Genomic DNA, 115,343 nt, shown 5'->3' with positions numbered 1-115,343 from the left:
TTGCATCATTTTATGCTCATAGTCTTTAATAGCATCGCTTTGCTGCAAGGTTAAACCGATATCATCTAGCCCATTTAACAAGCAGTGTTTGCGAAAAGCATCCACTTCAAAAGCATACTCTTCACCTGTTGGCGTGATAACTACCTGACGCTCAAGATCTGCCGTCAGCTCATAGCCTTCATTGGCAACAGTCGCCTTCATTAAGGTATCCACAATCGCTTCATCTAGTACAATCGGTAACATGCCATTTTTAAAGCAGTTATTGTAAAAGATATCCGCAAAACTTGGTGCGATAACCGTACGAAAGCCATACTCAGAAAGCGCCCAAGGTGCATGCTCACGACTAGAGCCGCAGCCAAAGTTTCTACGTGCCAGCAATATAGTAGCACCTTGATAACGGGGTTTATTCAATACAAAGTCTGGATTAATAACGCGTGTGCTGTTGTCTTGGCCCGGATATCCTTCATCAAGATAGCGCCAATCATCAAATAAATTCACGCCAAAGCCTGTACGTTTAATAGACTTTAAAAACTGTTTTGCGATAATTTGATCGGTATCGACGTTTGCACGATCAAGTGGGCAAACGATACCGGTTTGGGTGTTATAAGCTTGCATAAAATTTCCTATCAATTATATTCTTGGTGTCAAATGACGTTTATAAGTGACTTAGACAGCAACCAACTTCTCACTGCCTCTGACAACGCGCTTTGCGGGAATAATAGACACGCAGGCACATTGTCAGTCACTCTAGCCAGCTCTAAAACGTACGAACATCCACAAAATGACCAGCTAACGCAGCGGCGGCAGCCATCGCTGGACTGACCAAATGCGTACGACCACCATTACCCTGACGACCTTCAAAGTTACGATTAGAGGTCGATGCACAATGCTCTTGCGGCTCAAGTTTGTCAGCATTCATGGCAAGACACATAGAACAACCCGGCTCGCGCCATTCAAAACCCGCTTCTGTAAACAAAGCATCTAAGCCTTCAGCCTCTGCTTGTAGCTTTACTTGTCCAGAGCCTGCAACAACGATGGCTTCTTTGATATTATCAGCAACTTTGCGTCCTTTGATAACTGCCGCAGCGTCACGCAAATCCTCGATACGCGAATTGGTACATGAGCCAATAAATATACGATCAAGCTGAATGTCCGTGATTTTCTGACCAGCTTCTAAACCCATATAGGTATAAGCGCGTAACCAACCCTCTTCTTGCGCCTCATCAATGGCTTGGTCAGGTGTCGGTACTGATTGCGTGATATCAACAACCATCTCAGGCGAGGTGCCCCAAGATACTTGCGGTGCTATTTGGCTACCATCGATCTCAACCACGGTATCAAATACTGCATCATCATCTGAATATAATGTACGCCAGTAGGCTTCAGCTTGTGGCCACTGCGACTCGTTTGGCGCGTACGGACGACCTTTTACATAATCTATCGTCGTGTCATCAACAGCCACCATACCTACGCGAGCACCAGCCTCAATTGCCATGTTACAGACGGTCATGCGACCTTCCATACTCATGTCTTCAAACACTTGACCTGCAAACTCAATCGCATGTCCTGTGCCACCTGCCGTACCGATTTTTGCAATAATGGCCAGCACGACGTCTTTTGAGGTCACGCCCGCACCAAGTTGACCAGTGACGCGGATTTGCATATTTTTTGATTTCTTTTGAATCAAGCACTGCGTTGCCAATACATGCTCAACTTCAGAAGTGCCGATACCATGTGCTAAGCAACCAAGTGCACCATGTGTCGCTGTGTGCGAATCACCGCAAACAACGGTCATGCCTGGCAATACAAGACCTTGCTCAGGACCAACGACATGCAAAATGCCTTGACGCGCATCGTTGATTGTAAATTCTGCGATATCAAATTTGGTGCAGTTCTCGTCCAATGTGACAACCTGCAGACGTGATACCTTGTCTTTAATACCAGGGACACCTGCTGAGCGCTCTTTGGTGACTGTTGGCACATTATGGTCAGGACTGGCGATATTGGCAGACAGACGCCATGGTGCTCTATTGGCAAGCTCCAATCCTTCAAACGCTTGTGGACTCGTCACTTCATGCAACAGATGGCGATCGATGTAAATTAAGCTCGAACCGTCGTCACGCTTAGTGACTTCGTGAGCATTCCAAAGTTTGTCATATAAAGTTTGACCGGCCATGATGCTATCCTTTATTAATTACTACTGACTTGATTTTCGCTTGCTCACCTGTTGGTAAGCCAAGGTTCTGTTTGTTCAATTAACTATTAGATTTATCTATAATATTGTATTTAACTGCATGATAGCTCTTCATGATTTGTGTAAGAGCATCACTTTGCAATAACTTCTACTTAATCAATGATATTGAAATATATATTCTGGAATTGCTATATTTTGTGTAGTATAAATATTATTTATTAGTAATTTTAGACTTATAACTGTAATCAGCGCCTAAAACACGCTTTAAACTGCAAATAATCAACTTAAAAGAATAAATATGTGACAATACGCCTTGATGTCTTGTGATTATAGCAGGCAAATCCTATAATAATAATTGATGATTTTTAGCCAGATGCAAACTTTTATTTCTAATACGTTATAATTGGCTCAGCCCACTTTTATTTATAGCTCACAAAGTAGCTAAGGAAATCCGTTTGAACACCACAAACTTGACGACATTCGTTACCGTTATGCACACTGGCAGTATTTCAGGTGCCGCAGAAAAGCTGTTCATCACTCAGCCTGCCGTCAGTAAGCGCATCAAAAACTTAGAAGATGAGTTTAACATTACTTTATTTGATACTGTAGGCCGCGGGATTGTACCCACGCAGGCCGCCAGTGAGATGCTGCCACATGCAAAACGTTGGTTGGAAGATTATGAGAATTTCAAGATTAACTTGCAACATTCTCAGCATATCGTCTCTGGCAAGCTTGTGATTGGCACGAGCCATCATATTGGTTTGCATCATCTAGCACCTGTGCTTAAGCATTTTATTCAGACTTATCCTGCTGTTCAGTTAGAAGTTCATTTTGTCGATTCAGAAAAAGCACACAAAGCCGTATTAGATGGCGATCTATCGTTGGCGTTTGTTACGCTACCTCCTGTGTATGATAAACGCCTGACCTATCACACGCTTTGGTCAGATCCACTTTATTTTATGACAGGTACTTTGTCACCTTTGGCAACCAAATCTAATGTCACTTTAGAGCAGTTAGCACGCTATCCTGCTATTCTACCGTCTGCCAATACCTTTACCAGTCAGATTACTTTGGCTGAGTTTGCTAAGCATAACCTAAAACCTTATGCCACGATGAGTACTAATCCGCTTGAATCCATTCGGATGCTGGTTTCTGTTGGACTGGGTTGGTCAGTCCTTCCGCAAACTATGGTCAGTCAAGATTTGGAACGTATCGATATGGCAGACAATATTGAATTACAACGTTATTTAGGTGTGGTTATCAATCCGAAGCTAACACAATCTAGTAGCGTAACCGCACTACTAGATTTGCTGGCGCCGATTGAGTAAAAGCATCCTCATATAACAATTTAGGTATTTAAGCTATTCGCATTTGTGACTCTCATGCGTTATAATATGCTTGACGTTGTTTTGACAACAAAAATTTACCACAAGGACACTGATAGTCATATATTGAATACTTCTAGTAAGATATGATGGTTAACAGTAGGTTTAATGGTTTCGCTGATTGGTTATGTAGGTTGCTAATACTCATATATAAATAGCAGATGCGAGCAACAACAGTCTATAAATGGAATGCGAGGTTCCCATTGTTCTCTATCTCTATATGAGTGCTAGCCATATAACGACATCAATCATATAAAACTACAAAAGATACTGAAAAAAGCCATTATGTCTTAATTAATGGCTTTTTTTGTCTTTAAGCATTGTTTGAGACATTTTGTTTGAGGCATCGTCTTGTAGGACTGAACTTTTATAGTTAAAAAATAATTAAAGCCAACGATGTTGGTTAAGGATAACTTATATGAACGGAGTTTCTAGTGGCGTGCTTATATCACTTGGCGCCTATTTTTTAGTGATGATTGGAATTGGTGTTTATGCTTATTTTAAGCAAGCCAATGATACCGAGGGTTATCTTTTAGGAGGACGTAATCTAGGTCCAGCAGTTACTGCACTTTCAGCAGGCGCATCGGACATGTCAGGTTGGTTGCTACTCGGACTACCAGGCTATATGTATGCAGATGGTGTGGTGAGTATTTGGATCGCACTTGGTTTGACCCTTGGTGCCTTCTTAAACTATATCATCGTAGCACCGCGTCTTCGTGTTTATACCGAAGTCGCTGATAACGCTATTACTTTGCCTGACTATTTTGCCAACCGCTTTGAAGATAAATCGCATATGCTGCGTGTAATCTCTGCGTTGGTTATCATTTTATTCTTTACTGTCTACACAGCGGCAAGTCTCGTAGGCGGTGGTAAGCTTTTTGAAAGCTCACTTAACCTATCTTACACCACAGGGCTTTGGGTGACTGCTGGTGTCGTTGTTGGTTATACGCTATTCGGTGGTTTCTTAGCAGTGTCGATGACTGACTTTGTTCAGGGTATTATCATGCTGTTTGCGATGGTCATTGTACCTCTCGTTGCCTTTACAGATCTTGGCGGTGTTTCAGCCACGACTGAAGCCGTTAGAAACATTGATCCAAGCCTACTAAATATTACTAGCGGTATGAGTATCATCGGTATCATTTCACTCATGGCATGGGGTTTAGGATATTTTGGTCAGCCACATATTATTGTGCGTTTTATGGCAATCCGCTCAGTACGAGATGTGCCTACTGCGCGTAATATCGGTATGAGCTGGATGATTGTCAGTCTTATTGGTGCGCTCATGACTGGTTTTGCTGGTCGTGCTTATGTACAAAAGACAGCTATGACGTTAGATGATCCTGAGACTATCTTCTTAGTATTCACTCAGTTCCTATTCCATCCATTAGTTTCAGGTTTCCTATTAGCAGCGATTTTAGCGGCCATCATGAGTACTATCTCATCGCAGCTATTGGTAGTATCAAGCTCACTAACCAAAGACGTTTACAAATTGTTCTTTGATAAAGATGCACCAGAAGCTCGTCAAGTATTGGTTGGACGTATCTCAGTTGTCGTGGTCGCTATTGTTGCTATCTTGTTAGCTTCTGATCCAGACAGCTCAGTATTGAACCTAGTATCAAACGCATGGGCAGGATTTGGTGCAGCGTTTGGGCCGTTGGTTATTTTCAGTCTCACATGGCGCCACATGAACCGTAATGGCGCTGTTGCCGGTATGGTTGTAGGTGCATTGACGGTTATCTTATGGATCTATGGTCCTTTCCAAATAGATGGTATGGCACTAAATAGCTGGTTATATGCTATTGTTCCAGGCTTTATCTTAAGTACCATCGCTATTTTTGTAGTCAGTATCATGACGGGCGGTCCAAGAGAATCAGTCGCCGCTAAATACAAAGAGATGGAATTGAACCTGAACAAGTAGGTTTATACAGTAACTTTACCTTATCACTATAAAAAAACCTCGCCACTAATGGCGAGGTTTTTTATTGGTAGCTATTAATTATGATGTAAGTAGCTACTATTATAAGTAGGAAGGCTGCTCTAACCTTCTATTATGAGTATCTACTCTTAATAGAATAGCTATGTACTATTACCAAATGGATCTGTCTAAACATGCCCCTACCTATATGGATAGCTAACTATCATATAGGTAGCGACAATGGATACATTGCTTACCATTCAATCAACTGGAAGGCAGATATCAAACGTATAACAACATATGAGTAGTAAGTAGGTTGTAGCTATCAGTTATTAATTTACTTTCTGTAAAACACTCTAAATATCTTTCCATATCTAAGAGTTTTTATTCACTTCAAAATATTGGAATCAATAAAAAAGCGACCTATGATAGGCCGCTTTTTATTATCTAACAGTTATATAAGGAAGCTACTTTCCTTGATAAGAAATCTTTAAACCAGCAATATAACCATCATTATCTTGGAAATCACCAACGATTTTTCCACTAGGTAGACGACCTTTTGCATCACCGAACCATAAGTATTTACCACCAGCCGACACGGCCCAGTTTTCCGTCACGTTGTATTTGGCACCAAGACCGACGCTGTAATAGCCATCGACAGGACCTAACGACGTTGTTGGATCACCAGCACCACTATCCCAACCCACAGTACCACTGATAGCAAGTGCTGGTGCAACACGCTTGGCAAGACCAAGCTCCACTTGCCATTGGTCATCTTCGTATTCAACCAAGTCCAAACCATCAGGGCCGTAATTACGTTTACTAACGTCATTATATAATGGTGGTGTGATGACAAAATCGCTCCAAGGTACCCAGCGTACTTTTGCCGTTGCTAAAGTAGTCGGATTAATACCAGTCTGGAAATCAAAGTTGACTGATTTAGGGGTTGTAATCTCATAATTACTGTTCCGGTTAGCAGCCGCAGCCCCTATAGCCGCTGCCTGTGCTGGAGTCGCTCCTTGCTGCAAAGCAGCTCCTTGAGCCAAAATACCTGCTATAGGATAATTCTCAGAGATATCTATATCATGGTCAATCTCAGAACGATAAGTCAACGCTGCTTTTAGAGCAATTTCAGGCTTGCTATAGGCAATACCTGCGATATAACCATAATCCATATCAGGATTGCTGTTTGAGGTATAACCACTAGCAGGCCCATAAGCTAAGCCACGCAATTTGGTTTCAGATTGGATACGCTGAGCAACTGGACCACCATAAATTTGGAAGTTTTTATTGGCACCGAATTTCATTCCCAAAATACCAGTCAAACTTTGGCTACGAACTTCAACGTTAGTATTCTCGCCTGCAGTGGCTGACTCAGCTAATGCTATAGCACCTGCAGTCTGTGGGTCTACACCATCACCTACCAATTCGCCTCCTGAAGCTTGAGGATTATTGCTTGCCACAAAATTACTTTGCGTGTATTCAGCAGCAGCACCAAAAGGCTCATCATATAGTACACCCACACTGAACGTGTCGTTGATATCAGTTTTTACGCCATAGCGGAAGAAGTCATAAGATTCAGCAATGTCGCCCGTTTTATTGCCGCGCTCATAGTCATTTTGACCAGGGTTGACATTCGCACTATCGTAGCCGCTTACATCAGCATCAATATAAGTATAGACCGCTTCAGCGTAAGTGCCATCTTGAAAAAAAGCAGTGACATCTTGACCTGAACGATCAAGACCAGCAGCGTTGGTTACGCTAGCGAAAGAAAGAGTAGCAATAGCTACTGCAAGGGTTTTCAAATGAAAGGTAGTGCGCATTGTGTATCTCCAACGATCCTTGTTGTATTAATACTTTAATAACCATTATGTAGCATTGCTATGCTCGATATTGATATTACTAAAGTTTTGTCCTAAGTTGAATACTAATGTCTTTTTGACACTAAAACAACATTAAAAGTGCTTTATTTCTCAATTATGACTGAACAGTACATATAAGATATAAATAAAATACTGTGGTTTACTTTTTGTCTTTAATGTGATTTTTACGGTAAGGTCTATAGCCAGAAAATAAATATTTTTACCTATAGTCTGTTAAATGTGATTTTTAAAAACACATAATAAAAAAGCGACCCTTAAAGGATCGCTTTTTTATATTAGTAGCAAACAGTATCACATAATTTATTTGTGATTTACTGAGCTTGGTAAGATACCTTTACACCCAATACAAAACCATCGTTACTTTCGAAATCACTAACGATCGTCTTAGTTGGGATTTGACCTTTGGCATCACCGAACCATAAGTATTTACCGCCAGCAGATATCGCCCAGTTTTCGGTCACATTATATTTCGCGCCAAGACCAGCACTATAATAGCCTTCGATAGGACCTAATGAGGTGACTGGGTCACCTGCACCACTATCCCAACCAACAGTACCACTGATAGCAAGTGCTGGCGCGACACGCTTAGCCAATCCTAGCTCTACTTGCCATTGGTCGTCATCATAGCTAACTAACGCTAACCCCTTATCATCCTGAGTCGAAATCTTGCTAACATCGTTATATAGTGATGGTACGATAGCAAAATCACTCCATGGTACCCAACGTACTTTGGCAGTCGCTAGGGTTGTAGGGTTGATGCCAGTTTGAAAATCAAAGTTCACTGATTCAGGCGTAGTTATTTCAATACTATCAACTCTGTTTGTTGACAGACCAAGTGCAGAAACCACAGGAGCTGGTATAAGACCAGAACCTACAACAGGATAAATTTCAGATGCTTGAGCGTTATGTTCGATTTCCGATCGGTATGTTAATGATGCTTTTAACGCAATTTCAGGCTTGCTATAAGCTACGCCTGCGATATAACCGTAATCTTGATCAGCATTAATATTCGTAGTGTAACCGTTCGCAGCTTCATAAGCAGGACCGCGTAGCTTTACATCTGCCTTTACGCGCTGAGCAACTGGGCCACCGTATACTTGGAAGTTTTTATTTTGACCAAACTTCGCACCAAGGATACCAGTAATACTCTCTGTACGTACTTCTACGTTAGTACCCTCACCGTTTGCATTTACAAAGTTATTATCACCAGTATAGTCAGCGGCTGCGCCAAAAGGCTCATCATATAAGACGCCAACACTAAACGTGTCGTTGATGTCTGCTTTTACGCCATAACGGAAAAAGTCATAAGACTCTGCGATATCATCAATCTTATTACCTGAAGTATCTTTACCCGTCACGTCCGCATCGATATAGGTATAGACAGCTTCAGCATAAGTACCATCTTGTAGGAATGCGGTGACATCTTGGCCTGAACGGTCAAGACCAGCAGCACTAGCAGCGCTAGCGACAGATAGAGCAGCAACAGCTACTGCAAGAGTTTTTAAGTGAAAGGTGGCGCGCATTTTACATCTCCAAACATCCGCATTGTTTTACTGCTTTACTTAATTCTCTTAAGTAAGCAGCATCCGAGGTGGAAGATAGTAAAGATTTTTTAACACTAAAACAACTGCCAAAATACATTATTTCCATATTATGACTATTAAGTCACCAAAGGGTACCTTTATCTAAAAATATACATATTGCGACTATTTACTATTGGTTATCTTACTTGCTATTATTTTTCAGTAATGTGGTGGTCTATCCGCCATCACATCAAATGGGGCAATACCACTCTCTGGGTCTTGATTTTCTATTTGCTTATAAATCAGTTGTAGCTGACGCTGTAATGTCTGAATATCTTTATCTTGACGTGCGATCACCTCATCAAGCCTTTCTACTGTAATCTCAAGGTGCGCTACATTCATTTGCAGATCAATTACTTGGGTTTGCAAGTCGTCTTGTATGCTCGCAGCAGCATCTTTGTTATTAGATTGATTCATATTTTTCTCTAAAGTATCGTAAATATAAGGCTGAAAGGTTTATCAAGTAAAATAGGTGACAAAACCTAAGTGGCATCATTAAATCCATCATGCTAAACAAAAAATAGCCGCTATGAATAAAAGCTATAAATAGTACTGATAAAACGATTTACTCGCACTACAGTTGCGCGGTGGCATGTTATACTGCTGGCAATTTTGCAACAACCCCTACCTCACTATTATATAAGCTTAAGATACTCTATGGCACTGATTCATTTAAAAGACATTCACTTAGCGTTTGGCGTCGCGCCTGTTCTTGATGGTATTGATTTTTCTATCAATTCAGGCGAGCGTGTGTGTTTGATTGGCCGCAATGGCGAAGGTAAATCCACCTTATTCAAACTGATTAATGGCTCATTGCAGCCAGATAGTGGTGAGATCATCACCAACAGCAGTATGCGTGTTGCGATGCTTGAGCAAGACGTCCCCGAGTCGAGCGGACGCATACTCGATATCGTCATGGGCGGTAGCCGCCGCACAGCTGAGCTGCTGATCAATTATAATAAGCAAGTGGAGATGTGCGCCAATGGCGACATGGACGCTTGCGAGCACATGGCGACCTTGCAGCATGATATCGACGCCGTCCATGGCTGGGACTTAGAACGTGATGCCATGCGTCTGATCACAACAATGGGACTTGATCCGGAAGATGATTTGTCATCACTCTCTGGTGGTCGTAAGCGCCGCGTATTACTTGCTCGTGCGCTGGTCACCAAACCTGATGTACTCCTACTTGATGAGCCAACCAACCATCTAGACGTTGATAGTATTGAGTGGTTAGAGCGCTTCTTGCTCGATTGGCAAGGTCTAACTCTACTGTTTGTCACCCACGATAGAGCATTCGTTGATAAGCTTGCGACTCGTATTGTAGAGCTTGACCGTGGTCAATTGACCAGCTATGACGTCACTCAAGGCGCCAAAGGCTACGCTCGTTATCAAGAGCTAAAAGAGCTACAATTACAGGCTGAAGAAAAGAACAACGCCAATTTTGATAAAAAACTGGCGCAAGAAGAAGTCTGGATTCGTCAAGGCATCAAAGCTCGCCGTACCCGCAATGAGGGCCGCGTCCGTGAACTAAAAGCATTGCGTGAAGAGCGCCGCGAACGCCGTGAGCAAGTGGGTAATGTAAACATCACGATGGGTCAAGGCGAAAAAAGCGGCAAGCTCGTTTGTAAAGTCAAAAACCTGCACCTTGAATATGAGGGTAATGTACTGGTTGACAACTTTACGACCACTATTATGCGCGGCGACAAAATCGGTATTGTCGGCCCTAACGGTGCTGGTAAAACCACCCTTATCAAAGCCCTACTCGATATGTCGGATGACGAGGTCACCAAGACCGGCAGCGTCACGCTTGGCACCAATTTGCAAATTGCCTTTTTTGATCAGCTGCGTGATCAGCTAGATCTTGAAGCCAGCGTCGCGCAAAACGTCTCAGAAGGTTCTGACTTTGTCGAAGTTGGCGGTCGCAAGACACATATCATGAGCTATTTACAAGACTTCTTATTTGCACCAGAGCGTGCACGTACCCCTGTCAAAGCCTTGTCCGGTGGTGAGCGTAACCGTGTATTGCTTGCCAAGCAGTTATTAAAACCTGCCAACATATTAGTACTTGATGAGCCAACCAACGATTTGGATATGGCCACCCTTGAGCTATTAGAAGAGTCGGTCAGCAGCTTTAACGGTACCATCTTGCTGATCAGTCATGACCGCTCATTTATGGACAATGTGGTCACCTCCACCTGGGTATTTGACACGGATGAAAATGGCAATGGCATCGTCAAAGAGTATGTCGGCGGTTATCAAGAGTACTTGATACAAAAAAACCGCGAGGAAGCCGCGCGCGCCGCAAAAGCACCCGTTAGCAATACTAAAGCGTCAAAATCAGCCAATAAAGCTGACGCTGGGAAGCCAAATAAAGCCGCCAAAAAGCTCAACTTCAATGAGCAGCGCGAGCTAGATAGCTTACCCAAAGAAATCGCCGCACTCGAAGCCGAACAAACTCAACTACAAGAAAAATTGGCTGATGGCTCTTGGTTTAATACCGACTTTGATGCAGCGACAGCCGCAAGTGAGCGCTTGTTGGCCATCGAAGATGAAATGATGAGTAAGCTTGAGCGTTGGAGCGAGCTTGAAGACTAATAATGGCACTTCTCTAGCCACATTTATTAGAATATCGCATATGTACTTTGCATTGCGTATTTCGATAAACAAGTTTCTGATAGTCTGATAAAGCATTATTAATTATTCTGAAAGCATCACCACTTTATTATATATAGAGTGGTGATATTCGTTTTATCCAGTAGTGAGATGGTGAAAGTTAGTGAACATTTTCGTAATTTCAAGTATCATTCGCTATTGCTGAAAAATCCTTATTAATTATAAGGTCATGACATTTACAATCCCTATAAAAGCAAAGTTGGCGTTAAACATTGATAATCCGACTGTTTTAATATGGTTATCATATTCAACCCCCTAATATGCCCTATTAAGGTTGCTTTATTTTTAACGCAATAATTTATTTTATCACCGAAATAGCTTAGAATAGTAACAATTAGCAAAATTAGGCACAGCTAAAGTGGCTTGATATTGTATATTTTCTAAGCCACAAACCCAGTGTGGGATAATCCCATTTCATTCACCTGGAGGAAGTATTAATGAGCCAAGCCGAAGGCGTTAATGTACAACGCCGTAGAGTTCTTATTGCCTCAACTGCCGCGATTGGTGCAGCTGGGGTAGCTGCCGTGGCGACACCTTTTGTCCGTTCTTGGTACCCAAGCGCTAAAGCTGAGGCTGCAGGGGCTGCAGTAACCCAAGATATTGGTGCTATCGAAGATGGACAAATGATTGTTGTCAAATACCGTGGCAAACCTATTTATGTCGTTAAACGCACAGAAGACATGGTCGCAGGACTAGAATCAGTTACGCCTTTATTATCTGATCCTGAGTCTGATGCGTCTCTACAGCCAGAATATTGCAAAAACCCTACTCGCTCGATAGAACCAACCGTATTGGTTGTGGAAGGCGTTTGTACTCATTTAGGCTGTGCACCAAACTACCGTCCTGATGTGGGCGCGGTGGATTTAGGTGGCAATGATTGGTACGGCGGGTTTTTCTGTCCGTGCCACGGGTCAAAATATGACTTAGCAGGCCGCGTATATAGTGGCGTTCCTGCACCGCTTAATTTACCCGTTCCAGAATATGGTATGGATGGTACCATTTTGACGGTTGGGGAGGCTTAACATGAGTATGGGTAAAAAGTTAATGCATTGGGTGGACGCGCGTTTTCCAGCGACTGAAACCTACGAATACCACATGTCAAAGTACTACGCACCAAAGAACTTTAACTTTTGGTACTTCTTTGGCGTATTGTCAATGGTTGTACTGGTCAACCAGTTGGTGACTGGTATTTGGCTGACGATGATGTACAATCCTAGTGCCGAGGGCGCATTTGCGTCTGTAGAATACATCATGCGTGATGTCAAAGGCGGTTGGCTCATCCGTTATATGCACTCGACTGGCGCCTCAGCGTTCTTTGTCGTGGTGTATTTGCATATGTTTAGAGCACTGCTCTACGGCTCATATCAAAAACCTCGTGAGCTTATTTGGCTCATCGGTATGGGCATCTATTTGGCTCTTATGGCCGAAGGTTTCTTTGGATACCTACTCCCTTGGGGCAACATGTCATTTTGGGGTGCTCAGGTTATCTTAAACCTTCCTGCGGCGCTGCCGGTAATCGGTGACGGTCTTGCTGAGTGGGTACGTGGTGACTATATCATCTCAGGTATCACCCTAAACCGCTTCTTTGCGCTACACGTTGTCGCTATTCCATTGGTCCTTGTGGGCTTGGTCTTCATGCACATTGTCGCATTGCACCATGTAGGTTCTAACAACCCTGATGGTATCGATATTAAGAAGCTAAAAGACAAAAATGGCGTACCATTAGACGGTATCGAATTCCATCCATACTACACTGTGCATGATATGGTAGGTATTGTAGTATTCTTTATCTGTTTCTTTGCGGTGGTGTTCTTCTTCCCTGAAGGCGGCGGTTTCTTCCTTGAGCCACCAAACTTTGAGACAGCGAACTCACTGAAAACACCAGCGCATATTGCACCAGTATGGTACTACACGCCTTTCTACGCTATCTTGCGTGCGGTTCCAAGTAAGCTGGGCGGTGTCATCGCCATGGGTGCGGCCATCGCTGTACTATTCTTGATACCGTGGCTCGACAGATCACCTGTACGCTCAATACGCTACAAAGGTATCTTGTCTAAGATTGCACTAACTGTCTTTGCTATTAGCTTTATCGTACTTGGCTATTTAGGTGCGACACCTGCAACGCCAACTGCGACTATTATGGCTCGTGTATTCACGATTCTATATTTCTTATTCTTCTTACTGATGCCGTTTTACACTGCCATCGAGAAGTGTAAACAGCCACCAGAACGCGTTACCGGAGGTCACTAATGAGCACGCTAATCAAATCCCTAGCGGGTCTAGGCTTAGGCGCGGCATTGACCTTGACTGCTGGTACAGCAATGGCTGAAGGCAGTGGTTGTGGTACGTTTACTAATGCTGAAGGTGTTGATGAGCATTTGGCCTGTAGTACAGCCCCAATTGATTTTACCAATAAAGGCTCACTACAGAACGGCGCGAAAATCTTTATGAACTACTGTGCTGGGTGCCACTCAGCCAAGTATGTTCGTCACTCGCGTATTGCACAAGATTTAGAGATACCGCCTGAGTTGGTTGAAAAGTATTTGATGGTTACCACCGATCAAATCGGTGACCACATTACTGCTGAGATAGACCCTGAGGTTCAAGCGTCTTGGTTTGGTGCTGCACCTCCTGATCTGTCACTTGAGACGAGACTGCGCGGTGATGACTGGGTATACACATACCTATTATCATTCTATGAAGATCCAAGTCGTCCTTGGGGCGCTAACAACTTAGTACTGGCCAATGCTGCTATGCCCCACGTATTGCATAATATGCAAGAAGAGCTAAGCCAAGAAGAATTTGAATCTGAAGTTGGTGACTTAGTCAACTTTATGGCTTGGATGGGTGAGCCTGCTCGTCACGACCGTCAAGTCATTGGTTTCTTTGTTATTTTATTCTTGTTAGTACTACTCATCCCAGTTTACTTGTTGAACAAAGAATTCTGGAAAGACGTCAAATAAGTAATAATTAGCAGACAGTTCTGATAATTAAAAAAGGCACTACTTCGGTAGTGCCTTTTTTTGTGCTTTGACATTAAGCTGAAATACCAGATAAGCCGGAAAATAAGCCATTCAGCGCTAATGTTTACGCACACTACCTTGATAAACGTTGCGAGTTTGTTTACGATGACAACCTTTACTCTTAACATTAGGCTTTCATGATTGATGCGAATGACATTCCAAGTAGTCAGCTAATTTTATATGCTGATGACGGCTACGACAGTCATGTGGTACGCCTATTACTTGAAGAAAAAAAACTAGAGTATTACCTATCGCGCTTGCACTCTGAGCGCCCTGAAGACTTAACTGAGCTTAATCCCTATCATACCTTACCTGTATTGCAGCAGCGTGAGATTGCGCTTTATGAGATTAATGTTATTTTTGAATATCTTGAAGAGCGTTATCACACAAACAAACTGCTCCCTGAGACACCGCAGAAACGTGCACAGTTTCGCCAATTGGCATGGCGCATTCAGCGTGATTGGCTCGTACTTGGCAAGCGCCTCCTCACACATCCAGATAGTTTTAATAAAGCACAGGCTGCCGTTGCCAAAAAACAACTCAGTGATTCATTGATTACTCTGTCGCCGCTGTTCGCTCATAAGCCTTACTTTATGGCCGATGAGTTTGGTTGGTGTGACGTGTTATTAGCACCCCTATTATGGCGATTGGATGAAATGGGTATTGAGCTGCCACGTGCTATCAGCCGTCCGATATTTGAATATCAAACGAGAGTGTTTGAGCGTAGTAGCTTCCAAAAAAGCGTACGTTGATTAGACAAGTATAAGAAGCTGCCTTAGAATAAGTACCAATATAACAGAAATTGACTTGCAATTATTGTGCGATAATTTGCTAAATAAAATATCTTTTCATTATTGAACATCATTAGTATAGGAAATCATTAGATGAGCGAAACCACCTCTATTACACCTACCCGTCCTTATATGGTACGTGCACTATATCAATGGATAGAAGACAACGCCTTGACGCCTTATCTGATGGTCGATGCTACTGCTGATAACGTACAGATACCAACCGAGCACGTGCAAGATGGTCGTATCGTACTAAATATCGCCAGCCGTGCAACTGGTAATATGAGTATGGAAAATGACTACATACATTTTAGTGCGCGTTTTGGTGGCGTCTCACAGGAGATTTGGGTACCGCTCACTGCAGTAATGGGCATTTATGCTAAAGAAAATTCGCAAGGGATGTTCTTTGATCCAAAAGAATATGATAACTATGTACCAGAAGACGACGACGCACCGATTGCTAGTAAAAAACCTGCTACCGCACCTAAACCGAAGCGTGATAACAAAGCAGGTTTAAAAGTTTTAAAGTAATTAGAGATTTACACTCATTACTTTTCACATAATAAAAAAGCCAGTCATGTTTACTATGACTGGCTTTTTATTGTCTACTCAAAAACTTGAGACTTTATCTTTGACTAGGTTCTTGGCAAGGTCACGCCGCGCTGGCCTTGATATTTACCGCCGCGATCTTTGTAGCTGGTCTCACACACATCATCAGCATCGCTTTGGAAAAATAGCATTTGCGCCACGCCTTCACCCGCATAAATACGAGCTGGTAGATTGGTAGTGTTACTAAATTCAAGCGTCACATGCCCTTCCCACTCAGGCTCAAGTGGCGTGACATTGACAATGATACCGCAGCGCGCGTACGTTGACTTGCCTAGGCAAATGGTCAGTACATCGCGTGGAATACGGAAATACTCCATGGTACGTGCTAAGGCAAATGAATTTGGTGGAATGATGCACTCATCACCGACGATATCGATAAAGCTTTTATCATCGAAATTTTTAGGGTCAACGACCACTGAATGTACGTTGGTAAAAACTTTGAATTCAGGCGCACAGCGTACGTCGTAACCGTAGCTTGACGTACCGTAGCTCACCAAACGCTCGCCTGCATCATTGAAGCGTACTTGACCTGGCTCGTATGGCTCAATCATGCCATGCTCTTCGGCCATTTTACGAATCCAGCGGTCAGACTTAATAGACATTGTTGTTCCTTAGCAAATATTTAATAGCGACGATTATACGGAATTGACGGCTGAATTTATAGAGGAGCGGCTACTTAAAACTGAATACAGCCAATAATCTCATTTATCCCCATCTTATATTTTAGAAGCTACCATTTGGAAAAATGATCTTCTGCGAGCCCCATGATATTATCAAGCCTAATGACTTCATCTCTTATTCGAATTTCACCACTATAAAAACCTATCCATTGCTCAAAGATACTGGCTATCACACCAAAATTATCAGTCTTTTTATAGACGGTAATCGGTGTGAAGCTCAAATCAATATCGACATTGCTCCACCCTAGATTTTGATGATAAATACGCCACAGCTTTGTGGCGCTAGCATCACTTTCCACACTTGGCTCAAGACTGTCTGGCTGACTTGATCGAATATTTGAATCCTCACGAGCAAACATAACGGGTGGTAAATAGAATATTTGCCCATCAAGCCAGCAAGCATTTTCACTGGCTCCTGTTTCATTAACACCCATAGACATATTGAGCAAAAAGTGTCGACCATCTGACAAATAGCTAGTGATACAGCCCCAAAACCAATTGGTCTCATGACGCATATAGCCGAGCGTCCAATCTAGATTGGCAATAGTAGCATCGGTGAAGGTTATTTTTTGAGGTTGAGCGTCAGGAGTATTAACTGCTGAGTTGGCTTTAATGAGCAAATGCCCAGATAGTGAGGTCAACGGCTCTTTTTGCGTAAACGTCCAGCCACGCCTACCAGTCGGCGTACATATGGCTAACGGTTGTGCGCTTCGTGCTAACGCTGCTGTTATTGCAACATACTGACTGTCGAGCGCAATAGTCATCTGAGCAGGACTAAAATCCAAGGTGACGCTGAGCTTTGTATGTGTAAATGCCATCTGCCCCTGATAACCATCACCGTCTAAGTGCGTATGATGCGTCAAAGGCTGTAGCGCCTCACAGACTTCCAGCTGCTGAGTATCCTCATTATAAATGTAAACGAAAGCACTAGTCGCAAGCTTAATCGTTGCGAGCGCGAGGCACACTCGATAAGGGGGCTGGAGTATCTGAATGAAACAGAATTGGTTGGCTTTTAGTTCTTTACGCCAGTTAGGTAAGGATTTTTGTGAAATGAGATAACTATAATAGTCTAAGTAGTTGATACTTTTGACTTGGGAGAAAACACCAAAAACAGGCTGACCATTTTGGATAAGATATTCGAGATTTGCCAGTTTTAAGTTAGCGGCAGTATACGGTTTGTCGTGGCTTTTATTCATGATATCGGCATCCTAGCCAAATTTTTCTAAAGGTACTATCTGTCCTTGATAGCTCACGGTGCTATGTGAAATTCTTCTTTTTGCCTGTACAGCACCCACAAAAAATGCTTCAGTTATCACCTTAACTTCAATATTGGTTAATCCATCTGCTAGTGTTTCTGTAACATTGATTGATGCAAGCGCACTCACCCATAAAAAGTGTCTTGGAAACTTTTTTAATAGCTCAGCGAGAGCCTTTGTGAATTTGTTAAAATCGGCAATTACCATTCGGCGATTGCTAAAGTCAGCATTAATCTGATAGCGTTTGCTACTACCATCTTTATAGTAGCAAACGGCAATCAACTGATTGTTTGAGAGTTCAATGATGTATATCGGCGGGCGAAATAATCGTAAGACTCTATACTGCTTGGGAGTATTGTCTAAATGGCTCTGATAAATAGATAAGTTCAAGATATCCTCTTTTTAGACAATACATTCACTTTAAAAGTCGCCAGCTTAGGCTACTTCTCCATCATCAAAAAATCCGCTTATCATCAACAGGTTTGGCAAATTTATTGATATTGGTTTCGATGTTTTTGGCAATGTCTAGATAATACTTTGCAAATTCATCATCAGCCAATACACTTGGCTCGCCTTTATCGACTTGGGCGCGGATACCACTGGCAAGTGGCAGTTGCCCTAATAGTGGCACCTGATACTGCTCAGCGATAATCTCACCGCCGCCCGTACCAAAAATCGCTTCGGTATGATTACAGTTGCTACACGTGTGTAGCGCCATGTTCTCAACTACGCCAAGCACAGGAATATTAGTCTTGTTAAACATCTCAACGCCTTTTTGCGCATCGAGTAGCGCAACGTGCTGCGGCGTCGTGACGATGACAGCGCCTGTCACTGGAATACGCTGTGCCAATGTCAGTTGTATATCGCCCGTACCTGGCGGCATATCAATCACCAAGTAATCGAGCTTTGGCCAGTTGGTTTGATTATAGAGCTGCATCAGTGCACCCGTCGCCTTTGGTCCACGCCACGCAACTGGTGTGTTCTCCCCATCAAGCAAGCTACCAATAGAGAGCATTGCGATACCATGCGCATCCACTGGCACGAACTGCTCATTCTCTAATTGCGGCTTCACATCGGCAACGCCCAGCATGGTTGGCATGCTAGGCCCATAAATATCTGCGTCGAGCACGCCCACGCGGTTGCCCAGCTTCTGTAATGCCAGTGCGATGTTCACAGTCGTCGTTGATTTGCCAACGCCGCCCTTACCTGATGCCACAACAATAATATGGCGGATACGAGGATGCGCAGCTAATGAAGATTGTGTTGGAGCAGCTTTGGTAATTGGCGGCTCGGCGTTAGCGTTACTGGCATTACTCGCGTTGTCATTAGCGCCAGATGAAGGCTGAGATTCCATCGCATTGGTTGTCTTTGGCATCTGCTTTGGTAAGCTTGAACCTGACCCTTTTTCTGGCGCAGGTAGACGCACATTCATATGAATCGTAGTAATGCCATGAGGATGCAGCAATTGACCAAGCTCTTGTTGGACAGCTTCAGGGTTGCTGTCTTTCGGCAAACGCAGGTCTAACGTAAGTGCTTCGCCATCACGCTTAAGTCCTGTGACCATCGTCGCAATGCTGACTGCTCCTATTTGATACCCAAGCAATACTTTGTCAACGGCACTATCACGCTCTGCCTGCTGCTGAGGCGTCTCGGTTTTTGTGGTTTTTTTCTTCATAAAGTTAAACATAGCTACTATTATGGCCTATACAAGTGGGTAGATCTGGTAAATTGCTTAAGCTATCTCATTGCATACCTCGCAACCGATAGCGTTAATGAATATATTAGCCAAACCTTCTATCGTGACAGTGTAGCTGAATTAGACGCATAAAAAAACCACAACGCCAGTAGGTCTGACGTTGTGGTATATGCAAGTTGTATATATATTAATTCATAAACCAACCATGACTGGCAACAATAGATTGCCCAGTAAATACATTGGTTGGGAAAGCCGCTAAGAATAGCGCCAATTGGGCAATGTCTTCTACTGTTGTAAACTCTTTATCTACGGTATTGACCAGCATGATATCGTTAATAACCGACTCTTCACTGATGCCTTTTTCAGCTGCTTGCTCTGGGATTTGTTTTTCTACCAATGGCGTTTTGACAAACCCTGGGCAAATCACATGCGAACGTACCTTATGCGCTGCACCTTCTTTGGCTAACACACGACACAGTCCTAGTAATCCGTGCTTCGCGGTTACGTAAGGGGCTTTGTATAGTGAGGCTTCATGCGAATGAGCAGACCCCATATAAATAACTGTGCCGCCCTTATCACCTTTATACATGTGCTTAATCGCAGCTTTAGTGGTCAAAAAAGCGCCATCTAAGTGGATATTCAGCATTTTTTTCCAATCGCTAAACGCCATTTTATCAATAGGGTCGATGATCTGTATACCAGCATTAGAAACCAAAATATCAATACTGCCAAAAGTATCGATTAGCTGCTGTACACCATCGTTTACCGCACCTTCCGAGGTAACATCCATGGCAATCGCCAGAGCACGTCCACCAGCCGCTTCAATCGCGTCAACGGTTTTTTGTGCCGCTTCAAGGTTGATATCAGCAATACCAACCGCTGCGCCTGCTTTTGCATAAGTCTCAGCGATATCACGTCCAATACCGCTTGCAGAGCCAGTGACCAATGCTACTTTGCCTGTCAAATCTTGTTCTAATTGGGTCGCCATACATATTCCTTATCATGGTCTAAAATATTATTAGTTTTTATAAAATTGAACTGAACAAATACGCCACTATGATTATAGTGGCGTATTTATTTGCGGGATAAAACATATTAATCTTAGGGCAGTCACTTTACTGTACAAAGTTTACTGAATGATACTTACTGGTGTTTTTTCTTGTAGCTCGTCAAAGCTTACACCATCTGCTAATTCAACCAGTTTTAGGCCTTCATCAGTAACATCTAATACGGCAAGCTCAGTGATGATACGATCAACCACGCCTTTGCCTGTTAATGGTAGCTCACAGTTTGCCAATATTTTTGGTTCGCCATGCTTATTTACCTGCTCCATGAGGACAATCACACGCTGCACGCCTGCGACCAAATCCATCGCCCCGCCCATACCTTTGACCATTTTTTTAGGAATCATCCAGTTGGCAAGGTCGCCTTGTTCTGAGACTTCCATCGCACCCAATATCGCCAAGTTGACATGACCGCCACGAATCATTGAGAAAGACTCTGAGCTACTAAAATAGCTAGCACCAGCTTCTGCAGTCACGGTTTGCTTGCCCGCGTTAATCAAGTCCGCATCGACGTGTTCTGCTGTAGGGAACTCGCCAATACCTAGCAAGCCATTCTCTGATTGTAACCACACGTCTACGCCTTCAGGAATATAGTTGGCGACCAACGTTGGTAGACCAATGCCTAGGTTCACATAGTAGCCGTCTTGTAGCTCTTTTGCGGCGCGCTGCGCCATTTGCTCTCTTGTCCATGCCATGCTGATTTCCTTATTTTTTGCGATATTCTATTTTTATTCATTTAGACAACCAGTTATCTAATCAATTGGCTGTCTGAACTATTATCAATCTAAAATTAACTATTGGTTTCACGTACGATTAAGCGTCGACCACGTTTTTATTTACGCGCCTTCTACAGCTTTAGTCGTGGTTTTTTCGATACGTTTTTCAGGGCTAGCATTCAATACAATACGTTGAACAAAAATACCTGGTAGATGCACTTCATCCGGATCAAATGTGCCCGTTTCTACAATTTCTTCGACTTCGACGATGGTGATTTTTCCAGCCATTGCGCAGTCTGGGTTGAAGTTGCGAGCGGTCTTATTAAATATCAAGTTACCGGCTTTATCGGCCTTCTGTGCTTTGATGAGTGCTACATCCGCGCGTAATGAATGCTCTAACACATAAGTACGACCATCAAAATCACGCGTTTCTTTACCTTCGGCAACTAATGTGCCCACACCCGTTGCAGTATAAAACGCAGGAATACCCGCACCACCTGAGCGTAGCTTTTCAGCCAATGTACCTTGCGGGGTTAGCTCAACTTCTAACTCGCCTGCCAAATACTGGCGCTCAAACTCTTTGTTTTCACCCACGTATGATGAAATCATTTTTTTGATTTGGCGGGTCTGTAGTAGCAGTCCAAGTCCAAAATCATCGACGCCAGCGTTGTTGCTGATACAGGTCAACTCTCTAACGCCACTATCACGTAGTGCTTCGATCAATGCTTCTGGAATACCGCATAGACCAAAACCACCGATAGCGAGTGTTTGCCCATCACTAACAATACCGCTTAACGCCTCTTCGGCACTCTTATATACTTTTGATTGACTCATGCTTATCTCCTATGATTATCATTTATATTTTTTAATCCGTGTAAAGCCCATATTGACTTAGTTATATCAAATATCCATTTGATGATTACTTTTCATGCATTTTATTTTACGACTTTTATTTCTTTTGAATATTACAACCTTATACCACCAACCAAAACACGCCCATTATGACTGCGCCAGATACGGCAAGCACGATCAAGCAGTAGCCCATAATCGCTCGTGCATCTAAACCTGCGATACCCAGTAGTGGCAAAGCCCAAAACGGTTGAATCATATTGGTCCACGCGTCCCCCCATGCAATCGCCATCGCAGTGATAGCTGGATTGACACCCAGCTCAATGCCAGCTGGAATCATAACAGGGCCTTGAACAGCAAACTGTCCACCGCCCGATGGTACAAAGACATTCACTAGGCCAGCACTTAGAAATGCAAATATTGGGAAACTGTCTGCGGAAGCAGAATTGACAAAAAACTCGGTAATTTGCGTACTGATAGAGATGCCATCCGCATTGGCACCCGTCATAATTCCCATGATACCGCCATAAAACGGGAACAGCAGTACAATACCTGTGATGCCGCCAATGCCTGAGTGTACGGCGCGATAATAGCGCTCTAGCGTACCATGCGATAACAAACCAATGAATAAAAATAGCCCAATGACAATGTTTAACCCTAGATTAAAGCCGTTGTTGCCAAACTCGCTAATATAGTACATCAGTGCTAACGCCAGCAATATCACAGCGATAATACGACTGTCATCGAGCTTTTGCGCAGGCGTCTCTCTTAAAGGCGCGACGTACACTTCTTCTTTAATCAGCTTTGGATCAATCACGGTAGGATTTTTGGGATGCATGAAGCGGTTTAGCAGCGGCAAGATAACAATAAGCAAACCCACAATCAGTAAATTATAGCCTGCGAATACAGTCTGAGATAAAGGCACTGCTTCGGTCATCGTATTGCCAGATAGCGTCAGTAGCGTATCGCCACCCGAACTAAGCGTCAAAGGTATCGAGCCTGAGAAGCCGCCATGCCAAATCACAAAACCCGAATAAGCCGCCGCAACGAGTAAAGGATAATCAACATTGGCGACTTTCTTTGCCAGTGCTTTAGCAAAAATGGCCCCGATAATCAGACCAAAACCCCAGTTTATCCACGAACCGACCAGCCCAACCAAGGTCGATACGACAATGGCAGTCGTAGGAGAATGAACTCTGCTGGCAAGATTGTCCAATAACCGTTGAATAAATGGTGCACTAGCAAACGCGTAACCTGTGACCAGAATCAGCGCCATTTGCATCGCAAAGCTATGTAATGACCACAGTCCATTGCCCCAGTGCCCTGCCATCGCAATCATATCTTGACCAGTAATAGCCAAGCCAACCGCGAACGCAATGAGCGTTAAGACAATTGAAAAGACAAACGGAGATGGTAGATAGCGATTGACCAGCTGCACGCTCACATTGGTGATGACACTAAACATATTCACATTCCTTGTAAATTTGCTGTTTGTGATGAGATTGATGACGAGTTTTTATGGTTAGCGCTTTTTAACAATACACTTCCATTTGATAAGCACGGCTCATATCAAACATTATATTTCATATTTATAATAATACATATTATATCGGTATATCATGTATAAAATACTTATGCTAACTTAACATATTATTTTCGTAGCGCCTAGTTGCTTAGTGATTAGAAAATAACCTCAAGAGCACGCGAGTCAACAAAGCATTTCTTATCCTTCAATAATATCGCAACTGGATTTATGTTTAATAAAATCGATTAAATGGAATTTTTTGATTAATTTCTTACCTATATTAATAAGCGCGATATACTCGCTGTCTTAATTTTGCCAAGGAGGGCTATCATGTTTAGTACGCTAGCTATTGTCATTACCCTATTATTACTCATGTTTTTTGCTTATCGCGGTTACTCTGTGCTGATCCTAGCACCGATTATGGCGACGCTAGCAGTCTTACTATCAGGTGATTTTTTAAACACCATCCCCGCTTATACCGATGTTTTTATGGGCGCGTTAAGTGGGTTCTTACTTAAGTTTTTTCCTATATTTTTGCTAGGAGCACTGTTTGGACGTTTGATGGCTGACTCTGGCGCGGCAACTGCCATTGCCAATACCGTCGTCGAAAAGCTCGGTGCCAGCAAAGCCATTCTCGCGGTGATTTTGGTCTGTGCCATTTTGACTTATGGCGGCGTCTCGTTGTTCGTTGTGGCTTTTGCTATTTATCCAATCGCCAAAGACTTGTTTAGAGCAGCCGATATCCCAAAACGTTTGATTCCAGCAGCAATTGCCCTAGGGTCATTTACGTTTACGATGACTGCATTGCCAGGCACGCCAGCCATTCAAAATGCGATTCCAATTCCTTACTACAACACCAACGTATTTGCCGCGCCTATCTTGGGTATCATTGGCGGTACGATCATGTTTATCTGTGGTTGGTTGTGGCTTCAGTCACGCGCCAGAAAAGCAAATGCAGCGGGGGAAGGTTATGGTCAGCATGATGAAGAGGATGTAGGCGGCGTTGGAGCGGCTGCAAAAGAAGTTGATGTATTAAACACTCATCACACTTCATTCACCGTTGCCATGATTCCACTCGTATTGGTCATTGGCTTGAACGCTATATTGACCTATGTGGTATTCCCATCGATAGATTTCAGCAGTCTACAAACTCAATTCCCAGACTTAAATGTCGCAGGCTCGCTCGGTTTATGGTCAATTATTATCTCGTTGGTCGTGGCTTGTGTGGTGTTAATTCTGCTCCGCATCGGACATTGGAATAACCTACAAAAAACCATCAACCGTGGTACTTATGACTCGATGTTGCCGATTTTTAATACCGCTTCAGAAGTGGGTTACGGTGCAGTTATTGCCTCACTAGCGGGTTTCCTTATCATTCGTGATAGCATTTTAAACCTTACCCCTGACAACCCTCTGATCTCAGAAGCCGTCGCGATGACCACGCTTGCTGGTATCACAGGCTCATCATCTGGTGGATTGAGTATTGCGCTATCTACATTGGGTGAAGATTATCTAAGAATGGCCGTCAATGCGGGTATCGACCCTGAGCTGATGCACCGCGTAGCCGTTATGGCGGCAGGTGGTCTTGATACGCTTCCACACAGTGGCGCTGTCATCACCTTGCTAGCGATTTGTGGTTTGACCCATAAGCAGTCTTATTTGAACTTGGCAATGGTTACGATGGTCATTCCATTGGTCGCTGTGGTTGCTGTTATTATCTTGGGTACGATGTTTGGTTCATTCTAAGTTAATCGGTATTTGCTACTAATACCTAAGCTAGTAATACATAAATAAAAATCCATTTAGCATCATGCTTGGTGGGTTTTTTATGGCTGGTTTATGACCATCAAATACGGTATAAGCCTATCGTTTATGGCTAATAAATGCCTGCCAGATGAGAAGTAATTACTAAGGAATATCACAAAATTATCTGAATTACGGTATCATAGGCGCACTTTTTGAATTTTTATTATTTTTAGAAGTTTTTAGCATTAGCGATGTCGCATCGATGAGCGATGAACCGCTTAAGATGTTCGATAACTAACCCGTTTATATAAAAATATAGGTGATTTTGTGCGTGAGATTCTAGTAACCAGTGCGCTGCCCTACGCCAATGGCTATATCCATTTGGGGCATCTTGTAGAATATATTCAGACTGACATTTGGGTACGTGCGATGAAAGCGCAAGGCCATCAGGTCACCTATGTCTGCGCGGATGACGCACACGGTACGGCAATCATGCTCAAAGCAGAAGCCAATGGCGTCACGCCAGAAGAGCAAATTGCCTCAGTCAAAGCCTCACACGAAGCAGATTTTTCAAAGTTCCTAATCAATTTTGATAATTATCACAGCACCCATTCAGAAGAAAACAAACAGTTCTCTGAGCTGATTTATCGTCGTCTAAATGAGGCTGGTCATATCAGCACAAAAGATGTCGAGCAGCTGTTTGATCCTGAAAAGCAACTATTCTTAGCCGATCGCTTTGTCAAAGGTACTTGTCCAGAATGTGATTCACCAGACCAGTACGGCGATAACTGTGAAGTATGTGGCACCACTTACGATGCAACGGATCTAAAAGACCCGCATTCGACACTGTCTAATGCAACGCCAGTACTTAAAACTTCTAAGCATTATTTCTTTGATTTGCCAGAGTTTGAGCAGTTCTTACAGGACTGGACGCGCAGTGACAATCGCTTGCAAACCTCAGTCGCTAACAAGCTACAAGAATGGTTTGATGCAGGACTTACCAGCTGGGATATCTCGCGCGATGCGCCTTACTTCGGCTTCCAAATTCCAGATACCCCAAGCGATGAGCCAGACAAATATTTTTATGTCTGGCTAGATGCGCCAGTGGGCTACATGGCAAGCTTTAAAAACCTATGTGATAAGCGTGCGGGAACAGACCAGGCACTTGATTTTGACCGTTACTGGGCACAAGAAAACGAGCACAAAACCGAAGTTTATCACTTTATTGGTAAAGACATCGTGTATTTCCACGCCCTATTCTGGCCAGCCATGCTAGCAGGTAGCGAATTGCGTACCCCAACAGGTGTCTTTGCCCATGGTTTCTTGATGGTCAATGGCGAAAAAATGAGTAAGTCACGCGGTACTTTTATCAAGGCCGAGACTTATGCTGAGCACTTACATCCAGAATACCTACGTTATTACTTCGCCAGCAAACTGTCTGATAAAGTTGAGGACATCAACTTAGATTTAGAAGACTTTATGCAAAAGGTCAACTCTGACTTGGTTGGTAAAGTCGTCAATATCGCCAGTCGTAGTGCAGGATTTTTGGTTAAAAAGTACGACGGTATACTATCTGAAACTTGCGCTGAACCGCGCCTATTAGAAGACATTACCAAAACGGGCGATGAGATTGCAGCTGCCTATGAGAATCGTGAATTCTCACGTGCTATGCGCCTCATCATGCAGTGTGCGGACAAAGCTAACGAATATATCGATGCCAAAAAGCCATGGTCGCTAGCGAAATTGGAAGGCACTGAAAAAGAAGTTCAAGACGTCTGCTCGGTCGCTATCAACATCTTCCGTCAATTGATGGTCTATCTGGCGCCAGTATTGCCTGAACTGACAGCAAATGCGAAAGAGTTTTTGAATGTTGATGATTTAAGCTTTGCCAGTCGTAATGAGTGGTTGCTAGGTCATAAAATCAATAAATTCAAACCGCTGATGCAACGTATCGAAGAAAAAGATATCGAAGCCATGGTAGAAGACTCAAAAGCATCATTAACTCAAGCCGATGCACCTACCGCGACTACAGACAGTAAATCTGCTGCTAAAAACGAAGCGTCAGCAGAAATGAACACAGATGCTGAGCAAACGGATTATATTGGTATCGAAGACTTTGCCAAAGTCGAGATGAAAGTCGCACACGTTTTAGAGTGCAATCACGTAGAAGGCGCGGACAAGCTACTGCAGTTCACACTGGATGTTGGCGAAGACAAACCACGTAATGTATTTAGCGGTATTCGTAAGTTCTATGAGCCTGAGCAACTGACGGGTAAGAAAGTCATTTGCGTGACCAACCTTGCCCCGCGTAAAATGAAATTTGGCGTATCAGAAGGCATGGTATTATCAACAGGCAATCCAAAAACTCAGCTAACGGTCGTTACTCTACCTGATAACTGTGTCATTGGTGATGTGCTCGCATAGGAACGTTAATAAGTAACGTTAACTTAAGTAATGATGTAAGTAACAACTAAAGAAAGAAAAAAAACGGTCTAAATAGACCGTTTTTTTATGGCTGACTTAAAAGATTAAAGTGCGCTGTTATCTACTCAAAACATCAATAATTTCCAACGTATTATTAATCACTGTCACAATCTTATCGTCTGGCGTACGGATACGCTCGTAGCGGTCATCATAACGGTCTAAAATGACAGAACGATCATAATCTCTTCTATCAATCTTGCCGACTACTCTATAACCGTATTTATCAAGATCGCGCTTGAACGAGGCATTTGGGCTAGCATTGCGATACGCATTAATATTAGGGTGGGCATTGCCACTATGCTTATAATCTTGACTGATATAAGCGCCCTTACTCTTATCTTTTCCGTAGCCGTTTCCATGATTGTCTTTTGCCATAGCAGGCAGGCAAATCAATGAGCTTGCCGTAATACCAGCGATGGTTAGTAACTTCAAATTAGCCGTATTCATAATGTTATCCTTAAAATATGCGAATGAGATGTTCAAGTGCGTTGTATATTCAATACGTCAACATAGTAATGATATGGATTTTCGACGTACTCTACTTCTCATATAAAAAACTTTTATATAAACATTAGCTTACGTTAATTATGAGGTCGGTTCGTAATAGATGCGTTGCTAGTGTGTACCCTTTTTTATTATCGTTTTATTAAATATAAAGCCATCTAAAAAGCACTATTTTATGATTATCTTTTTAAAATAAACCCTTGCGCTACCCATCAATGTACCTCTTAATTGCGCCTATGACGAACGCGCTTTAATTTTTTATTGCGATAACTTACATTACTGTCATAATATGAACATAATAATCGACGGAACGATTACTTTATTTAATGGTTAGCCTGCTATTTTGGCATCAACATAGCATTGACTCGGCTAATCTGCATTCTCCAATATCTTTTTTAAAACCAAAGAGAACCAAACAGATCCTTTGAGCATTGCTATTAGCAGGCTTGATAAATCTGGCAGTACTCACTTGGTTTTTATGATTGATATAACCTATGAGTTATCCTAATAATGACTATTGCTTCTACTCTACGCTTAAGCCTATATGGCTTTGCTCTTAGTGCCATTAGCACACTTGGCCTCATCAGCTGCTCGAACTCATCTACTGACACAGCAGCCACTACTGAAAATAGCGCTGCTGCAGATGCAGAAAAACCTGCCAAATCTATTGCGATTACCCAAATCGTTGAGCATCCATCATTGGATGATATGCGCCGCGGTATTATTGATGAGCTGGCAGACAATGGTTATGTCGAAGGCCAAAACCTAACGGTCAACTTCCAAAGTGCACAGGGCAATACAGCGACAGCAGGACAGATTGCTAAGCAGTTTGCAGGAGACAATCCGGACGCCATCGTCGCTATCTCGACGCCATCGGCCCAGTCAATTGTCGCGGCTACTACTACGATTCCTATTATCTATACTGCTGTGTCAGACCCGCTGGGTGCCAAGCTTATTACCGAAGATGGCAAGCCCTTTCAAAGCAATTTGACAGGATTATCGAGTCAGCTACCTCTAGAGCCGCAATTAGATTTATTGCAGCAAATAAAGCCCGATATGAAAACGATCGGCTACGTTTACAGCCCAGGCGAAGCAAACTCAGTGTCATTGCGTGATAGTCTAAAACAAGCCCTGCCAGCAAGAGGTCTGACATTGTTAGATATTCCTGCCAATCGTCCAACCGATATCGGCATGGCAACACGTAGCTTGCAAGGACGCGCAGATATCATCTACACCTCATTTGACAATAATGTCGCTTCTGCTTTTGAGGCCATGACCCAAGCCGCGAATGAATTAAAATTACCCATTGTTGCGTCGGATGAGTTCAGTGTGAAGCGCGGCGCGACTGCTGCTCTTGGCGTTAATGATTATGACTTTGGTCGTACCACTGGCAAAATGGTATATCGCGTATTAAATGGCGAGGCGATCAATACCATTGAACCTGCCGTCATGAACGATCTAACCTTATATATCAGTCCTAAGCACGCCAAAACGCAAGGCATTAATTTGCCAGCAGAGTTACTAAAAAATGGCATCAATGTTGATGAACAAGCGCAAAGCACTGATAACAAATAGCACGAATAAAATAAATAGTACTGAATAGTAATATTGAAAAATAACCTGTAGCCATCATAAGTGGCTCGCTTTACCCTTTTACCCATTTATTAATAATGTACGGACACATTATTACTTTTAGGAGTCAGAACCATGTTGTATCAAAATCGTTTTAATTTTGGCAAAGCGTTACTACTAGGCGGTGTATGCACTGCTGCTATCTTAACGGGTTGTAATCAATCAGCCCAAGATACCAGCACGACTGATACTGCGGCTACTGGCGATACTGCCACCGAAATGAAAACTGTTGCTATCACTGCTATCGTTGAACATCCAGCACTTGATGATGTACGCAAAGGCGTGATCGACGAATTAAACGAAGCAGGATTCAAAGACGGTGAAAACCTAACCGTCAACTTCCAAAGCGCGCAGGGCAATACAGCGACAGCAGGACAGATTGCTAAGCAATTCGTCGCTGATGCGCCAGATGTTATCGTCGCTATCGCAACACCATCTGCACAGTCTGTTGCCGCTTCTACTAGCAGCATTCCATTGGTATTCTCTGCGGTTACCGATCCGGTAGCAGCCAAACTGGTACCTAAGTTAGATGGTTCTGGCACCAATGTTACAGGCGCATCAGATGCGCTACCGTACGAGCCACAAATCGACTTGATGCGTCAAATCATTCCATCATTAAAGAATGTCGGTTATGTCTATAGCCCAGGTGAAGTCAACTCAACGATTATCTTACAAAATCTAAAAGAGAAATTGACACCGCTCGGCATCAATGTATTAGAAGCACCAGCACAGCGTAGTAATGACATCGCGATGGCAGCCCGTAGTCTTGAAGGCAAAGTCGACATGATCTATACGTCGACTGATAACAACGTGGTATCCGCTTACGAGTCACTCTATCAAATTGCTAAAGAAAGTAAGATTCCTCTTATCGCATCAGACACGAGCTCAGTTGAGCGCGGTGCGGTTGCGGCACTAGGTGTAGACTACTACGAGCTTGGCCGTGAAACGGGCAAAATTGTTGTTCGTATCTTGAATGGTGAAAAAGCAGGCGCTATCCCTGTTTATACCCCACAAGCGCTTAACCTATATGTCAGCCCAAAACATGCTCAAGAAGAAGGCATCACTTTGCCACAAGCGGTTATCGATAAAGCAAAAGAAGTGGTAGAATAACGCACCTTTGTATTTGGCTTAAAATAGTAGCCGTAAGCAAGATAGCCATATCAATCAGTGATTGATCGCAATCTTGCGCTGTGATACCAGACGTTTGACAAGAAACCCAGCTATGAGTCAGTAAGCTGGGCTTCTTGTTTCAGCAGAATCTATTTAAATAGCTTGTTTCATATATTGCTTATATTGCTGTAGTTAGCTTGTGGCTTATCTGCTACTTGTTAAGTAAAATACATTTTTATTGCATTAAATATTGCCATGGCTCGAACTATAGCTTTAAACCAAGGTAACTTATGATCGTTGTTAATCGTGACCTCTTTTGGTTTACCCTAACCGCAGATTGCTTAATCTGTTAAATTCACCGCTTAGCTGTTTAGCATTTAGATGGTTTTGGCGCTTGCCACTCACCTATCTTGGTTCCATACGCTAGACACTGGGTTATGACTTACTGATCTCTTATGTCTTTAATTGCTTTTTTTGGTGCGCTTGAAAGTGGTCTGATCTATGGCCTCGTCGCACTTGGTGTGCTGATCTCATTTCGTACGCTTGACTTCCCTGACTTGACGGCTGACGGTAGCTTTCCGTTGGGCGGCGCGGTCGCTGGCATCTCTATCGTTGCCGGTGTCAATCCATGGCTTGCCTGTGCTTTTGGTATGCTAGCAGGGTCAGTCGCTGGTATCATTACTGCGTGGCTGCACGTCAAACTTGGTATCCTACAGTTGCTTGCCAGTATCTTGGTGATGGTTGCCCTATATTCTGTCAACCTACGTATCATGGGCGCCCCAAACCTACCGCTACTTGGTGAAACGACGGTATTTAGTACCTTAGTGACTAATGGCAATGGCTATTGGATGCGCTGTCTGATTATCGGTGTCGTCGTGGCGATTGCTATGATATTTTTAAACTGGTTTTATAGTACCGAAACCGGTTTATCCATGCGTGCTACGGGCTCAAATTTGAGAATGGCACAAGCGCAAGGTATTAATACCTCATGGATGACCATTATCGGTATGGCGATCTCTAACGGTTTGATTGCCTTGGCAGGTGCACTATTTGTCCAGACCCAAGGCGGCGCTGATATCTCTATCGGTATCGGTACCATCGTCATCGGTCTCGCAGCAGTCATCATTGGTGAGACCATCATTCCTGCCAAGCGTATTTGGCTAATTACCTTTGCCGTTGTGGTCGGTGCAGTATTGTACAAGCTGTTTATTCAGGTCGCACTATCGAGCGATACGCTGCGTAGTATCGGCTTCGGTCCGCAAGATTTGAACTTAATTACCGCGTTACTCGTGGTACTGGCTTTGGTTTTACCAAAAGCGAAAACGAAGTTTTTATCACGCAAAGTTCGCGCCTAATGACAGTTTAAGCAAGTGTCAACAGCACTTGCTTTGCTTGAAGAGATAATAAGGAATAACGATTATGATGCAAGCCACCGATTTACAGTTGACCTTTAATCCAGGCACACCTATCGAAAACCCTGCCTTACGTGGTATCAGTTTGAATATCGCTGATGGTGAATTTGTCACCGTTATTGGTACCAATGGTGCAGGTAAATCGACTTTTTTGAACGCAGTCAGTGGTACCACGCGCGTCGATAGTGGCTCAATCTTGCTAAATGGTATTGATGTCACCAAAAAATCTGCCCATCAACGTGCGCACTGGGTTGCTCGTGTTTTTCAGGATCCAATGGCGGGTACTTGTGAAGCGCTGACGATCGAAGAAAACATGGCACTGGCCTATAAACGTGGCGGCAAGCGCGGTTTGAAGTTTGCACTAAATCAAAACAACCGTGACTTGTTCCGCGAAAAGCTATCTGTATTAAAACTGGGACTAGAGAATCGCCTGACAGACCGTATGGGTCTACTCTCTGGTGGTCAACGTCAAGCCGTGAGCCTTCTGATGGCATCGTTACAGCCATCTAAGATTCTACTACTCGATGAGCATACAGCTGCCTTAGATCCAAAAACCGCAGCCTTTGTCTTAGAATTGACAGATAAAATTGTCACAGATAATAAGCTCACCACTATGATGGTGACGCATTCTATGCAACAAGCATTGGCACATGGTACGCGCACCGTGATGCTACACCAAGGACAAGTGGTCTTGGATGTGTCTGGAGATATTCGTAAAGGCATGACCGTACACGATTTGTTAGATATGTTTGAGCAAACACGCGGCGAAAAGGTCGAAGACGACAGTTTAATTTTAAGCTAAAACCTTTCAACTTATGAATATTACGTAGCAGATATAACTGTTTTAGCTACTTTTGAAACCTTTAGGAAAATTGATTTTTCTTGAAGGTTTTTTGTTATCTATAGTTAATGATGATATGAAGTTTCTGTTGACCATTATATAGTTGTTGTTTATCAATGCTTCACTATTGTCATCTATCTATGAGGTCTGTCATGCGCAAAATTCCTATTTATTCCCACCCTGCTGCTGGTTGGCCTGCGCTGATCTCTTCGACTCAAAAGCTGATGGATTATCAGACATTTCTACGGGGCGGCCTAAGTGTATTCAAAAGCAATCAACCTCAGGGCGGATTTGACTGCCCCGGTTGTGCATGGCCCGACCATAAATCGCACAAATCCATCGATGTCTGTGAAAACGGTATAAAAGTCATTGCTAGCGAGACCATGACGCACAAAGCAGATGCCGATTTTTTTGCCAGACATACCGTCACCGAGCTACAAGAATGGTCTGGTTACGAGCTTGAACATAGTGGTCGTTTATCAGAGCCGATGTATTACGATGCCGCGCAAGATCGTTATGTTCCTATTCCATGGGAAGCGGCTTACAGCTTGATCGCTGAGCAGTTGAGACAGCTTGGTTCACCAGATGAAGCACTATTTTATACATCAGGGCGCGTGACCAACGAGCCTGCCTTCTTATATCAGTTATTTGTACGCTGTTTTGGTACCAATAATTTGCCAGATTGCTCTAATATGTGTCATGAACCAACGTCCGTCATGCTTAGCAAACAGTTGGGTATTGGTAAAGCAACGGTCATGCTAGAAGACTTTGAGCAAGCCAAGCTGATATTAATGTTTGGACAAAACCCAGCAACTAATCATCCAAGAATGCTGGAGATGCTTGCACACGCGCATGAGCAAGGCTGTCGAATCATCTCGATCAATCCGATGCGTGAACAAGGCTTGAGTAAATTTAGAAATCCGCAAAAACCAACGCATATGGCCGCGGGTCAAAGTGATGATATGGTTGATGATGTCATTCAAATCCAAATTGGCGGGGATGCCGCACTATTAACGGGCATTGCCAAATGGCTGATTGAAAACGATAAAATCAACCATTACTTTATCACCACTCATACCTCAGGTTTTAAACCGCTAAAACAATGGCTAACAGCGCAAACTTGGGAAGATATCACGCTTGGATGCGGTATCCCTCAAACAGATATTATCAATCTCGCTAAATTAGTTGCTGATAGCCCAGCGACGATTTGTACTTGGGGCATGGGTATCACCCAGCACGTGCAAGGCGATGACAATGTCGCAATGATTACCAATTTACTGCTACTAATGGGCATGATCGGTATTGATGGTGCAGGTGCCTCTCCCGTTCGTGGTCACTCTAACGTTCAGGGCGATCGTACTATGGGTATTCATGAGCGCCCTAGCAAGAGCCTGCTGGACAGTCTTGAGCGTGTCTTTGAGCGCCCTATGCCGCAAGAGCATGGCTACGACGTCGTTACAGGTGCCAAAGCACTTATCGCGGGTCAACTAAAAGTCTTTATGGGTATGGGCGGTAATTACGCGGTAGCAGCCCCTGATACGAGCGCTATAGAACAAGCACTGACCACCACTCAGCTCAATATATTTGTCGGTACCAAGCTCAATGAGACGATGCTATACCCCGGTGCTAATAATTTGATCCTGCCCTGCTTAGGCCGTACTGAACGTATTGTAACGACAAAGGGTGAACAGTTTGCAACGATCGAAGACTCAATGTGCCAAATCGTTCCGACTCAAGGCAAGCTCAAACCTGTTAGTGATACTTTGAAATCTGAAGCTCAAATCGTAGCGGATATTGCGGTTCATGTGCTCGGCGCCGACTCCTCTATTCCTTGGCTTGCAATGAGTGAAGATTTTGACCTTATTCGAGACTATATCGCTCAAGCTATTAACGGTTTTGAAGACTTTAATCAGCGCATTCGCCATTCGGAACGTGGTTTTCATTTGTATCACGCGGCGCGTCACCGTGTATGGAATACTGAGAGCGGCAAAGCGCAGTTTGAAGTACCACAATACCCCATTACGTACGTTGCAGCCCAAATGGCAGATGCGCAAGGCATTGATGACGAGAATACAACGCAAAACGTAACGCAAAAGGTTTGGCAATTGACCAGCGTCCGTAGTCACGATCAATTTAATACCATGATATTTGGGTTTAGAGACCGTTATCGCCAGACTAATCGCCGCGATGTGTTGTTTATGCATCCAGATGAAATCAGCCGCCTAGGCTGGCAAAAAGGTGACCATATTATGGTGGCTCGCCAACGCGCTAAAGACAGTTCAGGACAACCACGCATACTAGGTCCATTAATATTAACAGAGATGGACATTGCCTCTAATGCAGTTGCTGCTTACTATCCTGAATGCAACGATCTGTTTGATTTGGACACACATGCGCCAGACTCTCATATTCCAGCGTACAAGTCGACGACCGTTACTTTGGAGCGCGTCAATGCAGGTGCTCGAATAGCTGAGCCTGCGTAAATGACTATGATAATTGAAGATAGCGTCGAGAAAAGTGAGTCACCTAGCACTACTGCTATGATTAATGATACAGCTGAAACTAAAGTGGTTATGACTGGAAAATTTGAGGATAATGATAACGGCGCAGCCGAGACAATGCTCGCTCGCAAACATTTAGCACAGAAGCATTATTATCCATCGGACAAGGTTCATACAGCCGATATACCTCAAAGCTATATTGAACCTCAAACTACCAGTTTGGCAGTAGAAGCAGCGGTGTCAATTATCATCAATGGGATTCATTATGCGATACTGATGGCCAGCCCTTACCAACTAGAGTACTTGGCTATTGGCTTCTTATTTAGCGAGGGCTTGATTCAGCACAGTCACGAGTTACTCGATTGGGAAGTGACTCACCTTACGGATATTGATAGCTACCAAAAGTTTGCTCAGGCTTCAAGAGACGAAGATTTTGAACCATCATCATTTGAGCAAAGCTTACAACAATTTCAGGATTATGATATTTATATCGTAGAGCTGATCTTAAGCCAGCGTTGCCATCAGCGTATCCAAGCACAAAAGCGTCAACTGGCGGGGCGTACAGGTTGCGGCATGTGCGGTATCACTGGCCTGACACAGGCATTGCCCGACTTGAGCCACTACTCACAAGCAAACATGCATAGCTATAAGGCACCCGTGCCGAGCCTTGACTATCTATTAGTACTACGTCAACAAGTAGATGCCGCACAGCACACACATCAACTAACAGGCGCTGTGCATGCAGCAGCAACGATGTACAATCAGCAGCTATACTTATTTGAGGACGTGGGGCGCCACAATGCGCTTGATAAATTAATCGGTTGGCAACTGCGACAAAAAGCAGAGGTTGATTGCGTACTTATGACCTCACGATTATCGATTGAATTGGTACAAAAATCTATTCGGAGCCACATTCCTTGGCTCGTTGGAATGTCAGCGCCGACCAGTACCGCGGTGCGTGTTGCTGAACGCTATGGTCTTGGGTTAGCAGGATTTTTGCGTAACAACCGGGTCACTTACTACTCGCAGGTCTGATCATCCATAGATACAAACAATACCAAAAAGACCAAAGGTAACGATAAAGAGTGCTCATCAGGTTAACATTTGATGTTCAATACTCCTTTGCCCTTTTATTCTCTAATTACAACTAAATTAGTAACAACCTAACCAATTGAAAATAAAAGGTAAATATATATTAGTCAAAAATAACGCTTCTTTGCATAAAAAATGACTTGTAATTTGGCATATTTTTGCTAATATAGTCCACCTTGATTGGCTGGATGGCAGAGTGGTCATGCAGCGGACTGCAACTCCGTTAACGCCGGTTCGATTCCGACTCCAGCCTCCAATTATTTATTAACTTTACGTTAATTTTGGCTTGCATTATTATCTCAACCGATTATAATAGCGACCACTTATCTAGTAACTAGATGGTCTATCAGCTAGCTTACAATTTAGATAATACAAGTTTTGCCCGGGTGGTGAAATTGGTAGACACAAGGGATTTAAAATCCCTCGCTAGCAATAGCGTGCCGGTTCAAGTCCGGCTCCGGGTACCATTACATAGTCCTATACTATCTTATAGAACAGCTAAAGCCCCTGATATCAGGGGCTTTGTTGTATCTGGCGTTCTATATTATCCTGCTCTATTTATTATCGCTTGTAATTCTGATACATGTCGACTTTCAACGCATATCAGGGGCGTTTAGAATACACACTATTTTACAAACATACCATCACATGTCCAACAATACATCGCCATAGTCATCACGCAAATCTTTTTTCACCATTTTTCCAGCACCGTTCAGTACGATGTTCTCTACAAAAATAACTTTGTCAGGTATCTGCCAGCTAGCAATTTTATCTTCATAAAAACTTAGCACTTGTGACTCATCGAGTTCTGCATTCTCTTCTTTTACCACAATCAGTACTGGACGTTCTCCCCATTTTTTGTGTTTTGCCGCGATAGCAGCCGCCATTTTTATCTGGGGGTGTGCCGCCGCAATATTTTCAAGCTCTACTGAGGAGATCCACTCTCCACCAGACTTAATTAGATCTTTTGATCGGTCACGAATATTCATATAGCCATCAGCATCAATGGTTGCAATATCACCCGTGTCAAACCAGCCATCTTCCGTAATAGCATCAGGATTCTCTGTATAATAATCATTGATAATCCAGTGACCTTTAATCTGCAAGCGGCCCTGAGAGACTCCATCTTCTTTGACTTTTTTAAGCGGCTCATCAGTATCTATGAGGCGTAACTGCACGCCATAGGGTGGACGACCTTGAGAATTACGTAATTCGTTAATCTCATCCCTACTCAGCAATTTATGCTTAGCCTTTATTTGATTCATCGTTCCAAGTGGACTGGTCTCCGTCATACCCCAGCCGTGTACCGCATCGCAATTAAAATCTTCTCTAAACGTTTTAATCACTGATGGTGGACAAGCGGCGCCACCGACAATGGTCCGCGTCATACTATCAAGCTTACTGCCTCTGGCTTTAGCGACAGTCAATAGGCTTTGCCAAATCGTCGGAACACCTAAAGCGACCGTCACCTTATAATCATCGATGAGAGAAACTAGGTTATCACCATCTAGATTGGGACCTGGGAGTATCAGAGAGCAGCCAGTTAATGCAGCCGCATAAGGGGTACCCCACGCGTTAACATGGAACATCGGTACCACAGGGAGTAGGACGTCTTGCGCAGATAATCCCGACACATCCGGCATGCACAATGCCATCGCATGAAGCACAGAAGAGCGGTGCGTGTATAAAATCCCTTTAGGATTGCCTGTCGTGCCTGAGGTATAGCACAACGAGCTGGCAGTTGCTTCATCAAACTGAGGCCAATCAAAGTCAGCATTATGCTCCGCTAATAACTCATCAAAAAATAATACCTCAGGCAGTTTTGCGACAATACTATCCTCTCGAGCGCTCAAGCAAATAAAGTGCTCAATCCCTTTAATATCTTCTTTAATCGCCATAATAAGCGGTAGGAATGTGACATCAAAAAATAGCACGCGGTCATCAGCATCATTGATAATGTAGCTAAGCTGCTCAGGAAATAAACGTGGATTAATGGTATGGCAAACCATACCACTGCCTGAAATCGCATACCAAGCTTCTAAGTGGCGGCGATTGTTCCAAGCCAATGTGGCTAAGCGCTCTGATGATTTAAGTCCCAGTGCAGCCAACGCGTTGGCCAACCGTTTCGAGTTATTCGAAATCGTAAGCCAATTAGTATGAGTCATTTGTCCATCGACTTCTTTGGACAAAACTGCCGTATCACCGTGATAGCGGGCAGCGTGTGCGATTAGACCACTGATCAGCAATGGCTGATACATCATTTTTCCTAACATAGTACATTCCCTGTCGTTGTTTGAAAGTCCGCTTATTTTTATTAACGTATCCTCTAATACTAAAAATAAACCACAATTAAGAATAATCAGAATTGTGTGTCAAGACAAGCTAATATTATGATCGCCATCAATTAAAATAAACGGCTGTTCATTATTTATATATCGCTGCTGATACTCTATTTTTCCTTTCCTACCGTTTTACCAAACCGTTAGCTACATTAATCATCAATAGAAAATCGTTAAATGACACTAAATTCATCAAATTTCTTAGGTACTTTGAGCAATACCACATAATGCAAAAAAACCGATCAAATTAAGTGATCGGTTTTTTTGTTTGGTGGGGTAGCAAGAACCAGGGATACGCCCTAAATACTTTGATAAGTTTTTTTAAAAACCAACTTCACTTTGCGTTAGTGCACGTACCTCAATTGGTACTGCATGAGACCAACCATTATCTGCAGTGCAATAAAACTGCCCATCCCTAAAATCTACGATACACGCTGTAAAGTCGTTCCCTACTTGATCTTTCATAGCATCTTCATCGCTCACGTCACTCACAGCACACCATATTTCTTGATGCCCATTTTCAAGCATTGAGCGCGTTAATGCACTCCCCACCATTCCACCATCCATACCACTGCCTCCTACAATGAAGAGAATTCTTCAGGCAAACAATCAGAACTATAAGAGCAATCGCTTGACCACCTTTAAGACTTTGATTGTTAATAATGAATCATGGTGCTGCAATACGGGTACTGATATTTGCATATCATGTTGGCGTTACTATTTTTGTTGTACAGTTACCCAATAAACGCTACTATTCAGCGTCAACAATCAAACTATCCTATATTGACCGATTACCAACCACCTCAAATTATATTAATTAAAGTCCTACTTCATCCTGAGTAAGCTCGACTTTTTTGACTGGTACAGCGCATTGCCATACATTACCTTGATCACAAACAAAGCCATCATCACCCAAAGACACGATAGACACTAATAATTCGTAATAACCATTATCAATGGCTGTCATAGCATGATCATCACTGACATTGCTCACAGCACACCATACCTGACCATCATCCCGCTCTAATATTTCCTGAGTCAATCTACTACCCTGTAGTTCGATAAGCATGTCTAACTCCTCATGTTTAGTCTGTTATTTTCATACTTTACAGATAAATTCACTTTCTGCAATATATTTTTTAGACTTAGAGGTTACAAACAGACATACTGAAGAGCAATTCTAGCCTGCCTTAAGTAATGTTTTAGCTAATAAGCATGAGATATTTCGTGGTGAAATCTATGCTACGTAACGTGATATAGGTCAAGGGCATTTAGATATCGTTTGTTAGTATTGAACAGCGGGAAAAGTTTCAAAAACCCCAATATCCTATATGTTAGCCCTCTCTTTATAATATAAGAAAAAGTCAAAAAACACGCAAAATAAAGGGCTGACAGTCTATGACGGTCAGCCCTTTATAGTTGTTTGGTGGAGATGGCGGGAGTTGAACCCGCGTCCGCCAGCATTACGCTCATGAATCTACATGTTTAGTTTCTGTCTTTAAATTTAATCCGCACCGATCCGACAGTCAGGATGGATTGGACGATTCTCTACTTTTGAACCCAAGCGATTGAGACAATCCCTTGTGGCGAGCCTACATGCGGACGCTTCAACTTAGTTAACCAACTGTAGGTGATCAGCAACTAAGTAAGCAGGGTTTAAGCTGCTAGAGCGTAAGTTTCGTCGTTTGCGACTATAACAATATATGTTTGATTAACGAGAGGACATACACTCTCGACATGCATCATTGAGTTTCATCACCAGCGTCGAAGCCAGAACATCCCCAATAAGGTCGCTTATTATATAGGAAAATCAGGCAAGTTTTCAACCTATAGTAGACTTGCATTACATTACGTTACAGCTTAATAATTTACGCCAAAACGGTATTTAACCATTTGCCAATATTTTGGATCTGCGGCATACAAACCTGATGCGCCATCGGATACGTATTGTAAGACACATTGTAGTCTTTTGCTGATAATAGCTGCTGGGCTTGCTCACCTAGGATGACAGGCACGACTGGATCATGCGTACCATGCTCAATCAAAATCGGCATGTCTTTGTTGGCAGCACTATAATCAATATTATCATTGGTCGCTAAGTAAGTAGAGAGGGTCATTAATCCTGCTAAGCGTTTTGGGTAACCAAGTGCCACATGATATGCCACTGCCCCGCCCTGCGAAAATCCTGCAATAACGATGTGCTCTGGTGATACGCCGCGCTCCATCTCACGGCTAATCAAATCTTGTATCTGCTGCGCAGACTCTTCAATTTGTGCCACATCTACTTTTCGCTCTAGGCTCATCTCTATAATGTCGTACCATGCTGGCATCACCATGCCACCATTTACTGTGACTGGGCGTTTGGGTGCATGCGGGAAGATAAAACGTACTGCCATATCATCAGCCAACCCAAGCTGCGGTACCACTGGCTCAAAATCATGACCGCTAGCACCTAGACCGTGTAGCCAAATCACCGCGCGACCTATCTTTTTTTGAGAAGGATTATGCTCAACGACGACGGCATCTAAATAGTTACTCATGGTTATCCTTAATAATGTAATGAGATATGCCTTAAGCATCTCTATGTTTTTTGCCAAAATAATGTATGTGTCATTATATGGTCAATATCATCTGTTAGTTTGAGAATATGGTCAATAGTGAGGTACCAAACGGACAATAGCAGAAATGTGGACATCAAGTACGTCATGACCTCTAGCTACTTTTAGCAAGTAGCAACCAATAGTCAAACGTTAATCTTTTAATTCCTATCTCTACGTCCGATGGGATTTTTTATAATTTTGCAGGAACATTTTACATGACAATTTCTAATAAATCAGCGCTTGAGCTGAGTAAGCACACGCTGGCTAAAGTTAATAATATAAATTTTGCCTTACCTTTAACGCTGATCACCTCATTACTGATAGTAGGCTGCACTACTGATAGCCGCTCAATGCTCATATCAAAAGCGCCTTTATCGACAGCGCAGCCTCAGTCACAGTCACAGCCACAATCGCCCTCACCTGTCGCATATACCTATGGAGTGCGTCCGTTTTATCTGATCAATGATATGGACGAGGGACCTTTAAAAGAAGAGCTACAGGCATGTAAAGGACAACTGCCAAGTAAGACAGACTTCTCTATTGCGCATCGAGGTGCGCCATTACAGCTACCTGAACATACTTATGATAGCTACGTGGCGTCAGCACAAATGGGCGCTGGCATCTTAGAATGTGATGTCGCTTTTACCAATGACGGTGAGCTTGTCTGTCGTCATGCCCAAAACGATTTACACACCACGACTAATATTTTAACCACGCCGCTCGCCAAGCAATGCACTGTACCGCCTATATTGGATGCTAAAGGCAAACTTACCAATGCCGATAGTATCGAATGCCGCACCTCAGATATTAGTGCCGCTCAGTTTAAAACCTTGACGGGTAAAATGGATGCTGCCAATAAAAAAGCAACCAGTATTAGCGAATATATGAATGCGACTGCACCTTGGCGAACGGATTTGTACTCGCAAAACGGCAAAGTGTTAACCCTGAAAGAGCATATCGCATTGGCTCGTAAGCTAGGTATGAAGCACACGCCTGAGCTAAAAGCACCTGCAGTGACCATGCCGTTTAATGGCTATCGTTTGAACGATTATCGCCAACAGCTCATAGATACCTATAAGGCAGCAGATGTACCGGCAAGCGATGTATTTACCCAGTCATTCAATATAGAAGATTTGGATTACTGGATCAAAAACGAGCCCGCTTATGGGGCTAATGCCGTCTATCTTATTGATGACAGCAATGAGACCGCTGACGATAAAACATTTGATAAAGATGACGCAAGCACATGGAAGCACTCATTGGCTGATATCAAAGCACGTGGTATCAACACCATTGCCCCAGCACTTTGGTTGTTAATCACTACTGATGGTAAAGGACATATGCAACCATCAGAATACGCAAAACAAGCCAAAGCCAATGGTCTAAAAATCATTACGTGGTCGATAGAGCGTTCAGGGCCATTAGCCGATGGTGGCGATTGGTACTATAGCGGTCTTGGTGATGCTATTAACAATGATGGTGATATGATGAATTATATTGATGTACTAGCGCAGGACGTTGGTGTCCAAGGTATTTTCTCAGATTGGCCCGCTACAGTGAGTTACTATGCCAATTGTAAAGGTCTTAAATAGGTTTTCGCTTAGTCTATTAATAGGTAATCACGCTTAGTTTGTATTACTAAGGTCAGCTTATCCATTGAGCTGGCTTTTTTACGGAATATATTAAAGTGATGACATCGCAAACTGCCTACTGAGTACCCTACTTTTTCATTAACTTTCCACACCATTTGGTTCCTAGTAGCAGGAGCACCCTACTGTTTTGTGCTACGATAATTTACTAAGCTTATAAGATGATGTAGAGACTATGACCCATATTTTACTGGTAGAAGATGATCCTGCGATTGCCATGTCGCTCAAAGTGACTTGCAAACGTGAGGGCTGGCAGATAACTTGGCTGGATAATGCCAGTAGCGTGCTGCCGATGCTGCATAGTCATGAAGCACAAGATCTATCAGCTATCATTATGGATGTTGGTCTGCCAGATGGTGACGGCTTGAGTCTGTGCCAACAAATACGTCATACACCTGATATCGACGCCTTGAAAGACTTGCCTATCGTGTTTTTGACAGCGCGTAGCGATGAGGTCGATCGTATTTTAGGATTGGAGATGGGCGGTGATGATTATTGCGCCAAACCCTTTAGTCCACGTGAGTTAGTCGCGCGTTTAAAAGCCATTTGGCGACGTGAACAACTGATTCAACAGTCAGGCTCTCATACCCCAAATTCAAATGATAATACTGAAAATACTTCCTCGAATAATCTATCAGGACAAGCATTAACGTTTGAGAATCAATCCGGCATTTGGCATTATCAACCGCTCAACTATTCATTAACCTGGCAAGATCAAAAGCTTGAGCTTAGCAATACTGAGCGCAAAATTTTACTCACATTATTACAAGCACCGAATCAAGTCTTTAGCCGTGAGCAGCTGCTTAACGCAATAAGCGACTATCCTGATCATCGCCTAGCACGCACGATAGACAGCCATATCAAGTCGATTCGTAAGCAACTTACGACCGTTGATACGAGTATTGAAGTCATTCATACGCATCGTGGACTGGGTTACGCCTTATGTCCAGCTTAACAATGGCTGCTAATTTATGAATCATAATGCCAATAACGCTGAAAGCGATATTCATAACGACCAAAGCAATTGGTATGCCAAACTGCATCCCATTGGTACTGTGCAGCAAGCCCCTAAACGTAAACGACTGCTCAATTTAAGTATATTTTTTAGGATTTGGCTTGCAGTCGCTTTGGTACTCATCATATGCGGCGTGGTCGTGTTTACTCAGTTGTTTGGCTACGTCAAGCCAACCGCGCAGCAAGTCATTGAAGACACGCTCCTAGACACCAGTAAGTTACTTGCGGCCAGTCTCCAGATGCCATTATCTACAGGACAACTATACGATGAGGCTTATCAAGCGCAACTTGATGCAGCCTTTGTTGGCATACCAGCGATTAACGATAACTTAGGTCCCGTTTATCAAACCAAAAGCTATAGTAGCTTTCGGGTATATGTAACAGACAGCAGCGGCAGGGTCATTTATGACTCGCTACCCAAACCTGACAATAATGAAGGGCAAAACTATGGGCGCTGGAATGATGTCTATCTCACATTAAGAGGTCAATACGGTGCAAGAAGTACACTGCGGGATAACCAGCAGCGTGATGGCTCGGTCATGTATGTCGCACAGCCAATAAAAAATATGTCTGGTGAAATTATCGGCGTGGTTAGCGTCGGCAAACCTGTCGCCAGTGTGTTACCTTATTTGGATGACACACGTAACCGCATGCTGATCACAGTGCTATTCATCAGCATTGCTGCCCTCATTTTAGCAGGTCTCATCGCATGGTGGCTCAAGCAAAGTATTACCTTAGTGACTCAATATACCAGTGCGCTGGCAGAAGACACCAAAAAGCCCTATTTTTATCTGGGTCATGAACTAAATAGCCTGACCGATACCATCGAGACTATGAAACATCGACTAGAAAATCGTGCTTATGTCACTGATTATGTGCATACGCTTACTCATGAATTAAAAAGCCCTTTAACCGCCATTCGCGCCAGTAGTGAGCTCTTAGAAGATGATGGACTAGATGGCAATATGCTAGATGATGAAGATCGGCAGATGCTCATTGAAACGGTTGGTGAGCAAAGCGTAAAAATGCAGCAGCTCATCGATCGACTACTGTTGCTTGCGAAAGTTGAACAGCCTACTTTTAAGCTCAATCGTCAGCTAACGCCGCTATTGCCATTATTACAGAGTCTAATAAAAGACAATACTGCCAAGCAGCAACAGCAGAATTTACAACCTATCGATATATACATCGATGATCAGCACATGACAAACACGACAAACTTGCCAGCAGAATTGTTGGCCTCTACCAGTGTGTTTGCTGACCAATTTTGGTTGATACAAGTCCTACAAAACGTGCTGGATAATGCCATTCATTTTGCTGATAGCACTGTTGATATCTCGTTGCATAGCACAGCGCGAACGGTAATCATCGATATATTTAATGATGGAAAGCTATTGCCTGACTATGCTATTGAAAAAGCTTTTGAGCGTTATTTTAGCCTATCTCATCAAAGCCAATCTGTTCACCAAGTGAAAAATCAGAATACAACCTATGCGCTAGATACAGGTTCAGCACATCACAAAGCTGAATCAAAACAGTCCGATAGTATTCTCAAAAAAGGTACTGGTCTTGGACTCACTTTAGTGAAGCAAGTCATTGAGCACCATGGCGGTCAGGTAACTATTGATAATGTCCATGCTAGTGATAATAAAATTGGCGCTGATAAAGCTACACCTGATAACACTGATACTGGTAAAAATCAGCGTTCCGGTGTGATGGTTAGTATTATCCTGCCACTAGCTTAAAAATAAGCATTTATAATAGTTCATCAATTTTCCATCATGACTGCATAGGATTTCTACTTCTTTATTTTACGATAGCACTAGGGTCTGTTGAACAGCCAAATTCGTAAAGCAAATTAGGAGTAGAAAATCCATGTCACATCAATTAACTGATAACCCTATCATCAAGAATCTAATCGGCCTCAGCCGTCATCACTGCGCACAAACTTTATTGAGCCAAGGTGTCGGTAGTATTGAGTTTGGACATTGGCTAGCGATTCCTAGTCAGCGGTTATTGTTGGTGTTTCGGCATCAGCAATGTGTCGCTATTGATGAATATCAACTGGCAGCCTAATACCTTGCTAGCTCAACGCGTTGATTGTTTCTAGGTAACACCTGTATTTTATTGGGACATAAAAAAGCCCTTTATCATTTCTAGTATTAAACTACTGGAAACAACAAAGGGCTGATTACTCTAAAACAAAAATACTAAGTGATCGATTGTACTGGCGGCTTTACATCCGCGTTCTGACCACGGTGACGCAGATAATGATCGAGCAAGACGATCGCTAGCATGGCCTCTGCAATGGGCGTGGCTCGTACGCCGACGCAAGGATCATGGCGACCTTTGGTGAGCATATCGACTGCTTCACCTTGGGTATTGATACTTTTGCCAGCGGTGGTAATACTAGAGGTTGGCTTAAGCGCGATGCTCACACGGATATCTTGCCCTGATGAGATACCGCCCAAGACACCGCCAGCATGATTGGCGGCAAATCCATCTGGCGTCAGCTCATCACGAGCGCTATGTCCGAATTGACCTGCCACTGCCATACCATCACCAATCTCGACGCCTTTGACCGCATTGATACTCATCATTGCATGAGCGATATCGGCATCTAAACGATCAAACACTGGCTCGCCTAAGCCTACTGGCACACCGCTTGCAATGATATCAAGGCGTGCACCGCAACTGGTGCCTTCGCGGCGCAAGTTATCAATCAATGTCTCAAAACGACCAATTGCTTCTTTGTCGGCACAAAAGAACGGATTGCTATTTACAAACTCCCAGTCAATTTGACTCGGATCTAGAACGTTACTATGCTCGTTACCGATTTGGGTCACATGACCACGGATTTGTACGCCCAGACGTTCTTGCAAGTATTTCTTGGCGATAGCACCGGCAGCCACTCGCATAGCCGTCTCACGCGCTGACGAGCGACCACCACCACGATAGTCACGGAAACCATATTTCATACTGTAAGTATAGTCAGCGTGTCCAGGACGGAAGGTATCTTTGATATCGCTGTAGTCTTTTGATTTTTGATTGGTATTGCGAATCAATAGACCGATAGACGTCCCTGTGGTTTTTCCTTCAAATACGCCAGAGATGATTTCAACTTCATCAGACTCACGGCGCTGGGTTGAATACTTAGACGTTCCTGGTTTGCGACGATCCAAATCAACTTGTAAATCGTCTGCAGATAATGCTAAACCTGGTGGTACGCCATCAACGATGGCCATAAGGCCTGCGCCATGTGACTCACCGCAAGTGGTGACCGTAAAAACCTGCCCAATACTATTGCCTGCCATAACTGTCCTTAAACAAGTAAACGCTACTGATGACTATTTGACCAATCACTCATGGTTATTGCTTGTATTGCTTGTCATGAGTGATTGTATTGTTGCTTATAGTTTCGGCTAGTGTAGCCAACGCCTATTCAAGCTAATATTTGTCTATTTAAGACTATCTAATAGCTGAACATAAGAGGCAAACAACTGACGATTTGAGACTAGCTCATCATAGGTAATCGCAAAGACACCATGCCCGCCATGTGCAAACTTCAACCAATCAAACTGAATTTCAGGATAGGCTTGTTTTAATGCCCATTCGCTGTCGCCCACTTCACAGACCAGCAAACCATCTGGGCTCAGGTAATCTGGCGCTTCAAATAAGATACGATGTACCAAATCCAAACCGTCTTGACCCGCGGCTAGTGCATGCTCAGGCTCATATAAGAACTCAGGCGGCAAATCTGCCATGATAGCCGCATCGACATACGGCGGATTGGTGACGATAAGCTCATATTGGTTCTCAGCAGGTATCTTGGCAAACAAATCAGACTCGATTACATTTACTTGATGGCCAAGGTCATGATGATCGACATTAACCATTGCCACGTCCAGCGCGCCTTTATCGATATCAACAGCATCAACCAATGCATCAACGAAACGGGTAGCAAGCGCGATTGCGATACAACCAGAGCCAGTACATAAGTCTAAGATACGCTCAGGCTGCGATAACTGCTTTACATCTAAACCATGATCATAAAATACCGCTGACTTTTCATTCGGGCTGACACCCAGTGGCTTGGCGAGCTCAGTCACATCAAAATATGGATGGAACTGCTGACGAATCAACTCTGCGATTGGCGAGCGCGGGATAAGCACGCGCTCATCGACATAAAAAGGCAAATCACAGAAGTAAGACAAGTTAATCAGATAGCTCAGCGGCTTACGTTCAGCAATACGCTCTTCTAATAATCCCAGCACTGCCTGCTTCTCTGACGTGGTCAAACGGCAGTCTAAAATCTGCTCATTGGCTGACCAATCGAGAGACAACGAATGCAACACAATGGCTGAGGCTTCTGCAAACTCATCGGTCGTGCCTTGCGCGACAACCACATCATAGTTACGCAATTGTGTGACGGAAAAACGAATAAAGTCGCGAATACTCACCAGCTGCTCGCGTGCTTCATTCAGCTCTGCTTGCAGGCTAGCGAATTCATCGTGCTCACCAAGAAGTCCAGTCTCTAAATCATACTCCATCTCACCGTCTAAGCCCTTAGACTCATCATCATTGAAGTATTGGTTTTGAAACTCTTCTGCACTCATTGTTTGGTCTTCTGACATATCGCACCTTATGGATTAACTATTAGCGGGTTAAATGGCTTTTTGCTAAAAATCGATCTATTAATGAAAAAATTAATCATACATTATAGACGTAAACACCAAATAGCGCCAATCACTGTCGTTTTTACTGAAACAAAAAATAGTGAAAATAATGAGGCGTTTGCGTAAGAATCTAGCATGGCGCCATACACACCTTAGCTAAAGTATTACCCAACTGTAGCGAATACGTCAGCAGTTGACGTTTAGCCAGCTCTAAATGCAAAAAGATATACCAAAAGTTTGCGAAGCAACCGAATTATGCGCATAATAGCCGCATTAGTAGCAACCACAAGTGATTCAATATGATGAAAATAAAGCCTATTATTACTGCTATATCTATCGCTGCCATGAGTGCCAGCGTTGGCGCACTTGCCGCCACTGCTGATAATGCTCGCACATTGCCAGTGCGCACATCGAACGCTATGCCAGGCCTTGCCCAAAAGGTTAGCCTCAATGTGCAAGAAAACCGTAGTCGCTCTGATGGTGCTGCTACTGTGCAGTTAAATACAGAGAACACAAAACCCGTTGATAGCATGAACCAGCTGATCAACACCAAACAAGAAGCTAGGCAAAACGCGCCAGCGCCAGCTGCTGACAATATGAGCGCAGCAGAACTGACGCGTAAAGATGAGCAGTCAGATAGCACTGATGATATCAGCGAAGGTCAAGCCGTTGCCGCGCCTAGCGATGTCTCATCTATTGACTCATCTGATCCGCTCGCCTTTGAGTTACCGGAGAGTGAAAAGCGTCAAGACTTCAGTGATGATCCGACCATCAAAAATATCGAAGATAAAGATGGTAAGAGATATACCACATTAAACTTGTCAAATTATGCGCAACAAGTCAACAACGCTGTCTGGTCACCTAACATGAAAGTCAACTCAGCGATGACGATCAAAATGCAAGCATTGCTTGATTGGAACCATGCCTCTCCTGGTCCTATCGACGGTGGCTGGGGTATGAACAGCAAAAAAGCCCTTATAAATTTCCAAGCGATGAAAGGCTTGCCAACCACAGGTAAAATGGATCAAAAAACATGGGATGCCTTGGTTAAGAACATTCCTGCAACCAAACCTGTACTGGTCACTTATACGTTGACTGATGATGATATCAATACTAACTTTGCCACCACGCCCGCTGGTGCAGAAGCCAAGTCAAAAATGAAAGGATTGTATTATCAAGACATCAAAGAGATGCTTGGTGAACGCTTTCATATGGACGTACGCTATTTAGATAAGTTAAATAAGAACAAAGAGTACAAAGCGGGTGAAACCATTACCGTGCTCAATACTCGTGGACCACTCAATCAACGTATCAACCGCGTGGTTGCCAATAAAGCAGACAAAACACTGTATGCCTATAATGGTGATAAGCTAGTTGCCACCTATCCGACAACCATTGGTAGTGATGACACACCTTCACCGCACGGTACTTTCAAAATTATCAATAAAGTAAAAATGCCTTGGTATAAAGCGACAGTCGGTGAAGGCGCTCAGAAAAAAGTGCACATGTTACCACCAGGACCAAACAATCCAGTCGGCGTGGTATGGATGGGCTTATCTAAGCCTTCGTATGGTCTACACGGCTCACCAAAACCTGAAGGCATCAGTCGCCAAGCGTCACACGGTTGTATCCGTCTGACCAACTGGGATGTGCTTGAGGTTTATGCCAATATCGAAAACGGCGCAACGGTTGAACTCAAATAGTTTTTGTCATAATTAGCGGTTTATCATTATTTATCAAAAAAGACCTCAATATTGAGGTCTTTTTTATATCTAGTCGTTTTTCTCCTTGTAGGCCGACAGTCACCTGATCGCAAATCATAACCTTTATCTTAAACTACGCTTCATAACCCTCTTCATTACCCGTGATACTGCCAACTTTTTTGGCGAAGTATATTGTTATAGGTATAGACGCGAGGGCACCTACTGCGACCGCTACTTGCATATGAGCGATCTCATCAAAACCCATAATGAGCGTACCAATGATGACCATCCCTGTAGTGACGGTTCCCGCTATGATGTAAATGACAGCAAATAATGGCCAGTTCATGATTTAATCCTTACTTATCTTGTGGGTATAACTACTTTATACGTTATATCCCTACTAAAAGTAAGTATTTAATATAGACGCCGGATGTATATATATTGACTGACTTTCAGAAAAACCCATGTTAATATAAGGGGATTTGATATCACTTTAGTATTGCCGTCAATTACCGTGCTCTCCAGACATACAATCTGTTTTTATCATACGCTCCTACCTTTGCTCTAAATTCCGCACCTTCTGCTACGCGTCTCTCTATTTTTTCTTCATCTAATACCTAGATCATTGCTTTTGCACAAAAAAAAGACAGCTTATCGCTGATTTTTCATTACAATAATGGTTTTATTTCATCTGACTAATAAAGCCCAATCGCTATGACTGCTTCTGATAATACGTCACAACAAAAAAAACCAGACACCGCTTCTTCAAGTTCATCTGATATGACAAAAGAGACATCTGAGAGATTAATTGATGATGCTCATGAACCAGAACAGACCACTGAGCAGGAGTATGCAACCGAAGACAATGAAGAGGAGCCACTCTCTGAACCAAAAATCGTCATGACGTCACCAGAGCCTGATGTCGTCATTGCCACGCTAGACACGCCTGATGATGACTCAGAGCAGTCTGAATTATCTAGCCCGAACGTAGACACAGCTACTCGCGCATCAGAGACAGCGCCTGAAGCTTTTCATGAAACACAAAAAGATCCAGACACTTCCGAAGCGCCCAACAATCATGTCAGCCAACCTGTCGAACCTATTTCGATCGATCATAGTATCCATGAAAACGACCCTGCCGTAGCTGACGTCGATGATCATCTAACCGCAGAGTCTATAACGACAAACCACAGTGGTGAGGATGTGGAGAGTGATGACGATGAGCAACAGTCAGAAGAAGAAAAGATCAAAGATGAGAAAGAGGCCAAACTGGAATCTTATAAACAGTTTGTAGCTGAGCAGTTTAGTGATCAAAAGATAGACTATCCCGAAGTGCGCGTGACCATTGAGGCGAACGCCCTACCAAGTAAAATGTATTTTGTAATGAACATCCTCTCAGCCATCATTGCCAGTTATGGCTTGGTGACCAATTCGGCCGCGGTAGTTATTGGCGCGATGTTAGTCGCGATGATGCTCGGTCCTATTACAGGTGTCGCCCTAGCAATCATTGACTACCGTATGCCACTACTACGTAAGTCTTTGCTCACCGTATTAGCAGGCGTGTCTTTGGTTATTTTGGTCGGATTTGTGGTGGGTCTACTGCATCAAGGACAGCCGCTGACCAATGAGATTTTGTCTCGCACTCAGCCCACGTCTATGGATTTGATGATTGCACTGGCTGGCGGTACGGCTGGTGCGTATGCGATGGTATCTCCGCACCTGTCCGTCGCCGTTGTTGGAGTCGCGGTAGCCACAGCCTTAGTGCCACCGCTCGCGGCTAGTGGCATTTTATTTGCCAATGGTGAAATACAGATGGGTCTTGGTGCTGCCTTATTGGCACTGACCAACATCATTGCCATTCAGTTTACCAACGCCATGGTACTGTGGTTTTTAGGATTCAGACGTTTGGTAGATGATGATTATAAATCGGGCACCTATCTGATATTTTTTCGCCGAAATGCGGTTACGCTATTGTTACTGGTCGGATTAGGTATTTACCTTACCCTTAACCTCAATAGCAATGCCAAGCAGCAAACCTTTGAAAACAATGTCAAAGAAGCCATCAATAATCATTTTATTGATCAAGGAAACGTACTGACCAACACTCAGTTTGATAAAAATAATGGGTTTCAGATCATTCGTGCCGTGGTGCGCGGTGAGACCAGTCCAAATTCAGAAGACGTACAGCAGATAGAGGATGTAATTACCAAAGATATGGCAGAAAATTTCCCAAAATACTTGCCTATCAAATTGCAATTGCGCTACTTGCCAGTGCAGGTCATTGAGTCAGATCCATTGATAAAAGACAAGCTTGATGAGACCGATGCGGCGATTTTGACTAACTCGCCTTAGTTTTCCTATATGAATCTGCAAACTACGGAGGCACAATCACCTAGCAGTTATAACTCTTGTACCAAGAGCTTGGGCGTTTGTGCTAAAATCGCTTGCAAAATTATTTTATGTCATTTACTTAATTCTATCCGTCAGTAAGGAGCCGCTGTGAGCCAGCCATTTCGCTCAGCCGATATTCGCCAAGCCTTTATCGATTTTTTCATAAGCAAGCAGCACACCCAAGTTTCATCGTCTAGCTTGATTCCACATAATGATCCGACATTGTTATTTACCAATGCCGGTATGAATCAGTTTAAAGAGACCTTTTTGGGCATGGAGCCACGTGACTACACACGTGCTGTGACCTCGCAGAAGTGTGTCCGTGCTGGTGGTAAGCACAATGATTTGGACAATGTTGGTTATACTGCCCGTCATCATACGTTCTTTGAAATGCTTGGCAACTTCTCATTTGGCGATTACTTCAAGCAAGCGGGCATCGAGTATATCTGGGAGTTTTTGACGTCAAAAGAGTGGCTCGCGATTGATAAAGATCGTCTCTATGTCACCATTTATGAAACCGATGATGAAGCGTTTGATATTTGGAATAAGACCATCGGTATTCCAAGTGAACGCATTATTCGTATTGGTGACAATAAAGGCGCACCGTACGCTTCTGATAACTTTTGGACGATGGGTGACACGGGTCCTTGTGGTCCTTGTACCGAAGTCTTTTATGATCATGGTGCTGACATCGAAGGTGGCTTGCCCGGTACGCCTGAAGAAGACGGCGATCGCTATATCGAGATTTGGAACTGCGTCTTTATGCAGTTCAATCGTCAAAAAGACGGCACGCTATTGCCACTACCTGCGCCCAGTGTCGATACCGGCATGGGGCTTGAGCGTATTAGTGCCATCATGCAGGGCGTCCATGGTAACTATGAGATTGATCTGTTTACTCATTTAATGGATGCAGCAGCTGAGATTTTAGAGATCAACAATGAACAGCAGTCATCACTAAAAGTCATCGCCGATCATATCCGTGCTGTGTCGTTTTTGATTGCTGATGGCGTGACGCCAAGCAATGAAGGTCGTGGCTATGTCCTACGCCGTGTCATTCGCCGCGCCGTACGTCACGGTAACAAGCTTGGCGCAGATAGTGAGTTTTTCTACAAAATGGTCGCCCCGCTTGTGGCTGAAATGGGCAGTGCCTATCCAGAGCTAGTAGAAAAACAAAGCGTCATCGAAAACGCCATTCAAAAAGAAGAAGCGCAGTTTGCCAAAACATTGGCACAAGGTCTGCGTTTGCTTGCCAGCGAACTTGAAGGTCTAAAAGATGGCGATACGCTATCTGGCGAAGCGGCCTTTAAACTCTACGACACCTATGGCTTCCCGATCGATTTGACTGCGGATATCACGCGTGAGCGCGGCATTGCCATTGATGAAGCAGAATTTGATGAGCACATGCAAGCACAACGCGAACGTGCTCGTGATGCGGGCAAGTTCGACGTCGATTACAGCAGCGTTATTCAAGTAGAGACACCAACGACCTTTATCGGTTATGAGCAGCTCGAAGAAGACGGCGTGACGATTGATGCCCTTTATCAAGACGGCAATCCAGCAGATAGCTTAACAGAAGGTATGGAAGGCGTTGTGGTACTCGATCGCACGCCATTTTATGCCGAAGGTGGTGGTCAAGTGGGTGAGCTTGGTGAAATCCGCACCGAATCAGGCGTTTTTGAAGTACAAGACACCAAAAAATCTGGTCAAGCCATCATTCATTATGGTGTGGTGACCATGGGTGATATCAAACCCAAGCAAACGGCGGATGCCCACGTACTCTCAAACATCCGTGCAGCCAGTGCTAAAAACCACTCAGCCACTCACCTATTGCACGCAGCGCTAAGAGAAGTATTGGGTGACGCCGTCACGCAAAAAGGCTCATTGGTCTCAAGCGAAGTGTTACGTTTTGACTTTGCTTATGACAAGCCTGTCAGTGCTGCTGAAATCACGCGTGTCGAACGCTTGGTCAATGAGCAAATCCAAGCCAACACTCCTGCTCGTATCGAGCACATGTCGATTGATGAAGCGATGAATCAAGGCGCGATGGCATTATTTGGCGAAAAGTACGGCAGTGATGTTCGCGTACTCACCATGGGTACAGACAGTATCGTAGATGGTCAGCGCAAGCCTTTCTCTATCGAGCTATGTGGTGGCTTACATGTCGAGCGCACTGGCGATATCGGTATACTAAAAATCACCAGTGAGTCAGGTATTGCTGCTGGTATTCGCCGTATTGAAGCCGTCACGGGTATGAATGCGGTCAAAAACATTCAGCAAAGCGAGCAACAACTGAGCGAATTGGCAAGCCAGCTAAAGGTCAAACGCCCTGAAGTTGCCCAACGTGTGCGTACGATGGCAGATAAGCAACGCGAGCTTGAAAAACAACTAGAGCGCTTAGAGCAAAAAATTGCCAGCGCTCAAGCCGCTAACTTACTCGATGATGTGCAGACTATTGCAGGTACGCCCGTCCTTATCAGCACCTTAAGCGGTGTCGATGGCAAATCCATCCGTACGCTAATGGATGATATCAAATCAAAACTGCCTGATAGTGTAATCGTATTAATTGGTGATAAAGATGACCAATTAGCTCTCGCAGCGAGCGTCGCAAAATCTGTCACTGCTAAAATCAAAGCCGGTGATATCATTCGTCATTTAGCAGGTGAGCTTGGCGGCAAAGGTGGTGGTAAACCTGACTACGCACAGGGCGGCGCACCGAAGTCTGGCAACAGTCCTGCAGTCATCAATGCCCTACCTGCTTGGATTGAAACCCAGCTTAGCTAATCATAAAATCACAGTAACTCAGAGCCTTACTCCTGGTTTACTGGGCATGGGATACGCGATTGGTTATAGCAACTATAACCAATCGCCATATATCTAAGCGGTACTGATACTTAAAGTTATGCTGTAGATATGGTATAAAGGTCAACGTTTGACAATATTGCTCATGTATTACCGTTGATGCAGTACCACTAAACGAATGACACATATAGTGCATAACTCTTATAATCTGGCTTTATCTATACACGCATTGACGAGTATCACATTGACACTTATCAGTGATAATAAAAGGTCATTAATGAATAACAGGTAGATTTTTATGGCGTTAATAGTACAGAAATACGGCGGCACCTCGATGGGCAGTATCGACCGCATCAAAAACGTCGCCAAACGAGTCAAACGTTGGCATGATAATGGTCATCAAGTCGTGGTTGTGGTCTCAGCCATGAGTGGTGAAACCAACCGTTTGATTGATCTAGCACGCCAAATCAGTAACAACCCTGACCCACGTGAATACGACCAGATGGTCTCAACCGGTGAGCAGGTCTCTATCTCACTACTCGCGATGGCGATTAAAGAGCTTGGTATTGGTGCGCGTTCAATGACTGGTCGTCAAGTCGCGATTAAAACCGACAACGCCCATAATAAAGCCCGTATCGAAAGCATCGATGATAAAAACATACGCGAGCAGCTAGATGCGGGCAATATCGTCATTGTGGCAGGCTTTCAGGGTATTGATGAAGAAGGCAATGCAACCACATTGGGACGCGGCGGCTCTGATACGACAGGCGTTGCGATTGCGGCGGCTTTGGGTGCTGATGAATGTCAAATTTACACTGACGTTGATGGCGTTTATACCACTGACCCTCGCGTCACCTCAAAAGCCAAAAAGCTTGAAAAAATTACCTTTGAAGAAATGCTTGAGATGGCAAGTCTTGGCTCCAAAATCCTACAGATTCGCTCAGTAGAATTCGCTGGCAAATATGGCGTACCGCTACGCGTCTTATCTAGCTTTGATGAAAACACTGACGGTAGCTTTGACCAAGAGTTTCAAAACAACGTGGGCACCCTAATTACGATAGACGAAGGAGACAATATGGAACAGGCAATCATCTCAGGTATCGCATTCAACCGAGACGAAGCAAAAATCTTAGTACGCGGTGTACCCGATCACCCTGGTATCGCCTCTGCTATCTTAAGCCCAATTGGCCGCGCCAATATCGAAATCGATATGATTGTCCAAAACCTCTCGGACAATGGTACCACTGACTTTACGTTCACCGTCAATCGCACTGACTTGGACAAGACGCTAAAAGTGCTTAATGAAGAAGTCAAAGACGAGATTGGTGCCAAAGAGATTTCAGGCAACAGCGAAGTGGTCAAAGTCTCACTAGTTGGTGTTGGTATGCGCTCACACGCAGGGGTTGCGAGCCTCATGTTCCAAACATTGGCTGAGAACAATATTAATATCCAAATGATATCGACCAGCGAAATCAAAGTGTCTGTTTTAATTCAAGATCAGCACTTAGAAAAAGCGGTCAAATCACTGCACACTGCCTTTGGTCTTGACCGTGAAGACGGTGAGAGCAAAATCGCTGGGCTATAAGGCCAAAAAACTGTTAAAATACAGCTTTAGCATTGATGGTTATCTATTAACCGCTATGAATGACTCTACATCGTATGTAAATAAATAGCGTTCAAATAAATAGCCTCCAAATAAAAACAGTACTTAAATAAAATAGGATCTTTTTAGGTCCTATTTTTATTTTTTAGCATAGTTGAAATGAGCATTTACCTAATAGTTTTGTGAAAAAACCGTGACAGTATCTGTTATGCCACCTATAATGGGGCTTTCATTTGGGCTAAATGAATCTACCTATCATTGCCGTGGTTTGCACAATGTTGAGTATGGTAATTATTGATATATTACTTACTGAGTGCTGCGGTGATGTTCTGCAATTGAGAAGTAATCTGATGAGTAATAATCTGTTGATGCGACATAAGGAGTGTGACGCATGTTAATTTTGACACGCCGCGTGGGCGAAACGCTAATGATTGGCGATGAAGTCAGTGTGACGGTTTTGGGCGTCAAAGGCAATCAAGTACGTATCGGTGTGAATGCACCTAAAGATATTGCCGTACACCGCGAAGAGATTTATCAACGTATTCAGCATGAGCGCTCTGTACAGTCGCAAATGCAACATCTTGAGCAAGGCAACTTTTCGCCTTCGTTCGATGACGAAGACTACTTCAATCGCTAATCTATAATATTTAATGCTCAACGACTAATGAGCATACATAAGCATTATATTTTTTATTTTTTAAACTGCTCTGAGGTCATTTATTTATGAGTATCCGCCAATCAGATGTATCGGCATTACTTAATGGTTTGAATAAAAAAGCCATTGGATTCAATGATGTCATCAGCTTTATCGATGATTTTTATCGCTATTCGCCTGCCCCATTTGTGAATGGAATGGTACATAATGCCGCTGGAGAAAACGAAGGCAGTGCAAAGATTTTTGGATTTGCCAAGCATCACGGTCTAAACCAATTAGATACGCTAAAACTATTCGGCGAACATTATGCCAAAGTTCAAGCAACGCCTAACGGTACTGACCATGCCAATATTCGTAACTTTTTGCATTGGGGCTGGAAAGGATTTTTGATGCAAAAAAATCCGCTAACGGTTCGTCCTAGTGTCGACACGACTGCAATTTAAATATGTGTAGTGATTAAATAATTAATAAAGTAAAAAAGCCACGCTAATGAGCGTGGCTTTTTTATTGACTGTTTATAGTCTTATTTATTACGAAATTTCACAGGTTGTACCGCCCCTTTCGGGTTCGGCATATTAGGATAATGATGCTCATGCTCAACGTCACATTCAGCACCAACCACTGAACCGTCGTCTTTTACTGGTTTGTGGATGTAGCCAGTACGCTCAGCAGGTGGTAGATGCTCGTGCTCCCATACCATCACTGCTTGCATGCAGGTTTCTCGCTGCTCAGCGGTAATTTTACGACCATCAGGCCACTTACCTAGCTCAATCGCCATACGGAATTTATCAACCACTTCCGGTGTTAGACTGGCTAGTATTGTTTGTTTATCCATCTTGCCTACTCTCCACTACTATTTTGCATCATATTTTTTGATGACTATTAGACGATTTGAAAACATGCCCTAATAGATACGCTCATTCATCATCTATAATATCATCATCGACATCCAGACTGAATTCTTCGGCATGTACGTTCCAGTGCAGCTTGGTACGACAGGCTTCATAAAAGTCAAACCCAGGCGGATGCAGTAAAGTGAGCTTATCAGGATGCTTACGAATATATAGGCGCTGTTCCTGCTCAAGCGGTACGCTTGGTTTGCCATCTGCGCTGACCATTGGCTGCGTGCGATTGTCTTCGTGAATACGAATACAAACCTCACTATTACCACTGACCACAATCGGACGACTAGAGAGCGTATGCGGATGCATGGGCACCAGACAGATGGCATCCATACTCGGATGAATGATGGGGCCACCACCCGACAAGGCATAAGCGGTTGAACCTGTAGGTGTCGCTGCTATCAAGCCATCACTATGTTGTCTATAGACATCATGTCCATCAATTTTCATCTGAAAATCGATCATATGTACAGATTTACCGGCGTGTAGTACGATGTCGTTTAGCGCCATGTCTTCATGAATAATTTTACGCCCTTCTCGTATCTCCATCGTCAATAAAAACCGATGATCCAGTTGATAGTCTCCCATCAATACTTGGCGTAACTTAAATGCTGCTTCGTCAGGTTTGACATCTGCCAAAAACCCGAGACGACCACGGTTAACCCCTAATACCGGGACACGGTAGCGTGCCAATGCTTCAGCAGCATGCAATATCGACCCATCACCACCAACAACAATGACCAAATCGCAAATCTCACCAATCAAGCCACGTTTAACGATTTTGACTCTTTCTACTTCCGTGAGGTTAAGCGTTGGTAAGTTGGCAGTTTGTACATCCATGATCAACGTCAAATTCATGTCGTTGATGGTTTGGGCAATCTGTACCAGGCTTTGCGTGACGCTGCGTTTACCAGCACGGCCCATCAAGCCAATACGTCTAAAAGCAGGATTTTTGATAGCGTGGAACAGCTCTGACTCATGTAAGTGTGGCAATCTTGCTGACTGCGCTGAGTTTTCCATAAAACGACTCGGTATAACGGTGAAGTACAGGGCAATAATAGCGATAAATGCGCGCTTAGACTAGCATGTTTATGAATTATCGTTGTTAACTGTCGTAACTGGCCCCATATAAAATATATTAGATGCCTTGCTCATGCTTACTTGTCTGCTTAGGTTTTGAGACTACTAGATTGAGCTGTAACGGCTATCACGCAAACACAGTTGACAATAACGGCGGTTTTGCTAAAGTAGCAGCATCTCTATTTTTATATTTTATTATTAAGGACTTATGTATGGCCAATCCTATTGTCAGTCGCGCAGAACTTGCGATCGGCGGTAATCCAATGACGGTCAAAGGCGTTATTCAAAAGACCAGCCTGTTGCTTGGGTTATCAGCTATTACTGGTGTGGGCTTTTTCTTTTATGCGCTTATGGCAGGTTTATCGCAAGGTTTTATTACCATGGCAGCCTTTGGTAGCATGATTGCTGCGTTTGTTCTTGCCCTTTTTATTACTTTTAAGCCACAAAAAGCCAAGACGTTGGCGGTGCCTTACGCATTGCTAGAAGGTATCTTTTTGGGCGGTATCTCATTATTTTTCATGAAAATGTATCCAACGGTACCAGTCACTGCAATGTGCGCAACTTTCGTCACAGCTGCGGTTATGCTTGGCCTATATCGTTCAGGTTTGGTTAAGGTTACTGAAAAGTTCCGTTCTATCGTGACTTCTGCGGTTATTGCCATTATGCTTGTCTATGTAGCACAGTGGGTACTATCTCTAGCGTTTGGCTCAACCTTGCCATTCTTGTTTGAAGGTGGTGCTATCGCTATTGGTTTTAGCTTGTTTGTGATTGTTATCGCGTCTTTCACGCTGTTGTTGGATTTCGATAATATCGATCGCGGCGTGGCGATGGGTATTTCTGAAGACTACGAATGGTTGTTCAGCATTGGTATTCTTGCCACTCTAGTCTGGATGTACATTGAGTTCATGCGTCTATTGAGCTATCTTCAAGACTAATTGAACAAACTGTCTGACAGAAACTTTGTATAGAAAAAACCGCCTTTATTTGAAGGCGGTTTTTTTATGTAGGACTTGAATATTTTTTTGAGTTAAGCACGCTCCGAAGAAGCTAAGCACGTTTTAGGCGTAGCGCATTTAACACGACAAACAATGAGCTAAGTGACATCCCAATCGCAGCAAGCCATGGCGGGACATAACCTAAAGCCGCTGGTATCAAAACAATACTGTTGTAAGCAAGCGCCCAGCGGAAGTTTTGCTTGATAATACGTTCGGTTTTATCAGAGATACGTTTGGCAGCAGTGATGGCTTCGATCTGTCCATTCAAGATAATACTGTCGCTGGATACTTGGGCCAAATCTGCGGCACCGGCGATCGAGGTGGACACATCAGCCGCTGCTAGCACTGGTGCATCATTGATGCCATCACCCACCATCAGTACCACGGCGCCTTTAGATTGCAACTGCTGAATATGATTGACTTTATCAGTCGGTGATAGACCATTATAAGCTGATTGTATCCCTAAATTCTCAGCCATCACGAGCGCTTGCGGGCTTGGGTCACCCGTCAACATCACAGACTCGATACCTAGCCCTTTGAGCGTATCGAGCATCGACTGGGTACTATCACGTACCTTGTCATTGAAATAAAAGCACGCCAGCGCTTGCCAGTCATTTGTATCAGGTTTCTGGCTCGATAAGACAACCGCTGAGCTGGCACGCTGAGCTACCAAGTCAATGTTCAAATCATTGTTTGTATTGACCTCATTGACACTGCCACTGGTTTTATCTAACGCAAAATTCACATGACCAATGCGATATACCATGCCATCAATCATGGCTTCTACCCCGCCTGCAGGATAGTGCTGCATGGCCCTCGTCGGTGGTAAATGTAACTGATAGGCAGCGGTAAGCAGTGCATGAGCAATGGGATGACGGCTTCCCACTTCTAAGGCAGCTGCGATTGCCAATAGTTTGTCTTTTTGCGCTATTGATGATAAATCGTCAGTTTCGGTATGGCTTTTTGGTGTTATTAACTCAATATTTAATAGGTTTGGCTTACCATAGGTCAGCGTACCTGTTTTATCAAAAGCAACATGCGTGATTTCAGCTAATGTTTGCAGCGTATGCCCACGGGTCGTCAAAAAACCATAGCTGGCCAGACGGTTGGTTGAGACGGTCAAGGCAATCGGCGTCGCCAATGACAAGGCGCAAGGACAAGTGGCGACCAATACGGCGACTGTTGCCCAAATGGCTTGGCTTGGGTCAACGATATACCAGCCAACAAACACCAAAACCGATAACACCAAAATACGGGCGATAAACCAACGTGCCAGCTTATCTGCTTGCTGTGCCAGTTTGGGCTTTTCGCTCATGGCACGGTTCATCAGTCTATCAATCAGCCCTATTTGACTGTCTTTTGGTAGCGCTATCACCAACATCTCAAACGGCTGGCTGTCGTTTTGCGCACCGCCGACAATATAATCGCCTTGGGACTTAATGATTAAATCACCTTCGCCAGTCAGTAGGCTTTGCGAGACTGTTGCAGTTGGACTTAACAAAATACCGTCACTGATAATCTCCGAACCTGCCTCAACCAAAATAATATCACCCACTTGCAAGCTATGGGCCGTCACCATCTGCTTTGATGATATATCTTCCTCTGCCTTTGATAACGCATTCTGTTGGTTGCGCGACCGCTGCCAATCTTGAGCAATACCCGATGTGAGCTGATGGACATTCGCATCGATACCCTTCATAAACTTAGGCATCATTTCTGCCGTCGCATTTGATGCCTTTTTCGCCTCATCTTCGACATTGTCACTTTGTTGAGACGCATTGTCTCTGATCTGCTGCAAAATACGCGCGGCGGCTGATTTGTCTTCAGCTACTTTTTGTACCAATACTGGCTCTACTACGACCAGATCATTAGCCATGGTCGCGGCTTTTAGACGGGCATTGTGCTCGATATAGCGTCCTGCCAGCAAAAAGAAAATAAACATACTGACGGAGTCATAGTATGTCTCCCCTTGCCCAGTGATGGTAGCGTAGAGACTGGCAAAGAAAGTGATAATCAACGCAAGACTGACGGGCACGTCCATATTGACTTGGCGCGCACGAATCGCTGACCATGCGGAGGTAAAGAAAGGAATACCAGCATAGAAAAAAACAGGCGTACTCACAAATAAAGATACCCAACGCAAAAAGTCACGCTGGAATATCAACATGTCGCTATACTCGCCAAAATAAAGCGCAACGGCATACATCATTGCTTGCATCGAACCTAGTGCAGCGATGCCTAGACGCAATAGCATTTGATTATTATGACGTGCCAACATAGCTTCGTGAGTATCTTGGCGATAAGGCTTGGCTTCGTAGCCGATTTCGTTGATGACCGCTAGAATACGACTGATGGGTAATTTGTTTTCATCCCAAATGACCCGCATACGCTGGTTGGTCAAATTCACCTGACACTTACTAATGCCCTCTAGCTCATCGAGACGCGACTCAATCAGCCATGTACAGGCCGCACAGCGTAAATTATTAACAGACAACTCTGCTACCGACAGACCGTCTTGCGCATACACGAACTGTGACTTTATCTCGTCATGATCATATACCTCAAGACGCGTCAGCTGGGTCGGTAAGCTTGCTGTACGATTAATCTCTGAACGGTCAAGATAATACTGCTCAAGCCCAGCCTCCACAATACTTTGAGCTGCTAACTGACAGCCCATACAACACATCTCACGCGATTTGCCTAGTATCTCAGTATAAAACGGTGGCTGAGGCACTGGATCGCCGCAATGGAAGCAGTGATCAGCAAGGGGTAGCACCAAGCCATCAGTGATGGAGTTGTCTTCATAAGAATGATTGGTAGCAGATGATACTGATGATGGGATACTAGACATAGTTGCGCTTACTTCCTTTGACAGGCTTGCTCAAAATGTATTCATTTAAGGCAAACTTGCTCTGATTGACTGTAATGTACGTCGTGCAACAGAGCCACTTTTCATCACATGGATATCACTATTGTTAGTAGCACAATATTGATAACAAATGGCTAATAGCAAATAACTAGCAACGGCGGATTCATACAAAATACATCATGGTACTGATCATAGATTGCTATCTTATATGGCGTTTATTAACCCAATTGAAAGATGCTGATACTTGATGATAAGTATCAGTTATTTTAGTAGAGATTATACTATAAGCAATCACCCCAAACAGTAGCATTGCTTATGGTCTAATACCAATGCATGCCCTAGTTAACGATGATAGATTGAAAAATTTGTCAATTTGCGTCATTATGAGGCAGTTTTTTATCCAAAAATGGTGCGACATCCGTGCAAAAATCCAATTTTAAGTTACCAAATACCAAGCTATCACCATCATCTAAGCCTGCTATGAATGCCTTACCTTCACAGCAGCGCGGCTTGGTATTTAGTAGTCTTCTCTTAATTATCATCATCGCTGGCATGGTGCTATTTGCACTGTATTTGGTCAAGCTTGATCGCACCATTACCCATAAGTTTGAAGGCAAGCGCTGGGATATTCCAGCTAAAGTATACTCACAGCCGCTCGAGCTATATCAGGGTGCCAATATCGATAGAGATACGATGAAAACGTGGCTAGAGTTGCTTAATTATCAAAGCAACAAGTCTTATGATCGTACTGGCACTTATCATAGATCGGGTAATACTTATTTTATCCATACGCGCGGCTTTACCTATAGCTCAAGCGATATAGATGCTGAGCAAGTCATCAAAATGACCCTTGCTGGCAATAAAGTTGACTCTATTCAAAGCACCTTACCTGCCAAAAGCGGCATCATTCGCCTAGAGCCAGTGAGTATCGGTGGTATCTATCCAGACAGTAACGAAGATCGAATGGTTGTCTCTTTAGATGACGTGCCTCAGCCCCTGATTGATGCCTTGATTGCCACTGAGGATCGCGCGTTTTATGAGCATAAAGGCGTCTCGATACGCGGTATCGCTCGTGCCGTAATCAATAACTTTTCTGGCGGCGCTAGACAAGGTGGCTCGACCATCACCCAGCAGCTGATCAAAAACTTTTACCTCAACTCTGATCGCACCCTCAAACGCAAAGCCAATGAGGCGTTGATGGCGGTACTGCTTGAGCTGCATTATAGTAAAGATGAAATTTTACAGACTTATTTGAACGAAATTTATTTGGGTCAAAACGGCAATCGCTCTATCAATGGATTTGGTTTGGCATCACAGTTCTATTTTGATAAACCACTCAATGAGCTGCGCATAGATCAGCAAGCGATGTTAGTTGGTATGGCAAAAGGTCCGAGCATTTATAACCCACGTCGCAATCCAAATGACTCAAAAGCTCGTCGTGACGTGGTGCTTGGTAACATGCTCGCAATGGGGACACTAAGCCAAGAAGACTATGACAAAGCCCTAAAACAGCCGCTCGGTATCGTGGACAAGCCTGCTGAGGGCAAGAGCCAGTTCCCTGACTTTTTGGACATCGTCAAACGTGAGCTCAACGATGTCTATTACTCTGATGATCTTAAAAACGAAGGTCTAATCATCATTAGTACCCTAGACCCTATTGCTCAGTTGGCAGCAGATAAGGCGGTTGATAGAAAACTTGGTGAACTACGCCGCAGCGGTAGCAAAACCAAAGATTTACAAGGCGCGCTCGTCAGTGCCAACCCTGAAACTGGCGAGTTGGTGTCTGTCGTCGGTAGTGGCAGTGAGTTCACAGGCTTTAACCGCGCCGTCGATGCTAAGCGTCAAGTTGGCTCTCTATTGAAGCCAATTATTTATATGACCGCGCTTGAAAGTGGTCGTTATAATTTGGCAAGCTCAGTGGATGACTCACCTATCACAGTCAATCTGAATGATGGTACCGATTGGAGTCCTAAGAACTATGACAACCGTGATCATGGCTATGTACCATTGACCACAGGACTGTCGCAATCTTATAACCAAGCGGCGGTACGCTTAGGCATGGAATTTGGGGTTGATACTTTTGCTAAACAACTAAAACGCATGGGGGTTAAAGAAGAAATACCATCCTACCCATCAGCATTATTAGGGTCTGTCAATCTGAGCCCTATGGACATGTTAGGTATTTACCAAGTCTTTGCGACTGGCGGTTTCCGCACGCCTATTCATAGTATTCGCACGGTTATTGATGATCGCGGTCGTATTTTGCAGCGTACCGGACTCAATACTCAGCGCAGTATTCCACCTGAGACCAACTTTTTGACCAACTACGCGCTACAGCAGGTAGTGTCAAACGGTAGCGCCAGACGGGCTCAATCACTTGGTAGCAATCTGAATCTCGCCGGAAAAACGGGTACTACCAATGATTACCGTGATGCTTGGTTTGCAGGCTACAGTGGTAACTACGTCAGTGTCGTTTGGGTTGGTCGTGATGACAACAAGCCCATTGGCTTGAGTGGTGGTACGGGTGCTCTACCGGTTTGGGTCGATTATATGAAACGCCTCAAACTCACTCCGGTGGCGCTACCAGAGCCAGAAGGTATCGAATGGTTGTGGCTCGAGAGCAACTCAGGCAAGCTGTCTAACGAACGTTGTGCCAATGCTCGATACTTACCTGTCATGTCAGCACATTTACCAGAGGAAGCCAGTAGCTGCGCGCTTAACTTATATCAACAAGACCGTGCTCGCGAGCAATCGCAATTCCAAAATCAGCAGAGTGCAATCAATGAGCAACGTCGTCGCGAAGGTTTAGATATCCCAAACGGTGAAGCGGTTGATGCTGATGATTCAGAAGACAGTAATGGACAAAATAATGAAGGTCAAAACCGCGCTGATACGTGGTATGACCGTGCTATTGAATGGTTTTAACATTGTTTTTAATATGTAGCGTCTGATATTTAAAAAAGGTCTCAACATGGTCTCATTTCTACAGCAATCTGCCTCTGTGACACAAACAATGTCTTGGTGGCAGAAAAAATTTGCGTCAGTGAATACTCTAGTTGTAGGCGGCATCGTTTGCAGCATGCTAAGCCTCAGCGCATGCCAGACTGCGCCAGATAGCTCAGCTGCAATGAAAACAACACCTATTCAAACAATCCCATCATCACAGCCGCCAGTGACATCGACCACCACTGTGACTCAGGCACCCATCGTTGAAGCAGATGATGAGAACGAATACCCTATTGAGCCTTATACTCCACCTGAGCAGTCCGAGTCGCCGAATCCATTGACACAAGAAACGCCTGTATTTGAGCCACCTACTCCAGTGGTGACAGAGCCTAATCTAGGCATTGCCATACCATCGCGCAATGACTATATCATCTCTGAGCCCTCAGCACCGTCACACAATGATCTACTGGAACAGGCAAGAAAAAACTCACAGCAACGCTCTCAACAATCAGCAAGTAATAACAGTAACTTGCCTGCATTTCGTAACTTGATGCAGGTGGGCGTTAATCAACTGAAATCAGGACAATTAACGAATGCTGAAAACAGTTTTACCCGTGCACAGCGCTTAGCACCCAAATCGTCAGCCGTATATTTTTATTTGGCGCAAGTGGCATTGAAAAAGAACCAACCTCGTAAAGCAGAAGCGATGGCACGTCGTGGCCTTGGTGTTTCTCAAGATGCCAGTCGTAGACGAGCGCTGTGGCAAATCATTTTACAATCAGGGCAAGCTCAAGGTAACTCACGCGTCGTTAGTGAAGCAAGACGAGCTTTACGCTAATAGTCGCTCACTACAGTTATCATTTATCCAAAACATACATTTATTTTTATTTTAGCTTAGGGTTATCGTTATGGCATGGCAACAACTGCATTTACAATGTGAAAAATCAAACGTCGATTTGGCTGAAGCGCTTTTATTAGAAGCTGGCGCACTATCTATTGCCTTAGATGATGCAGGTGATCAGCCTTTGTTTGAACCACTTCCCGGTGAGTCACCGCTATGGGATGAAGTCATACTGACAGGGCTATTTGATGCCACCACTGATGATGGTAGCCGTCAGGCTGTTGAGCAGCTCAGTCATGAAATCGCTGCACAAGTACAGGCTACTCGTATTTGGCTAACGGCTGTTGATGACAAGGATTGGGAGCGCGAATGGATGAGTAACTACCATCCTATCGAATGCGCTAATGACTTGTGGATTGTACCAGACTGGCTCACACCTCCCAATCCAGAGGCGACCAATATCATTATGGATCCAGGCTTAGCTTTCGGTACTGGATATCATGCCACGACTCGTCTTTGTCTTGATTGGTTAACAGAGCAAGACCTGACAGATAAAGTAGTCATCGACTATGGCTGCGGCTCAGGTATTTTGGGTATCGCTGCCCTATTATTGGGTGCACGCCAAGTGTATGCAGTCGATATCGATCCACAAGCTGTACTCGCAACCAATCAAAATGCAGTGCGTAATCATGTCGGTGACCGTCTGCAAGCGTTCTTACCAGAAGAGTTCACAAATTACTGCTCACAACATGATGTTTTGCCTGTAGAAGTGATTGTCGCCAATATTTTAGCAAAACCCTTAATTGGCTTAGCACCTTACTTTTCGACATTGATTGCATCAAAAGGTCGCATCGTATTGGCAGGTTTAATCGAGTCACAGACTGAACAAGTTATGGAAGCTTATCAACCCTATTTTGCACTCGATCCAAAGCATGCCTTTACCGCGCAAGAGGACCAGCATTGGCAGCGTTTATCTGGTACATTTACTAGCTAGCAACATTTAATTACATCTGTTACGATAGAGGGCAGTCAAACGTGACATGTTTGACGCCACTCTGTCGTTGCTCATGATTTATAGAATTTCAAAAAGCATGGTAGCTGTTGGTGAGTGGCTAAGCGGTATAGATAACCATACTTTTTTGGATTCGACCCTATGACCACCCCAATAAAAACCCAGTGCCCTCATTGCCAAGCTTGCTTTAAAGTGCAACAGAATCAACTAAATAAAGCCAATGCTACTATTAACTGTACTCAGTGCCAAAAAAGTTTTTCGGTCAATCAACACCTTATCGTAACCCCTGATACCTCCAAAAGCTCTTCCACTCAACACACTGCTACAGCACATCAAAATGCTCAATCCAAGCTGAGTAATCAACCCGAGAGCTCTACCAGTAGTCGTAATCAATCATCTAATATATCAAATACTGCGAAGTCCTCACTCAATAAGAAACGTTCATCTGATATGTTGATTCATGACGACTTGATCTATGATGATATGGATATCGATGAACCAGAAGACAGCATTGTAGAATACGACTCACTAGACAGCATGGATGCTTGGTTGACGCAAGTGAGCGATACCAACTCTGCCACGACAACTGACAACTCGACAACCATATTTTCCAAAACCAATAATAAAAGCCAAGAGCAATTTTTAGCATCTCCTACCGATCGTATTGCAACAGAACACTCCTCAATGGCTCAAGAAGTATTGAGCTCAACTGCTGCCAATGATATTCATGCGAGTATCAACGACACAGCTGATAATTCATGGCTAGAAGCACTTCTTGAGGAACAAAATAAACGCGAAGCCAAGTCAGTAGGTAGTACAGATTTGTCACAACTACTGATAGATATGGGTGTACCTCTTAGGGACGAAGAAAATTCTGTCACAGAACGTACAAACAAGGCACAAGCACAGTTTGCGCCAACGTCCACAACACATTCAATTGCATCTATTCTCTGGATACTTGGATGCTTAGTATTAGCGTTATTACTTGCCGCGCAGTATGTTATGTTTAACCTAGAGACATTAGTCAAAAACCCTGCCAATGCGCAGCGCCTCCAAACGGTATGCTCTATTGCAGCGTGCAGCTTGCCAAGCGCTGATTTAACAGCTTTGACTATCACCAATCCAAGTCATCGATCAAGTCAAATTAAAACAACCGGTGCGTTTAGCGATATCAGTGCGATATTGAACAATCAAAGCACAAAAGCACAGCTTTATCCAAATATAAAAGTCAGCGTTTATGGGACAGATAACCTCATTGGAGAGTTTATAGCAGCGCCTAACGACTATTTATTGGGTAAGCCAAGCCAGCTAGCTGCTAGTAATAACCGGCAACTATTATTTACCATACCCGTTGACAATGCACAAATTCGTGAAATTACGATGACACCACTTTATTGAATACTATTTTTAGCAATAGGATAAGCCTGACATATCGCTGCCGTTAAGATTGCCGTCAATCTGTCAGCGCTAGACGATATTAATTTGATATACTATTATTCTGACATCTTATGGTTTGACTCTTTTTTCATTTCAAGGATATTATCTTATGGCACCTCATGCACAGCATCATGCCCATCATTTTGCTAAGAGCTCTGAGCATCCTGCCGACTATAATAAAGAAGATTATCACCATGTCGCTCACGATGTTGAGGTCCCGTTAGAAAGTGCTGCGAGTAGCGCACAGCAGCCTTTGCGTGTACATGTTGAGCGTGTCGTTCGCCAGTATTTTGCTATGCTAGGTGATGAGATGCCTACCGACTTGTATGAGCTTATCTTAAAGCAAGTCGAAGAGCCTCTATTGTCAGTGGTTCTAGAGAAAACTCGAGGCAATCAAACCAAGTGTGCACAAATCTTAGGCCTCAATCGTGGCACTTTACGCAAAAAACTCAAAACTTACGACTTAATGTAGCACTGCTATATGAGCTCACCCATTATTACTAATCATCATGCATGGCAATTGAATGTGCATGGCTTTATCTATCGCGATATAGTCTACCGTTGTTGCCATCATCACCTTGCCAGACGTTTACGTCAGGCTTTTTTTATGGAAGATTTTTTATGAGTACAACCCCACTTGCCCTACTCTCGGTCTCTGATAAATCCAATATCGTTGAGTTTGCTCAAGGCCTTATCAAAGCAGGTTTTGGCTTACTCTCTACTGGCGGTACTTATCGATTACTTACAGAAAATAATGTCGCTGTGACGGAAGTGTCTGACTATACGGGCTTTCCTGAGATGATGGATGGCCGTGTTAAAACTCTGCACCCTAAAATTCACGGTGGTATCTTGGGACGTCGTGGTACGGACGATGCTGTCATGAATGAGCACGCAATCGAGCGTATTGACTTGGTTGTGGTAAATTTATATCCATTTGCTGAAACGATTGCGCGTGCTGACGTGACGATGAACGATGCTATCGAAAATATCGATATCGGTGGCCCTACCATGGTACGCTCAGCAGCAAAGAACCACGCTCATGTGGGCATCGTGACCGATCCTGCTGATTATAACCGCGTACTGACTGCTTTAAATGGTAGTACTGAACTGACCACTGCTTTACGTTACGATTTGGCTGTGAAAGCCTTTGAGCATACTGCGCAGTACGATGGTATGATTGCCAACTTCTTAGGCAGCCGTGTCAATGAGACGCAAGAGCCAGAAAACTTCCCACGTACATTTAATGTACAACTAGAAAAAGCGCAAGATCTGCGCTATGGCGAAAACCCACATCAAAACGCTGCTTTCTATACTGAAAATCATCCACTAAAAAGCCAGCAAGCTTCTATTGCAACGGCTAAGCAACTGCAAGGTAAGGCGCTGTCATATAATAATATCGCCGATACTGACGCAGCCCTTGAGTGTGTTAAAGCCTTTAGTGCACCAGCTTGCGTTATCGTTAAGCATGCCAATCCTTGCGGTGTCGCGGTAGATAACGACCAAGTAGCTGCTTATCGCACTGCTTTTAGCACTGATCCTGAGTCATCTTTTGGCGGTATCATTGCATTCAACCGTCCACTGACACTTGCTGCTGCAAAAGCTATTATCGATAATCAATTTGTAGAAGTCATCATTGCGCCTAGCATTGAAGACGGTGTGCTTGAAGCGACTGCTACTAAGAAAAACGTACGTGTATTGGTATGTGGTGAACTACCAGCACCAGATCAGCGTGATAGTCAGCTTGATTACAAACGCGTCAATGGCGGCCTACTCGTACAAGAGCAAGACCTTGGTTTGATTACGGCAAACGATCTAAAAATCGTCACTGACGTACAACCAACGGAAGCGCAAGTAGCAGATCTGTTGTTCAGCTGGAATGTGGCAAAATATGTCAAATCGAATGCCATTGTCTATGCAAAAGGCCAACGTACTATCGGCGTTGGCGCGGGTCAAATGAGCCGTGTTAACTCAGCGCGTATCGCTGCTATCAAAGCAGAGCATGCTGGACTGGCCACTGAAGGTGCCGTTATGGCCTCAGATGCCTTCTTCCCATTCCGTGATGGCATCGATAATGCTGCTGAAGTGGGTATCTCTGCTATCATTCAGCCAGGCGGCTCTATGCGTGATGACGAGACCATTGCGGCCGCTAATGAGCATGGTATTGCGATGGTATTTACTGGCATGCGTCATTTCCGCCACTAAGTAATCACATATTAATTTAAGACTGGTATTAGTCGCAGCACTTGTATTTGTACTGCGACTAATTTCTAGTCTCTTATAATATTCGTGGTCACTACTGTTAAAGTATTACCCATCAAAAAAGCCACTGTAGCGATACAGTGGCCTTTTTGCGTTTAACAGTTAAGAGTAACCATACAACGAACGCTTAGCGCCCTTGTGCATTTGCCATATTGGCTTCGTTAATCTCAACTTGATAGACCATACGTAGATAATCTAAGTAGTCTTGCAGCTGGTCTTGACCTAAATTGTCACGAATGATGCTGGCAGTCTGCGCTCTTTGCATATCAGATAATGGTGACTGCTGCTCAGTCTTGATGCGATCACCAACCAATAGCGTTGCACCTACCTCAGTTTCACTAGCGAGCGCAACTACGCCATCATTAGCAGCTTGCTTGCTAAAGGCCAATCCACGCTCTTTATCAGTCAGCAACGTTGTTTGACGATTGATCTCACCCAAAGATTGTAAGCTTACCGATTGCTTAGCAATATCAGCTGGCGTTTTGATACCAGCAGCGACAGCTTTTGCTTCTTTTAGCGCCAAAGCTGTGGCTTTTTGCTGACGCAATATCTGAGTGATTCTTGGCGTTGCACTAGATAAGCTCAGTGTAGTCGTAGGACGATAGTTGCTTGGTTGTACCCATACCGTGCCATTACCAACTTCTATACCTGCCGTTACGGCCTGATCTTGAATCGTAAATTCGTCAAAGGCCTGTTTGATCACTGCTGGTTGCGATAATACTGATTTGTTGTTTTCTTTACGATAATCTTTGATACGTTTTAGCGTCACATTCTCTTGCTGAGCAATATCTTCAATACTAAAGCCGTCTGCTGCCAAATCGTTAATCGAGGTTACTTTATCCGCGTAGATTTCTTGACGCTTGTACTCTTTTGCCTTAGCAGTCAGCTCAGCACGCATACTCTCGAGACTTGGAATCTTTTTGCCATTGTCTTCGGTGACTGTGAATATCTGATAGCCAAAGCTGGTCTTGATAGGGGCTGTCACATCTCCAACGCTCAAGCCTTCTAGTGCTTTTTCAACAGCATCGGCGTCACCACCAAATACTGACGGATTAAAGCGACCAATGTCACCGCCTGTTTCTCCTGAAGGATCATCCGATTCTGCTTTGGCCACAGCAGCAAAAGACTCGCCTTTAGCCAAGCGAGCTTTAACTTTATCTGCTCTTGCCTTAGCATCATCACCTGTTAACAGTATTTGACTCACTCTACGCTCATCATCAGCAGCCAGACCTTGCTTATACGCTTCGTACTGCTGCTGCAACTCTTCTGTTGTCACACCATCAACTTTGATGGTCTGCGGGCTAAGCTGAAGATAAGCCAAGTTGACCATTGCCGCGCTTTTTAAGGTGTCTTTATTGGCATCATAATATGCTTGAATATCATTTTTGCTCAGTTTGACCTGATCAGCATAGTCCTGCCAATCAAAACGATGTACCCAGACGTTGCGTGATTCTAGTTGCAAGTCAATCAATTGACTGACTGCCTGCATTGGATAGACGGCTGTGCCAACGATACTAGCATTCAACTGATCCAAGCTTAACTGATTGCGAAACTCTGCAAACAACTGATTTTTGGTCATGCCACGCTGACGCAAAAAGTTTGCAAACTGATCGTTAGAAAAGTTCCCATCAGCATCTTTGAATATTTCTTCTTCACGCAGCAAACGATTGATGGTGTCATCAGAGACTGTCATGCCAAGCTTACCTGCTTGCTGCTCTAGTAATGTACGATCAATCAGACCTTTTAGTACCTGCTCGTGCAGTACATCTTCATTTAATAAACTGGCATCATCAACTTGCTCTAGTATTTCACTGCGACGGTTGTTGACGGCAGTCTGATACTCGGACAACCCTACGCTTGCCTCACCCACCTGAGCGATTTGGTTGGGATCAACCCCGCCGCCAAAATAGCTTTCGACACCCAATAGAGCCAGTGGCGATAGGCATAAAATCAATAAAATGCGACCTGGCCAGCTTTTTAAGAAATCGCGCAATTTATCCATAGTTATCTCTGCTTTATTAACCTATATTGATGAAAAACCATTGTAATACTGTTAGGAGCTGTTGAGTGCGACCTGCTAATATCAATGCTATTTAAGCCGGCAATGGTAAGAGGAAGAACGTGTACATTTTATTAAGGGAAATAAGGTTCAGTGACAATACCTTATTTAAACAACGCATCTATCGCGCGCCCTATGATACGTGATTTTTCGTATATACTCAAAATATTCACGTTGTATGAGATAAACTATAGCGACAAAAAAAGCACCTAATATTTAGGTGCTTTTTCGGTGCTTAGCTTATGACATCAGCCAAAGCGACCATCTACCATAGAGCGGCTTAGTTCAAACGCTCTTTTAGGTTTTTACCAGCTTTGAAGCTTGGTACTTTGCTTGCAGGGATGCTTAGCTCTTCACCAGTCTTAGGGTTACGGCCAGTACGTGCTTTGCGGTCTTTTACGCTAAAAGTACCGAAACCAACTAGAGAGATGCTATCGCCAGCTTCTAAAGCTTCGCCAACACTTTCCATAACAGCATTCAAAGCATCACCAGCTTGAGTCTTATTTAGACCACTTTTGTCTGCGATGCTATCAATTAATTCTGACTTATTCATAAAATTTCCTTCAAGTTTAAGGGGGTAATAAACGCTCACGCCAAGCATTGTAACGCTCTCGTGGTACTTACGCAATAAAAACTACCTGACTGGCGTATTAACAGGTTTCGCTTTGTTATCGTCTTTATATCAAGGCAGCATAAGGAGTGCAAGCGATTTTACATCTTTTTGTGCCATCAACTACGTATTTGACACCCAATGTTACGCAAAACATCTGCAACCTCTATACAGGCAAACTGTCCTCATTCAAACAATGAATCAACTTATTTGTTTATTCTTCAAAACAGTTGTCAGTTGGTGTCTGTGCATTACCAGTCATAAATTTTGGTGTCTTTATCAACTGCTAGATTGTACTGTAATAATTTTACCACTGACAGAAACTAGCGTTACTTTTTATTATAAAGGCGTTACTATAAGCAAAATATCACTGCAAGTTTTAGATAAAAACAAACTTAAGTTTATTGCATAACTTTGATTTGCTAAATAAAAAAAATGGATTACTTACATGAAGCGTTCTACGTTGTCTCACTCTCTTCTTAATATTATTCTGGTGTTCATCGAGTCGGCGCTGACACTATTGTTACGTTTGGATCCTGAACTACGTAAAGCCGCTTATCCACTTGCCAAACAAGGTACGGTTGTAGCATTGCGCTTATATTTGCCCCATGTTGAGGTTTTTGCCACCTTTAGTACCAAAGGCGTACTCTTGGATGCCCAGTTGCCTGTTGGTCGTAGCGAACCTGATGTCGTTATCAATGCTTATAGCATTCAAGTGATTAATGCTATCACCACTCACGATAGAGAGACGACCGAAAAATTACAGATGCGCGGTGAATCCGTTCAAGTGCAGCTGGTAAAACAATTCATTATGCAGCTTGGTCTCGGCAGCTTAATCCAAGGTTTAATTAGAAAGATAAAAGGTGGCAAAGCTAAAACCAAACCGACCGATGCTGAAATGGCGGAAAAGAAAGACCATTATAAAGAGCGTATCAAAGAGCAGCAGACCCAAATCAATACATTAACCATCAAGAACCGCGAGCTTGAAACCACAGTCAAAGAGCTACAGAGTAAGCAAAAGACCTTTATGATTGTCACAGTGGTGGCGCTGGTCGTTATGATTGGCTCAGTTATCGCACTATTGATGAGCTGATTTTAATAGAACTTAGCTTTTATTAATTGATTTTTACCAAACTATGATTTCAGATATAGATGAGCGTCTAGTGCCTATTACAGGTAATGGACGCTCATTTTTTCTCTGGCTTGTGCGATATTGCTACAACTTACGTTTGACTCATACATTAGCCAATATCGAAGTGTTGAAAATAAGATCTCCCTCCCCGCTCATACATACATCCCGAACACCATTGTTTTTATCAATCATAGCGATAAGCTCGATTAACCATTTAACCACACTTTAATCTTGACTAAATTACTCAGGATTAAGTATAATTAACCTAATCGTTGCACACATCGGGTTAACCATCTGTTGTTTAATAACGATAAAACACAACTTGAATGGATATGATTGACAGTTTTTATATTGATCTATAATTGCCTATATCTATCCCTTTCCAAGATCGTTGTTAAATAAAAATGACATAAAGGTTTGGAGATAACACATGCGTTTAACTACTCGAGGCAGATATGCCGTTACCGCTTTATTAGACTTGGCATTACAGACCAGTCAACAAGAGAGCGCAGTATCTCTATCTGATATCGCTAAACGGCAGTCAATTTCTATCTCCTACCTCGAACAGTTATTCTCCAAGCTGCGCAAACGTGGCCTTGTGACCAGTATTCGCGGTGCAGCTGGTGGTTATCATCTAGCCAAGCCATTGAACGAGATAGATGTGATGAGCATCATATCTGCTGTCGATGAATCCGTTAATGCGATGCAGTGTGAAGGACGCGGTGACTGTCAAGGTGGTACAATGTGCCTAACCCATGACCTATGGTGTGCACTATCAAATCATATTGAGCAGTACTTGAAAAATATAACATTAGCGCAATTATTAGATATGGAAAACGTGCAGTCAGTATCAGAACGTCAGCACAACTCTACAAAAGACATTTCCATAAAAGACATCAATACCATTACTCTATCGAACAGCGAGGCAAACCCAGCATGAGCCAACATAACAACCTTATATACTTAGATTATGCCGCCACCACACCAGTTGCCAAATCAGTAGCTGCTAAGATGAGCGAATATCTGACAGTAGATGGCATCTTTGGTAATCCAGCCTCGCGCTCGCATGGCTATGGCTGGCAAGCAGAAGAAGCAGTAGAAACTGCTCGCGGACAAGTTGCTGAAGTCATCAACGCTGATCCACGCGAAATCGTCTTTACTTCTGGTGCAACTGAATCTGACAACCTAGCCATTAAAGGCGCAGCTCACTTTTATCAGTCTCGTGGTAAGCACATCATCACTAGTAAGATTGAACACAAAGCCGTATTAGATACCTGCCGTGAGCTTGAGCAAGAAGGCTTTGAGATTACGTATCTTGAGCCACAGCCAAGCACAGGTCTTATCTTGCCAGAGCAAGTAAAAGCAGCTCTACGTGATGATACGATTTTGGTATCTCTCATGATGGTAAACAATGAGCTTGGTACGATTACAGATGTTGCAGCGATTGGCGAAATCACTCGTGAAGCGGGCGTAGTTTTCCATGTTGATGGCGCACAGTCTGTTGGTAAAGTAAAAATCAATCTTGAAGAAATGAAGATCGATTTGATGAGCTTCTCCGGTCATAAAGCGTATGGTCCTAAAGGTATCGGCGCATTGTTTGTTCGTCGTAAGCCACGTATTCGTCTAAAAGCTGAGCAACACGGCGGTGGTCATGAGCGCGGTATGCGTTCAGGTACATTGCCAACGCATCAGATCGTTGGTCTTGGTGCAGCGTTTGCTTTAGCCAATGAAAGCTTTGAAGCAGATCACGCACATGCAGCAAAACTGCGTCAAAAGCTTTGGGATGGTCTACAAGATATCGAAGAGATCTACCTAAATGGCGATCTTGAGAACAGCGTACCAAACATTGTAAACATCAGCTTCAATTTCGTCGAAGGTGAGTCATTGATGATGTCACTAAAAGACTTAGCAGTATCATCAGGGTCAGCCTGTACATCAGCGACACTTGAGCCATCATATGTACTACGTGCTATCGGTCGCCCAGACGAATTGGCGCATAGCTCAATCCGCTTCAGCTTTGGTCGTTATACCACTGAAGAAGACATCGACACTGTTATCAAGCAAATGCATGAAGCTGTTGATAAACTACGTGCCCTATCGCCACTTTGGGATATGTACCAAGAAGGTGTTGATTTGAATTCAGTCGAATGGGCTGAACACTAAAATCAAGCACAGACAGTAATATAGCTTCAAATATATTTATTAAACGATTGATCAGACAATTATAAATCCAGTTTTTATTAACTAAATGTTTGACCCCAATTATCGATGAGTAGTTAGACATTCAAAGTTAATACGCGACTACTCATCATCTAACTAGGAGAAAACCCCATGGCCTATAGTGACCAAGTTATTGATCATTACGAAAACCCACGCAACGTTGGTAATCTTGACAAAAACGCCAAAAATGTTGGTACCGGTATGGTCGGCGCCCCAGCCTGTGGCGATGTAATGCGTCTACAAATCCAAGTCGACGATAATGGTATTATCGAAGATGCACGCTTTAAAACTTATGGCTGCGGTTCTGCAATTGCTTCAAGCTCACTGGTTACTGAGTGGCTAAAAGGCAAGAGCTTGGATCAAGCTGGCGAAATCAAAAACAACGATATCGCTAAAGAATTAGCGTTACCACCAGTAAAAGTGCATTGCTCTGTACTTGCAGAAGATGCCATTAAAGCCGCTATTAGCGACTATAAAGGTAAGCATGGCGTAGCAGCAGCGGTAGAAGAAGCCACTATCTAAGTCAAACCTACTAGCGTCTGCGCTGTGTTTTGTTAGCAATGCTAAAGTAGTAATACATCAAATGGCTACTAACGCTAAAAAGGTGACAATGACACTTATGTAATTGTCACCTTTTATTTTCTAAAAACTATTAGCATATTATCTTGGCAAACTCTTAATTTCGCTTGCCAGTTTACATAGTTTATTTATTGATATTTACGATTAATAGTCAATGGGAGTTGGCATGATTGAAATGACAGAACGCGCCGCTCAGCATGTTCGAGACTTTTTGGACAATCGCGGCAAAGGTGAAGGTATTCGGGTTGGTATCCGTACAGCGGGTTGCTCGGGCCTTGCTTATGTTTTAGAGTTTGTAGATATACCTGATGAAAATGACACGCGCTATGAAAGCCGCGGCGTTAGCATCTTTATTGACCCTAAAAGCTTGGTCTATTTAGATGGCCTGTTGATGGATTATGAAAAAGAAGGTCTAAACGAAGGTTTCAAGTTCACTAACCCTAACCAAAAAGGTGAATGTGGCTGCGGTGAGTCTTTTACTGTTTAATGGTTCAGACAACTGATTTTTTAGGTTTATGCACCCGTTGTAATGAATCAATACAAAAGATACAAATGCACTAATATATTTAGTGGAAGCACCAAATTAAGACTTTAAAAACAAATAAAAAAGCAAGGCGTAAGATATGACAGACACGATTCCAGAAGCACAATTTGATAACTTCTTTGCCCTATTTGAGCAACCTATACAATTTGAAGTCAATCAAGACAGTCTCGATCAGCATCTACGTCTGCTACAAAAACGCTATCATCCTGATAATGTTGCAAAGAATCTAGCAGATACCAAGCAAGCAAAGCAGCAATCGGAGCAGTATTCTGCCGTCATCAATCAAGCCTACCAAACATTGAGTGCACCTGATAGCCGTGCTGGTTACCTATTAGGTATGGCCGATCAAGCACAAAATCTAGAGCACTCCATCGCAGACTTGGATTTTTTAGAAGATGCGATGGAAATGCGTATGGATTTAGATGACGCTATTGCAGGCAAAGACCTTTCAGCCTTGCAGCAGTTACATCCTCAAATTACATCGCGCTTGGCAAATCAGTCTCAGCGTTTTGAAACTGCTTACCAAGAGCAAGATTGGCCAACGGCGATTGATGCGACACAGAAATTGAAGTTTTTGGTCAAATTGAATGCTGATGTTACAACGGGGCTTGATGACGTCGCCACTGCTGCACATTCAGATGACGATGATCTATATGTCTAGATAGCTGTGCATGATGTATCTTATTTGAAAGCTATATTCTAAATATTTGATTAAATTAGTATCAACTATAACGTATAATCTCTGACTTTGAGCATGCTTAACTGCCAACTTCCTCTATATCTAGAATAAAGAGATAGCGGTTAAGCAGTCATACTGAACATGCCATATTTGCCTCATTACACTTATTCATTTTATCTCTGAGTTATTCTTATGTCTTTAATGCAAATTGCCGAACCCAATCAAAGCGCTCAACCTCATCAACATCGTTTTGGCCTAGGTATTGACCTTGGTACGACACGCTCACTGGTCGCTGTAGTACGTTCAGGCAAGGCGCAAGTCTTAGAAGCAGGCGCAGCATCAGATACCTTGCTGCCTTCTGTGGTTTATTATCCAGCGACAGGTAATCCATCGGTCGGCTATGATGCCCTAGCGCATTTAGCAGATGATCCAAAAAATACGATCGTCTCGGCTAAGCGGTTTATGGGTCGTAGCCAAGCGGATATCAAATTCTCGCATCCTTATGAGCTGTCTGGTAGTACAGATGATATGCCAGCATTTGTCACAGCTCAAGGTGAAGTGTCACCTGTCGAAGTATCAGCGCGTATATTAGCCGCGCTTGAGCAACGTGCAGCGAGCGCACTGCCTGCAGACAGCATTGAGGGTGCCGTCATTACTGTGCCAGCTTATTTTGATGAGGCACAGCGCCAAGCCACTAAAGATGCGGCCCAAGCTGCTGGTATCAACGTGCTACGCTTACTAAATGAGCCTACCGCCGCTGCCGTTGCTTACGGACTCGATCAAGAAAGCAATAAAGAAAGCTACTACCTCATTTATGATTTGGGCGGCGGTACTTTTGATGTATCTATCTTAAAGCTGAATGACGGTGTCTTTGAAGTATTGGCAACTGGCGGTAATAGCGCACTGGGCGGCGATGATATTGATCGCTTGATTACAAATTGGATCATCAAACAGTTAAATATCGATCCAAAAGATGTAAGCCTGCATGATAAGTCAGTACTCGCACAAGAAGCTAAAGCTTACAAGCAAGCGTTGACTGATGCTGAGCAAGTGGATATCAATGTCACTGTCAACGGACAAAACTATCAAGGTTTATTGCGCCGTGAAGACATCCTCACTATCGTAGAACCTGTTAGTCGTCGCACGTTGAGCGTATGCGAACAAGTCCTACGTGATGCAAAGCTGGCTGCCAGAGATTTAGACGAAGTTATCTTAGTAGGCGGCTCAACGCGTATGCCTGCCATACAACAAGTCGTGACTGAATTTTTTGCCAAGCAGCCTCTTTGCCGTCTGAATCCAGATGAAGTCGTTGCCTTAGGCGCTGCCCAGACTGCTCACCAATTGGTGAATGGTGATAGTGACAACAATTTGTTGTTGTTAGACGTGACACCATTATCTTTAGGTCTTGAGACCATGGGTGGTTTGGTTGAAGTACTCATCCCACGCAACACGCCTATCCCTGTCAAAAAACGTCAGGTGTTTACCACCTATCAAGATGGTCAAACAGGTATGGTCATTCACGTGGTACAAGGTGAGCGCGAAACAGTAGAAAACTGTCGCTCGCTTGGCCGCTTTGAGCTGTATGGTATTCCGCCAATGAAAGCTGGGTTTGCTCGTATCGAAGTTACCTTTAGCATCGATGCCAATGGTCAGCTGACGGTGAGTGCGCAAGAGACCACGACCAAAACAGAAAGCAAGATCGAGATCGTGCCTTCTTATGGTTTGTCTGACGAGCAAAAAGAGCAGTTGCTTGTTGCCGGATTTAAACACGCAGAAGAAGATAAAAACGCGCGCTCTTTAATCGAAACCAAGGTAGAAGCCGAGCGTGAAGTATTGGCTCTAGAATCTGCACTCAATGAGTTTGCAGCACTGCTTTCTTCTGATGAGCAGCACACTTTAGCGGAGCATATACAAGCGCTACGTAACTCTCTTAGCACTGATGACTTGACACTTATTGAAGCACAGCAAGCACAGCTTAAGCCGCATAGTGATGCCTTTGCTGCTCGCATTATGAATCAAAGTGTTAAAACCAGCATGGCAGGTACCAGCGCACAAGATTGGTAAAATCCACACTCAAAATGATAGCTTAGTTATGATACTAAGCTACTTTCTCTTATTTTTTAGATTGATTAGCATTGGACAAATAATTTATGCCAAAAGTTACTGTACTACCCCATCATGAAATCTGCCCAGAGGGCGCAGAAGTTGAGCTACAAGCTGGTCAGAATTTGTGCAAAGCGTTATTAGAAAAAGGCATCAAAATTGAGCATGCCTGTGAGATGTCAAAAGCTTGTACTACTTGTCACGTTGTCGTACGCAAAGGATTCAACAGTCTAGATGAGATGGATGACGTAGAAGCTGATCTACTTGATCGTGCTTGGGGCTTAGAGCCTGACTCACGTCTGTCTTGTCAGGTCATGCTCGATGATGAAGATCTAACCATCGAAGTTCCAAAATACACATTGAATCATGCAAAAGAAAATCATTAATATGATTGGTAAAAACTACTTATAAGTTATAAAAAAAGCCAGCTATTAAAATATAATAGCTGGCTTTTTTTGTACTCAACATTTCACGATATGACTACCCAAATCATGACTTTTTGTTAGCACTATGACGTTTGCTTTCTTCAGCGATGCTCTGTGCCAACTTTTCTTCTTCTTGTTCGATGCGCTCAAGCGCAAAGTTTAACCGACTCCTAATGTCTTGATAGTCATTGTCTTTCATATCTTTAAAATTTAGATGCAAGTTAAACCCTGGCAAAGTGTGATCTACCCATTTAGACAAATGACCTTTATTAGCGTCAGGGTCAAGTACTTGCCATGCATTTATCTTGTCATCAAAGCCTTTTAGCTGAAGCGCTCCAACATGTTTGCACTCATAGTTATGGCAAACATAATCATAAGTGCTTTCACTGACCAATATCTCATCTTTACCAGCGTTCGACTCAAGTCTTGAGGCCAGATTAGCCTCTTTACCAATCAGTGTATAACTAAGACGATTGTTGCTACCAAAATTACCCACGTGGCAGTAGCCAGTCGTGATACCGATGCGTATGTATAATCCTTCAAAGCCCATCAGCCGCCATTTTTGACGTAATGTACGCATTTCGCGGCGCATATCTATCGCCATTGCCACACAGTCAAGAGCATCTTGACGTGGGCCGTTACTAGCGGGCTCGCCAAAAAAGCACACCATGCCATCGCCAATAAATTTATCAAGTACAGCACCATGTCTATCAGCAATCAACGTCATGCAATGCATATAAGTGTTCAAAATATCAGCTAAGTTGTCAGCACTCAGACTATCAGACAGATCGGTAAAACCCACAATATCTGAAAACATAATGGTCAGCTTGGCACGTTTATTCGACACACTAACAGGGCTATTAGATCTGACAATTGGTTCCCAAATTTGCGGTGGTACAAAGCGAGTCAACTTATTGATGACTGACACCATCGTACTCAAACGTCCTCCTGCTTTAGAGGCACTTTCTTTATAACCGATGTACTTTTGATACGTACTGCGAAACTGATACAAAATAACTATTATGCTTGCTAATAATACGGCGGGTGGAACCCAGCCTTCATTACAGTTCAACCCTTCGTTGTCCAGTATTGTACTGACATAATAGAAGACAATAGATGTTACTAATGCCACTGTAAATAATCTTAGAGCGTTATCAACCCCACTGACGATCATACGTACGCCGATTAAGGCTACTAGACTGAGCGATATTACTGTACAAAACTGTATTGACCCAATGACGACCGAAAATAAAATAACAACTATATTAGACGTCCAAAGACTGGTTTCGCGTCGGTAGTTATAAATCAGAATCATCAAGCTAGGTAGGCTAATGACAACCAATAACGCCATTGAAGTAGGACGAAAGTTGTAATGCAAGGCGAGTAATATGACAGTGAGTATTAAAACGAAAACTTCTGGATAGTCGAATTGACAGATTCCACTCCCTTTTGACGACAGTTTTGGCTTTAATGTCTCTGTAAAGGGCATATTGGATTTCACTTAAGTAAGATAGGCTATCAGAGAGATAAAGATATATAAAAACAGCATACACACATCATTTATCTAGATGATAAATTATTACAAAAATACATTATACTTACTAAATTAGATGAAACCTATGTCAGTGGTAGCTAAAAAAATACCATTTATCATTTATCTAAGTCACAAATTTTCTGGATAAATAACTTACAATGTTTGATTATTATAGAAAAAAGCCAGATATGACGAGTATCTGGCTTTTTTAGTGTCGCAATAGTTTAGGAAAGGTGCTTCGTAAATAATGCTTTATAGATGAGGTAGAGCAATTCAAAGTTCAAAATGTATTACATCTGCCAATCAAAAGGCATTTGATGATGACCACGTAGCGCCATCATTAACGTTTGCTGCATTTGTGCCAAGACTTCTTTGGTATAAGGAACCGCAGGAACTCCCCATACTGGATTTGGCCATCGCATATCATTTTGATAACGAACAATATGATGAAAATGAAGCTGCGGGACTTGATTACCAAGCGCGGCCACATTCATCTTATCTGCTTGAAAGGTTTTGGCTAGTTGACTTGATAACCAGCTTGACTCACGCAAGAACTGCGTTTGGTCTGCCTCAGACAACTCGTAAAGCTCTTTGATACCTGATACGCGCGGCACTAATATCAACCAAGGAAACTGGCAGTCATTGATCAAACGACAAGTAGACAATGGAAAATCACCCACTAAGAAACTATCAGCAGCAAGTTTATGATGAAGTTGGAACATAATGACGGTTCTCTTGTTGTTTAATGCAAATAAAAGTACGTAAAAAATATCGAAGAAAAAGCAATCTGGTTATTTTATCAGTTATCCCTGCGATAAAATAGCACCATACACCATTGCATTAGTGTTGATTGTCTTAGAAATCCCAATGATTGCTCTCACCGATTGAATCTAAGCAGCTTCTGTCACCATATGCTTACTAAAATAACGTAAAAGATCTTGGATAACAGAGACTCGCTGTTGAGGCGTTGCCAGCTTATCGCTATGTTGATAACGAATACCAGAGGCCCCATTCATTCGGTAGTGCTGCCCATCTGACTGAATCAGCTTAATAATCGCCAAGGCATCAACAGGAGTGTCTGGTGCAAACTCCAGCGTCATACTACTACTATTGGCATCGATTTTGTTGATCTTCAACGGTTCTGCTTGCAAGCGCAGTCCATGAATGGCAAATAGCTGCTTGGTCTGATCTGGCAATGCACCAAAACGATCTATCATTTCGGTCCGAATATCCGTCAACGCTTCTTTATCGTCTGTATTGCTTATACGTTTGTAAAACAACAAACGCTGATGCACGTCATGTAGATACTCTTCTGGAATAAGCGCCGAGCTATGCAAGTTAATCTCACTGGTTAGCGATAATGGCGTATTCAAGTCAGGCTCTTTACCGGCCTTGATCGCCTTAGTTGCGCGCTCAAGCATATCCATATATAAGCTAAAGCCAATTGCCTGCATATTACCACTTTGCTGCTTACCGAGTATCTCACCTGCCCCGCGAATCTCTAGATCTTCACTCGCTAGCATAAAACCTGCGCCCAATGTATTGGCGCGTTCAATGGCATGGAGTCGACGCTTGGCGTCGCCTTTGAGACCTTTGATAGAAGGCACCAACAGATAACAATACGCCTGATGATGACTACGCCCTACTCGCCCTCGCAGCTGATGTAATTGCGCCAGACCAAACTTATCAGCACGCTCAATGATAATGGTATTGGCATTCGGTACGTCGATACCTGTCTCAATAATAGTAGAACACACCAGCACATTGAATTTTTTATGATAAAACTGCTGCATGATCTGCTCAAGCTGACGCTCTTGCATTTGTCCATGGGCGACCCCTACCCGTGCTTCAGGTACGAGGTCGCGGATAGTCTCTGCCATACGCTCAATACTAGCCACATCATTATGCAAGAGATAAACTTGCCCGCCACGCAACAGCTCGCGCAATATGGCCTCTTTCATCAGCGCTTCTGTCTTTTGCATGACAAAAGTTTTAATCGCAAGTCGGCGTGCAGGTGGTGTGGCAATGATTGACATGTCACGCATGCCAGAGAGCGCCATATTAAGCGTTCTAGGGATGGGCGTCGCGGTCATAGACATACTGTCTACATCTGTCTGAATAGCCTTGATACGCTCTTTGTGACGCACCCCAAAGCGGTGCTCCTCATCGACGATCATTAGCCCAAGGTTTGCAAACTTCACGTCAGGCTGTAGTAGTTTATGAGTACCGATCACAATATCGACTTTGCCATCAGCCAAGTCCGTCAAGACCATCTCTTGATGTTTTTTACCACCAAAGCGAGACAGGCTTTCAATACGCACTGGCCAATCAGCAAATCGATCGCGGAAATTGTCTTCGTGCTGTCCTGCGAGCAAAGTGGTGGGCACTAATACAGCAACTTGATAGCCAGCACTGACGGCAATAAAGGCCGCTCGCATCGCTACTTCTGTTTTACCAAAGCCAACATCACCGCAGATGAGGCGATCCATTGGCTGGTTTTGTCTCATATCTTCCATAACCGCATGGATAGCATTGGCTTGGTCAGCGGTCTCTTCAAACGCAAACTGACTGGCAAACAGCTCATATTGCGACGGATCTATTTTAAAATGAATACCAACTTTGGCCTCACGACGCGCTTGCATATTGAGCAGCTCTGCGGCAACATCGTGAATTTGCTCTAACGCTTTTTGCTTTGCTCTATCCCATTTGCCACTACCAATCTTATGGAGCGGGGCCAACGCTGGATCGCCGCCGCTATAACGGCTAATCATTTGCAGATTAGCTACTGGCACATAGATACTGGCATCATCGTCATACTTTAAATGAATAAACTCTTGCTCACCATCACCAACATCTAAGGTAATCAGACCATTATAACGACCGATACCATGCTCGATATGAACGACTGGACTACCATCTGTTATCTCAGTGACGCTTTTAACCAAGAATTCTTCTGATACACCGCTTTGGCGACGACGACGCGTCTGTAAGACTTGACGACCAAACAGCTGCGTTTCACTAATCAACACCAAACGCTCAGGCACGTATACGCCGCGCTCAATCGGTGCCACAGTCAGACCGACATGTGGTAGTCGAGCGTTATTCATAGCGCTCGTCTTATCTGCTGCTAAGAATGCTTCAAAGCTATCATATGCTTTGATATCAATCTTACCTTTAAACAGCTCAATAAGAATCTCACGACGGCCAGCAGTTTCTGCGACGATTAGTACGGGTGTTAAAGTCTGTGATTGCGTATCCAAGAAGTCGAGTAATTCGGATAATGGCTCAGATTTCTGATGGTTTACTGCCAATTGTGGCGGCTCTTCAGCGCTTAATGTCACCAAGCCTTGCTGCTTAGCAGGCGTTAGCGAGAATTGCGGCTGAGATGAGTCGCTACCTTCTAGCGCTACGACATCATTTATTGTAGCCAGCTCATCGCGTGCGCTTAGTATCACTCGTGGATACTGGTTTAGCTGCTCGTTGAGTGCGTTGGATAACAGATATAAGAGCGCAGGTTCAACAATAGGCTTGTCAATATCATGTCGACGTTCTTCATAGCGGCGCTGGATTTGTGACCAATAGTCCGCCTGTTTTTCGTTAATGAGTTCATCCGTGATAAACAACGCATCACTTGGCAAATAAGAAAACAGTGTACTTTCTTCTTGCCAATCTTTTAGGTCGAAAAATAGTGGCTGATAATACTCCAGCCCACTACTCGCAATACCTGCCATCACATCTTTATGCAGCTCAGACTTGCGGCTACTGGCATTAGGGAACATCGCCGCAAAATTCGTGCGAAATGTCTCTCGCCCTTCATCTAGCGGAAACTCTTTTGCTGGTAATATTTGGAACTGCTCAATAGGTTTTGAGATGTCTGGCAATTTGTGCAGCAGCGACAGTGACTCCTTGCCCATGCTGGTATCATTACCTGTCAACATCGCCTTGAGATCATCAGCGGTCAACGTGCGCTGGGTTTGCGGATGAAAAAAACGAATTGTCTCAATTTCATCGTCAAATAAATCTAAACGCAGCGGAAAAGGCTGACCCATAGCAAAGATATCAATGATGCTGCCACGTACCGCAAACTCACCGGGTTCAAAGACATTTTCAACCGCTCTATAACCCGCCTTTGCCAGTAGACCACGTTGCGTATTGATATCAAAACGATCACCGACACTTAGATCAAAATGCTGCCCAATCAGCCAACTTGGTGGCGCAACACGATGCATCAGCGCCTGTACTGAAATGAGTAGCACACCTGTTTTTGGCATATCTGTCAGCAGATTGATACGCTCACTAACGATGTCTTGGTGCGGAGACAGCTCATCATACGTCAGTGTCTCCCAATCAGGGAATACGTAAGCGTCGACACCGCAAAATGCCAGCTCGGTCTCTATCTGATTGAGTTGGTTTTGGTCACGTGCCACCACGACCTTTAGGCGCTTGGCAACATCCCACATAGGCGTTTGAACCAAGCTTGCCAGCCACAAGCTACTGACTGCACCATGGACAGGCGCTAGCCAACGCCGCTCGGCATTTTGGATAGGGAACAACTGCTGGTTAATGGGATCAAACGCGTCAGTCAAAGCAGTGATAGGCATAAAGAATAGGATCAAAGTTAAGGAGTCAGAAAGCTATTATACGAATATTTGAGCAATTACCAAAACTTATGCCGTAACGGTTTGTCACGTAAAAGTTTACTCATTCATGATCGAGGATTGATAACGATTATTAAGCTTTAACTATCATTACATAAAAAAACCCCAACTGATAAGCTGAGGTTCTCATTCACACTGGTTAAACCAAGTTTACATTAACGGTTTATCACTAGCGATAATGCCATTATTGTCAGCATAGACAAACATGCCCGAGTTCAACGTTAAATCACCAAAGCTGATTTCGATATCCGTTTGACCTTCATCTCGGCGGGTCGATTTACGCGGGATACAACCAAGTGCCATTACACCAAGATCCATCGCTGCCATGTCATCAACATCACGCACACAGCCATAGACGATGACCCCAGTCCAGCCGTTGTCTATAGCTGATTGTGCAATCATATCGCCTAGTAATGCACAGCGCATAGAACCGCCGCCATCAACGACCAATACTTTACCGTTGCCAGCTTTGTCTTTACCATCACTATTCAATAGTGATTTGACGCGACTATTGTCTTCAAAACACTTCACCGTCACGATTTCACCGCAGAATTTATCTTTTGCACCAAAACGACGAAATGACTTACCTTCGATATTTGGTAAGCATACTTGCGACTCAGGATGGGCATCCAATAGATCACAAGTCACAAAGTTTTCCTTACTCATTTCCATTGCTTCTACTCCTTGTTATTGGTGACTCAATTGATTGATATTTAAACACGCATCAATGACTCGATAGCAATTATTATCTTTTTCATGCTTATAATTTTGTGCTCATCACATTGATACGTAACGCTATTAACATTTTGATTTTAAGACAACTTTTAAGATCAGAAAAAACAGTTTTTCTATCTCTTAACACGAGTCATCGCAAGCATCTTCTTATTTTCAATGATCTCTGTATGTTCAATCTGAGGTTCCGTACGGTATTTACGACGATGATAAATATCATGAGCACTCATCGCCATTGCACTAGCGACGCGCTTAGCCGAGATAGGATGTAATGAGAGTGACTCTGAGACTAAAGGCGAGATAAGCTTAAACGCTTTTTGACCAATACTTTCGAGCGGACGCCCTTTATGCTTGCCTAGTAATAACGACGGTCGAAATATCACCAATTGACCAAAGCCTAGTGCCGTAATAGATTGCTCCGTCTCTGCCTTGACTCGATTGTACAAAAAGCGGCTGTCAATATCGGCATTCATGGATGAAAGTAGAAAAAAGTTTTCTACCCCTTTATCACGGCATAGTCTGGCAAAGTTAACATTGTAATCGTGATCTATCTTTCGAAAAGCCTCATCGCTACCCGCTTGTTTTTTGGTGGTGCCAAGACAGCTAAAGGCATCTGTCGTTCGATCCGCACCAACACTCGCAAACACTTCAGAGAGATTATCAAAGTCATTAACCTGATAAAAACGCATGCTGGCATTAATATAGCGTGGCGGGCGCCGAGCGATCACAATCAATGTATCATAGAGCTCACTCAGCTGTTTTACCAAATGCTGCCCTACCAATCCTGTTGCGCCAATCACAATTGCTTTTCGCTGCATACCCTATCCACTTATATAACGTTAGAGGTTCTATATTGATAAAAAGTGACCTATATCAAGGCCTATCATTAGGATATCATACCTAAATTCATGAATAACTGACGCTATTATGTAGGATATATTGTAAGAGATTTTATCAATCAATTGCGCCTATTGATGTCTGCTATTGATCTAGATACCTTAATAGGCCAAAATTCATGAGTTTACAGCACTTCTTTGCGCATTAATCATCAAATATATTGTCCTTAGCGCAATAATTTGCTAAGATAACCGGCTTTACACGTCAACGCTGTTTAATTATTCCAAACAGTTCTGGCGCTTGCGATGATCTATTCATATTAGATACTTTAATATTAGACATCGACATCATGTTTGGCGAGAGGCTGCTCGTCACCGATGATTGTTAAACCCATTATTGCAATCAACATTCATATTTTTATCTGTCTTTATCAAGGAGATACGCGTGGCTAATACTGCACAAGCTCGTAAACGCGCCCGTCAAAACACCAAACGTCGTCAGAACTCTGCGTCACAACGCTCTATGGTTCGTACTTACTTAAAACGTGTTGATGCGGCTATCGAAGCTAAAGATTATGACGCGGCTACCGAAGCTTACAAAAAAGCGGTACCAGTTATTGATCGTATGGCTGACAAAGGTATTATTCATAAGAATAAAGCTGCTCGTCGTAAGAGCCGCCTAAACAAAACAATCAAAGGCCTACAAGCTTAAGATTTGTATTGTCTAGACCGCATTACGCTTTTATAGCGTTATGACTAAAACCTTGCTACTGGTTTTAATACTGGAGCAAGGTTTTTTTATGCCTGCTAGATATATATCTAGTGGATCGTCATTTCCGTTTGTTGATGAAATCTTATGTCCATTTTACTTCTGGTGGTAATAGCAGTTTACTCGGATGATACCCTGCTGCACGATACCCATTCAACAATGAACTAATCGGGCGTGTATATACTTGACCACGCCAGATAAAATGCGCATTTGCCTGATCAAAAGGTTTATCATCAAACCACAAAAACACCCCTTCCATCATTTTTGGCCAATCATTCCAATCGATCTCTTCCACATCAAACATCACGGCTAAGAATGCAGACAGTAACGTATCATGACTGACAGCCAGCATTAGATGTCCATGCTGCGGCTGGTTTTGATAAAAGAGCGAGAGAATATCAAGGCCACCTTGATAAGCATTTTTGGTGCCTTCAAGATCGCCTTGCAAAAAGCGATTGATAAAATTCAGTACACCAATCTCTTTGAATATTGGGTTCGCTATTTCAGGTTCAGTAACTAGGCTACCAGGCTCAACCAGCAGTGACTGATGCGTAATATCACGCTTTAGACCTGCTCCTTCCTGCATGAGCTGCGCCGTATCAATACAGCGTTTAATCGGGCTTGAGATGCTATCAACATCGAGTGAGTATGGCAGATGGCCTGCTAACCAACGACCCCAAGACTTTGCTAATACACGGCCTTTAGGCGTCAACGGCAACTGATAGCTGGCAAAACCATTACCATCAGAACGCTCACGCAAAGAGTGTCTGGTAAATAAAATCAGCCGCTCATTCTCAGGTAATAGTCTGACCGAAGGGATCATACTATCTGGCAGATGTGAAGGCGCAGGCGCACTTGGGGTGTGACTCGCAAGCTTGTCAGCAGAGACTTTTGATAAGGTGCTATTAAGATATTTACTCATGGTAGCAAGCGTAGCAGATTTTTTGACAGGAATGAACAACATACAAATCCAGTTGCAATATATCTTGTAAATATCCTGTTATATATTAAATGGGGTATCTAACTTTTAAGAATGGTAATTTGCAACAGACAGCCATCACTATTACTTACACACGCAAAATCTCGGCTAACCAATATCAACGACTTTGTCCCATGCAAATTCCAATGCAGTACTACTAATCTCGTTAGGGTAAGCCCTTGGATTAACAATTACCCGCGTATTGCCTATCCGGTAATCGAATGCTTCATGTGTGTGTCCATGCACCCATAGCGTTGGTGCCCAGTCCTCATGCATCCAACCAGATAAATCACTGACAAAGGCAGCATTGCTTGGTAAATTGGCATATTTTTCAGACACGGATAATGCACTGACACTATGGTGACTCATGACGACCGTTTTTTTGCCCAGTGCTTTGGCAGTAATTAGTGCTTGCTGCAACCACTGACGATGCTCTGAGTGGATTTGCATAGAAACTTCAGGTGAGAACATCTCCTTGCCTGCATATATCTGCTTATAATCACGCATAAAATGCCTAGCAGCAGCCATGGTATCTTCATTGGCATGATACTGATAATCCGTCCACAGTGTGCAACCTAAGATTCGTATATCACCAATATCAATATGCTGGCACTGTAAGACACAAACCCCTTTGTTAGAGGCAGCATCATAATTGTCCCAAGTCGCCAACTTTTGGTCAAAACTTAGCACATCTTCGTCAAAATATTCGTGATTACCTGAGATCGTGATCAGAGGAACTTGTAACCGTGCTGCCTGCTCTTGTAACCACGGCATCCCTCTATCACTGTTGGCGGTATCTCCCGCTACTAATACAATATCTGCGTCAGTTTTAGGAATATGTCCAATAGGGTGTGACTGGCGTGCATAACTATCAATATGTAAGTCACTTAGTATTTGTAATTTCATATTATCCAATATCATCCAGTAGTGTCATTATCAATAATTTGAGCCGTAAGCGTCAGCAAGCGCTAAAGTAGTGTATCAGCTTTTTCTTTACCATCAAAAAGTAAAAAGACAGCGATTTAGGCTGTCTTTTTACTTTTTGATGTCAAAACTTAAATACTTTGCAGTATTGTCTGCAATTTAGCCGCAGGGTCTGTAGCCTGAGTAATTGAGCGTCCAATGACCAAATAATCAGAACCATCTGCCAATGCCTGACTCGGCGTACAGATACGCTTTTGATCATCAGCATTGTCTTCTGCTAGTCGAATGCCTGGCGTGACCAATTTAAAATCTTGACCGCATAACGCTTTAAGCGTTTTCGCTTCTTGAGCAGAGCATACTACCCCATCTAGCCCAGCTTGCTTGGTCAATTGCGCCAATCGGCTCACCTGTGCGTCTAAGCTATGAGTAATACCCGTTTGCATCAATGCGTCACTGTCCATAGAGGTCAATACAGTCACCGCGATGAGTAATGTATCAAGGTCTTTATCTATTAAACGCTGTTTTGCCAAAGACATAGCCTCTAGACCTGCACTAGCATGAACATTTACCATCCACACACCAAGCTCGGCAGCAGCTACTACCGCTTGAGCAGTAGTGTTAGGAATGTCATGAAATTTCAAGTCTAAGAAGACCTCAAAGTTACGCTGATGTAGCGCCTTAACGATATCAGGGCCACAGCGCGTAAACAGCTCTTTACCTACTTTTAGCCGACATGACGTCGGATCTAATTGATCAGCTAATGCCAATGATGCTTGCAGAGACATGTTGTCTAAAGCAACAACGACGGGAGAATTAATCACATTATTCATGGTTTTGCCATCTATCATAATTATCAGAGCATTATTTTTAAGGTCAACAATGTAGCCAATGGCCATCGCCCAGCAGATTAATCTCGCTTACGCTTAGACAGCGTACCACCTTTATTTAAGTGAGATTCTGTGGTGTCTTGCACATTAGTAGCAGTCGCACCATAAACGGCTTCTTCTACCGTGGGCGCGGTTGCTTGACGGTCAATGACAACGTTAGCTTGAGTCAGCTGCTCTTGCAAATTGGTATTTGCCTTTTGCAAACGTGAGATTTCCCACTTATTCTGTAGTACACGGAATATGAGCAATGACAATAAAATACCAATAATAATGCCGAGTATTAGACATAGAATGAGCAGTAGCCCCAAATTCATTGTAGGTGCTTGCGAAAACAGTAAATTGACCCCGACCTCGGTATTATTTGCCAATACCAGACCAAGCGAGTAAGCAAAGCTCAAAAACAGCAATACGAATAATAAAAAGCGCATGAGACAGTTACCTCAGGTTGGAATGATAGTTTTTGGTCAGTCAATCATTAATGAGTATTAGCTGTGTGCTACTTTATCATTGACTGCTTCACGCAATGCTTTACCTGGCTTAAAGTGTGGAATCGCTTTGGCAGGAACTGGTACGCTCTCACCCGTTTTAGGATTGCGTCCGACACGAGCGCGGCGATGATGTAGACAAAAACTGCCAAACCCACGAACCTCGACTCGGCCATCATTGGCTAAAGTATGGGTCATCAAATTTAATATTTCACGAACGGCATCATCAACGATGGTATCTGCCATGTTGTCACAATTCGCACTCAAATTACTGATAAATTCGGATTTGTTAATCGCTTGCTGCATTATTACGCTTGCCTTGTTGATTGATGGATAAACTGATAGTAAGTCAAAACAGTGTTATCAATAAAAACTCTAATAGCTAAATCAATAATAGCTCATATCAGAATAGTCTATTTACAAGAGTTACATCGCAACTCTAAATATACTGTCGCTCACATCTCGTTACTCAATGTTGCAAATGATAGCGGATATTAAGGAAAATAGGAATAAGAGTTTCCTTATTTAGCCAAAAACCTTACCTATTAATACAAATATCAAAACTTAATCATAAAAAAAAGCGACCGAAGTCGCTTTCTTTATATTACTTTTATATCAATAACTTACAACTTACTGCATTTGCTCTTTGATCAAATCACCAATCGTTTTTGGCTGTGCATCAGAACCTGCAGCGGCAGTTGTGTTCGTGCTGCCAAGATCTTTGATCGCTTGACGCTCTTCAGCTTCGTCTTTCGCTTTGATAGACAAGTTGATGTTGCGTGTTTTACGATCAACGCTGATGATTTTTGCTTCAACGTCATCACCAACAGATAGATGCTTAGTTGCATCTTCAACGCGGTCACGTTGAATTTCAGAGGCACGTAGATAAGCTTCAACTTCGTCAGCAAGCTCAATAGTAGCGCCTTTAGCGTCTACTTCTTTCACTTTACCATTGACGATAGCACCGCGGTCGTTACCAACTAGGTATTCGTTGAATGGATCAGAGCTTAACTGCTTAACGCCTAGGCTGATACGGTTAGCTTCTGCATCTACAGACAATACCATAGCTTCTACGGTGTCGCCTTTATTGTAGTTACGGATAGCATCTTCGCCAGTTTCGTTCCAAGAAATATCAGAAAGATGAACCAGACCATCAATACCACCGTCTAGACCGATAAAGATACCGAAGTCAGTGATTGATTTGATCGTACCAGTGATTTTATCACCGCGCTCATGTTTCTTATCAAACTCATCCCATGGGTTGGCTAGAGTTTGTTTGATACCTAGGCTTATACGACGACGTTCTTCATCGATATCAAGGATCATTACTTCAACTTCGTCGCCCACTTGAACTACTTTAGATGGGTGGATGTTTTTGTTGGTGTGATCCATTTCTGATACGTGTACTAGACCTTCGATACCTTCAGAAATCTCAGCGAAACAACCATAATCAGTCAAGTTAGTTACGCGAGCTTTAACCACACTACCCACTGGATAAGTACCGCCAACGTTGTCCCAAGGATCAGTACCAAGTTGTTTTAGACCTAGGCTTACGCGATTGCGCTCACGGTCAAACTTCAATACTTTAACTTTTAGGTCTTGACCAACTTCAACAACTTCAGATGGATGCTTGATACGGCGCCATGCCATGTCAGTGATGTGCAATAGACCATCGATACCACCTAGATCAACGAACGCGCCGTAATCAGTAAGGTTCTTAACGATACCTTCGATCTCGATGCCTTCTTCAAGCTTGTTCAATAGCTCTTCGCGCTCAGCTGAGTTTTCAGCTTCCATAACTGCACGGCGGCTAACAACAACGTTATTACGCTTTTGATCAAGTTTGATGACTTTGAATTCTAGCTCTTTGCCTTCAAGATGAGTCGTGTCACGGATAGGACGTACATCTACCAATGAACCTGGTAAGAACGCGCGTACTGAACCGATATCTACAGTGAAACCGCCTTTAACTTTGCTTGAAATGATACCTTTTACGATCTCATCATTGTCAGCGATTTTTTCAAGGAAGTTCCAAGTTTCAACACGCTTGGCTTTTTCGCGTGACAGCAAGGTTTGACCCATGCCGTTATCAACCGCTTCAACTACGACATCAACACTATCGCCAACTTCAACTTCAAGTTCGCCTTCTTCGCTTAAAAACTCTTCACGAGCGACGATACCTTCAGATTTCAGACCAGTATCTACTGTGATCCAATCGCTATCGATGGCCACAACAGTACCGTTGATAACTGAGCCACGCTCGATATCTAGGCCTGTTTCTTCGATGCTCGCTTCAAATAGTTCAGCAAATGATTCCATTATGTCTACCTTTGTATAGCCGTATCCTGTCCAGCACAGTACGGATCAAATTTATGATTGCATAAAACGAGAATACTGGTTTTATATCTTATGCAACCATATATAAAAACGTTTGTTATTAATAAGCGTATATTTAAACTTATTAACAACAACTGTCTTATTTTAATTCATTTTATCAACTTTTATTTTATCAACTGAATCTAATAAATGATTAATCGTTAAAAAATACTAACTTCCAACTGTATAATTCTACATTAAAAACAGGGACTATAGGAAATTTTTTAGTACTTAATATGTTGTTTTTATTAACTATTAAAAAACAGCCCTTGATCTTGGCAATGTCTTTTTACTTGTTCGTAAACCGCATCAGCATCGAGCGATGAGCTATCAAGTAACAAAGCATCTGCTGCAGGTTTTGATGGTGCGGTGCTACGGTTCTCATCACGATCGTCACGTTCTTTAATCGTCGCCAAAATCGCGTCAAAATCTGCCGTTTGCCCAGCATTAACTAGTTGAGTTACGCGGCGTTCAGCACGTGCTTCAGCACTAGCGGTCAGATATACCTTAACATCCGCATCCGGGAACACAACCGTCCCCATATCGCGACCATCAGCGACGAGTCCTGAACGTGTCGCCATATCCTTTTGTAACGTAAGCAAAGCCTCACGAACTTTTGGAAATACTGCGATTTGTGACGCATAGCCGCCTACTGTCTCGTTGCGTACCTGATCACCTACCGCTTGTCCATTCACAATGATATCTACGCGCCCAGAATCATTATTTGGTACAAAGGCTATCTCCAAACTTTTCGTCAATGCTAACACTGCCGACTCATTGATTGGTTGGCTGGCATCTGATGTAATCAATCCAGCTTCGAATGCTTTAAGTCCTACGATTCTATATAGCGCCCCAGAGTCTAATAGCTGATAGCCCAATACTTGAGCTAAGCGCCATGTGACCGTACCTTTACCAGCGCCACTAGGCCCATCGATACAGATAACCGGATAGCGTGCTAAATGCTCTTCACTATCGTTTTTATTGAGTAGATCGTTATCAGATACGGAGACGGTCATAATACTTACTCAATAATAGTTATTACTGATATAGCTGTCATGCAGTAGCAATGAAGCAATATTTACTGGTATATCAAATGCTTGATAGCAGGCTAAAAAATTCGCTAGCAAATAGGGCGATATTATAGCAAAAAATCATCGCTATCACTAGCGCCCAGACTGATATCTTACTTATTAATCATCTTGGATTAAACGCTGTTTTTATTCTGTTTCGCTAATCGCCTACGCTCACGAAAGAACGTCTTTAGCAATTGACTACTATGCTCGCCGCACAACCCTCTATGAACTTGGATATTGTGATTATAAAAAGGCTGTATTGATAAGTCCATCTGGCTGCCTACCATGCCAGCGCGCGGCTCACTCGCCGCATACACTAGCCTATTAACACGTGCGTGAATGAGCGCGCCAATACACATCGTACAAGGCTCTAGTGTCACATACAAAGTTGTCTGTAGTGGCAGTCGATAATTTTGTAGACGCTGACAGGCATCTCTCAACGCAACTATCTCAGCATGTGCCGTCGCATCATGGCAGCCAATCGGTTGATTGAACCCCTGACCAATGATCTGCTGATCATGCACCAATATAGCACCTACTGGCACTTCACCGAGCTTAGCGCCTTGGCTTGCTAGTCTAAGCGCTTCTTGCATCCATTTACCATCTTGCAGTGTCCAAAACATAAGAGATGCAAATGGTATACCCTCAAGTTCGCTCGGCGCTAAAAAATAAGATGCTAAACTTCTATTCATAATATTTAGCATTTATTGCGGTAGCTGCCAGTCAATGGGTGTTTGGCCATATTGCACCAAGTAGTCATTTGTTTTAGAAAATGGCTTTGTCCCAAAGAAGCCACCGCGGTTGGCAGCCAACGGCGAAGGATGCACGGCGGTCAAAATCAGATGTTTGTCGGTATCGATATACTTACCTTTCTTTTGCGCTTTACTGCCCCACAAAATAAACACAGTATGCTTTGTCTGCTCGTTGACCGCGTCAATGACTGCATCGGTAAACTGCTCCCAGCCTTTATTTTGATGACTATTTGGCTCACCTTCTTTGACCGTTAATGAGCTATTTAGTAGCAAAACACCTTGCTGCGCCCAGTAAGTCAGGTCACCATGCTTTGAGGGGGCGATGCCGATATCATCTGCCATTTCCTTGAGCAAGTTGTTTAATGATGGCGGCTTAGGAATCGCTTTAGGAACAGAGAATGACAGTCCCATGGCCTGCCCTGGCCCATGATAAGGGTCCTGACCTAAAATCACCACTTTAACTTGTGATAAAGGCGTGAGATTAAGTGCATTGAACATCAATGGCGCGGGTGGATAAATGCTATCCCCTGACTGATAGGCTTCTTTTAAAAATGCGCGTAGATTGTCCATATTTTCGGACGTTAACTCATCTGCTAATGCCGCCTTCCAATCTGCTGGCAGACGGACGTTGTCTAAAATGGCCTTCTTTTGCTCTGGTGTTTTGGTTGTCGGCTCGTCAAACAGCTCCATGGTATATCCTTTTATATTTGTTATGAAATGAATGCTCAGTGATTGGCTTATTCTAAAAGCTAATAGTAACAAAAAACCGTATGAGCTTTGTTGATGAATTATAGCAACAAAAAAACGGCTACCGTAATCTTACGGCAGCCGTTACTCTTATATTCAAACTAAATGTTTTAGCTAGCCACTGACTCAGAGTCTGAACGTGGCTCATGAGTTTCGACCACAGTCAAAACAATCCGACTATCCGGTGAACCTTTTTGCGAAGATTTATCTAACTTCACTGTATCAGTATCTTGCGTCTCGTCGGCTTTAGGGGCTAAAGTCAAATGAACGACGCCACCATTTACCAAATCACCGAACAAAATCATACTTGCCAGTGGCTTTTTGATCTCATCTTGAATCAAGCGCTGCATTGGACGTGCACCCATGAGGCGATCGTATCCTTTATCAGCCAGATAATCACGTACGTCATCATCAATCTCTAACGTCACTTGCTTATCATCAAGTTGTACTTGCAACTCAACCAAGAACTTGTCGACAACTGACACAACCACTGAGGTATCTAGTGGATTGAACTGGATAATTGCGTCTAGACGATTACGGAACTCTGGCGTAAAGACTCGCTTAAGCGACTCGGTATTATCACGGCTATGATCTTGCTGAGTAAAGCCCATAGAGGAGCGACTGATACTATCCGCACCAACGTTCGTCGTCATAATAATAATGACTTGCTTAAAGATAGCGACACGACCATTGTTATCCGTCAACGTGCCGTGATCCATCACCTGCAATAGCAAGTTGAAGACATCAGGATGCGCTTTTTCGATCTCATCGAGCAATAATACGCAATGCGGATGTTGATTGATTTTTTCAGTGAGCAAACCACCTTGATCATAACCAACATAGCCTGGAGGCGCACCAATTAGACGTGATGCGGTATGGGCTTCCATATACTCTGACATATCAAAGCGTACTAGCTCTACACCTAATAGATTGGCCAGCTGACGAGAGACCTCCGTCTTACCCACACCTGTTGGACCTGCAAACATAAACGAACCAATTGGTTTGTCCGGTGCTTTCAATCCTGCACGAGACAGTTTTATCGCATCGGCAAGCGTCGCGATCGCTTCATCTTGACCAAACACTAGGTGTTTAAGATCACGGTCCAAGTGCTCCAGAATACTCTTGTCATCACTCGATACAGATTTTGGTGGAATACGCGCCAATTTAGCAATGATAGCTTCGATATCCGCCACATCGATTTTCATCGGTGGTTTTTGCGCTTTAAAAGCTTTTGCACCATCAGTAGACTTGGCACGATCGTTTGCTTTAGCAGTTTTTGCTTCGTCCTGCATCTCATTATCATTGTCTGCGTCGCTATCGATATCTTCGACATCAGCATCAATCTGTGCATCAAAGTCTTGCTCTAAATCCGCAATAAAACTTTCCTCAGCTTCAATATCATCGACATCAGGAACGACGCCTAAACGCTTATATGCACCTGCTTCATCAATCACATCAATGGCTTTATCAGGTAAAAAACGCTCATGTATGTGCTTGGCTGATAATTGTACTGCCGTGACTAACGCTTCATCTGTATATTCAACATTGTGGAATTCCTCATAGCGAGGTTTGAGACCACGTAAAATATCGATAGTATCGTCTACACTTGGTTCTTTCACATCGATTTTTTGGAAACGACGTGATAGCGCATGATCTTTTTCAAATACTTGACGGTACTCAGTAAAGGTCGTTGAACCAATGCAACGTAACTCACCGTTAGCAAGCGCTGGCTTGATCAAGTTCGATACGTCCATATTGCTACTCATTGACGAGCCTGCGCCAATGATCATATGAATCTCATCGATAAAAAGAATAGCATTTGGCTTTTTCTTCAGCGCATCAAGCAATGACTTCATGCGTTTTTCAAAGTCACCGCGATACTTAGTTCCCGCAATCAATGAGCCAATATCAAGGCTATAAATCACGCAACCATTAAGAGGTTTTGGTGCTTTGTCATTGATAATCAACCACGCCAGACCTTCAGCGATAGAGGTTTTACCAACGCCAGGCTCACCTACTAACAATGGATTGTTTTTGCGGCGGCGGCATAAAACCTGAGCGGCACGTTCAATTTCAGAAGCGCGTCCAATCAATGGGTCTGTTTTGCCTTCAGCAGCACGTTGGTTTAGATTGGTTGCAAACTCAACCAGTGGATCTTTACTGGTTTTTTCAGACGCACTGCGGCGTTCGCCAGTCATAGAGGCGCGCTGCTCAGATGGCTCTTCTTTATCCTGACCATGCGATAAATATTGGGTCAGCTCAAGACGGCTAATACCCTGTTTTTTGAGCAGATAAACCGCGTAAGTATCATGCTCTGAAAACATAGAGACTAAAATATCAGAGCCTTCTACCAGTCGACCACCACCTATAGACTGCACATGAAAAATAGCGCGTTGTAAGATACGATCAAAGCTTTGCGTTGGCTGCGGTGACTGCTCCGTATTTACATCGACGGTTGGCGTGTGCTTATTGATATACGCTTCAAGCTCAGACCGCAGTGCCGACACATTGGCATTACAGGCAGTCAGGGTATTGGTAGCGTGGGTATTTTCTAATAGCGCCAATAATAAATGTTCAACAGTAAGATACTCATGCGATTTTTGGCGCGCAAGCGTCATTGCTAAACGTAGAGAAACTTCAAGATGACGACTTAACATAACAACTTCCTACGGTTATATCTATCTTTATAATTGATAGTTTTATGAATGAGTTAGTAAGTAAATCAGGGCAATAGATGGATTGTTCAAGGGTAAAATTCGTATAATTAAAAATCATGGATATATCATTTGGACCATAGACTGTTTGGCGAATGCTGTAATCCATCTATCAATTAGCAGTGATTGTGATAATTCATAGTCGCTTCTCTTTATATCAACACGATACTTCGACAGAGTCAATCTATTAACGCAGACTAAAGTGTATCAAAGCATACTACGATCACATCACGAAGGATATGGGAGCAACGATTAAAGCTTAAAGAACTAATGTGGATAAAAGGTAAGTAGATGATCGAAGGTATTAGTAACAAGTGATCGAAAGGTTGCAAAAATTATTGAGAAGTCTAGTTAGTATATAAGGATATATTATAATAAAATCAATACTATAAGAGCGATATACTTGCTGACATGCTTGATAAAATATAGATAGGTATATAAAGCGAGGCTGTAAAAAGAGATGGCTTAGCTCACTGTAAGAGTGAGCTACTACAGCAACTGGATGAGAACAAAAAACGATTAGGTATGGCAGTGAGAGCTGATGTGATAACAAGATATGGTGTCTTACTCTCTTTTTACTCGCCTTGATGTGGCTCGATTTGGGTCAATAGTGGATAGCCCTCACGATGTGCCAGACTATTTACTTTTTTAGCCTTGGTCTCAGCGATATCCTTGGGATAAATACCAGCAATACCTTTGCTACTATTGTGAATAGTCAGCATAATTTCTACCGCAGAGTCCATACTATGGCGGAACTCTGACTGCAAAATATAGACGACAAACTCCATTGGCGTGTAATTGTCATTATACATAACCACCGCATACATAGGCGGTTTAGCAATTTCTGGCTCAGCAACCAGCACATCTGCTTGCGGTGACGTTTCACCTTCTGTGTCACCGTCCTGTGCGCGATGGGCAGGCATATTTGGAAAGTGCCAATCAGCAACCGTTGGCGTAGCTTGTAATATCATTTTTTTCATCATAATCAAAGTATAATTATAAGGTAAGTTTGGAATAAGAGAGGTTAGCTAGGCAGGCGATGAAACATTAAGCACTATGACTATATATAGCCAAGGTGCTTTGTTTTTAACTACATCATCGCTGTTAGGTATTTATTAATACTTGTATTTACTAGGGAACAATCGGGCTTTCATCGACTTCTGGCAAGTCTAAAAGTGATGGTAGCATGTTATCAACCTTATGACCGAGCTTCCAATCGTACAACTGCTCTACTGTTTGACCACCTGCTTGCAAGCTTAGTTTTGCTTGTAAAGGTTTAAAACCTGAGGGCATCATAAAACGACCGCGGATACGAACAATACCTTCGATCGCATAGCTTGTAGGATCTAAAGGCACTTCTACAAGGTCATCATTATTGAGTAACGTCAAGGTTGGCTGGAGTCGTTTGGCTTGACCGTCGCTACTCAGCATACCAATATCAAAACCATACTCAAAAGCATTTTCGGGCAGCGGCTCAATTTTAGCACCCAGTACTTGAAGCGGCATGCCACCCTTTTCAGTAATCACATCCGCATATATCTCATTAAGCTGTGAGAGTTGCTTGTTTTCTACTGTCAATGATTGCTGGTTTTCACGCAGCTCTTTTAGGTTTGCAAGACTTATGGCCAGCTCTTGCTTGGCTGTCGCGGCTTGATTGGTCGCAATTTTATTACTAAGACGCAAATCTTCTAGCGCTTTTGTCGCTTCTGTACCATCGATAATTGCTTGCTGAGCTTGCGTTTCCATCGAATGAAAACCGCGCTGATAGCCCAGCTTATGTCCGAATAGCAATCCAGCTACGGCTGTCACTAATATCACTACTACAAATAAAGCCAATACTAATGTAGACGCGCCTCGTTGAGTGCTACCGATATCACTCATAAAGCCATTACTATTTTTATCGGAATGCGTTTTGCACGCCAAATCATATAGAACAGAATCTTGACACGATAGACGTGATGACTTTAAAAAAAAGCGTCGTTCAAGCTTAACACGCATTTAGATGGTATCTCTTAAGAGTAAAGGCAAGTTATTATAGCGGAATTTATAATCAATACCTAGTACCATAAATATGAATGACTTAGCGGCAAAAAAGCCAGCATTAAGGTACGATAGGTGCAAAATTGAGTCCCATCGATTCATCAAATCCAAACATCACATTCATATTTTGGACAGCCTGCCCTGCGGCACCTTTTACTAAATTATCTTGCACTACAATAACCGTTAGCTCAGTGCGCTCATTATCCTGATGCACCGCGATACGTAGACGATTACTAGCACGCACACTGCGCGTGTCCGGATAGATACCTTTTGGCATGACATCAACAAACCCTTCTGATGCATAGCTGTCTTCAAACACTTGCTGCCAATCGATAGCCACACCTGCGTCAGTCAGCTCCATATGAATCGAGCTCAGCATACCACGTATCATAGGCACTAAGTGCGGTAAGAAGCGAATGCGATGTGTAAACTGACTGTGTAGTAACTGCGCCACACCCTGCTCAATCTCAGGCAAGTGGCGATGACCTTCTACACTATAGGCTTTAAAATTATCCGACGTTTCCGCATAATTAAGTGCCAGTGATGCTTGACGACCAGCTCCTGATACACCAGATTTGGCATCGATGACAATACGAGACTCGACTAGTCTTTCTGCTTGCTCATTTTGTGCTTCGATGACAGGTTTTAAACCCAAAATCGCAGTAGTCGGATAGCAGCCAGGGTTACCGACCAATAAAGCGCTGGCAAGCTTATCACGATTGATTTCAGGCAAACCGTAAACCGCTGTCTTTAATAGCTCAGGACAAGCATGAGACTGTTTGTACCAGTGCTCGAATTCCGTCAATGACTGTAAGCGAAAATCAGCCGCCAAATCGATGACTTTTACGCCAGCTTGGGTCAGCTCCTCTGCTTGCTTCATCGCAACACCATGCGGCGTCGCAAAAAACACAACATCACATTTTTGCAATGCCGCAAGCGTATTATCACCTAAGTCACTAAAGACGATATCTGAGATACCGCGTAAGCTTGGGAATATTTCATCAGCGCGAGTGCCAGCTTCGCTACGCGAGGTTAGCAAATCAATAGACACTTCAGGATGAGCAGATAGTAAGCGAATAAGCTCAATACCTGTGTAACCTGTACCACCAACAATCGCTGCTGAAATCATAAATTATCCCTTATTCTTAGTAAGCACTCATTATATCTAATAAATTCTACATTTTTATCTGGCTCGCAAAGCCATAGCCATATAGACATAAAACCAGTCTGTTAATCCTACTGTCTATGAATACTATGGCTTTGAATGCCTTAGCGTTTAGATCTTGTAGTCATGTACCGCATCGACAAATACTTTGGCATTGTCAGGATTCACCCACTGGGTAATACCATGACCTAAGTTTGCAATGTAGCCAGTTTTTTCGCCATTAGCATAAGCGCGATCAAGCATCGCATTCACTTCAGATCGGATGGTGGCAGGTGATCCGTATAACGTTGCCGGATCTAAATTGCCTTGAATGGCTTTGCTGCTTTGTAGCTTCTTATGCTTTTTGGTCAATTCACGCTGGCTCTCAGTCAGTACTTGACGCGCGCGGTCAAGCGGCATCGTCCAATCTAGACCTAAAGCGTCAGCTTCGCTATCAGCCTGAATATCAAGCCATAATCCGCCACCTTTGGTAAACAATACCACTGGTACTTGTGGATGGCGTTGCTTTAATTCAGCCACGATACGCTTGTTGTAATTGTGCGAAAACTCGATAAATTGACGATGACCAAGTGCCCCGCCCCAACTGTCAAATATTTGTACGATCTGAGCACCAGCAACGATTTGTGCATCAAGATAGTCAATGACCGAAGTCGCAAGCTTGTCTAATAGCTGATGTAAAAAATCAGGATTGCTATACAAAAAGCCTTTGGTATAACGATAATCCTTTGAACTACCGCCTTCTATCATATATGTAGCAAGCGTCCATGGACTACCAGAGAACCCAAATAAAGGCACTTGACCATTGAGCGCTTTGCGAATGCTAGTCACAGCGCGCATCACATAGTCAAGAGAATCATTAGGCTCAAGTACTGGCAATCTATCAAGATCAGCCTGTTCGCGAATCGGATGCTTAAACTTAGGGCCTTCGCCAGTCTCAAAATACAAACCCAAGCCCATGGCATCAGGAATGGTCAAGATATCACTAAACAAAATAGCGGCATCTAAGTCATAACGACGTAATGGTTGGAGCGTCACTTCAGTAGCACGATCTGTATCTTGGCACAGGCTCATAAAGTCGCCGGCTTCAGCACGAGTGGCTTTGTACTCTGGTAGGTAACGACCAGCTTGGCGCATCATCCAAACTGGCGTGGTATCGATGGGCTCAAAGCGTAATGCACGTAGCAGCCTGTCATTTTTTAGCGGTGCAAATTGCTGCTGAATCGAGTCACTCTTGTCTGAAGCACTCATGTACAAATCTCCAAAACAACACAGTATCCATATTTATTGATGGATACTGTACTGGATAAAATAGGTTGAATAAAATAATAATAAATATTTGTAAGGTATAAACAGCCTTGCTTAAGCTTGAAGCAAATCTCAATAGCTTTACAGCTTATCTAAAATCATAGATAAGCTATAAAAGTAACAGCTGTGCTACATCATGAATACGTTATACGGTTATTGCAAGATTATCACGATGCACCATCACCACACGGTCTTCGTTACTACCGAATATTTTGTCAAACTTCTCTGTACGTTCACGGGCAACACGGTGCGCCTCATGTGATGAGAAATTCACCTGCCCAACAGCTATACGCTCACCTGTATCTTGATGAACAATTTCTACCACATCACCTTCATCAAAGCCGCCACGAACTTCTACAACGCCTACGGGTAACAAACTTCTGTTATGTTCAGTCAATGCTTTTGCGGCACCTGCATCAACGACCAAGCTACCTGACATACGCAAATGCGCGGCAAGCCATTGTTTCCGAGCAATGATTTTATCTTCTTCATTAGTCGTCAGTAATGTACCGACTGCCTCACCTGAGACAACACGAGTGATCACATCATCGATAGCACCGCTCACAATAACGGTTGGGCAACCACCCATCGCGGCAAGACGACCAGCACGGATCTTGGTTAACATACCACCGCGTCCAAGCTTGCCACCGTCACCTGCGATATCAAATAAATAATCAGCCATGGCACGTTCTTGACGAATCATCTTAGCATCAGGATTGTCACGTGGGTTATCAGTGAACACACCTTCTTGATCGGTCAAGATAATGTACAAATCTGCATTAACCATCGCGGCTGCCATCGCACCCAACGTATCATTATCGCCAAACTTAATCTCATCAATGGTAATGGTGTCATTTTCGTTAATAACCGGTAGTACACGCCATTCTAATAGTTGCGTTAGCGCGCCTGTGGTATTGAGATAACGGCTACGATTAGACAAGTCATCATGAGTCAATAGAAGCTGTGAGCTTTGAATACCATGTTGAATCAATGCTGACCACCATGTTTCAATCAGCCCCATTTGACCAATAGAAGCGCAGGCTTGTAATGCTGCCAATTTTTTAGGGCGTTCCTCAAGGTCCATACGTACCACACCTTCAGCAACGGCACCTGACGATACCAGCAGCACTTCAATACCTTTTTTGTGCAGCTTAGCAATCTGCTTTGCCCACTCATATATGGCAGTACGATCCAACCCTCGACCATTATTTGTCAATAATGATGAGCCAATCTTGACAATAACGCGTTGAATATCAAAGTTGCGAGATTGTTTAACAAATCTTGCTTCTTCAGTCGTGTTTGCTATGCCATCTGCCATATAAACTCCTTTTTTCATATCAATTGATTGTAGGGATTAAATTCACAATTCAAGTATAACCACTTAAGCATACTAGCTTAAGGAACGTACATTACCTCAACACCGTCGTCATCATCATCCAAATCGGACAAATCTAAGCCTTCACGCGCCGCTTTACGAGCTGCACGATACGCTTCACGCTGTGCTTCAGTATTTAGACGCACTTCGGCTTCTAAACGCTCAAAACGTTCTTTTTGTGCTTCAGCGAATATAGGATCTTCTATTTCACGCTCACGCTCAAGCTCAATATCATTCATTAAATGATATTTTACTGCGTCAACGCCTTCACCGGTCAGAGTTGCTGTACGGAAGACCATACCTGTCCAGCCAAGCTCTGCGACGATATGTGTACAAAGCGCGTTCAAGTCTTCATCATTGACCTGATCGATTTTGTTCAATACCAAGATCTGCGGCAAGTTGGCCAATTCAGGCGAAAAACGCTCAAGCTCATTTAAGATGACGCGGGCGTTTTCGACCGGGTCACTACCATCGACAGGCTTAACATCAACTAAGTGTAGCAGACGACGCGTACGCGCAACATGTTTTAAAAAGCGAATACCAAGTCCTGCGCCTTCTGATGCGCCTTCGATAAGACCGGGAATATCTGCCATCACGAACGAACGATGGCGACCAATATCCACCACACCCAAGTTTGGGACTAAAGTAGTAAATGGATAATCAGCCACTTTTGGTCTAGCAGCCGAGACTTGACGGATAAAGGTCGATTTACCAGCATTAGGCAAACCGATCAAACCAACATCAGCCACAACTTTCAGCTCAAACTTAAGAACTTTTAACTCACCCTCAAAACCAGACGTGGCTTTACGCGGTGCTTGGTTGGTCGAGCTTTTGAAATGGGTATTACCCAGACCACCATCACCACCTTTGGCAATCAGTAGTGTCTGACCGACCTCAATCAAATCACCCAATACTTCGTCGGTTTCGGTATCAACGACCGTCGTACCAACTGGTACTGGTAAATAAAGATCATCAGAGCCCTTGCCTGAGCAGTTTCTGCTGTGACCATTCTCGGCTCGCATAGCGTCATGACGACGAGTATAGCGATAGTCAACTAGAGTGTTGGTGTTGTCCTCTGCAATGACATAGACGTCACCGCCCTTACCGCCATCGCCACCATCAGGTCCACCACGTGGGACATATTTCTCTCGGCGAAAACTGGCGATTCCGTTACCACCGTCACCTGCTTTTACCGTTACGACGGCTTCATCAATAAATCGCATCTTACGTTCCTTAATTCACAATCCAGTCTATAAACTGGTTACAACTAACGGTTGTATTTCGGGGTTTTGCTATGTTGTTGCGCCAAAATGAACACCGTATAAATAGTAAGTTTACTTAGTGCCCATGATGACAATAACACCCGATAATCAATCGGACTATCGGGTGTTTAAGTATGACAGTTAAAGTGATACCAAGCTACGCAAAGTAGAGTTTATTGCAGCATAACCTTTAAAGTGATCATGCTTTAAGAGGCTTAGTATAACGTTATTGCGCTACTGCATTTAGTGATCTATGCTGGAATCTGAGTATAACTGATTCCTGCCATCTGCGTCGCCAAACGCAACACCTGAGTACTATAGCCGACTTCATTATCATACCAAACATAGACGATAGCTTGGTTGTCAGTGAGAATAGTCGCTTGAGCATCAACGATACCAACATGGGTCGTACCAACAAAATCAGTAGATACGGCTTCTGTAGAATCGGTATAAGCAATTTGCGACTGCCACGTGCTGCTGTTAGCAATCTTACGCAAGAATTCATTCAACGCATCAGCACTTGCTGGTGCTGTCTTTAGATTCAAGTTCAAGATGGCTAGGCTAACATTTGGTGTCGGTACACGGATAGCGTTACCCGTTAGCTTACCGTTTAGTTCTGGCAATGCTTTACCAACGGCTTTTGCTGCGCCAGTACTGGTGATAACCATGTTCATCACCGCACTACGACCACGGCGGTCTGCTTTATGATAGTTATCAACCAAGTTCTGATCATTGGTAAATGAGTGGATGGTTTCTACATGACCATTTACAATACCGTACTCATCATTTAATACATTTAACGTCGGTGTAATGGCATTGGTCGTACAGCTCGCAGCACTAACAATAGTATCGTCACCAACGGTATCATTGTTCACACCATAAACGACATTTTTGATATCGCCGCCAGCAGGTGCTGTTAGGAGTACTTTTTTCACGCCAGTAGACTGTAAATGCTTGCCAAGGCCCGCTTCGTCTTTCCAAATACCAGTGTTATCGATAACTAGCGCATTGTCGATACCATAAGCAGTATAATCGATTTCGCTTGGGTCTTTGGCATAGATAACTTGTACGAAACGACCATTAACAATCATGCCGTTATTATCTTCATCGATACTGATGCCGCCTAAGAATCTACCATGGATTGAGTCGCGCTCAAGCAATGAGATACGCTTAGCCAAGTCACCAGCAGCGGCTGGACGTACAACGATTGCTTTTAGCTGCAAGCCTTTTGCGCTTGACGCTTGCGACAATAGCAGACGGGTCAAAATACGACCGATACGACCAAAACCGTACAGTACAACGTCTGTTGCGCCATTCACGGCACCAGCGTTGTTGATAGATTGTAGCGCTGCTTGTACATCAGTATCATTAGCAATCAATTGACCAACATCGATACGAGTAGCTTGGAGATCAGCGTTTTCTGAGATAACTTTTACCATCGCTAAAGTATCAGCGATATCGATAGCTTTGGCATCGTTGTCGCGTAATGCTGCTTTTTGATGTAGCGCAAGTATTTGACCAACCGAAGTAGCGTCTAGCGTTTCGCCAAACAAAGTCACTTGTACGTCTTTCTCATTATAGAGCTTGCTCAATAGCCCCATAAGCTCAATGGCTTGTTGCTCTTGATTGTTGTAGTTTTTTAAGTGGTCTTGATGTAATTGGCGTAAGGTATCAGCGTTGCTCACGAGAAACATCCTTATGGTCAGTAATGTATGATCGATAAAATATGAAGAGATATATATAAGATAGGTCTTGTATGCTCTAGGTGGTGACTGTAATAGGATAATCAACCACTATCAATATCAGTTCTTGACGTCAGAGTATTCAAATCGCCTAGATTTTAGCCTAAAATGCCTCATTTTGCCAGTAATAACCGATTAGCAAGTGTGCATTATAGGTTTTGTCGTTACATACAGACTCATATGTAGACAAGGATAAAAATAAAGGCAGCCATATATGCTGCCTTACTAGTACGTCGTTTAAATGATAATTGCCATAGAACTTAATTGAAGCAGTAATTTTAACTATCTCTATTATGGTGCTAGATTCACTGTTTGATTGCTCTGCGACGTCAGCGTAAACTCTTTCAAATCATATCCTTGCTGCTGAGCAATCTGACGATATTTAGTATACGTTTCCTGACTGACATTTGGTGAACGTGCTAATAGCCATAAGTATTTTTTATCAGGTGTCCCTACTAGCGCAGTTTTATAATCTGCATCACGTGCTAATACCCAATAATCAGCACGGCCGACTGGGATCCAGCGAATCCACTTCGGTAAGAACGTCACTTTCAGTTTACTGCCGCTTTCATCGACTGGCTTAGCCAAACCTTCTGCAACAATACCTGAACCATCCTCGCTCACACACTTATTAGTAACCGTGATTCCTGAACCGTCATCTTTCTGAGCATAGTTGGCAGTAACATCACCAGCGCATTTACGCTGGAAATACATCGGTAGACGACCAATCTCATACCATGTCCCAGCATACTCATTGAGATCGACACTATCCACTGTCGTTGGTATGCTTGCAGACTTATAGATAATATCGCTTGGCTTAACTGATAGCATATCGGTCGTAATCTTCTCGCTCATCGCATTATCTTGCATATTACTGGCAGTAGCCATATTAGTGGGTGGCGTTGCAGCATAGGCTGAAAATGCCGCTAGCGGTATGATAATCGCTAACGCAATGCCTGTATGCTTGATAAGTCCATTCATAAATATACGCTCCGGTATGTCTTTGTATGACGAGTTGATAGTGGTTGATGATGTATCGAGGATCTGCTTAGCGCTGTCTTGCAAATTACTTGCTTGGTCGTCTACAAGCTCAGAGATTAGCGGCTCATCTTCATTCAGCGTTGCTGATCGATTGTAGCCATTAGCAATGTTGAATTGTTCTTTATCGCTATTTTTCAGATGTTGATTGATCTTGCTGTTACTCATAGCGGACTCTTTTGCCTTCGTAAGGCTTTTGTCGGCGCTTTTGTATCCAAAATAGCTGTCTTGCGAAGACATGTCGTCTGCCAGATGGTGCGAGTATTCGCCGTTCAGGTTTTCATTGCTCAGTTTTTTATGGCTATAATCTGCGTCATTACTAGCATTTTTTGTCTGTTGCGCATGACGACCACTGTTATAGCTGTTTGACTGTATAGGCTGCTGAGATTGAGAACCAGCTGCCCGTGAGTCAGTCCATGCTGAATCAGGTAACTTATTGGTTTTCATAGGGATACCATTATTAATAGTGACTGTTTAAATACGTTATCTGCATCATTTATCCGAATTGATTCTGTAATGAGCCTAAGTTTTAGAATTAATTATCGATCCAAACTCTGCTGCTACAAACGCTCTTTTTTATTGTAATTTTTGATATTTGATAAATGCGTTAGTAATCAGTTCACTGATAAAAATCAGAATCAATGTGCTTTAGATATGCAATATATATTAAGGGCAGCTGGACTATTAAAACAGTAGTGCAATGTAGGGAAACGCAACGGTTTGTAAATAACTATGTGTTTATGCATTGGTATGCACACATCATAATCACATAGTTACTGATTGGACAAATAACTTAAAAATCAGTTATTTATACTTACCTATTTTAATAAGCGAACATAGTCAAGTGAATGATATTGCTGCTTAATAGGCACTCATTTTCTGGTTTTTTATTCGTGGAACTGACGAATGCCTGCGACACTGACACCGCCGTGCGCTAATGTCTGGTCAATCATGACAGGGGCCAAGCCGCCCAGACCAATGACTGGCATGTCAGCTAACTGCGCCAAAGCTGACCACGCTTCCCAGCCAAGTGGCACCGTATCAGGATGCGTCTGAGTTGTAAGTACAGGAGACAAAAAAGCGCCAATCACTGGCGGCAACTGCTGCTGTATGCGCACACTCGCAAGTTTATTAGCGGCAAGAATGCTGGCAATATCGTGACAGCTGACTATCAGTGGATGCTCACTCGAGATACAGAGCAACTGCTCAGAGTCTGTAATATCTTGAGTAACATTGAACCATTCCATTAGTCCCGAATGCGTCAGGTGTCTAGCGACAATCGAACGATTGGTTTCTGCCTCTACCACTGCATCTGTACTTGTCGTTTTGGAGTGCTGACAATCATTGTCGTACGGCAAAATCGCTAGGATATCTGGACGCACATCCATTAGCTGCTCGGCAATATATTCTGACTCAGATGCTTTTAATCGGATATAAACCCAAGACTCTGGTGCCAACTGCTCTCGATAATAGTACACCCATGCTGCTGCTGAATTTGGCTGGGCAGAAAAATGAGCAAGTGGATACGTAATCGCTATTTTTGCAGGAAGTTTCAGCCACTCCAAAATAGTTTTATTGGCAGCGGGCAGATGATACTCTCCTGCTAGTAACTTAGACTTATCAACCCAAGTCATTGCCTGCCCTTCTAGGCCATATTCACAGTCTTTGTGCTGATCATACTGCTGTGCGGTTAGCTCAATTTTATACACCTGCAAGCTCACTTGCTTGTCACCATAGTCGTGATGCAAACGCCCAAGCTTGACGATAATATTTTGAGCAATACTAATACCTGTTTCTTCAACGACCTCCCGAATCAATGCCTGCTTTGCTGACTCATCAGCCTCTATCTTGCCGCCTACAAACTCATAGCGATTGCCCTGATGCTGAGCCGCATCTCGGAACCCCAGCAAATACTTGTTTTCATAATGAATAACGGCAACCGCAACATTAACGATGATTATGTCTTTAATTTTTGACTGATTGTTGGTTTCACTTGGCATAGCATTGTCCCCTACTGTTAAGTCTGTTTTGGCGGCTTTCTAATTGTTTGCTTATATATTCTGATGAGCCTGCATGGATTTCATATCATTCCAGCCAGTCTCTCAATATTTTTATATAGGTAAAAATTCAAGCATTGGCGTTTTGTGGCAGTTTGTGACGCCAGCCTCATATAAGTTTACACAATGACTGCATTTTATTTTATCAATTACCTTGCAAATTCTTTCAATCTAAATGATAATTATTATCGTTAAAGCTCATTACGACATAGCTAATTTATTAAGCCACTTCTTATCAAAAGGAATTTACCATGAGTATGGTTATCTCTCGTTATCTAAACTGCCGTGAAAATCGTCTGCCAACGCTACAGTCGCAGCATCTATTTGCCCTGACCAAAGAAGTACGTATTGAGCATGAAGGCGAAGAGTATCGACTACGTCTGACTCGTAACAACCGATTGATTTTGACCAAATAATTTTAAACCAAGCTCACTGCACTTATAAAAAAACGCCTTGTCATAAAGGCGTTTTTTGTTGGAGAGCAATAATAAAAATCGCTTTCTAGGGCGTGTCCCTATTTTAAAAATGGGGATAAAAATGAAATAAATCGCAGACAAACAAGGAAAATAGTGCAGACAATATCGAGATATTGACCAGCTATTTGA

Annotated in this window: 92 protein-coding genes, 2 tRNA genes, 1 other RNA gene and 1 pseudogene (1 of these 96 running past the window's edge); 45 read left to right on the top strand and 51 right to left on the bottom strand. The window is 43.3% G+C overall.

Annotated features, from left to right (window positions below):
* Positions 1 to 615, bottom strand: partial view of a 3-isopropylmalate dehydratase small subunit gene (gene leuD / locus I3255_RS04785; RefSeq protein WP_201599633.1) — the 5' portion only. Its footprint begins 36 nt before the window's first position; 615 of the gene's 651 nt are visible here — the first part of the coding sequence; its start codon is at positions 613 to 615; the stop codon falls past the left edge of the window.
* Between the two features lie 142 nt (positions 616 to 757).
* Positions 758 to 2,176, bottom strand: coding sequence for a 3-isopropylmalate dehydratase large subunit (gene leuC, locus I3255_RS04780; RefSeq protein WP_186474764.1), 1,419 nt, complete (start codon positions 2,174 to 2,176; stop codon positions 758 to 760).
* 473 nt (positions 2,177 to 2,649) lie between these two features.
* Here leuC and I3255_RS04775 point away from each other — a divergent pair, with 473 nt between their 5' ends.
* Positions 2,650 to 3,522, top strand: a complete 873-nt coding sequence (locus tag I3255_RS04775) for a LysR family transcriptional regulator (protein WP_058023799.1) — start codon at positions 2,650 to 2,652, stop codon at positions 3,520 to 3,522.
* A gap of 475 nt (positions 3,523 to 3,997) precedes the next feature.
* On the top strand, positions 3,998 to 5,497 hold the full coding sequence (putP, locus tag I3255_RS04770; RefSeq protein WP_238037391.1) for a sodium/proline symporter PutP: 1,500 nt from the start codon (positions 3,998 to 4,000) through the stop codon (positions 5,495 to 5,497).
* A 464-nt stretch (positions 5,498 to 5,961) separates the two neighbouring features.
* Here the strand turns inward: putP and I3255_RS04765 are convergent, their stop codons facing one another.
* The 3 genes from I3255_RS04765 to I3255_RS04755 form a co-directional block, all read right to left on the bottom strand.
* Positions 5,962 to 7,317: an outer membrane protein transport protein gene (locus I3255_RS04765; protein WP_093070982.1), complete on the bottom strand. Its 1,356-nt coding sequence runs from the start codon at positions 7,315 to 7,317 to the stop codon at positions 5,962 to 5,964.
* Positions 7,318 to 7,688: 371 nt separating this feature from the next.
* Complete coding sequence (locus I3255_RS04760; RefSeq protein WP_071001280.1) at positions 7,689 to 8,900, bottom strand: outer membrane protein transport protein; 1,212 nt, start codon at positions 8,898 to 8,900, stop codon at positions 7,689 to 7,691.
* Positions 8,901 to 9,119: 219 nt separating this feature from the next.
* The gene (locus I3255_RS04755) at positions 9,120 to 9,377 is read right to left on the bottom strand and encodes a SlyX family protein (protein ID WP_058024131.1); all 258 of its coding nucleotides are present in this window, start codon (positions 9,375 to 9,377) and stop codon (positions 9,120 to 9,122) included.
* Positions 9,378 to 9,617: 240 nt separating this feature from the next.
* On the opposite strand from I3255_RS04755, the gene I3255_RS04750 reads away from it, so the two are divergent.
* The 6 genes from I3255_RS04750 to I3255_RS04725 all read left to right on the top strand — a co-directional run bounded on the left by I3255_RS04750 (position 9,618) and on the right by I3255_RS04725 (position 15,981).
* Entirely contained in the window at positions 9,618 to 11,558 is a 1,941-nt protein-coding gene (locus I3255_RS04750) for an ATP-binding cassette domain-containing protein (RefSeq protein ID WP_071001279.1), read from the top strand.
* Between the two features lie 515 nt (positions 11,559 to 12,073).
* The gene (petA, locus tag I3255_RS04745; RefSeq protein WP_071001278.1) at positions 12,074 to 12,658 is read left to right on the top strand and encodes a ubiquinol-cytochrome c reductase iron-sulfur subunit; all 585 of its coding nucleotides are present in this window, start codon (positions 12,074 to 12,076) and stop codon (positions 12,656 to 12,658) included.
* Positions 12,659 to 12,680: 22 nt separating this feature from the next.
* Entirely contained in the window at positions 12,681 to 13,886 is a 1,206-nt protein-coding gene (locus I3255_RS04740; protein WP_197496753.1) for a cytochrome bc complex cytochrome b subunit, read from the top strand.
* The gene (locus I3255_RS04735; RefSeq protein WP_071001276.1) at positions 13,886 to 14,599 is read left to right on the top strand and encodes a cytochrome c1; all 714 of its coding nucleotides are present in this window, start codon (positions 13,886 to 13,888) and stop codon (positions 14,597 to 14,599) included. The genes I3255_RS04740 and I3255_RS04735 overlap by 1 nt, the downstream gene beginning before the upstream one ends.
* A 197-nt stretch (positions 14,600 to 14,796) precedes the next feature.
* Positions 14,797 to 15,411 carry a glutathione S-transferase N-terminal domain-containing protein gene (locus tag I3255_RS04730; RefSeq protein WP_238037389.1) on the top strand — a complete coding sequence of 205 codons (615 nt, stop codon included), beginning with the start codon at positions 14,797 to 14,799 and terminating at the stop codon, positions 15,409 to 15,411.
* 132 nt (positions 15,412 to 15,543) lie between these two features.
* The gene (locus tag I3255_RS04725) at positions 15,544 to 15,981 is read left to right on the top strand and encodes a ClpXP protease specificity-enhancing factor (protein WP_238037387.1); all 438 of its coding nucleotides are present in this window, start codon (positions 15,544 to 15,546) and stop codon (positions 15,979 to 15,981) included.
* A 104-nt stretch (positions 15,982 to 16,085) separates the two neighbouring features.
* Here the strand turns inward: I3255_RS04725 and dcd are convergent, their stop codons facing one another.
* From dcd to I3255_RS04685, 8 genes are all read right to left on the bottom strand, one after another.
* Positions 16,086 to 16,661: a dCTP deaminase gene (gene dcd, locus I3255_RS04720; protein WP_058024138.1), complete on the bottom strand. Its 576-nt coding sequence runs from the start codon at positions 16,659 to 16,661 to the stop codon at positions 16,086 to 16,088.
* 128 nt (positions 16,662 to 16,789) lie between these two features.
* On the bottom strand, positions 16,790 to 17,935 hold the full coding sequence (locus tag I3255_RS04715) for a DUF2804 domain-containing protein (RefSeq protein WP_238037385.1): 1,146 nt from the start codon (positions 17,933 to 17,935) through the stop codon (positions 16,790 to 16,792).
* A 12-nt stretch (positions 17,936 to 17,947) separates the two neighbouring features.
* Positions 17,948 to 18,385: a hypothetical protein gene (locus I3255_RS04710; protein ID WP_238037384.1), complete on the bottom strand. Its 438-nt coding sequence runs from the start codon at positions 18,383 to 18,385 to the stop codon at positions 17,948 to 17,950.
* Between the two features lie 64 nt (positions 18,386 to 18,449).
* On the bottom strand, positions 18,450 to 19,682 hold the full coding sequence (gene apbC / locus I3255_RS04705) for an iron-sulfur cluster carrier protein ApbC (RefSeq protein WP_238037383.1): 1,233 nt from the start codon (positions 19,680 to 19,682) through the stop codon (positions 18,450 to 18,452).
* Positions 19,683 to 19,878: 196 nt separating this feature from the next.
* Positions 19,879 to 20,679 carry a 3-hydroxybutyrate dehydrogenase gene (locus tag I3255_RS04700; protein WP_238037382.1) on the bottom strand — a complete coding sequence of 267 codons (801 nt, stop codon included), beginning with the start codon at positions 20,677 to 20,679 and terminating at the stop codon, positions 19,879 to 19,881.
* Positions 20,680 to 20,820: 141 nt separating this feature from the next.
* The gene (locus I3255_RS04695) at positions 20,821 to 21,450 is read right to left on the bottom strand and encodes a 3-oxoacid CoA-transferase subunit B (RefSeq protein WP_238037380.1); all 630 of its coding nucleotides are present in this window, start codon (positions 21,448 to 21,450) and stop codon (positions 20,821 to 20,823) included.
* A 141-nt stretch (positions 21,451 to 21,591) separates the two neighbouring features.
* Complete coding sequence (locus I3255_RS04690; protein ID WP_238037377.1) at positions 21,592 to 22,305, bottom strand: CoA transferase subunit A; 714 nt, start codon at positions 22,303 to 22,305, stop codon at positions 21,592 to 21,594.
* 139 nt (positions 22,306 to 22,444) lie between these two features.
* The gene (locus I3255_RS04685) at positions 22,445 to 23,785 is read right to left on the bottom strand and encodes a TIGR00366 family protein (RefSeq protein ID WP_238037375.1); all 1,341 of its coding nucleotides are present in this window, start codon (positions 23,783 to 23,785) and stop codon (positions 22,445 to 22,447) included.
* A gap of 390 nt (positions 23,786 to 24,175) precedes the next feature.
* Between I3255_RS04685 and I3255_RS04680 the strand changes: the two genes are divergently transcribed.
* Together I3255_RS04680 and metG are read left to right on the top strand one after the other, a co-directional pair.
* Positions 24,176 to 25,591, top strand: coding sequence for a GntP family permease (locus I3255_RS04680; protein WP_238037373.1), 1,416 nt, complete (start codon positions 24,176 to 24,178; stop codon positions 25,589 to 25,591).
* A gap of 327 nt (positions 25,592 to 25,918) precedes the next feature.
* Positions 25,919 to 28,015 carry a methionine--tRNA ligase gene (gene metG / locus I3255_RS04675; protein WP_238037371.1) on the top strand — a complete coding sequence of 699 codons (2,097 nt, stop codon included), beginning with the start codon at positions 25,919 to 25,921 and terminating at the stop codon, positions 28,013 to 28,015.
* A 117-nt stretch (positions 28,016 to 28,132) separates the two neighbouring features.
* On the opposite strand, the gene I3255_RS04670 is transcribed toward metG, so the two are convergent.
* Positions 28,133 to 28,522: a hypothetical protein gene (locus I3255_RS04670; protein WP_238037370.1), complete on the bottom strand. Its 390-nt coding sequence runs from the start codon at positions 28,520 to 28,522 to the stop codon at positions 28,133 to 28,135.
* A 567-nt stretch (positions 28,523 to 29,089) separates the two neighbouring features.
* Here I3255_RS04670 and I3255_RS04665 point away from each other — a divergent pair.
* The 8 genes from I3255_RS04665 to I3255_RS04630 all read left to right on the top strand — a co-directional run bounded on the left by I3255_RS04665 (position 29,090) and on the right by I3255_RS04630 (position 37,634).
* A complete protein-coding gene (locus tag I3255_RS04665) occupies positions 29,090 to 30,154 on the top strand; it encodes an ABC transporter substrate-binding protein (protein ID WP_238037368.1) in 1,065 nt (354 codons plus the stop codon).
* A 132-nt stretch (positions 30,155 to 30,286) separates the two neighbouring features.
* A complete protein-coding gene (locus tag I3255_RS04660; protein ID WP_238037367.1) occupies positions 30,287 to 31,321 on the top strand; it encodes an ABC transporter substrate-binding protein in 1,035 nt (344 codons plus the stop codon).
* Between the two features lie 455 nt (positions 31,322 to 31,776).
* On the top strand, positions 31,777 to 32,676 hold the full coding sequence (locus I3255_RS04655; RefSeq protein ID WP_238037365.1) for an ABC transporter permease: 900 nt from the start codon (positions 31,777 to 31,779) through the stop codon (positions 32,674 to 32,676).
* 64 nt (positions 32,677 to 32,740) lie between these two features.
* The gene (locus I3255_RS04650) at positions 32,741 to 33,535 is read left to right on the top strand and encodes an ABC transporter ATP-binding protein (RefSeq protein ID WP_058024151.1); all 795 of its coding nucleotides are present in this window, start codon (positions 32,741 to 32,743) and stop codon (positions 33,533 to 33,535) included.
* 191 nt (positions 33,536 to 33,726) lie between these two features.
* The gene (locus I3255_RS04645; RefSeq protein WP_238037363.1) at positions 33,727 to 36,057 is read left to right on the top strand and encodes an FdhF/YdeP family oxidoreductase; all 2,331 of its coding nucleotides are present in this window, start codon (positions 33,727 to 33,729) and stop codon (positions 36,055 to 36,057) included.
* A complete protein-coding gene (locus I3255_RS04640; protein WP_238037361.1) occupies positions 36,058 to 37,110 on the top strand; it encodes a formate dehydrogenase accessory sulfurtransferase FdhD in 1,053 nt (350 codons plus the stop codon).
* Positions 37,111 to 37,349: 239 nt separating this feature from the next.
* Positions 37,350 to 37,423: transfer RNA gene (locus tag I3255_RS04635), tRNA-Cys, on the top strand.
* A 124-nt stretch (positions 37,424 to 37,547) separates the two neighbouring features.
* Positions 37,548 to 37,634 (top strand) — tRNA-Leu (locus I3255_RS04630).
* Between the two features lie 177 nt (positions 37,635 to 37,811).
* Here the strand turns inward: I3255_RS04630 and I3255_RS04625 are convergent.
* The 5 genes from I3255_RS04625 to I3255_RS04605 form a co-directional block, all read right to left on the bottom strand.
* Positions 37,812 to 39,440: a long-chain-fatty-acid--CoA ligase gene (locus tag I3255_RS04625; protein WP_238037359.1), complete on the bottom strand. Its 1,629-nt coding sequence runs from the start codon at positions 39,438 to 39,440 to the stop codon at positions 37,812 to 37,814.
* Positions 39,441 to 39,827: 387 nt separating this feature from the next.
* Positions 39,828 to 40,073 (bottom strand): hypothetical protein, encoded by a 246-nt coding sequence (locus I3255_RS04620; protein ID WP_238037357.1) that lies wholly within the window; start codon positions 40,071 to 40,073, stop codon positions 39,828 to 39,830.
* Positions 40,074 to 40,323: 250 nt separating this feature from the next.
* On the bottom strand, positions 40,324 to 40,575 hold the full coding sequence (locus I3255_RS04615; protein WP_238037355.1) for a hypothetical protein: 252 nt from the start codon (positions 40,573 to 40,575) through the stop codon (positions 40,324 to 40,326).
* Between the two features lie 355 nt (positions 40,576 to 40,930).
* Positions 40,931 to 41,289: a transfer-messenger RNA gene (ssrA, locus tag I3255_RS04610) on the bottom strand.
* An 85-nt stretch (positions 41,290 to 41,374) separates the two neighbouring features.
* Entirely contained in the window at positions 41,375 to 42,046 is a 672-nt protein-coding gene (locus I3255_RS04605) for a dienelactone hydrolase family protein (protein ID WP_238037354.1), read from the bottom strand.
* A gap of 275 nt (positions 42,047 to 42,321) precedes the next feature.
* Between I3255_RS04605 and I3255_RS04600 the strand changes: the two genes are divergently transcribed.
* The 4 genes from I3255_RS04600 to I3255_RS04585 all read left to right on the top strand — a co-directional run bounded on the left by I3255_RS04600 (position 42,322) and on the right by I3255_RS04585 (position 46,845).
* Positions 42,322 to 43,698 (top strand): glycerophosphodiester phosphodiesterase family protein, encoded by a 1,377-nt coding sequence (locus I3255_RS04600; RefSeq protein WP_238037352.1) that lies wholly within the window; start codon positions 42,322 to 42,324, stop codon positions 43,696 to 43,698.
* 232 nt (positions 43,699 to 43,930) lie between these two features.
* Positions 43,931 to 44,710 (top strand): response regulator, encoded by a 780-nt coding sequence (locus I3255_RS04595; protein WP_238037350.1) that lies wholly within the window; start codon positions 43,931 to 43,933, stop codon positions 44,708 to 44,710.
* Positions 44,711 to 44,726: 16 nt separating this feature from the next.
* A complete protein-coding gene (gene creC, locus I3255_RS04590) occupies positions 44,727 to 46,514 on the top strand; it encodes a two-component system sensor histidine kinase CreC (protein ID WP_238037348.1) in 1,788 nt (595 codons plus the stop codon).
* Between the two features lie 130 nt (positions 46,515 to 46,644).
* Complete coding sequence (locus tag I3255_RS04585; RefSeq protein ID WP_238037347.1) at positions 46,645 to 46,845, top strand: hypothetical protein; 201 nt, start codon at positions 46,645 to 46,647, stop codon at positions 46,843 to 46,845.
* 134 nt (positions 46,846 to 46,979) lie between these two features.
* Here I3255_RS04585 and aroC read toward each other — a convergent pair whose 3' ends face one another.
* Together aroC and prmB are read right to left on the bottom strand one after the other, a co-directional pair.
* Positions 46,980 to 48,083 (bottom strand): chorismate synthase, encoded by a 1,104-nt coding sequence (gene aroC / locus I3255_RS04580; RefSeq protein WP_102090389.1) that lies wholly within the window; start codon positions 48,081 to 48,083, stop codon positions 46,980 to 46,982.
* A 144-nt stretch (positions 48,084 to 48,227) separates the two neighbouring features.
* Positions 48,228 to 49,403: a 50S ribosomal protein L3 N(5)-glutamine methyltransferase gene (prmB, locus tag I3255_RS04575; protein WP_238037346.1), complete on the bottom strand. Its 1,176-nt coding sequence runs from the start codon at positions 49,401 to 49,403 to the stop codon at positions 48,228 to 48,230.
* Positions 49,404 to 49,744: 341 nt separating this feature from the next.
* On the opposite strand from prmB, the gene I3255_RS04570 reads away from it, so the two are divergent.
* Positions 49,745 to 51,148, top strand: coding sequence for a L,D-transpeptidase family protein (locus tag I3255_RS04570; RefSeq protein ID WP_238037344.1), 1,404 nt, complete (start codon positions 49,745 to 49,747; stop codon positions 51,146 to 51,148).
* 133 nt (positions 51,149 to 51,281) lie between these two features.
* On the opposite strand, the gene I3255_RS04565 is transcribed toward I3255_RS04570, so the two are convergent.
* Positions 51,282 to 51,494, bottom strand: a complete 213-nt coding sequence (locus I3255_RS04565) for a hypothetical protein (RefSeq protein WP_238037342.1) — start codon at positions 51,492 to 51,494, stop codon at positions 51,282 to 51,284.
* Positions 51,495 to 51,862: 368 nt separating this feature from the next.
* Here I3255_RS04565 and I3255_RS04560 point away from each other — a divergent pair, with 368 nt between their 5' ends.
* From I3255_RS04560 to I3255_RS04540, 5 genes and pseudogenes are all read left to right on the top strand, one after another.
* Entirely contained in the window at positions 51,863 to 53,500 is a 1,638-nt protein-coding gene (locus I3255_RS04560) for a DUF389 domain-containing protein (protein WP_238037340.1), read from the top strand.
* Positions 53,501 to 53,647: 147 nt separating this feature from the next.
* Complete coding sequence (gene alaS, locus I3255_RS04555; protein ID WP_238037337.1) at positions 53,648 to 56,320, top strand: alanine--tRNA ligase; 2,673 nt, start codon at positions 53,648 to 53,650, stop codon at positions 56,318 to 56,320.
* A 316-nt stretch (positions 56,321 to 56,636) separates the two neighbouring features.
* Positions 56,637 to 57,923, top strand: a complete 1,287-nt coding sequence (locus I3255_RS04550; RefSeq protein ID WP_058024167.1) for an aspartate kinase — start codon at positions 56,637 to 56,639, stop codon at positions 57,921 to 57,923.
* 409 nt (positions 57,924 to 58,332) lie between these two features.
* A pseudogene (csrA, locus tag I3255_RS04545) lies at positions 58,333 to 58,500 on the top strand (carbon storage regulator CsrA); the annotation flags it as partial.
* Between the two features lie 164 nt (positions 58,501 to 58,664).
* Complete coding sequence (locus I3255_RS04540) at positions 58,665 to 59,039, top strand: HopJ type III effector protein (protein ID WP_201599830.1); 375 nt, start codon at positions 58,665 to 58,667, stop codon at positions 59,037 to 59,039.
* Between the two features lie 80 nt (positions 59,040 to 59,119).
* On the opposite strand, the gene I3255_RS04535 is transcribed toward I3255_RS04540, so the two are convergent.
* Entirely contained in the window at positions 59,120 to 59,431 is a 312-nt protein-coding gene (locus I3255_RS04535) for a DUF1315 family protein (RefSeq protein ID WP_201599824.1), read from the bottom strand.
* An 82-nt stretch (positions 59,432 to 59,513) separates the two neighbouring features.
* Positions 59,514 to 60,518, bottom strand: a complete 1,005-nt coding sequence (locus tag I3255_RS04530) for an NAD(+) kinase (RefSeq protein ID WP_238037334.1) — start codon at positions 60,516 to 60,518, stop codon at positions 59,514 to 59,516.
* Between the two features lie 272 nt (positions 60,519 to 60,790).
* Between I3255_RS04530 and I3255_RS04525 the strand changes: the two genes are divergently transcribed.
* The gene (locus I3255_RS04525) at positions 60,791 to 61,513 is read left to right on the top strand and encodes a Bax inhibitor-1/YccA family protein (protein WP_238037331.1); all 723 of its coding nucleotides are present in this window, start codon (positions 60,791 to 60,793) and stop codon (positions 61,511 to 61,513) included.
* Between the two features lie 112 nt (positions 61,514 to 61,625).
* On the opposite strand, the gene I3255_RS04520 is transcribed toward I3255_RS04525, so the two are convergent.
* Positions 61,626 to 64,424, bottom strand: coding sequence for a heavy metal translocating P-type ATPase (locus I3255_RS04520; RefSeq protein ID WP_238037328.1), 2,799 nt, complete (start codon positions 64,422 to 64,424; stop codon positions 61,626 to 61,628).
* Between the two features lie 498 nt (positions 64,425 to 64,922).
* Here I3255_RS04520 and mrcB point away from each other — a divergent pair, with 498 nt between their 5' ends.
* The 6 genes from mrcB to purH all read left to right on the top strand — a co-directional run bounded on the left by mrcB (position 64,923) and on the right by purH (position 72,880).
* Positions 64,923 to 67,367 (top strand): penicillin-binding protein 1B, encoded by a 2,445-nt coding sequence (gene mrcB / locus I3255_RS04515; protein ID WP_238037768.1) that lies wholly within the window; start codon positions 64,923 to 64,925, stop codon positions 67,365 to 67,367.
* A gap of 46 nt (positions 67,368 to 67,413) precedes the next feature.
* Entirely contained in the window at positions 67,414 to 68,226 is an 813-nt protein-coding gene (locus I3255_RS04510) for a tetratricopeptide repeat protein (protein WP_238037325.1), read from the top strand.
* 70 nt (positions 68,227 to 68,296) lie between these two features.
* Positions 68,297 to 69,223, top strand: coding sequence for a 50S ribosomal protein L11 methyltransferase (gene prmA / locus I3255_RS04505; RefSeq protein WP_238037323.1), 927 nt, complete (start codon positions 68,297 to 68,299; stop codon positions 69,221 to 69,223).
* A gap of 159 nt (positions 69,224 to 69,382) precedes the next feature.
* Positions 69,383 to 70,639, top strand: coding sequence for a DUF3426 domain-containing protein (locus tag I3255_RS04500; protein WP_238037321.1), 1,257 nt, complete (start codon positions 69,383 to 69,385; stop codon positions 70,637 to 70,639).
* 148 nt (positions 70,640 to 70,787) lie between these two features.
* Entirely contained in the window at positions 70,788 to 71,150 is a 363-nt protein-coding gene (fis, locus tag I3255_RS14850; RefSeq protein ID WP_269117269.1) for a DNA-binding transcriptional regulator Fis, read from the top strand.
* A gap of 149 nt (positions 71,151 to 71,299) precedes the next feature.
* The gene (gene purH / locus I3255_RS04490) at positions 71,300 to 72,880 is read left to right on the top strand and encodes a bifunctional phosphoribosylaminoimidazolecarboxamide formyltransferase/IMP cyclohydrolase (protein WP_238037318.1); all 1,581 of its coding nucleotides are present in this window, start codon (positions 71,300 to 71,302) and stop codon (positions 72,878 to 72,880) included.
* Positions 72,881 to 73,064: 184 nt separating this feature from the next.
* Here purH and I3255_RS04485 read toward each other — a convergent pair whose 3' ends face one another.
* Positions 73,065 to 74,939 (bottom strand): SurA N-terminal domain-containing protein, encoded by a 1,875-nt coding sequence (locus I3255_RS04485; protein WP_238037316.1) that lies wholly within the window; start codon positions 74,937 to 74,939, stop codon positions 73,065 to 73,067.
* Positions 74,940 to 75,276: 337 nt separating this feature from the next.
* Positions 75,277 to 75,597, bottom strand: coding sequence for an HU family DNA-binding protein (locus tag I3255_RS04480; protein WP_161808411.1), 321 nt, complete (start codon positions 75,595 to 75,597; stop codon positions 75,277 to 75,279).
* Positions 75,598 to 76,054: 457 nt separating this feature from the next.
* On the opposite strand from I3255_RS04480, the gene I3255_RS04475 reads away from it, so the two are divergent.
* The 8 genes from I3255_RS04475 (at position 76,055) to fdx (ending at position 83,249) form a co-directional block, all read left to right on the top strand.
* On the top strand, positions 76,055 to 76,699 hold the full coding sequence (locus I3255_RS04475; RefSeq protein WP_238037313.1) for a hypothetical protein: 645 nt from the start codon (positions 76,055 to 76,057) through the stop codon (positions 76,697 to 76,699).
* Positions 76,700 to 77,168: 469 nt separating this feature from the next.
* The gene (locus tag I3255_RS04470; protein ID WP_238037312.1) at positions 77,169 to 77,678 is read left to right on the top strand and encodes an Rrf2 family transcriptional regulator; all 510 of its coding nucleotides are present in this window, start codon (positions 77,169 to 77,171) and stop codon (positions 77,676 to 77,678) included.
* Positions 77,675 to 78,901, top strand: a complete 1,227-nt coding sequence (locus tag I3255_RS04465) for an IscS subfamily cysteine desulfurase (protein ID WP_238037310.1) — start codon at positions 77,675 to 77,677, stop codon at positions 78,899 to 78,901. Before I3255_RS04470 ends, I3255_RS04465 begins: the two co-directional genes overlap by 4 nt.
* 168 nt (positions 78,902 to 79,069) lie before the next feature.
* Positions 79,070 to 79,480, top strand: a complete 411-nt coding sequence (iscU, locus tag I3255_RS04460; RefSeq protein WP_238037308.1) for a Fe-S cluster assembly scaffold IscU — start codon at positions 79,070 to 79,072, stop codon at positions 79,478 to 79,480.
* A 223-nt stretch (positions 79,481 to 79,703) separates the two neighbouring features.
* A complete protein-coding gene (gene iscA, locus I3255_RS04455) occupies positions 79,704 to 80,024 on the top strand; it encodes an iron-sulfur cluster assembly protein IscA (protein WP_058024184.1) in 321 nt (106 codons plus the stop codon).
* A gap of 136 nt (positions 80,025 to 80,160) precedes the next feature.
* Positions 80,161 to 80,742 (top strand): Fe-S protein assembly co-chaperone HscB, encoded by a 582-nt coding sequence (gene hscB, locus I3255_RS04450; protein WP_238037306.1) that lies wholly within the window; start codon positions 80,161 to 80,163, stop codon positions 80,740 to 80,742.
* 210 nt (positions 80,743 to 80,952) lie between these two features.
* On the top strand, positions 80,953 to 82,824 hold the full coding sequence (hscA, locus tag I3255_RS04445; protein WP_238037305.1) for a Fe-S protein assembly chaperone HscA: 1,872 nt from the start codon (positions 80,953 to 80,955) through the stop codon (positions 82,822 to 82,824).
* 86 nt (positions 82,825 to 82,910) lie between these two features.
* Entirely contained in the window at positions 82,911 to 83,249 is a 339-nt protein-coding gene (gene fdx, locus I3255_RS04440) for an ISC system 2Fe-2S type ferredoxin (protein ID WP_058024187.1), read from the top strand.
* 103 nt (positions 83,250 to 83,352) lie between these two features.
* On the opposite strand, the gene I3255_RS04435 is transcribed toward fdx, so the two are convergent.
* The 5 genes from I3255_RS04435 to I3255_RS04415 form a co-directional block, all read right to left on the bottom strand.
* Positions 83,353 to 84,777, bottom strand: a complete 1,425-nt coding sequence (locus I3255_RS04435) for an adenylate/guanylate cyclase domain-containing protein (protein ID WP_238037304.1) — start codon at positions 84,775 to 84,777, stop codon at positions 83,353 to 83,355.
* A 335-nt stretch (positions 84,778 to 85,112) separates the two neighbouring features.
* Complete coding sequence (locus I3255_RS04430) at positions 85,113 to 85,544, bottom strand: HIT family protein (protein ID WP_238037303.1); 432 nt, start codon at positions 85,542 to 85,544, stop codon at positions 85,113 to 85,115.
* 168 nt (positions 85,545 to 85,712) lie between these two features.
* A complete protein-coding gene (mfd, locus tag I3255_RS04425) occupies positions 85,713 to 89,423 on the bottom strand; it encodes a transcription-repair coupling factor (RefSeq protein ID WP_238037302.1) in 3,711 nt (1,236 codons plus the stop codon).
* Between the two features lie 207 nt (positions 89,424 to 89,630).
* Complete coding sequence (gene rraA, locus I3255_RS04420; protein WP_238037766.1) at positions 89,631 to 90,146, bottom strand: ribonuclease E activity regulator RraA; 516 nt, start codon at positions 90,144 to 90,146, stop codon at positions 89,631 to 89,633.
* A gap of 182 nt (positions 90,147 to 90,328) precedes the next feature.
* A complete protein-coding gene (locus tag I3255_RS04415; protein WP_238037300.1) occupies positions 90,329 to 91,030 on the bottom strand; it encodes an NAD-dependent epimerase/dehydratase family protein in 702 nt (233 codons plus the stop codon).
* A 463-nt stretch (positions 91,031 to 91,493) separates the two neighbouring features.
* Here I3255_RS04415 and rpsT point away from each other — a divergent pair, with 463 nt between their 5' ends.
* Positions 91,494 to 91,760: a 30S ribosomal protein S20 gene (rpsT, locus tag I3255_RS04410; RefSeq protein ID WP_058024191.1), complete on the top strand. Its 267-nt coding sequence runs from the start codon at positions 91,494 to 91,496 to the stop codon at positions 91,758 to 91,760.
* 142 nt (positions 91,761 to 91,902) lie between these two features.
* Here rpsT and I3255_RS04405 read toward each other — a convergent pair whose 3' ends face one another.
* From I3255_RS04405 to I3255_RS04315, 19 genes are all read right to left on the bottom strand, one after another.
* Complete coding sequence (locus tag I3255_RS04405) at positions 91,903 to 92,739, bottom strand: histidine phosphatase family protein (protein WP_238037764.1); 837 nt, start codon at positions 92,737 to 92,739, stop codon at positions 91,903 to 91,905.
* Between the two features lie 165 nt (positions 92,740 to 92,904).
* Entirely contained in the window at positions 92,905 to 93,702 is a 798-nt protein-coding gene (locus I3255_RS04400; RefSeq protein WP_238037299.1) for a metallophosphoesterase, read from the bottom strand.
* A 149-nt stretch (positions 93,703 to 93,851) separates the two neighbouring features.
* Positions 93,852 to 94,550: an orotidine-5'-phosphate decarboxylase gene (gene pyrF / locus I3255_RS04395; RefSeq protein WP_238037283.1), complete on the bottom strand. Its 699-nt coding sequence runs from the start codon at positions 94,548 to 94,550 to the stop codon at positions 93,852 to 93,854.
* 77 nt (positions 94,551 to 94,627) lie between these two features.
* On the bottom strand, positions 94,628 to 95,035 hold the full coding sequence (locus I3255_RS04390; RefSeq protein ID WP_238037280.1) for a lipopolysaccharide assembly protein LapA domain-containing protein: 408 nt from the start codon (positions 95,033 to 95,035) through the stop codon (positions 94,628 to 94,630).
* Positions 95,036 to 95,092: 57 nt separating this feature from the next.
* Complete coding sequence (locus tag I3255_RS04385) at positions 95,093 to 95,398, bottom strand: integration host factor subunit beta (protein WP_058024195.1); 306 nt, start codon at positions 95,396 to 95,398, stop codon at positions 95,093 to 95,095.
* Positions 95,399 to 95,722: 324 nt separating this feature from the next.
* On the bottom strand, positions 95,723 to 97,411 hold the full coding sequence (gene rpsA, locus I3255_RS04380) for a 30S ribosomal protein S1 (protein ID WP_201599784.1): 1,689 nt from the start codon (positions 97,409 to 97,411) through the stop codon (positions 95,723 to 95,725).
* 305 nt (positions 97,412 to 97,716) lie between these two features.
* Complete coding sequence (gene cmk, locus I3255_RS04375; RefSeq protein ID WP_238037277.1) at positions 97,717 to 98,484, bottom strand: (d)CMP kinase; 768 nt, start codon at positions 98,482 to 98,484, stop codon at positions 97,717 to 97,719.
* A 188-nt stretch (positions 98,485 to 98,672) separates the two neighbouring features.
* Positions 98,673 to 99,164 (bottom strand): tRNA adenosine(34) deaminase TadA, encoded by a 492-nt coding sequence (gene tadA / locus I3255_RS04370; protein ID WP_238037763.1) that lies wholly within the window; start codon positions 99,162 to 99,164, stop codon positions 98,673 to 98,675.
* Between the two features lie 81 nt (positions 99,165 to 99,245).
* On the bottom strand, positions 99,246 to 99,983 hold the full coding sequence (locus tag I3255_RS04365; RefSeq protein WP_238037274.1) for a uracil-DNA glycosylase: 738 nt from the start codon (positions 99,981 to 99,983) through the stop codon (positions 99,246 to 99,248).
* Positions 99,984 to 100,150: 167 nt separating this feature from the next.
* Complete coding sequence (gene clpA, locus I3255_RS04360) at positions 100,151 to 102,697, bottom strand: ATP-dependent Clp protease ATP-binding subunit ClpA (protein ID WP_238037273.1); 2,547 nt, start codon at positions 102,695 to 102,697, stop codon at positions 100,151 to 100,153.
* A gap of 632 nt (positions 102,698 to 103,329) precedes the next feature.
* Entirely contained in the window at positions 103,330 to 103,725 is a 396-nt protein-coding gene (locus tag I3255_RS04355; RefSeq protein ID WP_083328960.1) for an ATP-dependent Clp protease adaptor ClpS, read from the bottom strand.
* A 160-nt stretch (positions 103,726 to 103,885) separates the two neighbouring features.
* Positions 103,886 to 104,635, bottom strand: coding sequence for a hypothetical protein (locus tag I3255_RS04350; protein WP_238037269.1), 750 nt, complete (start codon positions 104,633 to 104,635; stop codon positions 103,886 to 103,888).
* A 220-nt stretch (positions 104,636 to 104,855) separates the two neighbouring features.
* Positions 104,856 to 105,923, bottom strand: a complete 1,068-nt coding sequence (gene argC / locus I3255_RS04345) for an N-acetyl-gamma-glutamyl-phosphate reductase (protein ID WP_238037266.1) — start codon at positions 105,921 to 105,923, stop codon at positions 104,856 to 104,858.
* Between the two features lie 147 nt (positions 105,924 to 106,070).
* Positions 106,071 to 107,207: a uroporphyrinogen decarboxylase gene (gene hemE, locus I3255_RS04340; protein ID WP_238037263.1), complete on the bottom strand. Its 1,137-nt coding sequence runs from the start codon at positions 107,205 to 107,207 to the stop codon at positions 106,071 to 106,073.
* Between the two features lie 202 nt (positions 107,208 to 107,409).
* Positions 107,410 to 108,582, bottom strand: a complete 1,173-nt coding sequence (gene proB / locus I3255_RS04335; protein ID WP_238037260.1) for a glutamate 5-kinase — start codon at positions 108,580 to 108,582, stop codon at positions 107,410 to 107,412.
* A gap of 77 nt (positions 108,583 to 108,659) precedes the next feature.
* Positions 108,660 to 109,862, bottom strand: coding sequence for an Obg family GTPase CgtA (gene cgtA, locus I3255_RS04330; RefSeq protein WP_238037256.1), 1,203 nt, complete (start codon positions 109,860 to 109,862; stop codon positions 108,660 to 108,662).
* Between the two features lie 290 nt (positions 109,863 to 110,152).
* Positions 110,153 to 111,595, bottom strand: a complete 1,443-nt coding sequence (locus I3255_RS04325) for a glyceraldehyde-3-phosphate dehydrogenase (RefSeq protein ID WP_238037253.1) — start codon at positions 111,593 to 111,595, stop codon at positions 110,153 to 110,155.
* Between the two features lie 339 nt (positions 111,596 to 111,934).
* Positions 111,935 to 113,128: a lipocalin family protein gene (locus I3255_RS04320; protein WP_238037250.1), complete on the bottom strand. Its 1,194-nt coding sequence runs from the start codon at positions 113,126 to 113,128 to the stop codon at positions 111,935 to 111,937.
* A gap of 440 nt (positions 113,129 to 113,568) precedes the next feature.
* Complete coding sequence (locus I3255_RS04315; RefSeq protein ID WP_238037247.1) at positions 113,569 to 114,681, bottom strand: NUDIX domain-containing protein; 1,113 nt, start codon at positions 114,679 to 114,681, stop codon at positions 113,569 to 113,571.
* A gap of 308 nt (positions 114,682 to 114,989) precedes the next feature.
* On the opposite strand from I3255_RS04315, the gene I3255_RS04310 reads away from it, so the two are divergent.
* Positions 114,990 to 115,154 carry a hemin uptake protein HemP gene (locus I3255_RS04310; RefSeq protein ID WP_010200173.1) on the top strand — a complete coding sequence of 55 codons (165 nt, stop codon included), beginning with the start codon at positions 114,990 to 114,992 and terminating at the stop codon, positions 115,152 to 115,154.
* Positions 115,155 to 115,343 lie beyond the last annotated feature (189 nt).

This window comes from Psychrobacter sp. Ps6 (assembly GCF_022129235.1).
Lineage (GTDB): Bacteria > Pseudomonadota > Gammaproteobacteria > Pseudomonadales > Moraxellaceae > Psychrobacter.
The sequence above is the reverse complement of the archived record's forward strand: the minus strand, read 5'-3'. Positions and strand labels throughout refer to the sequence as shown.

Bases quoted from the DNA above. Each gene is read 5' to 3' on its own strand.
- leuC (WP_186474764.1), bottom strand. From the start codon at position 2,176: ATGGCCGGTCAAACTTTATATGACAAACTTTGGAATGCTCACGAAGTC.
- putP (WP_238037391.1), top strand. From the start codon at position 3,998: ATGAACGGAGTTTCTAGTGGCGTGCTTATATCACTTGGCGCCTATTTT.
- I3255_RS04765 (WP_093070982.1), bottom strand. From the start codon at position 7,317: ATGCGCACTACCTTTCATTTGAAAACCCTTGCAGTAGCTATTGCTACT.
- I3255_RS04760 (WP_071001280.1), bottom strand. From the start codon at position 8,900: ATGCGCGCCACCTTTCACTTAAAAACTCTTGCAGTAGCTGTTGCTGCT.
- I3255_RS04755 (WP_058024131.1), bottom strand. From the start codon at position 9,377: ATGAATCAATCTAATAACAAAGATGCTGCTGCGAGCATACAAGACGAC.
- I3255_RS04750 (WP_071001279.1), top strand. From the start codon at position 9,618: ATGGCACTGATTCATTTAAAAGACATTCACTTAGCGTTTGGCGTCGCG.
- petA (WP_071001278.1), top strand. From the start codon at position 12,074: ATGAGCCAAGCCGAAGGCGTTAATGTACAACGCCGTAGAGTTCTTATT.
- I3255_RS04740 (WP_197496753.1), top strand. From the start codon at position 12,681: ATGCATTGGGTGGACGCGCGTTTTCCAGCGACTGAAACCTACGAATAC.
- I3255_RS04735 (WP_071001276.1), top strand. From the start codon at position 13,886: ATGAGCACGCTAATCAAATCCCTAGCGGGTCTAGGCTTAGGCGCGGCA.
- I3255_RS04730 (WP_238037389.1), top strand. From the start codon at position 14,797: ATGATTGATGCGAATGACATTCCAAGTAGTCAGCTAATTTTATATGCT.
- I3255_RS04725 (WP_238037387.1), top strand. From the start codon at position 15,544: ATGAGCGAAACCACCTCTATTACACCTACCCGTCCTTATATGGTACGT.
- dcd (WP_058024138.1), bottom strand. From the start codon at position 16,661: ATGTCTATTAAGTCTGACCGCTGGATTCGTAAAATGGCCGAAGAGCAT.
- I3255_RS04715 (WP_238037385.1), bottom strand. From the start codon at position 17,935: ATGAATAAAAGCCACGACAAACCGTATACTGCCGCTAACTTAAAACTG.
- apbC (WP_238037383.1), bottom strand. From the start codon at position 19,682: ATGTTTAACTTTATGAAGAAAAAAACCACAAAAACCGAGACGCCTCAG.
- I3255_RS04700 (WP_238037382.1), bottom strand. From the start codon at position 20,679: ATGGCGACCCAATTAGAACAAGATTTGACAGGCAAAGTAGCATTGGTC.
- I3255_RS04695 (WP_238037380.1), bottom strand. From the start codon at position 21,450: ATGGCATGGACAAGAGAGCAAATGGCGCAGCGCGCCGCAAAAGAGCTA.
- I3255_RS04690 (WP_238037377.1), bottom strand. From the start codon at position 22,305: ATGAGTCAATCAAAAGTATATAAGAGTGCCGAAGAGGCGTTAAGCGGT.
- I3255_RS04685 (WP_238037375.1), bottom strand. From the start codon at position 23,785: ATGTTTAGTGTCATCACCAATGTGAGCGTGCAGCTGGTCAATCGCTAT.
- I3255_RS04680 (WP_238037373.1), top strand. From the start codon at position 24,176: ATGTTTAGTACGCTAGCTATTGTCATTACCCTATTATTACTCATGTTT.
- I3255_RS04670 (WP_238037370.1), bottom strand. From the start codon at position 28,522: ATGAATACGGCTAATTTGAAGTTACTAACCATCGCTGGTATTACGGCA.
- I3255_RS04665 (WP_238037368.1), top strand. From the start codon at position 29,090: ATGACTATTGCTTCTACTCTACGCTTAAGCCTATATGGCTTTGCTCTT.
- I3255_RS04660 (WP_238037367.1), top strand. From the start codon at position 30,287: ATGTTGTATCAAAATCGTTTTAATTTTGGCAAAGCGTTACTACTAGGC.
- I3255_RS04655 (WP_238037365.1), top strand. From the start codon at position 31,777: ATGTCTTTAATTGCTTTTTTTGGTGCGCTTGAAAGTGGTCTGATCTAT.
- I3255_RS04650 (WP_058024151.1), top strand. From the start codon at position 32,741: ATGATGCAAGCCACCGATTTACAGTTGACCTTTAATCCAGGCACACCT.
- I3255_RS04645 (WP_238037363.1), top strand. From the start codon at position 33,727: ATGCGCAAAATTCCTATTTATTCCCACCCTGCTGCTGGTTGGCCTGCG.
- I3255_RS04640 (WP_238037361.1), top strand. From the start codon at position 36,058: ATGACTATGATAATTGAAGATAGCGTCGAGAAAAGTGAGTCACCTAGC.
- I3255_RS04625 (WP_238037359.1), bottom strand. From the start codon at position 39,440: ATGTTAGGAAAAATGATGTATCAGCCATTGCTGATCAGTGGTCTAATC.
- I3255_RS04620 (WP_238037357.1), bottom strand. From the start codon at position 40,073: ATGGATGGTGGAATGGTGGGGAGTGCATTAACGCGCTCAATGCTTGAA.
- I3255_RS04615 (WP_238037355.1), bottom strand. From the start codon at position 40,575: ATGCTTATCGAACTACAGGGTAGTAGATTGACTCAGGAAATATTAGAG.
- I3255_RS04605 (WP_238037354.1), bottom strand. From the start codon at position 42,046: ATGAGTAACTATTTAGATGCCGTCGTCGTTGAGCATAATCCTTCTCAA.
- I3255_RS04600 (WP_238037352.1), top strand. From the start codon at position 42,322: ATGACAATTTCTAATAAATCAGCGCTTGAGCTGAGTAAGCACACGCTG.
- I3255_RS04595 (WP_238037350.1), top strand. From the start codon at position 43,931: ATGACCCATATTTTACTGGTAGAAGATGATCCTGCGATTGCCATGTCG.
- creC (WP_238037348.1), top strand. From the start codon at position 44,727: ATGAATCATAATGCCAATAACGCTGAAAGCGATATTCATAACGACCAA.
- I3255_RS04585 (WP_238037347.1), top strand. From the start codon at position 46,645: ATGTCACATCAATTAACTGATAACCCTATCATCAAGAATCTAATCGGC.
- aroC (WP_102090389.1), bottom strand. From the start codon at position 48,083: ATGGCAGGCAATAGTATTGGGCAGGTTTTTACGGTCACCACTTGCGGT.
- prmB (WP_238037346.1), bottom strand. From the start codon at position 49,403: ATGTCAGAAGACCAAACAATGAGTGCAGAAGAGTTTCAAAACCAATAC.
- I3255_RS04570 (WP_238037344.1), top strand. From the start codon at position 49,745: ATGATGAAAATAAAGCCTATTATTACTGCTATATCTATCGCTGCCATG.
- I3255_RS04565 (WP_238037342.1), bottom strand. From the start codon at position 51,494: ATGAACTGGCCATTATTTGCTGTCATTTACATCATAGCGGGAACCGTC.
- I3255_RS04560 (WP_238037340.1), top strand. From the start codon at position 51,863: ATGACTGCTTCTGATAATACGTCACAACAAAAAAAACCAGACACCGCT.
- I3255_RS04550 (WP_058024167.1), top strand. From the start codon at position 56,637: ATGGCGTTAATAGTACAGAAATACGGCGGCACCTCGATGGGCAGTATC.
- I3255_RS04540 (WP_201599830.1), top strand. From the start codon at position 58,665: ATGAGTATCCGCCAATCAGATGTATCGGCATTACTTAATGGTTTGAAT.
- I3255_RS04535 (WP_201599824.1), bottom strand. From the start codon at position 59,431: ATGGATAAACAAACAATACTAGCCAGTCTAACACCGGAAGTGGTTGAT.
- I3255_RS04530 (WP_238037334.1), bottom strand. From the start codon at position 60,518: ATGGAAAACTCAGCGCAGTCAGCAAGATTGCCACACTTACATGAGTCA.
- I3255_RS04525 (WP_238037331.1), top strand. From the start codon at position 60,791: ATGGCCAATCCTATTGTCAGTCGCGCAGAACTTGCGATCGGCGGTAAT.
- I3255_RS04520 (WP_238037328.1), bottom strand. From the start codon at position 64,424: ATGTCTAGTATCCCATCATCAGTATCATCTGCTACCAATCATTCTTAT.
- mrcB (WP_238037768.1), top strand. From the start codon at position 64,923: ATGAATGCCTTACCTTCACAGCAGCGCGGCTTGGTATTTAGTAGTCTT.
- I3255_RS04510 (WP_238037325.1), top strand. From the start codon at position 67,414: ATGGTCTCATTTCTACAGCAATCTGCCTCTGTGACACAAACAATGTCT.
- prmA (WP_238037323.1), top strand. From the start codon at position 68,297: ATGGCATGGCAACAACTGCATTTACAATGTGAAAAATCAAACGTCGAT.
- I3255_RS04500 (WP_238037321.1), top strand. From the start codon at position 69,383: ATGACCACCCCAATAAAAACCCAGTGCCCTCATTGCCAAGCTTGCTTT.
- fis (WP_269117269.1), top strand. From the start codon at position 70,788: ATGGCACCTCATGCACAGCATCATGCCCATCATTTTGCTAAGAGCTCT.
- purH (WP_238037318.1), top strand. From the start codon at position 71,300: ATGAGTACAACCCCACTTGCCCTACTCTCGGTCTCTGATAAATCCAAT.
- I3255_RS04485 (WP_238037316.1), bottom strand. From the start codon at position 74,939: ATGGATAAATTGCGCGATTTCTTAAAAAGCTGGCCAGGTCGCATTTTA.
- I3255_RS04480 (WP_161808411.1), bottom strand. From the start codon at position 75,597: ATGCTTGGCGTGAGCGTTTATTACCCCCTTAAACTTGAAGGAAATTTT.
- I3255_RS04475 (WP_238037313.1), top strand. From the start codon at position 76,055: ATGAAGCGTTCTACGTTGTCTCACTCTCTTCTTAATATTATTCTGGTG.
- I3255_RS04470 (WP_238037312.1), top strand. From the start codon at position 77,169: ATGCGTTTAACTACTCGAGGCAGATATGCCGTTACCGCTTTATTAGAC.
- I3255_RS04465 (WP_238037310.1), top strand. From the start codon at position 77,675: ATGAGCCAACATAACAACCTTATATACTTAGATTATGCCGCCACCACA.
- iscU (WP_238037308.1), top strand. From the start codon at position 79,070: ATGGCCTATAGTGACCAAGTTATTGATCATTACGAAAACCCACGCAAC.
- iscA (WP_058024184.1), top strand. From the start codon at position 79,704: ATGATTGAAATGACAGAACGCGCCGCTCAGCATGTTCGAGACTTTTTG.
- hscB (WP_238037306.1), top strand. From the start codon at position 80,161: ATGACAGACACGATTCCAGAAGCACAATTTGATAACTTCTTTGCCCTA.
- hscA (WP_238037305.1), top strand. From the start codon at position 80,953: ATGTCTTTAATGCAAATTGCCGAACCCAATCAAAGCGCTCAACCTCAT.
- fdx (WP_058024187.1), top strand. From the start codon at position 82,911: ATGCCAAAAGTTACTGTACTACCCCATCATGAAATCTGCCCAGAGGGC.
- I3255_RS04435 (WP_238037304.1), bottom strand. From the start codon at position 84,777: ATGCCCTTTACAGAGACATTAAAGCCAAAACTGTCGTCAAAAGGGAGT.
- I3255_RS04430 (WP_238037303.1), bottom strand. From the start codon at position 85,544: ATGTTCCAACTTCATCATAAACTTGCTGCTGATAGTTTCTTAGTGGGT.
- mfd (WP_238037302.1), bottom strand. From the start codon at position 89,423: ATGCCTATCACTGCTTTGACTGACGCGTTTGATCCCATTAACCAGCAG.
- rraA (WP_238037766.1), bottom strand. From the start codon at position 90,146: ATGAGTAAGGAAAACTTTGTGACTTGTGATCTATTGGATGCCCATCCT.
- I3255_RS04415 (WP_238037300.1), bottom strand. From the start codon at position 91,030: ATGCAGCGAAAAGCAATTGTGATTGGCGCAACAGGATTGGTAGGGCAG.
- I3255_RS04405 (WP_238037764.1), bottom strand. From the start codon at position 92,739: ATGAGTAAATATCTTAATAGCACCTTATCAAAAGTCTCTGCTGACAAG.
- I3255_RS04400 (WP_238037299.1), bottom strand. From the start codon at position 93,702: ATGAAATTACAAATACTAAGTGACTTACATATTGATAGTTATGCACGC.
- pyrF (WP_238037283.1), bottom strand. From the start codon at position 94,550: ATGAATAATGTGATTAATTCTCCCGTCGTTGTTGCTTTAGACAACATG.
- I3255_RS04390 (WP_238037280.1), bottom strand. From the start codon at position 95,035: ATGCGCTTTTTATTATTCGTATTGCTGTTTTTGAGCTTTGCTTACTCG.
- I3255_RS04385 (WP_058024195.1), bottom strand. From the start codon at position 95,398: ATGCAGCAAGCGATTAACAAATCCGAATTTATCAGTAATTTGAGTGCG.
- rpsA (WP_201599784.1), bottom strand. From the start codon at position 97,411: ATGGAATCATTTGCTGAACTATTTGAAGCGAGCATCGAAGAAACAGGC.
- cmk (WP_238037277.1), bottom strand. From the start codon at position 98,484: ATGACCGTCTCCGTATCTGATAACGATCTACTCAATAAAAACGATAGT.
- tadA (WP_238037763.1), bottom strand. From the start codon at position 99,164: ATGTTTTGGACACTGCAAGATGGTAAATGGATGCAAGAAGCGCTTAGA.
- I3255_RS04365 (WP_238037274.1), bottom strand. From the start codon at position 99,983: ATGGAGCTGTTTGACGAGCCGACAACCAAAACACCAGAGCAAAAGAAG.
- clpA (WP_238037273.1), bottom strand. From the start codon at position 102,697: ATGTTAAGTCGTCATCTTGAAGTTTCTCTACGTTTAGCAATGACGCTT.
- I3255_RS04355 (WP_083328960.1), bottom strand. From the start codon at position 103,725: ATGATATTACAAGCTACGCCAACGGTTGCTGATTGGCACTTTCCAAAT.
- I3255_RS04350 (WP_238037269.1), bottom strand. From the start codon at position 104,635: ATGAGTGATATCGGTAGCACTCAACGAGGCGCGTCTACATTAGTATTG.
- argC (WP_238037266.1), bottom strand. From the start codon at position 105,923: ATGATTTCAGCAGCGATTGTTGGTGGTACAGGTTACACAGGTATTGAG.
- hemE (WP_238037263.1), bottom strand. From the start codon at position 107,207: ATGAGTGCTTCAGACAAGAGTGACTCGATTCAGCAGCAATTTGCACCG.
- proB (WP_238037260.1), bottom strand. From the start codon at position 108,582: ATGGCAGATGGCATAGCAAACACGACTGAAGAAGCAAGATTTGTTAAA.
- cgtA (WP_238037256.1), bottom strand. From the start codon at position 109,862: ATGCGATTTATTGATGAAGCCGTCGTAACGGTAAAAGCAGGTGACGGT.
- I3255_RS04325 (WP_238037253.1), bottom strand. From the start codon at position 111,595: ATGTTTCTCGTGAGCAACGCTGATACCTTACGCCAATTACATCAAGAC.
- I3255_RS04320 (WP_238037250.1), bottom strand. From the start codon at position 113,128: ATGAAAACCAATAAGTTACCTGATTCAGCATGGACTGACTCACGGGCA.
- I3255_RS04315 (WP_238037247.1), bottom strand. From the start codon at position 114,681: ATGCCAAGTGAAACCAACAATCAGTCAAAAATTAAAGACATAATCATC.
- I3255_RS04310 (WP_010200173.1), top strand. From the start codon at position 114,990: ATGAGTATGGTTATCTCTCGTTATCTAAACTGCCGTGAAAATCGTCTG.